104 protein-coding genes and 1 tRNA gene (2 of these 105 cut by a window edge) are annotated in these 115,343 nt (G+C 32.4%); 48 read left to right on the top strand and 57 right to left on the bottom strand.

Features of this window, described 5'->3' with window-relative positions; translation table 11 throughout:
* The 5 genes from M4I21_RS12260 to M4I21_RS12240 form a co-directional block, all read right to left on the bottom strand.
* Nucleotides 1-344, bottom strand: partial view of a M1 family metallopeptidase gene (locus tag M4I21_RS12260; protein WP_249559465.1) — the start only. The gene continues 1,516 nt to the left of window position 1, outside the view; the window shows 344 of its 1,860 coding nt (coding positions 1-344); the start codon lies at nt 342-344; its stop codon lies off the left edge, out of view.
* Between the two features lie 2 nt (nt 345-346).
* Nucleotides 347-1,987: a S8 family peptidase gene (locus tag M4I21_RS12255; RefSeq protein ID WP_249559464.1), complete on the bottom strand. Its 1,641-nt coding sequence runs from the start codon at nt 1,985-1,987 to the stop codon at nt 347-349.
* A gap of 92 nt (nt 1,988-2,079) precedes the next feature.
* Entirely contained in the window at nt 2,080-2,940 is an 861-nt protein-coding gene (locus tag M4I21_RS12250; protein ID WP_249559462.1) for an MBL fold metallo-hydrolase, read from the bottom strand.
* A 54-nt stretch (nt 2,941-2,994) separates the two neighbouring features.
* Nucleotides 2,995-5,205: a SulP family inorganic anion transporter gene (locus tag M4I21_RS12245; protein WP_249559461.1), complete on the bottom strand. Its 2,211-nt coding sequence runs from the start codon at nt 5,203-5,205 to the stop codon at nt 2,995-2,997.
* Complete coding sequence (locus M4I21_RS12240) at nt 5,186-6,064, bottom strand: universal stress protein (RefSeq protein WP_249559460.1); 879 nt, start codon at nt 6,062-6,064, stop codon at nt 5,186-5,188. Before M4I21_RS12240 ends, M4I21_RS12245 begins: the two co-directional genes overlap by 20 nt.
* Nucleotides 6,065-6,165: 101 nt before the next feature.
* Here M4I21_RS12240 and M4I21_RS12235 point away from each other — a divergent pair, with 101 nt between their 5' ends.
* From M4I21_RS12235 to M4I21_RS12220, 4 genes are all read left to right on the top strand, one after another.
* Nucleotides 6,166-8,019: a cation:proton antiporter gene (locus tag M4I21_RS12235; RefSeq protein WP_249559459.1), complete on the top strand. Its 1,854-nt coding sequence runs from the start codon at nt 6,166-6,168 to the stop codon at nt 8,017-8,019.
* Between the two features lie 180 nt (nt 8,020-8,199).
* Entirely contained in the window at nt 8,200-10,554 is a 2,355-nt protein-coding gene (locus M4I21_RS12230) for a TonB-dependent receptor (protein ID WP_249559458.1), read from the top strand.
* Between the two features lie 15 nt (nt 10,555-10,569).
* Entirely contained in the window at nt 10,570-11,580 is a 1,011-nt protein-coding gene (locus M4I21_RS12225) for a sensor histidine kinase (protein ID WP_249559457.1), read from the top strand.
* Between the two features lie 4 nt (nt 11,581-11,584).
* Nucleotides 11,585-12,349: a LytR/AlgR family response regulator transcription factor gene (locus tag M4I21_RS12220; RefSeq protein WP_249559456.1), complete on the top strand. Its 765-nt coding sequence runs from the start codon at nt 11,585-11,587 to the stop codon at nt 12,347-12,349.
* Nucleotides 12,350-12,459: 110 nt separating this feature from the next.
* Here the strand turns inward: M4I21_RS12220 and M4I21_RS12215 are convergent, their stop codons facing one another.
* From M4I21_RS12215 to M4I21_RS12195, 5 genes are all read right to left on the bottom strand, one after another.
* A complete protein-coding gene (locus M4I21_RS12215; RefSeq protein ID WP_249559454.1) occupies nt 12,460-13,050 on the bottom strand; it encodes a hypothetical protein in 591 nt (196 codons plus the stop codon).
* Nucleotides 13,051-13,072: 22 nt separating this feature from the next.
* Complete coding sequence (locus M4I21_RS12210; RefSeq protein ID WP_249559453.1) at nt 13,073-13,987, bottom strand: OmpA family protein; 915 nt, start codon at nt 13,985-13,987, stop codon at nt 13,073-13,075.
* A gap of 379 nt (nt 13,988-14,366) precedes the next feature.
* Complete coding sequence (gene amaB, locus M4I21_RS12205; protein ID WP_249559452.1) at nt 14,367-15,920, bottom strand: L-piperidine-6-carboxylate dehydrogenase; 1,554 nt, start codon at nt 15,918-15,920, stop codon at nt 14,367-14,369.
* A 104-nt stretch (nt 15,921-16,024) separates the two neighbouring features.
* Nucleotides 16,025-16,567, bottom strand: a complete 543-nt coding sequence (locus tag M4I21_RS12200) for a 3-hydroxyanthranilate 3,4-dioxygenase (RefSeq protein ID WP_249559451.1) — start codon at nt 16,565-16,567, stop codon at nt 16,025-16,027.
* 149 nt (nt 16,568-16,716) lie between these two features.
* Nucleotides 16,717-17,142 (bottom strand): CAP domain-containing protein, encoded by a 426-nt coding sequence (locus M4I21_RS12195; RefSeq protein WP_249559450.1) that lies wholly within the window; start codon nt 17,140-17,142, stop codon nt 16,717-16,719.
* A 223-nt stretch (nt 17,143-17,365) separates the two neighbouring features.
* Between M4I21_RS12195 and M4I21_RS12190 the strand changes: the two genes are divergently transcribed.
* Both M4I21_RS12190 and M4I21_RS12185 read left to right on the top strand, forming a co-directional pair.
* Nucleotides 17,366-22,870, top strand: a complete 5,505-nt coding sequence (locus tag M4I21_RS12190) for an alpha-2-macroglobulin family protein (protein WP_249559449.1) — start codon at nt 17,366-17,368, stop codon at nt 22,868-22,870.
* Nucleotides 22,871-22,940: 70 nt separating this feature from the next.
* Nucleotides 22,941-23,447 (top strand): DUF5004 domain-containing protein, encoded by a 507-nt coding sequence (locus M4I21_RS12185; protein ID WP_249559448.1) that lies wholly within the window; start codon nt 22,941-22,943, stop codon nt 23,445-23,447.
* A gap of 80 nt (nt 23,448-23,527) precedes the next feature.
* Here the strand turns inward: M4I21_RS12185 and M4I21_RS12180 are convergent, their stop codons facing one another.
* The gene (locus M4I21_RS12180; RefSeq protein ID WP_249559447.1) at nt 23,528-24,043 is read right to left on the bottom strand and encodes a CvpA family protein; all 516 of its coding nucleotides are present in this window, start codon (nt 24,041-24,043) and stop codon (nt 23,528-23,530) included.
* A 93-nt stretch (nt 24,044-24,136) separates the two neighbouring features.
* Between M4I21_RS12180 and M4I21_RS12175 the strand changes: the two genes are divergently transcribed.
* The 3 genes from M4I21_RS12175 to pbpC are packed head-to-tail and all read left to right on the top strand — an operon-like array spanning nt 24,137 to nt 27,206.
* Nucleotides 24,137-24,493 (top strand): hypothetical protein, encoded by a 357-nt coding sequence (locus M4I21_RS12175; protein WP_072304049.1) that lies wholly within the window; start codon nt 24,137-24,139, stop codon nt 24,491-24,493.
* Nucleotides 24,494-24,541: 48 nt separating this feature from the next.
* A complete protein-coding gene (locus tag M4I21_RS12170) occupies nt 24,542-24,850 on the top strand; it encodes an antibiotic biosynthesis monooxygenase family protein (protein WP_249559446.1) in 309 nt (102 codons plus the stop codon).
* Nucleotides 24,834-27,206 carry a penicillin-binding protein 1C gene (gene pbpC, locus M4I21_RS12165; RefSeq protein WP_249559445.1) on the top strand — a complete coding sequence of 791 codons (2,373 nt, stop codon included), beginning with the start codon at nt 24,834-24,836 and terminating at the stop codon, nt 27,204-27,206. Before M4I21_RS12170 ends, pbpC begins: the two co-directional genes overlap by 17 nt.
* 27 nt (nt 27,207-27,233) lie before the next feature.
* Here the strand turns inward: pbpC and M4I21_RS12160 are convergent, their stop codons facing one another.
* From M4I21_RS12160 to M4I21_RS12150, 3 genes are all read right to left on the bottom strand, one after another.
* The gene (locus tag M4I21_RS12160; protein WP_249559444.1) at nt 27,234-28,082 is read right to left on the bottom strand and encodes a hypothetical protein; all 849 of its coding nucleotides are present in this window, start codon (nt 28,080-28,082) and stop codon (nt 27,234-27,236) included.
* Nucleotides 28,083-28,093: 11 nt separating this feature from the next.
* Nucleotides 28,094-28,762 carry a hypothetical protein gene (locus M4I21_RS12155; protein WP_249559443.1) on the bottom strand — a complete coding sequence of 223 codons (669 nt, stop codon included), beginning with the start codon at nt 28,760-28,762 and terminating at the stop codon, nt 28,094-28,096.
* A gap of 133 nt (nt 28,763-28,895) precedes the next feature.
* Complete coding sequence (locus M4I21_RS12150) at nt 28,896-29,270, bottom strand: nuclear transport factor 2 family protein (protein WP_249559442.1); 375 nt, start codon at nt 29,268-29,270, stop codon at nt 28,896-28,898.
* Between the two features lie 113 nt (nt 29,271-29,383).
* On the opposite strand from M4I21_RS12150, the gene M4I21_RS12145 reads away from it, so the two are divergent.
* Entirely contained in the window at nt 29,384-30,013 is a 630-nt protein-coding gene (locus M4I21_RS12145; protein ID WP_249559441.1) for a 2OG-Fe(II) oxygenase, read from the top strand.
* Nucleotides 30,014-30,263: 250 nt separating this feature from the next.
* Here M4I21_RS12145 and M4I21_RS12140 read toward each other — a convergent pair whose 3' ends face one another.
* The 12 genes from M4I21_RS12140 to M4I21_RS12085 form a co-directional block, all read right to left on the bottom strand.
* Complete coding sequence (locus tag M4I21_RS12140) at nt 30,264-30,560, bottom strand: Bor family protein (RefSeq protein WP_249559440.1); 297 nt, start codon at nt 30,558-30,560, stop codon at nt 30,264-30,266.
* A 439-nt stretch (nt 30,561-30,999) separates the two neighbouring features.
* Nucleotides 31,000-31,458: a hypothetical protein gene (locus M4I21_RS12135; protein ID WP_249559439.1), complete on the bottom strand. Its 459-nt coding sequence runs from the start codon at nt 31,456-31,458 to the stop codon at nt 31,000-31,002.
* Nucleotides 31,459-31,511: 53 nt separating this feature from the next.
* Nucleotides 31,512-31,970 carry a hypothetical protein gene (locus M4I21_RS12130; protein ID WP_249559438.1) on the bottom strand — a complete coding sequence of 153 codons (459 nt, stop codon included), beginning with the start codon at nt 31,968-31,970 and terminating at the stop codon, nt 31,512-31,514.
* 178 nt (nt 31,971-32,148) lie between these two features.
* Nucleotides 32,149-32,733, bottom strand: coding sequence for a hypothetical protein (locus M4I21_RS12125; protein WP_249559437.1), 585 nt, complete (start codon nt 32,731-32,733; stop codon nt 32,149-32,151).
* A 21-nt stretch (nt 32,734-32,754) separates the two neighbouring features.
* Nucleotides 32,755-33,138: a DUF3037 domain-containing protein gene (locus M4I21_RS12120; RefSeq protein ID WP_249559436.1), complete on the bottom strand. Its 384-nt coding sequence runs from the start codon at nt 33,136-33,138 to the stop codon at nt 32,755-32,757.
* A complete protein-coding gene (locus M4I21_RS12115) occupies nt 33,128-33,907 on the bottom strand; it encodes a HipA family kinase (RefSeq protein ID WP_249559435.1) in 780 nt (259 codons plus the stop codon). Before M4I21_RS12115 ends, M4I21_RS12120 begins: the two co-directional genes overlap by 11 nt.
* Nucleotides 33,908-34,003: 96 nt before the next feature.
* Nucleotides 34,004-34,582 carry a hypothetical protein gene (locus M4I21_RS12110; protein ID WP_249559434.1) on the bottom strand — a complete coding sequence of 193 codons (579 nt, stop codon included), beginning with the start codon at nt 34,580-34,582 and terminating at the stop codon, nt 34,004-34,006.
* A gap of 24 nt (nt 34,583-34,606) precedes the next feature.
* On the bottom strand, nt 34,607-35,113 hold the full coding sequence (locus M4I21_RS12105; RefSeq protein WP_249559433.1) for a DUF2314 domain-containing protein: 507 nt from the start codon (nt 35,111-35,113) through the stop codon (nt 34,607-34,609).
* An 11-nt stretch (nt 35,114-35,124) separates the two neighbouring features.
* Nucleotides 35,125-35,541, bottom strand: a complete 417-nt coding sequence (locus tag M4I21_RS12100; protein WP_249559432.1) for an MFS transporter — start codon at nt 35,539-35,541, stop codon at nt 35,125-35,127.
* Nucleotides 35,542-35,577: 36 nt separating this feature from the next.
* The gene (locus M4I21_RS12095) at nt 35,578-36,159 is read right to left on the bottom strand and encodes an RDD family protein (RefSeq protein ID WP_249559431.1); all 582 of its coding nucleotides are present in this window, start codon (nt 36,157-36,159) and stop codon (nt 35,578-35,580) included.
* Nucleotides 36,160-36,171: 12 nt separating this feature from the next.
* Nucleotides 36,172-36,771, bottom strand: coding sequence for a hypothetical protein (locus M4I21_RS12090; protein WP_249559430.1), 600 nt, complete (start codon nt 36,769-36,771; stop codon nt 36,172-36,174).
* Between the two features lie 177 nt (nt 36,772-36,948).
* Nucleotides 36,949-37,950 carry an NAD(P)H-dependent glycerol-3-phosphate dehydrogenase gene (locus tag M4I21_RS12085; protein WP_249559429.1) on the bottom strand — a complete coding sequence of 334 codons (1,002 nt, stop codon included), beginning with the start codon at nt 37,948-37,950 and terminating at the stop codon, nt 36,949-36,951.
* A 260-nt stretch (nt 37,951-38,210) separates the two neighbouring features.
* Between M4I21_RS12085 and M4I21_RS12080 the strand changes: the two genes are divergently transcribed.
* A complete protein-coding gene (locus tag M4I21_RS12080; RefSeq protein WP_249559428.1) occupies nt 38,211-39,131 on the top strand; it encodes a nicotinic acid mononucleotide adenyltransferase in 921 nt (306 codons plus the stop codon).
* 233 nt (nt 39,132-39,364) lie between these two features.
* Here the strand turns inward: M4I21_RS12080 and lepA are convergent, their stop codons facing one another.
* Entirely contained in the window at nt 39,365-41,161 is a 1,797-nt protein-coding gene (lepA, locus tag M4I21_RS12075) for a translation elongation factor 4 (protein WP_249559427.1), read from the bottom strand.
* A gap of 308 nt (nt 41,162-41,469) precedes the next feature.
* Between lepA and M4I21_RS12070 the strand changes: the two genes are divergently transcribed.
* Together M4I21_RS12070 and dusB are read left to right on the top strand one after the other, a co-directional pair.
* Entirely contained in the window at nt 41,470-42,300 is an 831-nt protein-coding gene (locus tag M4I21_RS12070) for an OmpA/MotB family protein (protein WP_249559426.1), read from the top strand.
* A 190-nt stretch (nt 42,301-42,490) separates the two neighbouring features.
* Nucleotides 42,491-43,483 carry a tRNA dihydrouridine synthase DusB gene (gene dusB, locus M4I21_RS12065; protein WP_249559425.1) on the top strand — a complete coding sequence of 331 codons (993 nt, stop codon included), beginning with the start codon at nt 42,491-42,493 and terminating at the stop codon, nt 43,481-43,483.
* A gap of 82 nt (nt 43,484-43,565) precedes the next feature.
* Here dusB and M4I21_RS12060 read toward each other — a convergent pair whose 3' ends face one another.
* Entirely contained in the window at nt 43,566-44,774 is a 1,209-nt protein-coding gene (locus M4I21_RS12060) for an ABC transporter permease (RefSeq protein WP_249559424.1), read from the bottom strand.
* A gap of 2 nt (nt 44,775-44,776) precedes the next feature.
* Nucleotides 44,777-45,169 (bottom strand): 30S ribosome-binding factor RbfA, encoded by a 393-nt coding sequence (gene rbfA, locus M4I21_RS12055; protein ID WP_249559423.1) that lies wholly within the window; start codon nt 45,167-45,169, stop codon nt 44,777-44,779.
* A 114-nt stretch (nt 45,170-45,283) separates the two neighbouring features.
* Between rbfA and mce the strand changes: the two genes are divergently transcribed.
* The 19 genes from mce (at nt 45,284) to M4I21_RS11965 (ending at nt 61,443) form a co-directional block, all read left to right on the top strand.
* Nucleotides 45,284-45,697 carry a methylmalonyl-CoA epimerase gene (gene mce / locus M4I21_RS12050; RefSeq protein WP_249559422.1) on the top strand — a complete coding sequence of 138 codons (414 nt, stop codon included), beginning with the start codon at nt 45,284-45,286 and terminating at the stop codon, nt 45,695-45,697.
* Between the two features lie 73 nt (nt 45,698-45,770).
* Nucleotides 45,771-45,844: transfer RNA gene (locus M4I21_RS12045), tRNA-Ile, on the top strand.
* Between the two features lie 117 nt (nt 45,845-45,961).
* Nucleotides 45,962-46,627, top strand: a complete 666-nt coding sequence (locus M4I21_RS12040) for a hypothetical protein (RefSeq protein WP_249559421.1) — start codon at nt 45,962-45,964, stop codon at nt 46,625-46,627.
* A 121-nt stretch (nt 46,628-46,748) separates the two neighbouring features.
* Nucleotides 46,749-47,042 (top strand): helix-turn-helix transcriptional regulator, encoded by a 294-nt coding sequence (locus tag M4I21_RS12035; protein ID WP_249559420.1) that lies wholly within the window; start codon nt 46,749-46,751, stop codon nt 47,040-47,042.
* An 82-nt stretch (nt 47,043-47,124) separates the two neighbouring features.
* Nucleotides 47,125-48,327 carry a primase-helicase family protein gene (locus M4I21_RS12030; RefSeq protein WP_249559419.1) on the top strand — a complete coding sequence of 401 codons (1,203 nt, stop codon included), beginning with the start codon at nt 47,125-47,127 and terminating at the stop codon, nt 48,325-48,327.
* A 223-nt stretch (nt 48,328-48,550) separates the two neighbouring features.
* Nucleotides 48,551-49,396 (top strand): DUF8464 domain-containing protein, encoded by an 846-nt coding sequence (locus M4I21_RS12025; protein WP_249559418.1) that lies wholly within the window; start codon nt 48,551-48,553, stop codon nt 49,394-49,396.
* Nucleotides 49,397-49,502: 106 nt separating this feature from the next.
* Nucleotides 49,503-49,799: a plasmid mobilization protein gene (locus tag M4I21_RS12020; RefSeq protein WP_249559417.1), complete on the top strand. Its 297-nt coding sequence runs from the start codon at nt 49,503-49,505 to the stop codon at nt 49,797-49,799.
* Complete coding sequence (locus M4I21_RS12015; RefSeq protein WP_249559416.1) at nt 49,796-50,548, top strand: relaxase/mobilization nuclease domain-containing protein; 753 nt, start codon at nt 49,796-49,798, stop codon at nt 50,546-50,548. The genes M4I21_RS12020 and M4I21_RS12015 overlap by 4 nt, the downstream gene beginning before the upstream one ends.
* A 2-nt stretch (nt 50,549-50,550) precedes the next feature.
* A complete protein-coding gene (locus tag M4I21_RS12010) occupies nt 50,551-50,994 on the top strand; it encodes a DUF6730 family protein (protein ID WP_249559415.1) in 444 nt (147 codons plus the stop codon).
* A gap of 4 nt (nt 50,995-50,998) precedes the next feature.
* Nucleotides 50,999-51,580 (top strand): ParA family protein, encoded by a 582-nt coding sequence (locus M4I21_RS12005; protein WP_249559414.1) that lies wholly within the window; start codon nt 50,999-51,001, stop codon nt 51,578-51,580.
* A gap of 34 nt (nt 51,581-51,614) precedes the next feature.
* A complete protein-coding gene (locus M4I21_RS12000; RefSeq protein ID WP_249559413.1) occupies nt 51,615-51,845 on the top strand; it encodes a hypothetical protein in 231 nt (76 codons plus the stop codon).
* 93 nt (nt 51,846-51,938) lie between these two features.
* Complete coding sequence (locus M4I21_RS11995) at nt 51,939-52,160, top strand: hypothetical protein (RefSeq protein ID WP_249559412.1); 222 nt, start codon at nt 51,939-51,941, stop codon at nt 52,158-52,160.
* Nucleotides 52,161-52,178: 18 nt separating this feature from the next.
* Nucleotides 52,179-52,568: a hypothetical protein gene (locus M4I21_RS11990; RefSeq protein ID WP_249559410.1), complete on the top strand. Its 390-nt coding sequence runs from the start codon at nt 52,179-52,181 to the stop codon at nt 52,566-52,568.
* Between the two features lie 98 nt (nt 52,569-52,666).
* Nucleotides 52,667-52,801 (top strand): hypothetical protein, encoded by a 135-nt coding sequence (locus M4I21_RS18580; RefSeq protein WP_283771781.1) that lies wholly within the window; start codon nt 52,667-52,669, stop codon nt 52,799-52,801.
* A 368-nt stretch (nt 52,802-53,169) separates the two neighbouring features.
* On the top strand, nt 53,170-53,403 hold the full coding sequence (locus M4I21_RS11985) for a hypothetical protein (protein WP_249559409.1): 234 nt from the start codon (nt 53,170-53,172) through the stop codon (nt 53,401-53,403).
* A gap of 246 nt (nt 53,404-53,649) precedes the next feature.
* Nucleotides 53,650-55,239: a type I restriction-modification system subunit M gene (locus M4I21_RS11980; protein ID WP_249559408.1), complete on the top strand. Its 1,590-nt coding sequence runs from the start codon at nt 53,650-53,652 to the stop codon at nt 55,237-55,239.
* Between the two features lie 3 nt (nt 55,240-55,242).
* Nucleotides 55,243-56,895 carry an ATP-binding protein gene (locus tag M4I21_RS11975; protein WP_249559407.1) on the top strand — a complete coding sequence of 551 codons (1,653 nt, stop codon included), beginning with the start codon at nt 55,243-55,245 and terminating at the stop codon, nt 56,893-56,895.
* A gap of 178 nt (nt 56,896-57,073) precedes the next feature.
* Complete coding sequence (locus M4I21_RS11970; RefSeq protein ID WP_283771780.1) at nt 57,074-58,360, top strand: restriction endonuclease subunit S; 1,287 nt, start codon at nt 57,074-57,076, stop codon at nt 58,358-58,360.
* 80 nt (nt 58,361-58,440) lie between these two features.
* Nucleotides 58,441-61,443, top strand: coding sequence for a type I restriction endonuclease subunit R (locus tag M4I21_RS11965; protein WP_249559405.1), 3,003 nt, complete (start codon nt 58,441-58,443; stop codon nt 61,441-61,443).
* Between the two features lies 1 nt (nt 61,444).
* Here M4I21_RS11965 and M4I21_RS11960 read toward each other — a convergent pair whose 3' ends face one another.
* A complete protein-coding gene (locus M4I21_RS11960; RefSeq protein WP_249559404.1) occupies nt 61,445-62,671 on the bottom strand; it encodes a site-specific integrase in 1,227 nt (408 codons plus the stop codon).
* A gap of 594 nt (nt 62,672-63,265) precedes the next feature.
* Between M4I21_RS11960 and M4I21_RS11955 the strand changes: the two genes are divergently transcribed.
* Nucleotides 63,266-63,652: a hypothetical protein gene (locus M4I21_RS11955; RefSeq protein WP_249559403.1), complete on the top strand. Its 387-nt coding sequence runs from the start codon at nt 63,266-63,268 to the stop codon at nt 63,650-63,652.
* 306 nt (nt 63,653-63,958) lie between these two features.
* Here M4I21_RS11955 and M4I21_RS11950 read toward each other — a convergent pair whose 3' ends face one another.
* From M4I21_RS11950 to M4I21_RS11930, 6 genes are all read right to left on the bottom strand, one after another.
* Entirely contained in the window at nt 63,959-64,390 is a 432-nt protein-coding gene (locus tag M4I21_RS11950; protein WP_249559402.1) for a hypothetical protein, read from the bottom strand.
* Nucleotides 64,390-64,866, bottom strand: coding sequence for a helix-turn-helix transcriptional regulator (locus M4I21_RS11945; RefSeq protein WP_249559401.1), 477 nt, complete (start codon nt 64,864-64,866; stop codon nt 64,390-64,392). Before M4I21_RS11945 ends, M4I21_RS11950 begins: the two co-directional genes overlap by 1 nt.
* Nucleotides 64,853-65,395: a hypothetical protein gene (locus M4I21_RS11940; RefSeq protein ID WP_249559400.1), complete on the bottom strand. Its 543-nt coding sequence runs from the start codon at nt 65,393-65,395 to the stop codon at nt 64,853-64,855. Before M4I21_RS11940 ends, M4I21_RS11945 begins: the two co-directional genes overlap by 14 nt.
* Before the next feature lie 246 nt (nt 65,396-65,641).
* On the bottom strand, nt 65,642-66,562 hold the full coding sequence (locus tag M4I21_RS11935) for a hypothetical protein (protein ID WP_249559399.1): 921 nt from the start codon (nt 66,560-66,562) through the stop codon (nt 65,642-65,644).
* Nucleotides 66,562-66,747 (bottom strand): helix-turn-helix transcriptional regulator, encoded by a 186-nt coding sequence (locus M4I21_RS18690; protein WP_502798717.1) that lies wholly within the window; start codon nt 66,745-66,747, stop codon nt 66,562-66,564. The genes M4I21_RS11935 and M4I21_RS18690 overlap by 1 nt, the downstream gene beginning before the upstream one ends.
* 215 nt (nt 66,748-66,962) lie before the next feature.
* On the bottom strand, nt 66,963-68,246 hold the full coding sequence (locus M4I21_RS11930) for a site-specific integrase (protein WP_249559397.1): 1,284 nt from the start codon (nt 68,244-68,246) through the stop codon (nt 66,963-66,965).
* Between the two features lie 405 nt (nt 68,247-68,651).
* On the opposite strand from M4I21_RS11930, the gene M4I21_RS11925 reads away from it, so the two are divergent.
* Entirely contained in the window at nt 68,652-69,035 is a 384-nt protein-coding gene (locus M4I21_RS11925; RefSeq protein ID WP_249559396.1) for a hypothetical protein, read from the top strand.
* 84 nt (nt 69,036-69,119) lie between these two features.
* Here M4I21_RS11925 and M4I21_RS11920 read toward each other — a convergent pair whose 3' ends face one another.
* The 7 genes from M4I21_RS11920 to M4I21_RS11890 all read right to left on the bottom strand — a co-directional run bounded on the left by M4I21_RS11920 (nt 69,120) and on the right by M4I21_RS11890 (nt 75,247).
* Nucleotides 69,120-70,232 carry a serine hydrolase domain-containing protein gene (locus M4I21_RS11920; protein ID WP_249559395.1) on the bottom strand — a complete coding sequence of 371 codons (1,113 nt, stop codon included), beginning with the start codon at nt 70,230-70,232 and terminating at the stop codon, nt 69,120-69,122.
* 131 nt (nt 70,233-70,363) lie between these two features.
* Nucleotides 70,364-70,735: a cupin domain-containing protein gene (locus M4I21_RS11915; RefSeq protein WP_249559394.1), complete on the bottom strand. Its 372-nt coding sequence runs from the start codon at nt 70,733-70,735 to the stop codon at nt 70,364-70,366.
* Nucleotides 70,736-71,008: 273 nt separating this feature from the next.
* Nucleotides 71,009-71,593, bottom strand: a complete 585-nt coding sequence (locus tag M4I21_RS11910) for a hypothetical protein (RefSeq protein WP_249559392.1) — start codon at nt 71,591-71,593, stop codon at nt 71,009-71,011.
* Nucleotides 71,594-71,668: 75 nt separating this feature from the next.
* Nucleotides 71,669-72,574: a mechanosensitive ion channel family protein gene (locus M4I21_RS11905; protein ID WP_249559391.1), complete on the bottom strand. Its 906-nt coding sequence runs from the start codon at nt 72,572-72,574 to the stop codon at nt 71,669-71,671.
* 467 nt (nt 72,575-73,041) lie between these two features.
* Nucleotides 73,042-73,866, bottom strand: a complete 825-nt coding sequence (locus M4I21_RS11900) for an endo alpha-1,4 polygalactosaminidase (protein WP_249559390.1) — start codon at nt 73,864-73,866, stop codon at nt 73,042-73,044.
* An 89-nt stretch (nt 73,867-73,955) separates the two neighbouring features.
* Nucleotides 73,956-74,948, bottom strand: coding sequence for a DUF2931 family protein (locus tag M4I21_RS11895; RefSeq protein WP_249559389.1), 993 nt, complete (start codon nt 74,946-74,948; stop codon nt 73,956-73,958).
* Between the two features lie 2 nt (nt 74,949-74,950).
* Nucleotides 74,951-75,247 carry a hypothetical protein gene (locus M4I21_RS11890; RefSeq protein ID WP_249559388.1) on the bottom strand — a complete coding sequence of 99 codons (297 nt, stop codon included), beginning with the start codon at nt 75,245-75,247 and terminating at the stop codon, nt 74,951-74,953.
* A gap of 660 nt (nt 75,248-75,907) precedes the next feature.
* On the opposite strand from M4I21_RS11890, the gene M4I21_RS11885 reads away from it, so the two are divergent.
* From M4I21_RS11885 to M4I21_RS11840, 10 genes are all read left to right on the top strand, one after another.
* Nucleotides 75,908-76,513, top strand: a complete 606-nt coding sequence (locus tag M4I21_RS11885; protein ID WP_249559387.1) for an RNA polymerase sigma factor — start codon at nt 75,908-75,910, stop codon at nt 76,511-76,513.
* A gap of 92 nt (nt 76,514-76,605) precedes the next feature.
* A complete protein-coding gene (locus M4I21_RS11880; RefSeq protein WP_249559386.1) occupies nt 76,606-77,775 on the top strand; it encodes a FecR family protein in 1,170 nt (389 codons plus the stop codon).
* 54 nt (nt 77,776-77,829) lie between these two features.
* Nucleotides 77,830-81,354 (top strand): SusC/RagA family TonB-linked outer membrane protein, encoded by a 3,525-nt coding sequence (locus tag M4I21_RS11875; RefSeq protein WP_249559385.1) that lies wholly within the window; start codon nt 77,830-77,832, stop codon nt 81,352-81,354.
* Nucleotides 81,355-81,371: 17 nt separating this feature from the next.
* Nucleotides 81,372-82,766, top strand: a complete 1,395-nt coding sequence (locus M4I21_RS11870) for a RagB/SusD family nutrient uptake outer membrane protein (protein WP_249559384.1) — start codon at nt 81,372-81,374, stop codon at nt 82,764-82,766.
* Between the two features lie 110 nt (nt 82,767-82,876).
* Entirely contained in the window at nt 82,877-83,746 is an 870-nt protein-coding gene (locus M4I21_RS11865; RefSeq protein WP_249559473.1) for a PIG-L deacetylase family protein, read from the top strand.
* Between the two features lie 12 nt (nt 83,747-83,758).
* The gene (locus M4I21_RS11860; RefSeq protein ID WP_249559383.1) at nt 83,759-84,646 is read left to right on the top strand and encodes a PIG-L deacetylase family protein; all 888 of its coding nucleotides are present in this window, start codon (nt 83,759-83,761) and stop codon (nt 84,644-84,646) included.
* A 37-nt stretch (nt 84,647-84,683) separates the two neighbouring features.
* Nucleotides 84,684-85,946: an MFS transporter gene (locus M4I21_RS11855; RefSeq protein WP_249559382.1), complete on the top strand. Its 1,263-nt coding sequence runs from the start codon at nt 84,684-84,686 to the stop codon at nt 85,944-85,946.
* A gap of 4 nt (nt 85,947-85,950) precedes the next feature.
* Nucleotides 85,951-86,799: an ROK family protein gene (locus tag M4I21_RS11850; protein WP_249559380.1), complete on the top strand. Its 849-nt coding sequence runs from the start codon at nt 85,951-85,953 to the stop codon at nt 86,797-86,799.
* A gap of 20 nt (nt 86,800-86,819) precedes the next feature.
* Nucleotides 86,820-89,435, top strand: coding sequence for an exo-rhamnogalacturonan lyase family protein (locus M4I21_RS11845; RefSeq protein ID WP_249559379.1), 2,616 nt, complete (start codon nt 86,820-86,822; stop codon nt 89,433-89,435).
* A gap of 134 nt (nt 89,436-89,569) precedes the next feature.
* Complete coding sequence (locus tag M4I21_RS11840; protein ID WP_249559378.1) at nt 89,570-91,009, top strand: SLC13 family permease; 1,440 nt, start codon at nt 89,570-89,572, stop codon at nt 91,007-91,009.
* Between the two features lie 51 nt (nt 91,010-91,060).
* Here M4I21_RS11840 and M4I21_RS11835 read toward each other — a convergent pair whose 3' ends face one another.
* Complete coding sequence (locus tag M4I21_RS11835) at nt 91,061-91,405, bottom strand: DUF1508 domain-containing protein (protein ID WP_249559377.1); 345 nt, start codon at nt 91,403-91,405, stop codon at nt 91,061-91,063.
* A gap of 286 nt (nt 91,406-91,691) precedes the next feature.
* Between M4I21_RS11835 and M4I21_RS11830 the strand changes: the two genes are divergently transcribed.
* Complete coding sequence (locus M4I21_RS11830; protein ID WP_249559376.1) at nt 91,692-92,504, top strand: endonuclease/exonuclease/phosphatase family protein; 813 nt, start codon at nt 91,692-91,694, stop codon at nt 92,502-92,504.
* 18 nt (nt 92,505-92,522) lie between these two features.
* On the opposite strand, the gene M4I21_RS11825 is transcribed toward M4I21_RS11830, so the two are convergent.
* The 3 genes from M4I21_RS11825 to M4I21_RS11815 all read right to left on the bottom strand — a co-directional run bounded on the left by M4I21_RS11825 (nt 92,523) and on the right by M4I21_RS11815 (nt 95,381).
* Nucleotides 92,523-93,188: a DNA-binding response regulator gene (locus M4I21_RS11825; protein ID WP_249559374.1), complete on the bottom strand. Its 666-nt coding sequence runs from the start codon at nt 93,186-93,188 to the stop codon at nt 92,523-92,525.
* Between the two features lie 14 nt (nt 93,189-93,202).
* Nucleotides 93,203-94,909, bottom strand: a complete 1,707-nt coding sequence (locus tag M4I21_RS11820; RefSeq protein ID WP_249559373.1) for a tetratricopeptide repeat-containing sensor histidine kinase — start codon at nt 94,907-94,909, stop codon at nt 93,203-93,205.
* Between the two features lie 304 nt (nt 94,910-95,213).
* On the bottom strand, nt 95,214-95,381 hold the full coding sequence (locus M4I21_RS11815; RefSeq protein WP_249559372.1) for a hypothetical protein: 168 nt from the start codon (nt 95,379-95,381) through the stop codon (nt 95,214-95,216).
* 391 nt (nt 95,382-95,772) lie between these two features.
* Between M4I21_RS11815 and M4I21_RS11810 the strand changes: the two genes are divergently transcribed.
* From M4I21_RS11810 to M4I21_RS11800, 3 genes are all read left to right on the top strand, one after another.
* Nucleotides 95,773-96,522 carry a hypothetical protein gene (locus M4I21_RS11810; protein WP_249559371.1) on the top strand — a complete coding sequence of 250 codons (750 nt, stop codon included), beginning with the start codon at nt 95,773-95,775 and terminating at the stop codon, nt 96,520-96,522.
* A gap of 75 nt (nt 96,523-96,597) precedes the next feature.
* A complete protein-coding gene (locus tag M4I21_RS11805; RefSeq protein ID WP_249559370.1) occupies nt 96,598-97,677 on the top strand; it encodes a metallophosphoesterase in 1,080 nt (359 codons plus the stop codon).
* A gap of 104 nt (nt 97,678-97,781) precedes the next feature.
* A complete protein-coding gene (locus M4I21_RS11800) occupies nt 97,782-98,957 on the top strand; it encodes a dicarboxylate/amino acid:cation symporter (RefSeq protein ID WP_249559369.1) in 1,176 nt (391 codons plus the stop codon).
* A gap of 143 nt (nt 98,958-99,100) precedes the next feature.
* Here M4I21_RS11800 and M4I21_RS11795 read toward each other — a convergent pair whose 3' ends face one another.
* From M4I21_RS11795 to M4I21_RS11750, 10 genes are all read right to left on the bottom strand, one after another.
* Nucleotides 99,101-100,033 (bottom strand): alpha/beta hydrolase, encoded by a 933-nt coding sequence (locus tag M4I21_RS11795; RefSeq protein WP_249559368.1) that lies wholly within the window; start codon nt 100,031-100,033, stop codon nt 99,101-99,103.
* A gap of 6 nt (nt 100,034-100,039) precedes the next feature.
* Nucleotides 100,040-102,304, bottom strand: a complete 2,265-nt coding sequence (gene bglX, locus M4I21_RS11790; protein ID WP_249559366.1) for a beta-glucosidase BglX — start codon at nt 102,302-102,304, stop codon at nt 100,040-100,042.
* A gap of 56 nt (nt 102,305-102,360) precedes the next feature.
* Nucleotides 102,361-103,152 carry a carboxylesterase family protein gene (locus M4I21_RS11785; RefSeq protein WP_249559364.1) on the bottom strand — a complete coding sequence of 264 codons (792 nt, stop codon included), beginning with the start codon at nt 103,150-103,152 and terminating at the stop codon, nt 102,361-102,363.
* Nucleotides 103,142-104,524: a glucoamylase family protein gene (locus M4I21_RS11780; RefSeq protein ID WP_249559362.1), complete on the bottom strand. Its 1,383-nt coding sequence runs from the start codon at nt 104,522-104,524 to the stop codon at nt 103,142-103,144. The genes M4I21_RS11785 and M4I21_RS11780 overlap by 11 nt, the downstream gene beginning before the upstream one ends.
* The gene (locus tag M4I21_RS11775; RefSeq protein ID WP_249559361.1) at nt 104,514-105,851 is read right to left on the bottom strand and encodes a glucoamylase family protein; all 1,338 of its coding nucleotides are present in this window, start codon (nt 105,849-105,851) and stop codon (nt 104,514-104,516) included. Before M4I21_RS11775 ends, M4I21_RS11780 begins: the two co-directional genes overlap by 11 nt.
* Nucleotides 105,852-105,889: 38 nt before the next feature.
* Entirely contained in the window at nt 105,890-106,993 is a 1,104-nt protein-coding gene (locus M4I21_RS11770) for a LamG-like jellyroll fold domain-containing protein (protein ID WP_249559360.1), read from the bottom strand.
* 12 nt (nt 106,994-107,005) lie between these two features.
* Complete coding sequence (locus tag M4I21_RS11765; RefSeq protein ID WP_249559358.1) at nt 107,006-108,556, bottom strand: RagB/SusD family nutrient uptake outer membrane protein; 1,551 nt, start codon at nt 108,554-108,556, stop codon at nt 107,006-107,008.
* A 5-nt stretch (nt 108,557-108,561) separates the two neighbouring features.
* The gene (locus M4I21_RS11760; RefSeq protein ID WP_249559357.1) at nt 108,562-111,588 is read right to left on the bottom strand and encodes a SusC/RagA family TonB-linked outer membrane protein; all 3,027 of its coding nucleotides are present in this window, start codon (nt 111,586-111,588) and stop codon (nt 108,562-108,564) included.
* 232 nt (nt 111,589-111,820) lie between these two features.
* Entirely contained in the window at nt 111,821-114,586 is a 2,766-nt protein-coding gene (locus M4I21_RS11755; protein ID WP_249559356.1) for a helix-turn-helix and ligand-binding sensor domain-containing protein, read from the bottom strand.
* Nucleotides 114,587-114,665: 79 nt separating this feature from the next.
* A protein-coding gene (locus tag M4I21_RS11750; protein ID WP_249559355.1) for a sulfite exporter TauE/SafE family protein crosses the window boundary here: on the bottom strand, nt 114,666-115,343 show its 3' portion. Its footprint extends 78 nt past the window's final position; only the last 678 of its 756 coding nucleotides appear in the window; the start codon falls outside the window, past its right edge — the gene reads right to left on this strand; the stop codon is at nt 114,666-114,668.

Raw genomic sequence — 115,343 nt, 5'->3', positions numbered from 1 at the left:
TTAATAAAACCAATTTCATCTTCTTTTAACGTTTCAATTCTACTGTTTTTATCTTTGTCTGTCATTCTTCCATCAGGATCAGAAATACTATGCAAACGTGCATCCATCTCACTACCTGGTTGAAAAGCATTAAAATACAAATGATAATACACACGTGTTAACTCATCTGGTGAGTTGTTTGTGTATACTAATTTCTGTGTACCATCATACTGGTAATTTTCAACATTCATATCTATATCCATAGAATAGTCTACATGTTGTTGCCAATACGAACTATTCTGCGCAGATAAAGGAGAAAGCAGCGTTACAAACGCTGCTACTCCTGCAATTAATAATTTTTTCATATTTATAATTTTACTTGTCCTTTAGAAACACTTTCAGCTAATAAAAGTGCATTGTATAAATTTACCATTTTACCAGAAGTAGATAAATTATCTAATGTATTACTATTAGAAGGGTCACCACCAACAACAACCTTAGTTTTTGTAGGTATACCAGACTGCATAATAATTTTTTTAACTTGTGCAGCTGTTAATTTAGGGTACTGAGAACGAATTACTGCAGCAACACCAGCAACAGCAGGAGATGCCATAGAAGTACCGCCCATAAACTCATATTTACTACCTGGTACTGTAGAGTAAATTGCTGCACCTGGAGCAAAAACATCTACATTAATTTTACCATAGTTAGAGAAATCTGCAACCATTGTAGAACCATATTTGCTAGCTAAAGCGCCAACTGTAATTACGTTATCTGCAAATTCTGGACCATTTTTAATTTGGTCGTTAGGGTAGTTAGGATTGTTTTCATAATCATCTAAATCTGCACCATCGTTACCAGCAGCGTGTATAAAAAGAACATCTTTTTCTGCAGCGTATTTTAAAGCTTCGTAAACCCATTCTGCTTTTGGAGAAAATGCTTTACCAAAACTAGCGTTTATAACTTTAGCTCCGTTATCTACTGCGTAACGTATACCTAAAGCAATATCTTTATCGTACTCATCACCATTAGGCACAGCTCTAACGCTCATTAACTCAACATTGCTAGCAACACCATTAGCACCTTTACCGTTATTACGCTCTGCAGCAATAATACCAGCAACGTGTGTACCGTGACTTTCACTATCTATAGTGTTCATTGGGTTACCATTACCGTATTTAGTATCTGTAAGGTCGTAAGGGTTATCACCAACTGGTTTTCTACCATCAAAATCTTTATTTAAGTTGTAGTTTACTTGGTCTGTAAAGTATGTAATACCACCAGTAATGCTTTCTATAGCTTCAGGAATAGAAGGGCTAAAAGAATACATTTGGTTTAATGCGGCAAGGTTACGTTGCATTGCCTCATCTGTAGCTGTAATACCAGCTATATCTTCTTTTGTGTAGCTGTCTTTACCTAATTCTTTTTTAACAGCAGCATCTGCATTTTTTACAGTTTGTAAAATTTGCTCATATCTTTGTTTACTTGCTAAAGCCTCTTCATAATCAGGCTGAATTTTAGCCTTAGCTTTTGCTTGTAAAGCAGCATCACCTAGGTTTAATCTTAAAATTCTAGCAGCTTCTAGTTGTTCATTATAAGAATTTCCTAAAAAGTTATAGCCGTGAACATCATCAATAAAACCGTTATTATCATCATCTATATTATTTCCAGGAATTTCTTTTGTATTTGTCCATAAGACATTTTTAAGGTCTTCATGATTTAAATCCATTCCAGAATCCATAACAGCAACAATAACTTTGGTTCCTTTTTTGTTGCCAATAAGTTCTTTGTATGCTTTATCTACACTCATTCCTGGTATAGTGTCTGTTGCAAGATCTGCATGACCCCAGTTTTGTTTTTGTTGTTCTGTTAGTTCAGATACTTTTAATGGCAAAGCATCTATATTATCTACAGGAGTAGAAACTAAAGCAGGAGCAGATCCACAGCTAGCCATTATTAAGGCAATAGTAGATAAGCTTAAAACAGATTTTGTTATTCTGATATTCATATTGAGTTAATTTAATTTGTATTTTTTAATTGCGTCTAAAATTACTAATTTCTTAGTAAATGATTCATATAGTTAAGTTTATAGTATTCTCCTTACTTAAAGAGCTCGTTAAATGTGAAAACTTCATGTAAGCGCACTCCTTTTTCTGTGTGTTTTACAGTACATATTTCATTATGTGCATCATGCTCTAAAACCAAATGATAATTATTATCTGCAGCTGTGTTTAAAAACACTTCTTTTTCAGACAAGGTTAACAACGGTCTAGTATCAAAACCCATAACGTAGGGTAGTGGTATATGACCAACAGTTGGTAATAAATCTGCCATAAAAACCAAAGTTTTTCCTTTGTACTGTATATGTGGTATCATTTGTTTTTCTGTATGCCCATCCGCATAAAAAATACCAAAACCAAGTTCAGACTCAGCTTCAAATTGATGCTGATTTGGTTTTAAAAAGTGTAACTGTCCGCTTTCTTGCATGGGTAGTATGTTTTCAGTTAAAAACGATGCTTTTTCGCGTGCATTAGGTTTAGTTGCCCAGTTCCAATGATTTTCATTGGTCCAAAACTTCGCATTTTTAAAAGCAACTTGGTACCCCGTATGGTCTTTGTTCCAAATAGCGCAGCCGCCAGAATGGTCAAAATGTAAGTGTGTTAAAAAAACGTCAGTAATATCATCCTTACTAAAACCTAACTTTTTTAAAGACTTGTCTAACGTATGGTCTCCCCACATATAGTAATACCCAAAAAACTTGTCGGATTGTTTGTTGCCCATACCAGTATCTATTAATATAAGCCTGTTACCATCTTCTATTAATAAACAACGGCCAGCAATATCTATCATATTATTAGCATCTGCCGGGTTGGTTCTTGTCCATATAGCTTTAGGAACAACACCAAACATTGCACCACCATCTAACTTAAAATTTCCTGTTTCTATTGGGTAAATCTTCATAAATACAAAATTAGGTAAAGTAATATGTTTATATGATGCTATTTTATGTTAACATTATTGTAAAATTTGATGTAATTGCTTACCAAAATATAGCATTGCTTTTACTTCTTGTACACTAAGTAAACGTTCTTTTTTTATAATTAACAGTGCAGACCCATTACATTCTATGTGGTAATAAGGATTACTTTCTAAAAAAAGAATAAGTTCATCTGTAAATAATTGTTGTATTTGTGATGGTTTTTCGCCACTTAGGTAAAACCTGCGGTTAAAATCTGGATGGTTCTTTATACTTAATTCCTTAAAACCAGCTAAGCTATAAAGGTATTTTATAAGTCCTTCTTTGTCTAAAGTAAAAACAGGAACTTCCCTATCTAGTTTTATATGTAAAACGGTTGTTTTTATAACTTCTCTGGCGATAAAGGCGCCTTCAGTAAACTCTACATCCATAAGAGCAACTTTGTTGTTCTTTGCTTTAAGTTGATTGTAGAAATAACGTATTTCTCTACTTTTAAAGAAAATAAAATCGGTTAAAAAACGAGCATTTTTATTCTTCTCTGGTATGTAATCCCATTTAAAATCTGCCGCTGTATTTTTTAGTAACAACTGTCTTTTAGTAAGGTTACCTCCTACGGGAGCTAATTTTGTAGCAAACGGAAGTATTTTACGTATGGCAAATGGGTGTGCAGAGTCGGCACCGTGCTTATCTAACCCAATTAGCTCTATACTGCCGCCTTTTTTACTAAACGTATCAATATAACCTTCTAAACCATCCATTACAGTATGGTCTACAAAATTACACATAGAAAAATCTAGAACCACATCATTATCTTCTGGTATAGCATCTAGTTTGTTTTTTAGTTTGTAGAAATTTAAAAAGCTACAAAAGTATTTTACACTAATGTAAAAGTTACCACCATCTGGCTCTTTGTACATTAAAATATTTGGTTTTAGTAAGTTGCTAAAGAATAAAGAAAAACTCTTGTTTAGAACAATGTGAATAACAAGCGTAATTAAAATACCTGCACTAATACCGGTAATTAAGTTCGTAAATAATGTAGTTAAAAGCGTAACTAAAAATATAATTATTTGCTCTTTACCAATTTTAGCAACTTTTTGTAAGGTCTTTGGTGTGGCTAGTTTATAACCCGTATACACCAAAATAGCAGCTAGAGCGGCTAAAGGTATTTTACGTAATTGGTCTTGAAAAAGTAATACAAATGCCGCTAAAAAGAATGCATGAAAAAAGTTGGCAGATCTGTTTGTTGCGCCATTGTTAACATTTACAGAACTACGTGCAATAACAGTAACCACGTTTATACCACCTAAGAAACCACTAGCGATTGAGGCTACACCTAGGGCTTTTAAATCTCTGTTTACGTTAGAACGTCTGTTTAAAGTGTCTAATTTATCTACCGCTTTTATACTTAGTAAAGATTCTATACTAGCAATTAGCGTGATCGAAAAAACGGCTATAATAAAATTAGGTTGGTATACTTTAGAAAAATCTGGGAAGGCCAAATTAGAAGTAACATCTTCTGGTATTTTTACAAGAAAATTTTCGGTTAGCGGATAATTTATATTTAAACTAGCTAGTACATAACTTAATCCTACCACAAGAACAATAATCCACATTGGAGCGGGTATAAGCTGAAAATACTTGTTTCTAATTTTGGCATAAAAAACCATAATTAGGAGGCTAATAATACCAATGGTAGCAGCTATTAGTACAGCAACATCTGTGGTTTGCCATAAATTTTGTATACCAGCAGGAAATTGTAGTAACAACGGCACTATTTTACCACTAACATTGTTATTTCCTAACATGATATGAAACTGTTTAGACAAGATACCAATACCAATTGCGGCAAGCATACCTTCTATGGCAGAGGCGGGGAAAAAATCTGCAAGTCTCCCCATTTTTAAGAAACCAAGTACAATCATTACCAAGCCAGACACAATAATAGCGGCAAGTGTAAATAAATACCCTTGGTACAAATCACCATCACCTAAAGTGTAAATTGCACTTAGCAAAACAATTACCATACCGTTACCAGGACCAGAAATAGTAACATTAGAGCCTCCTAAAATAGAAACTATAAAACCACCTACAATCGCAGCTATAACGCCAGAAATTGGAGGTGCTTCACTGGCTAATGCCAAACCTAACCCTAGGGGTAGTGCTATTAATGAAACCACAAAACCAGAGAATATATTCTTTGGAAGTGCACTTACAAATGTTTTTGTTTTATTTGTTTTCGGAGTCAAATTGGTTACGTATTATAAATAAATCTGTTGGTAAATCAGATAAAATGTATTCTATATCGTGCGGAAAAATACGATCTAAAATTCCTGTTTTAGACGGAGCATTCATTACCAATAAATCTGCTCTAACAATCTCAGCATAATGGCCAATAGAGTATCCTCTTTTTCCAAAAATACCTTGATTTTTTATTTTTATTCCTTTCTTACAGGTATCAGGTATATCTTTTATAATTTCCCGAACCCTTTGTTCTTCGCGATGTTTTAATCGTTCTTTAACAATATTTGCTTTTTTTAGCGTTTTATCATCCTGTACAGTAACATGAATATCTTTTTGTAAAATTTCTTCAACAATTGTTATTTGTGGAGAACCAAGTGCATCTGCAATATAAAAAGCTGAATTTATAGTAAGTGGTGTATCTGGCGCATCTAAACCGTTTACAACAATGTTTTTACATGGTACACGCTCTTTAGACGGTTTTATAAGTAACAAAACGGAGCAGCAGACTTTACGTGTTAACTTTCGCGCAATAGAGCCTACGTAAAATTTATACATATTTTCTTTTTGTAAAGCTCCAAGAATCAATAAATCTATATTACTTGTTTTACAGGCAGTTGTAATTACATTTATAGGATCTCCCTCTTCCCATTTAACCTCTATATCTAAATCTTTATATTCTGTTTTATTTAAGAATGATGTAATTTTTGCTTCATTTTCTGTGGTTTTAGATCCTACGTGAAGCAGTATTAACTTGGCATTAAAAAAATGTGCAATTCTGGTAGTCTCCAAAATATTTATTTCCAATTTTGGTGAGAATGCAAATCCAAAAAGAATCGTTTTAAAAGGACGATTTTTATAAACCATAGACAAAATTTAGCCCAAGATAACATAATTATACAAGAAAGTATTTAGGATTGAAAATTGCTTTTTAAAATTAAAATACTATTTTTCAAAAAAAATGAATTATGCTGGAGTTAGCCGGAATTATAATATTAGGAATACTAGCGCAATGGTTTGCTTGGAAATTAAAATTACCCGCAATTTTACCCTTAATTTTAATAGGGCTAATTGTAGGGCCTATAGCCACTCTTTTTACAGAAGATGGTAGTAAAATAATAGAGCCAATTTGGAACGGAAAAACAGGTCTTTTTCCTGGTGATAGTTTGTACTACTTTGTGTCCCTTGCAATTAGTATTATTTTGTTTGAAGGCGGCTTAACTCTAAAGCGGTCAGAGATTAAAAATATAGGTCCTGTAATTTCTAAGTTAATAACTTTAGGTTCTTTAGTTACTTTTTTTGGAGCTGGAGTAGCTGCTCATTATATTTTGGGTTTAAGCTGGTCAATTTCATTTTTATTTTCAGGATTAATTATAGTAACAGGACCAACAGTAATTACACCTATTTTAAGAAATATACCGCTTAAAAACGATATTTCTGCGGTTCTTAAATGGGAAGGTATTTTAATAGATCCTATTGGTGCTTTGGTTGCCGTCCTGGTATATGAGTTTATTAGTGTTGGTGGTGGTGGTGACTTTACATTTACGGCATTGGTAGAGTTTGGTAAAATATTATTATTTGGTACCACATTTGGTTTTACGTTTGCACACGGTTTAACAGCGGCTGTAAAGCGTAATTTTATACCGCACTATTTACTTAATGTAGTGTCTTTATCTATTGTATTACTTGTTTTTGTAATGTCAGATGTTTTTGCACACGAGTCTGGTTTATTAGCAGTAGTAGTTATGGGTATGGTTATGGGGAACACAGATTTACCAAATATTAAGGAGTTACTTTACTTTAAAGAATCTTTAAGTGTGTTGTTAATATCTATCTTATTTATACTACTATCTGCAAATATTAATATATCAGATTTAGAGCTTATTTACAATTGGAATACTTTGATATTATTCGCAATTATTGTTTTTTTAGTAAGGCCTTTGGGTGTCTTTTTAAGTACAAGAGGTTCTAATTTAAAGTTAAACGAAAAACTATTTATTAGTTGGGTTGGCCCAAGAGGTATTGTTGCAGCAGGTATAGCTTCTTTATTTGGTTCTAAATTATTTTCTAAGGGTGTTCCTGGGGCAGATTATATTACTCCTTTGGTTTTTGTTATTGTATTAGGTACGGTTTTACTTAATGCAACTACCGCAAGGATGTTTGCAAAACTGGTTGGTGTTTTCTTAAAAAGATCGGAGGGTATTTTAATTATTGGTGGCTCCAAATTATCTAGATTAATTGCTAATTACTTAAATGACCATAATAGACATGTGGTATTAATAGATAATAACCAGACCAATATAAACAAGGCAAAAAGTTTAGGTTTAGATGCTATTAACGCTAATATTTATTCAGATTCTTTAACAGATAATATTGAGTTAAGTGATATGGGTTACGTTATGGCACTTACAGCAAACTCAGATATTAATAATTTTGCAGTTAAAAAGTTTGGAAAGCAATTTGGTGAAAACGGATCTTTTAGATTGGTAAATGCAGATGAGATGAATGACCCAGAGAATAACCCTAAAGAAGGTTTGTTTTCTCATACAGATGATTTTATTAGGCTTACAGAAATAACTCGTAAATACCCAGCTATACACGAAATAAAATTAAAAGATCAAACCCATTATGAAGGTTTAATAGAGATTACAAAAGCAGATGAAAATATAGTGCCTTTATTTTTAAAGTTTCCAGATGGTGAGCTTCATATTATATCTTCATTTAGTAAAGAATTTACAGACATAACAGAAGAGTTTCAGCTGGTATATTTAGGTAAAATGTTTGATGTTGATACCCAAGCAGAAACATCAGAAGAAGAATAAAAATTAAGTTCTTTATATCGTAAGGCTTCCTATTATAGGGAGCCTTTTTTTGTTTTAGGGAGTAACAACTGGTCAATAAAAAAATAGGGTTCACCCCTTTTTTACCCCAATTTGTCAGAAAATGATTTTTATAAGTACTTAATTCATATACATTTATAGCATCAATCATAATCAACAGTCATGAAAACGTTAACAAGAACTATTTTTATTTTACTTCTAGGAGTATTATCTACCCAGGCACAAAACAAAATTTCTGGGCTAGTAACAGAAAACAACATACCCTTAGAGTACGCCAATGTAATTTTATACAATCAATCTACTAAAGATGTTGTCACTGGAACCATATCAGATAAACAGGGCGCATATGCCTTTAACTCAATAAAAAACGGAACGTATTATATAGAGGTTTCTATGTTGGGTTTTAAAACCAAGGCTTCTAAAGAATTTGAGTTAGCAACGGACAAAAGCATAGATTTTATATTAAATGAAGAAGCAGAATCTTTAGATGAGGTTGTTGTAAAAAGTAAAAGACCTGTAATTAGGCAAACTGCAGAAAAACTTATTGTAGACTTAGAAAATTCTGAAATGATAAATTCTAATTTAAAAGATGTCATGAAGCGTGTTCCAGGTGTAATTGTAACCAACAACGGTATAAGTTATGCAGGGCAAAACAATCTTAGAATTTTAATTAATGGTAAAACTACCGATTATATGGATATGAGTACTTTGCTGCGCGATATGCCTGCAGATAACATAGCCAGAGTAGAAATGGTAGAGCAACCTGGTGCCGAGTTTGATGCTGCAGGTTCTGGACCAATTATAAACATTATACTAAAGAAAAATGTAAGGCTAGGTACAAACGGCACCGTTGTAGGCTGGGTTGGCGAGGATGAAGGTGTAGAATATGGTACAAGTGCTTCTATTGGTAGTTACAAAAACAAATTAAATTGGCAAGCAGGTGCAGGATATTCTAGTCCAACTTGGAGAGAAGATTTATTTATTAAAAGAACCGTAGATGGCGCAACATATGACCAAGCTACAATAGAGCCTTATAACCCTAAAACTGCAAGAGTAAGCGGTAATGTAGATTATTACATTACAGAAGAACACACTATAGGAGTTGGTGTTAGGAACATTAATACAAACTCTGACCGTAACTCTAAAAGTAGTAATATAATTACAGGCACTAATGGTACAGATTATTTACTGTCTCAAAATAGTTTTAATAGAGATCAAACAGTATTTAATGTTAACCCGTATTACGAATACAAAACAGAAAAACAAAAGTTAACGGTAGATTTTAATTTTGTAGACTATACCAATGATAATATTAATACGATATCTTCTTTAGAGGGTAGCACAGTACCTTATACAAATCAACGTTATTTACAAGATGGCGAATACCAAATTAAAACCTATAAAGTAGACTACGCTAAACAATTTACAAAAGACTTTAAACTTAGTTTTGGTAGTAAGTATGCAGAAGTAGACACAGATAGCGATTTAATGTCTTTTAGTGAAGATACAAACGGAGAATTTACGTTTAATGAAGCTGCTAGTAACCGGTTTTTGGTTGAAGAAAACATTTTTGCCTTGTATTCTAAATTAAATTTAACTAGCGGAAAATGGTCTTTTTCTGGTGGTTTACGTTTTGAAGACAGCACTACTAAAGGAACGTCTAATACAACCAATGTAACTAGAGAGCGTAAAATATCTAAATTATTTCCAAGCGCGTCTGTGAGTAAAAAATTAAGTGAAAGTTTAAGCGCAAACGTAGCGTATAGTTACCGTATTAACAGACCAAGTTACAGCACACTAAATTCTTTTGTAACGTATTATGATCCACTATCTTCAGATGTTGGAAATGAGAATTTGAAACCAGCTTTTACAAATAATTATCAGTTTAACTTAACTTTTGATGGTCAACCGTTTTTTACTATTGGTTATAGTGAAACAGAAGATGCTATGTTTCAATACGTATCTCAAAATACAGATACGGCAGAAATTAGCAGAACAACTATTAACTTAACAGATAGTGAAAACTGGAATTTTAGACTATTTGGACCATTAAGTTTTATAAAGGGCGTAGATGGGTACACTGGATTTATTGTAAATTACAACAAACTAGAATCTGTACCAGATAATTTAAATTTAGATAAATGGAGCTTAATTTGGTTTACACAAGCCAGTTACGAGCTTCCTTGGGAAATTAATGCAGAAATTAGTGGCAATTACGGTACAGGAGCACTAGATGGAGGTTTAGATGTAGATTGGTTTGCTGGCTTAGATTTTTCTTTAGGTAAAACGTTTTTAGATGATAAACTAAAGGTAAATTTAGGATTAAATAAAATACTTAATAGAGGTTATGTTGGTAAAATTAATTACAATAATTTATTTGCAGACGTAGAAAGTAACGAGTCTAGAAGAAACGTACAATTAAGAGTTTCTTACAGTTTTGGTTCTACATACGGAAAACAGAAAAATAGAGAAAACTCATCTAAAGAAGAGCAAAACAGAATTGATGATAACAATTAAAAGAAAAACTGTTTAATGAACAAAAAAGTAAACAAATCTGATGTGCTACTTATGGTAGTTTATTTTATAGTTTCTTTTTCTATACAAGGCATAGAGTATTATAAAAAAGACGCTATGCTTAAGGAGTATCTTTTAGATTTCCCAACAGATTTAATAACAATAAGTGCTATTATTTTCTTGTTTGTTTTTTGGTTAATACCAAAGTTTGTAAAAGAAAAAAAGTATATACTGTTTACCGTTTTGGGGGTGCTTATTTTAATTGTACTTACCGGAATTCAATTTACAATTGGGTATTGGACAGGAGAAAGCGATTGGAGTAAGTTTCCTAGAGGCTTAGATTTTGTTATAAAAATGATAAACAGAGGTGCCAGCGATACTGCTTTTCCTTTTGCTTTATTACTCACTAAAAAGTTTTACGAAGGACAAAACCAATTATTAAAGTTTGAAAAGCAACAAAAAGAAAACGAGCTTAAATTATTACGCTCGCAAATAGACCCCCATTTTTTATTTAATAACCTAAATACCTTAGACTCTTTAATAGATAGTGATACCAAAAGAGCAAAAGAATATATTAATCGTTTATCATTAATATATAGGTACTTAATAAAAACGAAAGATGCAGAAGTTATGGAGTTGTCTGAAGAAATTCAGTTGGCGGAAAATTATATGTTTTTAATAAAAACACGTTTTGGAAACGATTATGATTTTAGAATTGAAAAAGAAACAACTATTGAGGATAAGTTTATACCTACAGGAGCCATACAAGCCTTGTTAGAGAATGTTGTTAAGCACAATAAACCAAATAAGAATAACAGTATAAAAACAGTAATATCTGTTAGTGAGAACGTCTTAAAAGTGTCTAATACTAGATCTAATATTATATCAAAAAACGAATCGTTTGGTACGGGTCTAGAGAACTTAAAAGCACGTTATAAATTATTATCACACAAAGACGTATTAATAATAAATACGGACAAAGAGTTTATTATTTCTATTCCGATTATTAAATTGATTGAAGAAAATTAAGGCAATGAGAATTTTAATTTTAGAAGATGAGATACCAGCATACCAAAAACTAGTTTCTTTTGTTAAGGATTATTATGAAGAAGATATTCCTCATGATTGGGCACGTTCTAATGTAGAGGGGAAACAGTTTTTAGCTGCAAATAAATACGATTTTATACTATCTGATATTCAATTGTTAGACGGGGTTTCTTTTGATTTGTATAACGAGGTTTCTATAGACGTGCCAATACTATTTTGTTCTGCGCATGACGAGTATTTGTTCGAAGCATTTAATACAAACGGTATTGCATATATACTAAAGCCATACACACAATTGGACTTTAAAAAGGCAATGGAAAAATACCAGGCTTTGTTTAACCAAGGTGATTATAACTCCCTTTCTGGAAAAACTATTTCTGAGCTTAAACTCGCTTTGCAAGAAGAGCATAATAATTACAAAAAACGATTTGTAATTAAAAAGGCAAATGGAATTCAGCTTTTAAATGTTTCAGAAATTTGTAAGGTTGAAGCCTCAGGAGATTTTTGTATTGCTACAGATGCTAACGGTAAACGATATACAATTTCATTAAATCTAGGAACAATTTACCAGCAACTACACCCAGCTAAGTTTTTTAAAATAAATAGAAGTGAGCTAATAAACATAGACTACATAGAAAATATAGAAAGTCATTTTAAAAATAGATTACTTTTAAAAATGAATGGTATAAAAGAAAAAGTAATGACAAGCTCGTCTACGACAGCAGAGTTTAGAAAGTGGTTAGAGCAGTAAGGGGTTCACTAGTTTAATTTATACTATTTTATGGAGTAAGAAACTTTTGATAAAAAGTAAAACCCGATTCTATATAATAGAATCGGGTTTTTTTATTTGATTGTAAATATTTATAATTTACCATGTTTATGCTCACTTTGCCACTTTTTTAAGTCGGCCCACTTACCTTCATAACACATTTTGGCTTGCATAGGCCAAGAAGAAGGGTCGTGTATTCTATAACGTTCGCCACCAGAATTTAAAACCTCTTGACATTTTGCAACAGGAGCTTCAGATAAAGCTTTCCAAGTTTTAATATCAAAATTATGGAATAAACCTTCAATTTTAGGACCAATACCTTCAACTAGTTTTAAATCATCTTGTTTTACTTTTTTACCAAAAGCTGTCTTAGCTGCAAGCGCATCAAAAGCAATACCTGTATTTTCGGTAGGAGTTGGCGCCATAGCAACTGGTGCTACAACAGCTGGTGCAACCTTAGCTTTTGCTCTACACGCATCTAAATCTGCCTGTAATTGTGAATTGTTAGCTGCAAGTTGGTCTTTGTCTGTAACAAGCTTAGAGTTCTTGTCTTTCCAGATTTGAAGATCCTCAGAGTTGTCTATTACTTCTTTGTTTCCTCTTCCTATTAGGTAACCTAGAATTGCGCAAATTATACCTACTAAAGCAGGTATAATCCAACACCAGATGTTTGTGTTTTCCATGTTTAATTTAATTTATGTGTTATTACTTTAATGTTACTACTGTTCTTCTATTCTTTGCTTTGCCTTCTTCTGTGTCGTTGCTTTCTATAGGTACGTCTGGACCTTTAGAAGAAGCACTAACTTTGGTAGCAGAAATACCATTATTTACTAGGTATTGTTTTGCAAATTCTGCTCTACTAAGACCCAAGCTTATATTGTTATTTCTATCTCCTACATTATCTGTATGTCCTATAACAGTACAAAGGGAGCCGTCTACTTTATCTAAATATGTAGATATGTCTGCAATTTTTTGACGTTGTTCTACAGTTAAGCTAATAGCAGCTTCTCCTGTTTTAAAATGTAGAACTAAAGGATTGTCTTTTATTTTTTGATACAGCGTACTCATTTGTTCGCTATTATCTTCGTTTACACCTACAGTGTATGCAACGGGACCTAAATAAACAGAATCTTTAGCAACCATATCTTCTTTCAATTGCCCTGCTATATTAAGGTTAGAAGATGGTATGCCTTTAGTAACCATATAATTCTTAATGGTATTAGCCCTAGCAATACCTAGATTAGGAAATGCAGAATTGTTGGTTTCACTATCTTTATAATAACCCGTAATAGTTACTGCATTTTTAGAATCTTGTTCTATATGCTTTTTTATGGCCTCTACACCATTATCTACTTTTTTAGATAAGGGATCTAAAATGGCAAAGCCCGATGTATTAAAGTTGAAGTTGTCGTTTGTATCATAGCTAAATCCATTTCCTTCTAAAGAAAAAGGATAGGATGTTGCTTCTTGTACAATAGGGGTTTTTACTTGTTCTTGGTTTTTATTAACTGGAGTATCTGTTGCGGTAGTCCCGCAGCTTGAACAACAAGTGTAATAAAAGTAAGTTCCTACCAGAATTGTGATAATAATTCCGAGCAGATACATTAGTTTTTTTGTCATAATGGTCTGGTTTTTTTGTGTTTACGCTACAATTTAGAAAAAAAAATATGTAAAATGTTAAAAATGTTAAAGAAATGTACATTGTTAAACTTTATTTAATCACTATTTTACTTTCAATATGTAATTATACCAGTTATGTACAAAAAGCTACCAGATATACATTGTTTGTAGACAGATATATATTTGTATGAAAAAATATGAGATAATAGTTCTACTTTTAAAGTATCATAGTAGATGAAAAAACCCTGTTCTCCCGAAAAGTTCGGCACTGAATTTGGGTTTTTTTTTATTCAATGATTTAGTTATATATAATGGGTACAATAAAGCCGCTGTCTACATAAGGTAAACAGCGGCTTTTTATAAGGGGTAGTACTTATCCTTATAAGTTAAATTTAATACCTTGAGCCAAAGGTAGCTCTGTAGTATAGTTAATTGTATTTGTTTGTCTTCTCATATATACTTTCCAAGCATCTGATCCAGACTCTCGTCCGCCACCTGTTTCTTTTTCACCACCAAAAGCACCACCTATTTCGGCACCAGAAGTTCCTATGTTTACGTTCGCAATACCACAATCTGATCCTTGTACAGATAAGAAGTGTTCTGCCTCTCGTAAGTTGTTTGTCATAATAGCAGAAGATAACCCTTGTGCTACACCGTTTTGTATGTCAAGTGCATTTTCAATAGTACCCGAGTATTTTAATAAATATAAAATTGGTGCAAAAGTTTCATGCTGTACAATTTCAAAAGAGTTTTTAGCTTCAGCGATTGCTGGTTTTACGTAGCAACCACTTTCATAACCTTCTCCTTCTAATACGCCTCCTTCAACAACAAGACTACCGCCTTCTGCAACTACTTTTTCCAGTGCATTTTGGTACATTTTTACTGCGTCTTTATCTATAATTGGACCAACATGGTTGTTTTCGTCCAACGGGTTTCCAATACGTAATTGGTTGTATGCACTTACTACAGCTTCTTTTACCTTATCGTACATAGATTCGTGTATAATTAATCTACGAGTAGAAGTACAACGTTGACCAGCTGTACCTACGGCGCCAAATACGGCACCAATAACTGTCATTTTAATATCTGCATCTGGAGTAACAATAATTGCATTATTACCACCCAATTCTAATAAAGTGTTTCCTAAACGACCAGCAACTTCTTTGGCAACAATTTTACCCATTCTTGTAGATCCTGTAGCAGAAATTAAAGGGACACGAGTATCTTTTGTCATCATTTCACCAACAGCATAATCACCATTAATTAGGTTACATATACCCTCCGGTAAGCCGTTAGCAGCAAATACCTCTGCAGCTATGTTTTGGCAAGCAACACCACACATTGGTGTTTTTTCACTAGGTTTCCAAACACAAACATCTCCACAAATCCAAGCTAAAGCTGTATTCCAAGCCCAAACTGCAACAGGGAAATTAAAAGCAGAAATTATACCTACAACACCAAGCGGGTGGTACTGCTCGTACATTCTATGCCCTGGACGTTCAGAGTGCATTGTAAGACCGTGTAATTGTCTAGATAAACCTACTGCAAAATCACAGATGTCTATCATTTCTTGTACCTCTCCTAAACCTTCTTGATAACTTTTACCCATTTCATAAGAAACAAGTTTACCAAGAGCTTCTTTTTTTTCTCTTAATTTATCTCCAAACTGACGTACAATTTCTCCACGTAAAGGAGCTGGTGTTGTTCTCCAAGTTTTAAAAGCAGAAGTAGCAGCTTGCATTACTTTGGCATAATCTTCTTTAGTGGTGGCTTTTACTTTACCAATAAGTTTACCATCTACGGGAGAATAACTCTCTATAATATCTCCGCTAGAAAAATTAGTAGAACCCGTTGAGGTTCCTTCGTTAATATCTTTAAGGCCTAATTGTTTTAAGGCGCTTTCTATTCCAAAAGTTGCTGCTATTTTTGACATTTTTATAACTTTTATATTAAAAATTGTTGTGTTTCTCACAAAGTTACAAATAAATGTGCTTTGTTTAACAAAACTAAAGTGTTGGTTTTGGGATGCAAAATTTACTAATCTTCATCTGCCATATACCTTGTATCTACAGGCATTACAGTACCACAATTATCACAAGTACGGTGCTCTTGAGAGCCGTAGAATGTTTTAAAATGACCTAGAAAATCTTTTTCTATATCGTTAAGTGTAAAGTAGGCTTCATACAACTTGTGGTTGCAATTATCACAATACCAAAGCAAACCATCATCTACACCAAGCTTGTTACGCTTTCTTTCTATTACTAAGCCAATAGAGTCTTTATGACGCACAGGCGAGTGTGGTACTTTTGCTGGGTGTAAATACATATCCCCTGGACCAAGTTGCATTGTTTTTTTTTCACCATCTTCTTGTATGTGCACTTCTATGGTACCTTCTAATTGGTAAAAAAGCTCTTCAGTTTCATTGTAATGATAGTCTTTTCTGGCGTTGGGGCCAGCTACCACCATAACTATATAATCACCAGCGTCTTTATATAAATTTTTATTACCAACAGGTGGTTTAAGAGTATCTCTATTTTCAGAGATCCATTTGTTTAAATTAAAAGGTGCTTTTATAGACATAATTCTTTTCGTTTTTAAGCTAAGTGCTCATCAAATTTAAGAAAAGAAAATAGTTTTATACAGCTTAAGGATGTAAGATTTTTATAAAGTATTGTTACCTTATGTTCTCATCTAAAAAAGAAATATTGAGACTATTAAAGGTTAAAATATTATTTGTAAAACAATTCAGTAAAGTAATAATTACCATCTTGTTTGTGCATAACACTAATCCCTGTGTGGGTGTATTCACCCTCTAAGTTAGCTTTGTGGTCACTACTTTGCAACCAATTAAGCATTACTTGTTCTGCGGTGTCATAATTATTGGCAATATTCTCAGCAATATAATTAGCATTTGTTTTTGCTGATATGGCTTTTGCTCTTTCTTGAAAATTAGTGTGACTAAAATCTTCTGTAGTAACCATATACAACGTGTGCTCTTTTGCATATTGTTGTGCAATTTTACTCTGCTCCAGTGGTATTAGGCCTATAGATTCTCTGTGTTGGTTGACTAACGTAAATAATTTAGCCTCTATTTCTTTGTTGCTGGTTGTTAGTGAATTGCTGTCTGTACTGTCTTTAGAGCAACTTATAAACACCAGTAAAAATAGTATTGATAAAAAAAATGGTTTGTTTAGCATGCGTAATCTACAAAATGGGACGTTAGTAGTTTATGATATGGTTAAGATATATAAAAAGTTTATAAAAAACTGGAAATAAATACGTTCTTAACATAATTAATTATTTTAACAAGATATTACCCTGTTTACAGGGTGTATTCTATGTCCTAATTAACTGTACTTTTACCAAAAATAAGTTTCTATGAAATCTAAATCCCTTTTGTTTGTTTTATTAATTGCCCTTTTTTTTGGGTGTAAAAAGAAGACAACGGTTGTAGATGCTGAGTCTGCCGAAAAATATGTGGAGTATGTATCGGAGTATACGAATGGTATAATTTCTACCAATTCTCCCATACAAATAGTTTTAGCACAACCAGTAGAAGCCTGGAAAGGTGGAAAGGAATTAAACGCTAACATTTTGGAGATAAGTCCTAGTGTAAATGGAACTTTAAAAGCTTTAAATGATAAAACTATTGTTTTTGCGCCTAAAGGACTATTAAAGCAAGATACTCAATATACATTTCAGTTAAATTTAAAAGAAATTTATAAAGATGTACCTGAAGATTTGGAGGAGTTCGCTTTTTTTGTAAATACAATTAAGCAAGATTTTAGTGTAACACTAAGTCCAATGCAAGCATACTCCAAAGAGTATCAATATATTGATATGCAGGTTAGAACTGCAGATGAAATGTCTTTAGAAACAGCAAAAAAACTTGTAAAAGGTTTATATAAAGGAAAAGAATTACCAATTAAATATAATAACCAACCAGAAAGTGGCACACAGTTTCAGTTTAAGTTAGATAGTATTAAAAGGTACAAGGAAGATGAGAAGCTTGTTATAGAATATAGCGGTAAATCTTTTGATATAGATACAGAGGGTAAGATAGATGTTGTAATTCCAGGGAAAAATAATTTTTCAATCTTAGATGTAACAGTAGAGCAAACCCAAAGCCCTGTAGTTAAAATAAATTTTTCAGATCCACTTAAAAAAGGTCAAAATTTTAAAGGTTTAGTACTTTTAGAGAACGATGAAAATCCAAGATTTTCTATTAAAGGAAATACATTAAGAGTATACCCGTCAGACAGTCATTCTGGTTCTGTTTTATTAGAAGTTTTTGATGGTATACAAAGTGTAGATGGTGTTAAGCTTAAGAAAAAGTTTGAAGAGCGTATTGCTTTTGAGCAAATTAAGCCACAAGTTAGAGTATTGTCTAACGCAACTATATTGCCTTCTTCAACCAATTTAAAAGTAAATTTTGAAGCTGTTAACTTAAAAGCAGTAGACGTTAAGGTTTTTCGTATTTATGAAAATAATGTACTTCAGTTTTTACAAGTAAGTGAATTAAACGGAAGTAATGAGTTGCGCAGAGTTGCAAGACCAATAGGAGGTAAAAAATTAGAACTTCAAGATAAGTTAACAGTAAACAATGGTAAGTGGCAAGCACACGCTTTAGATTTAACTAATTTAATTACTCCAGAAAAAGGAGCTATTTACAGAGTAGAGTTTTCATTTAAACCACAATACAGTTTATATACTTGTGATGATACTAATTTTGATTCTGATGAAGAAGAGAAAGAAGAATCTTTTGATGAAGAAGCAGAAAGTAGCTATTGGGATTATTCGGAAGACTATTATAATGGTGATTATGATTGGAGCGAGAGAGAAAACCCTTGTCATACATCATACTACAGAAATAAAAAAGCGAGTGTAAATATACTTGCTACAGATATTGGTGTAACAATTAAGAAAGGGTTAAACAACAGCTATTTTGTTGCTACTGCAGATCTTGTTACAACAAAGCCAATTGTAGGTGCAAAGGTTACCTTTTACAATTACCAACAACACGCTTTAGGTACAGTTACAACAAGTGCAGAAGGAGTTTCCTTCTTTGATGCAAAAAGCATTGCCTCTTTTGCAGTTGCAGAACATAAAGGACAAAAAACATATGTAAAACTTAACGATGGTAATGCACTATCTGTTAGTAAGTTTAAAGTAGCCGGAGTTAAATTACAAAAAGGAATTAAAGGATATATCTTTGCAGAGCGTGGTGTTTGGCGTCCTGGAGATAACATCTTTTTATCTTTTGTTTTAAATGATAATGCGAACAAGTTACCAGCAAATCATCCTGTAAAATTAGAATTATTAGACCCGTATAACAAAGTTGTACATAGAGAGATAAAAACAAATAGCTTAAATAACTTCTATAATTTCCCAGTACAAACAGATGATGATGTGCCTACCGGAGACTGGTTGGTAAAAGTATCTGTTGGTGGAGCAGAATTTACAAAGACTATTAAGATAGAAACCATTAAGCCTAACCGTTTAAAAATTAAGAACGATTTTGGAGCAGATATCCTTGTTGGTGGTAAGCAAATAAAAGGAACTATGGAAGTTAAGTGGTTGCACGGTGCAATTGCTAAAAACTTAAATACAGATATAGCAGCTAAATTTAATACAAAAACAACAGCGTTTAAAAACTACCCAGGTTATGTTTTTGACGATCCTAGTAGATCTTTTTCTGCAGAGGAACAAATGGTTTACAGTGGTAAAATAGATGCAGAAGGTAAGGCCAACTTTTCTATTAATCCACAGTTAGAAGGTAACCCTCCAGGAATGTTACAAGCAGCTTTTGTAACTAAGGTTTACGAAAACGGAGGCGATTTTAGTACAGACGTTTTTACAAAACCATATTCTCCTTACAACACATACATAGGTCTTAATGCTCCTAAAGGAGATAAGTCTAAAGGGATGTTGTTAACAGATGTAAAACATAATTTTGAAGTGGTTTCTGTTGATGAAAACGGAAAACCTAAAGCAGCTAAAAACCTAAAAGTTACCATCTACAAAATACAGTGGAGGTGGTGGTGGGATACTTCTGAAGACAACCTAACACACTACGGAAATAGCGGTTATAGAAATAAGGTTTACGAAAAAACAATTACAACAAACTCTAAAGGAAAAGGTAACTTTGAGTTTGAACTTAAGTACCCAGACTGGGGAAGATATTTAGTTAGAGTTGAAGATGAAGATGGCGGACATGCAACCGGTAAAGCAGTCTATATAGATTGGCCAGGTTGGGCAGGAAAATCTAAAAAGAACGATCCTTCTGCAGCAACAATGTTATTGTTTTCATCGGACAAAGAAAAATATAATGTAGGTGAAACAGCAACATTTACATTTCCAAGTTCAGAAAACGGAAGAGCTTTAGTTACAGTAGAAAATGGTAGCGAAGTATTAGAATCTATTTGGGTAGAAACCGAGAAAGGCGAAACCAAATTTACTATGGCAATGACTAAAGAATACACGCCAAATGTATTTATACATATTTCTTTATTACAACCACACGCATCTACGTTAAACGATTTGCCTATTAGAATGTATGGTGTAATTCCAATTTCTGTAGAAAATAAAGAAACAAAGCTACAGCCAAAAATTACTATGCCAGATGTATTGCGCCCAGAAGAAACAGTAACAGTTAATGTAGGCGAAGTAAATGGGAAAGCGATGACGTATACAATTGCGATTGTAGACGAAGGATTATTAGACTTAACAAGATTTAAAACACCAAACCCTTGGGGAACATTTTATGCTAATGAAGCATTGGGTGTAAAAACTTGGGATATTTATGATGATGTAATTGGCGCCTTTGGAGGTAGAATTAATCAAGTATTTGCTATTGGTGGTGATGATGAAATGGCAGGTGCTAAAAACAAAAAGGCAAATAGGTTTGAGCCTATGGTTGTGCATTTAGGACCTTTTAAATTAGAAAAAGGAAAAACCAAAGCACATAAAATTAAAATACCTAAATATGTAGGTTCTGTTAGAACTATGGTAGTTGCTGCAGATGCAGAAAAAGAAGCGTACGGTAGCGAGGAAAAAACAACGCCAGTACGTAAACCATTAATGATTTTAGCTTCTTTACCACGTAAAATAACTCCGGGTGAGTCTGTAATACTTCCTGTGACTGTTTTTGCAATGGAGAAAAAAGTTAAGAACGTAAAAATAAAAATTAAGGACAACGAAGCATTTACAATAGAAGCGGGCAATACTAAGTCACTTACATTTGATCAGCCAGATGAGAAAATGGCTTATTTTGTGCTAAAAGTATCAGACTTTAAAGGTATTGGTAAAGTTATCGTAGAAGCTTCAGGTGGAGGAGAAAAAGCGTCTTTTGAGATCCCAATAGATGTTGTAAATCCTAACCCAGTAACAGCAGATGCATCTAACTATGTAGTAGAACCAAACAGTTCGCAAACAATAGATTTACAAACGTTTGGTGTTGCAGGTACAAATAGCGCAGCAATAGAGGTGTCTACCTTACCAGCAATGAATTTTAATGGTAGAATGCAGTACTTAATTCGTTACCCACACGGTTGTGTAGAGCAAACTACATCTGGTGCTTTTCCTCAATTATTTTTAGCGGATATTTTTGATATACCTAAAGCTAAAAAAGAAGAAGTACAGAAAAATGTAGAAATGGCTGTAAATCGTTTAGCAGGTTTTCAAACCAATAGTGGTGGTTTATCTTACTGGCAAGGGCAAAGTAATCCTAACGATTGGGGAACAAGTTATGCTGGCCATTTTATGCTAGAAGCAGAGAAAAAAGGTTATGTGTTACCAATAGGTTTTAAATCTAAGTGGATTACCTATCAGAAAAACGTAGCAAAACAATTTAGAAATAGCGGAAGATATACAGAGTTAACACAAGCATACCGTTTGTACACACTTGCATTGGCAGGTAGTGCAGATGTAGCATCTATGAACAGGTTACAAGAATCTAAAGATTTATCTAACCAATCTAAATTAAGATTAGCAGCTGCGTATGCACTTATTGGACAAAAATCTGTAGCTACTAATTTAATGAATAGTGCTGTGTTAGAGTTTACAAACGACAGGCACAATAATTCTACCTTTGGCTCATCAGAAAGAAACAGAGCAATGGCGTTAGAGACTATGGTGCTTATGCAAAATAAGGTGAAGTCTCAGCAATTGGCATTAACAGTTGCAGAAAGGCTAAATAGTAAGGATTATATGAGTACGCAGAGTACAGCATATAGTTTATTAGCTATGGCAAAATTTGCGAACCTAGTTGGTGGTAAAGGCATTAAGGCAACCATAAAAGTTAATGGTAAGAGCGAAACTATCTCAACAAGCAAAACACTTGCAAATAGAACCTTAACTATTAAAAGAGGAAACAACTCTATAACACTTAAAAATAACGAAGGCAATACGCTTTATGTTACTTTAGTAAATAGTGGCAAGTTACCAGTTGGAGAAGAAAGAGCGGTGCAGAACAACCTTGCTGCAACTGTAGTTTATAAGTCTAGAAATGGTAGCACTATAGATCCTTCAAAAATAGAACAAGGAACAGATTTTGTTGCAGAGGTAACTCTTAAAAACACAACTGGTAACAGTTTAAAAAATGTAGCTTTAACAGAGGTTTTTCCTAGCGGATGGGAAATTGTAAACACACGTTTTACAGACTTTGGAAACTTTGCAGAAAACAATGTTACACATACAGATTTAAGAGATGACAGAGCTAATTTCTACTTTGATTTAAGAGAAAATGAAACAAAAAGCTTTAGAATATTATTAAACGCATCTTATTTAGGAACGTATTACTTGCCAGGCGTACAAGCAGAGGCAATGTACGATCATGATTACTTAGTGCGTACAAAAGGTAATTGGGTAGAAGTTGTGAAATAAAAGCAACTTCTACGCAACCATTTAATCTTTTTAGATTCTACTTCTTATATAACAATATAAAATAAGAATTATGAAGATTAAGTTAATTGGTGTTTGTTTACTAGGTGTTTTGTTTTTAAACTGTAATACAGATAATGAACCTAATTGTATAGCAGATTTTACAGGTACCTTAACAGCAACAGAAACTGTTTTGGAGGGTACTTGGGCCTTAACAGCAATAGAATCTAGTGTAGCAATAGACTTAACAGATGACCAAGAAGATAACGCAATAAAAGATATTTACCGTCAAAGCACAGATTGCCAAAACGATGCTGTTTATAGTTTTTTGTCTAGTAGATCTTTTAGTTTAAAACAAGGGTATATTGCAGAAGATTGTGAGTCAAAAAGTAGTGTAACAGGGAGCTGGCAATTATCTGGAGACCTATTAAGTCTTGTAAATTCTTGTACTGTTTTTAATGTAGAAATAGAAGTTAATGAAGATGAAACAGCCTTTACAGTAAGCAATGTTGTAAATCTAAGAGATATAGACAATAAAATTGTGGAGACAAACGTAACATATACGTACACTAAAAATTAAATTTTAGTATAGCAAATTAGAGCACCTAAGTTCTTCTTAGGTGTTTTTTTATGGCTTTTTTAAAGGCCATTACTATAAATCTAAAGCGTATCTGTGGTGTTAGTTTCTGTGTTAGTTTCTTCCATAACATAAGCAAACACAAGCTCGCCAATTTTTTTAACAGGATTGTAAAGCGCAGAACTCTCTATTGTTTCTTGTTTTACTATTTTTAAATTAGTATTGGCCTTGTCTAAAAAGATAAGCAAGGCACCAATAATTATAGCCACTTTTAAAGTGCCAAAAATAGCACCGGCCAAACGGTTTAAGGTTCCAAGCATAACAGCTTTAGCAACTTTGGTAAGTAGTTTACCAACAAGATTTATAATAAGAACAACAACAATAAAAGTTAAAATAGAAGAAGAGATATTAATGGTACTTTGGTCCCATTGCCATTTCTCTGTAAGGTAATTACCAATAATATAAGAGAAATGAATAGCAGCATAAATACCAGCAATAAGGGCAACTAAAGAAGCAAGTTCTATTAAAAGTCCGTTTTTAATGCCTTTGTAAAGGCCCCAAATTAGTAGTATCCCTAAAATAATGTCTAAAAAATTCATTCTCAAGTGTTTTTACAAATATAGGATATTGATTTGTACCTTTACATCTTTGTGAAAAACAGAAGAAAATAGAACTAAATTGTAATTATAAGAATGTCAAGAGATACCGAATTAAAAGAGAGATGGGATGTTCTAATAGAAAAATTATCTGCACAATTTGCAGATGGTGATGTGTTAGAGTTAGATGCAATTATTTACTTGGTAGGTGTACAAGAATTAGGTAAGCCACACGCTACATATAAAAAAGACGAAAAAATAAACTTAATGCATATTGCAATTTGTAGGTTATTAGAGCCATACGGATATTATGAGTTTGAGATGTTTGATGAAGAAGGCTGGCCACATTACATTATAAAAGAAGAATTGCCAACATTAAAAGCAGGTGAGCAAACTGTTCTTATGAAAGAAGCATTGGTAAACTACTTTATAGAAAAACAATATATAGTTTAAGTTTTTAGGTTGATGTTGTTATGGGTATTAAAGTAATTTTTAAATAGAATGAAGAATAACGAACCATATTACGCTGTAATTTTTACATCAACCAAAACAATTGAAGATAATGGATACAACCAAATGGCTATTCAAATGGAAGAATTGGCCCAAAAACAACCTGGTTTTTTAGGTATAGAAAGCGCTAGGGAATCTGTTGGTATTACGGTAAGTTACTGGCAGAGTCTAGAGGCTATTGCCACTTGGAAAAACCAAGCAGACCATAAATTAGCCCAACAAAAAGGGAACAAAGAATGGTATACTTGGTATAAAGTTAGAATTTGTAAAGTAGAGCGCGAGTATGAGTTTTTTAACTAAGGTAAAAAACACTAGCGTTGGTAGGTTTCTAGCAAAACACCCTAAAAAAAGCATAGTGTTGGCAATACTTTCAATTGCCTATTATTTTTGTTTGCCAAAACAACTCTTTAATGCACCTACGGCAACGGTTGTAGAGAGTAGAGAGGGTGTGCTTTTGGGAGCACAAATAGCTAGCGATGGGCAATGGCGATTTCCAGAAGTAGATAGTATTCCTAAAAAATTCGAACATTGTTTACTTCAGTTTGAAGATGCACATTTTTACCAACACTTTGGTTTTAATCCGGTCTCTATAGCAAATGCAGTTGTACAGAATATAAAAGCAGGCAAAACAGTACGTGGTGGTAGTACTATTACACAACAAGTAATACGTTTGGCTCGCGAGGGTAAAAAAAGATCGTACGTAGAAAAATTTATAGAACTTATTTGGGCAACACGTTTAGAGTTTAGATCTTCTAAAGAAGAAATTTTAAAAATGTATGCCAGTAATGCACCCTATGGTGGTAATGTTGTTGGTTTAGAAGTTGCTTCTTGGCGTTATTTTGGGTTAAAATCCCATCAGTTATCTTGGGCAGAAACAGCAACTTTAGCCGTTTTGCCAAATGCACCAAGTTTAATATATCCAGGTAAAAATCAACAACGGTTGTTGAAAAAGAGAAACCGATTACTTAAAAAACTTTTAGAAGAAAGTATAATAGACGAAACTACATACAGCTTAGCACTTTTAGAAGAATTGCCACAAAAACCATATGCTTTGCCACAGATGGCGCAACATTTGGTAACACATATTGCCCAAAAACATAAGGGAGAAAGAATAGTAAGTAGTATAAAGGCACCATTGCAGGCCAATGTAAATGCCGTGGTTCAAAAACATTATTCGCACTTAAAACAAAATCAGGTGTTTAACGTAGCTGTTTTGGTTTTAGATGTGCATACGCGTAAAGTTATGGCGTATGTAGGGAACACAAAAACCGACAGACAACACGAGAAAGATGTAGATATGGTACAGGCCAACCGTAGTACAGGTAGTACCATAAAACCATTGTTGTACACGGCAATGTTAGACGCTGGCGAGCTTATACCAGATATGTTGGTAGCGGATATACCAACGCAAATAGCAGGATACTCGCCTCAGAATTTTAATGAGAATTTTAGTGGCGCAGTACAAGCAAAAAAAGCGCTAGCTAGGTCGTTAAATATTCCGTCAGTTCGATTGTTACAATCCTACGGATTACAAAAATTTAGAGACCAATTAGAATTTTTTAATCTAAAAGGAATAAATAAGCCAGCAGATCATTATGGACTAACCCTAATTTTAGGAGGCGCAGAAAGTAGCTTGTGGGATTTATGTAAAACCTATGCCTCTATGGCTTCTACGGTAAATCATTTTAATGCAACCTCTAGTGAATATTATACAAAAGAATTTGCAGAGCCTATTTTACAAGATAGTCAAGAGGTAAATTTTGGATCTAAATCTACCCAAAAAACAATTTTTGATGCCGCAAGTATGTACCTAACTTTTGAGGCAATGAAAGAGGTAAACAGACCAGAAGGACAAGAATCTTGGGAGTTTTATGACTCTTCTAAGCAAATTGCGTGGAAAACAGGAACTAGTTTTGGAAACAAAGATGCATGGGCAATTGGTGTTACAAAAGACCAAGTTGTTGGTGTTTGGGTTGGCAATGCAGATGGTGAGGGCAGACCTAATGTAACAGGGGTTTCTAGTGCAGCACCTATTTTGTTTGATGTGTTTAATGTACTACCTAAAACAAAATGGTTTTTAGAACCTTTAGACGAGTTTACAGAAATAGATGTTTGTGCTACTAGCGGGTATTTGGCAACTCCTATTTGTCCGATAAAGAAAATAAAGATTCCGGCTAAGCAAAACTATGTAAAAGCCTGTCCGTACCATAGAATAGTACATTTAGATGCTAAGCAACAGTTTCAGGTAAATACGTCTTGTGAGCCGCTAGAAACTATGGTGAGCAAGCCTTGGTTTGTGTTGCCTCCATTACAAGAATTTTATTATAAGAAAACGAACGTTACTTATAAAACATTACCAAATTTTAGAAACGATTGTAAAACGGAGAACGCCAAGGTAATGGAGTTTATTTATCCTAAAAGTGGCGCAAAAATAACATTGCCTAAAAACTTTGAAGGAAACACCAATGAAGTTGTTTTTAAGTTAGCGCACGCTAAAACAAAAACTAAGGTTTTTTGGTATGTAGATGATGAGTTTGTAAAGCAGACATCGGACTTTCATGAAATTGCAGTGAAACCAAAACCAGGAGCACACAAAATTACCGTTGTAGATGAGGTTGGTAATGATGCTGTTATATGGATAACAATACTAGAGTAGTACTATACCACCCTAGTATTATTATTTTTATGGTAAAAGAACACTTGCAATTTTAAATTTGTGTTCTTTTAAAGCTTGTTCGCTTTCTATTAAAATTTCTATAGTCCAGTTGGCTTGTATTTCTTCACTTAAACTAATACTAAGCTTGTGAGCTCCGTTTTTGCTTCTGCCGTAATTCATTTTTTTACCTTCAGCATTATAAATTAAGATGTCTACTATTTTCTCGTTAGAATCTTCTACGTAAAAAGACAATGCATTTTCGTTGCCAAAGTTTCCAAAACCATCAAAAAATTGTTTAAAAGCACCTACCGTTTCGGCCATACCCTCTGCCATTACGCCAGATTTTTTTAGCTCTTCAATCTTTTCTTGGTATTCTTTTTCATCCTTTTCTTTTAACTTATCTAAAGCAGCTTTATCTATTAAGGTAAGTTTTACGTCCTTGTATTTTTTGCTTAATAGGTTTTTGTTGTAATAAGTAAGCGGGTTTTTAACGAGTACTTTTCCGCCATTAGCCTCAGTAGGGCTAAAATACTTTAGTATACCTTCTATGTTTACGAGTTTAGTAGCTTTACGTGTTGGTGCTTCTAGTTTAATTTTAAACTCGTTATCGCTACTATAATCGTCTCCAAAAAAACTTTCTTTTTTTTGTAATGTGCTACCATCATCTGCAGCGGCAGTAGTTATAGATTTTATTTTTATCTGGTTTAAATCATCAACCTTAATACCTTTAATTAGAGCTGTGAGTTCTACAAAACTTTTGTTAGACTCTAGATATCGTTCTTCTTTTATATCATTTACAAATAAGTTTATGTCTTGTGCTAAAGTTAGTTTAGCACACAAACTAAAGGCTATACAAGCAAGTACTTTTTTGGTCATTTTTTAAGTTTTTAAAATTGGATGGTAGAAAAATAAATTATCTTTTTATAACCAGCTGCATATAGCTTGTTTCTTATTTTGTTATACTGTTGTACGTGTGTTGGTGTGTAGATAAAGTATGTAGGAATTTCTTGGTTGTTTACCGTTAAAAATAGTGATATAAGAGCTTCCGTTTTATTTTCTAGAGGTAATTTATGCATTACCTTATATTCTAATTTTAGGCCTTTAGCTTCGCACTCTTTTGTTATTTCACTAATAGCGATTATAGCATCTACTCTAAGTTTACCAGATGCGTTAACATTTGGAACTTGAATACCTAGCTCATTATTAATGTTAGTTTTAAATACAAGCTTGTCGTTTTCTAAGTTTAAATCGGGATACTGAAAAATTAATCCTTCATCTAATAAAGCATTTGTTTTTTTAGCACCCAATACTCTTCTAATTAAAATAATTGGAGTAATAATTATAAAAATAATAACACCTAAAACAAGGCCTATTATTGATGAAATAATAGCGCGCCCGCTAAAGCAACTTTTAAAAATTAGATCCCAGTAATTGGCAATAGAATTTGTTTGAAAACAGTATTTAACTATTTTAATAATATTTCCAGAATTGATAAAAAAATTGATAAGCAAAATAATAACACCTGCTACTAGCAAGAGTACTCTTAGTCCGTCCATAAGTTTATAAATTTGGTTAAGGTTATTTATCTTTAAGCCTAATCCTAAAGTTGGTTAAAATTTATAACGATGTTATTTAAGTAAAAGTACCTTTTGTACATTTTTTTAGCTGTAAAGAACAAAGTAAGGCAGGTTAATACATTGTATTTGGGTTTTTAGAGGCTTTAGGTATTTGCTGTATAGCGTCCCAATGTTCTACAATTTTACCGTTTTGGTCAAATCTAAAAAAATCCATGGTAATATATTGGTCATTCCCAGGCCAGGTTTGGTGCGTGTGTAATGCAACTAGATCACCCTCTGTAATGGCTCTAACAAACTCAATGCTTTTATCTGGGTATTCTGTTTGCATACGTTCAAAATAGGCTATAAAACCAGCGGTACCATTCTCTACATCTGGGTTGTGTTGTATGTATTCTTCACCTACGTATTCTTCTATCGCTTTTTTAGGGTTTCCTAAATAAGCAGTTTTGTAAAATGCAATTGCTTTTTCTTTTAAATCTTGGCTCATAGTGGCTTTTTTTTAAAGGTAATAATTTTTTACAAATGAGTTTTCGACCTCATTTTATTTTTTGTTTTAAGCGTTCTTTTTTAATCTATATTTACCGTCTTTCTTAATAGAATTTGGATACTGAAATACAAACAGAGAAATGGCTCTCCTGGGTAGATGAGCTTTCTTGTAACGACTACGTAGTTATTGACGATTTTTTAGATACAGACACGTACCTAGGAGTTAGAGAATTCTTTTTATCTAAGCTAGATTATTTTGCGCAAGCAGGTATTGGCGCACTAGATAAAAATGTGATACATACTGAAATTCGGGGTGACCATACTTTTTGGTTAAATAAAGAGCGAGATGCAGAAATTAAACCCTTTTGGGAGGTTGTAGATCAGGCAATGCACGTATTTAATAGGTACTGTTTTTTAAGCTTATCTGGGTACGAGTTTCATTTTGCGAATTATCCTCCAGGCGGACATTATACCAAGCACCTAGACCAATTTAAAAACCGAAATAACCGAACCATTTCTTTTATTGTGTATTTAAATGAAGGTTGGCAAAAGGGCGATGGTGGTGAGCTAGAAATTTACACGCCAGATAACAAGTCATTTTTAGTAGAGCCTTTAGCAGGTAGGTGTGTACTGTTTAAGAGTGATGCTGTACCGCACGCTGTACTAAAATCTTACAAAGACAGATACAGCCTAACAGGTTGGTTGTTACAAACACCATCTAAATTAGGGCAGTTTTTAGGGTAAAAATTAATGCTTTTTAGTGGTGAATGCTATGGCTAAAAAAACTAATAATAAAATTACTTTACCCAATAAATAACCAATACCATAATGGGTTAGTCTACTAAGGTCTGAAATTAATAGCTGCGTAATATTTACAAATAATATAAGAGCAAATAATAGCGAGGTATAACATATTATTTTTTTCATAAGTATATAAAATGTAAAAGAGAAAGCTAAGGAGGTTAACCCTAGTCTTTCTCTTTTTGGTTTGGTATTATTTAATAACTTTTGTAATTGTTGGTGCGTATATACCAAGAGTAAGCCCCGTAACTAAACCTGTTACAAAAGAATGCGATGTAGTTACCGTATAGTTCTCTGCGCCACCAGCCATAGCTTTAGAGTCAGAACTACCAACAGGAGCTAAACCATAAATTAGGTAGTGGTTCCATTCCTTAGTTTCACTGTTTCCTTGAGCTCCTGTACCTACAACACTGGTGTACGAGTAACAAGAGGTTAATAACATTGCAGATGCACATAGTGCAACCATCATTTTTGTTGAGTTTTTAATCATCTTTTTAATTTTAATATTAAGTACTACTCATTTTGAGTCTATGGTTATTTAGCAGCTAATTGTAATAGAATAGCTGTGGCAATTGTAAAATGCCATATTAAATACAACCACGATAGTACTCTATTTTTGCAATAAAAGTCAATGGACAATTTATAGACAGGCTGATTATTAGATGATTAAAATTATTTTTTTAATACAATTTTTTTACCACGAAGAATAGGCTTGTTACCTGGTATTGCTGTAAAGTGGTATAATTTTAAGAAGAAGAATTGTGTAGCATAATTTTTATACAACACATTTTATTTTTATTGTATGTCCATACTTTGTCTATACCACATAAAAGTTAAAGGACATTTTTAAATAGAAACCAGAAAAATAACCTCTTTTCTGGCTTGGTTTTTTATAATTAATAAGAACTAAGAAAGCTATGGTTTTTGATTTACTTACTACGCATTGCCATATTTCTAAGATCTATAAGTGTTTGTTCTGCATCTTTACTCTCAAAAGAAAGTAAAGATCTATTATTCATTATTAGATATTTTTCTTGGCTTTTGTCTTCGTTTTGCATTTCTACCGTAGTGTATTTAGATCTTTTTAAATGAAAGGATTTTGGATACCCTATTTTATCAAACGAGTAGTGTTTAGCTGCTCTAAACTTCTTTTTTAAGACTAGTTTGTCTCCAATAACACGAGCATCGCAGAGGTACATAAACAAGTACACAATAAACCCAATAAGCGCTATAAAAATTGCACCTGCTAAAAGCATACCCATATGAAACTCTTGTTCTTGGATAACCTTTGCTAAAACCGGAATCATTAGTACTACTACAATTGTACCTAAGTATAGGCCAACATTGGTCCAGCTAGATGATAATTTAATTTCTGTGTTGTTTGCCATTTTTTTATTTTAAATATATGAAAGTTTGGGGTTATGCTAATGCTTACCATTTTTTACTCTTTTTCATACATAGCTGTATCTCGGAGTAGAATAAGCATTTCTTCTGGATCTATGGTTTTAGAAAATAAAGATTCGTTACTCAGAATTATGTATTTTTCTAAACTCTTATCTTCATTTTTCATTTGTACAGTAGTGTACTTATCACTACTTATATAAACAGAATGTATGCTCCCTATTTTGTGAATAGAATACGATTTAGCAGCTCTAAACTGTTTTTTTAAAATTAATTTTTCTCCAACAATATATGCATTGCAGATATACATAAACTGGTATGCAATCAAGCCAATAATTATAAGTAAAACTAGACCAAAAAAGACTATAATTATATGAAATTCTAGATCTTTTGAAATCCATACTAAAATGATTAATAATGCTAATAGACAAAAAAAATATGCGTACAAATTAAGATTGGTCCATTTAGAGGATAGTCTAACTTGTTCAGTAGAGCTCATTTTTTATTTTAAATATACGCATTTTTAGGGTTATAATACCACTTAATGCTAGTAACAGTGCCCGCCTCCTTTTACTCTTCTTTTACACTAGAAGAGCTATTTTGTTTGGTATGCTGATAACAGCATACCTTTACTAAGCTGTTTTGTGTTTACATCTTGTTCTTTTTTGGGTATACCCTTATTCTGCTACTTCTGTTTCTTCAATTTCTTTTATAGAGTAAATTATTTTATCCATATCGTCATTATACAAACCTTCGTTATTTGCGAGGGTCCAAGATGTTGCTTGGTAATAGCCTGTTTTACCTTTAAAAAGGCCTAAACAGTAAAAGATGTCTACACCATTAATTCTACCCCTTAAATGCGTTGTAATTGCTTGCATATTGTTAACAATAGTATCTTTAGTGTTATACATTTCTGCATTTGTAAGCTGTGATTTGTAATCATCAAACGACATTTTTTTATAATCTTCTAGCGTATTTTTAAAATCTAAATTTTCTTCTTTAAGCTGTTCAATAGCCATATCTACCTCATCAAAAGATTCTTCAATTACGGCAACGTAAAACTCTCTTCTTTCGTTTTGGTACTGTAGGGTTGCATCATCATTTAAGTCATTGGTTTTGGTTAAAAAAGAAGGTAAAACAATTGAAAATCTGTTTTTAACGTTAACTGTCTCATAAGTGGTTTCTATATTGCAAGACTGTACTATAACTGCCGTTACGAATAGTAAAAAAATGCTTTTTGTGTAGTTTTTTATGGTGGTCATTTTATAAGATTTTGTTGGTTGCTACAGTACATACGTAGTAAATAGTTTTTCTAAGGTTTCTTCTGGGTTGTTGCACAAACCAGGGTGCGTTTTAGAGCTTTGTATAACGGTGCTTCTAGAGGCTGCTAACCATCTAAACCTATCAGACAACTCTAACTTGCCAATTGCGCCACCAGCGGGTTCTCCTTTGCAAACTAATTCCCAGGCTTTTAGGTAATCTTGCAGCAAATTATAGTCGAGCTCTTTACAAAAAGCTTCTAGCTTGTTGCGGTCTATATGGTATTTTACACCTAAAAACTTTTTTCGTTTGCTAAATAAAATAACACCAATGTTAAAAAATTCTTCGCGTTCTACTTTGGGTACAATGCGTATAACGGCATATTCAAACGTAACTCTATCTTGCATCTTTAGCTTCTTTTATAAGCGCGTCTACCATTCCAAGTTTTGCATTTAAATACGTGGTATATGCAGCTCTCATTTGCGCAGGAGTTAAAGAATCTGTTTGGTTGGTAAGCCAATCTTCTGGTATACTATTGGTAATATCTTCTATAATTTGCGGTGTAATTTTACTTGTAATTTCTTGTTTTGCGTAGTCTAGTTCTGTTGCTTGTGGCAATAGTACGTGGTCTTTTATTAACGGAAATGTTCTGGTTAAGTGGTTCTCCCACAAGGGCCAGTTGTGATGAAAATAAAAGCTAGCACCATTATCTATAACCCACAACTCTTTGTTCCAGATAAGTAAATTGGTGTTTTTTGCTGTACGGTCTATATTGCTAATAATGCTGTCTAGCAATACCACTTTAGAGGCTGTTTTTGCATTTACGGTTGTTACTAACGGATCAAAAGTTATAGCACTAGATAAATAATGCAATCCTAGGTTTAGACCTACGCTAAATTTTAGTAAATCTTGTATTTCCTCGTCGGGCTCTGTTTTGCTAAAAGAGTCGTCTAGTTTAGCAAATACCAATTCTGGTACTCTTAAACCAATAGCACGAGCAAGCTCGCCACCAATAAACTCGGCAATAAGTGCTTTTGTTCCTTGACCGGCACCTCTAAATTTTAAAACATAAAGAAAGTCATCATCTGCCTTTACAATAGCAGGCAAAGAGCCACCTTCTCGTAAAGGTTGCACATACTGCACAACGTTTACGGTTCTAATGTCTAATTTATTCATATAACTAAGGTACTAAAAATTACAAGTTGCAACTGCAGTAAAATACAAGTAATGGCAATTGTATTACTATTTTTTTAGGTTGATCTTAACCAAGTATTATTTTTTAAGCAAACGCAACAGAGGCGCTCTGTACTCGTTATCTTTTTCGTTTAAATTGATGGTGTTTTTAGCAAAGTCAAAATTTACGAACAGCTCAGCATAATCATCCTTGCCCTCTAAAAATATTTTAAACTTAGCAGTGCCTTTCTCGTAATCTATGTCTTGGGTATTAAGGTTGGCACAGGTAAATTCTTGTGTATCTTTAAGTTTGTTATTGCTGCTATTAATCTCGTATTTTTTAGCTAAAAACTCTAGCAACATGTTGCTTTGCTCACCGGTAGAAATAAAACTAACGCCTTGGTCTACAAACATATTTTTAGGTTCGCCGTTTATAAAACCTGCTTTAATACCTTTTTTTAGTTTAACAAGCATACCAATAGTATCTGTATTAACAATTGCCTTAATAGTGTAGGTATTGTAACTGTCTGTTTCTTGCGTATCTGTAATGGTAAGTGGTATGTCTACAAAGCCATCTACGCCATATAGGTTAGACAGGTTTGCTATTTTTACGGGTTCTTCTGTTTTGCAACCAATAACTGTTAGTATTAGGGCAAGTAGCATAAGTTTTATTTTCATAGTGTAGATTTGGTTGGTAATTAGTTAGTCAAATTGCATTCCGTTCTGTATGTCGAACTCCTTTTGTTCTTCTGTAGACATTTGGTCTCGTAATACTTTAATAGTGTATGCACCTTTGGTAATCTTATTGTCAAAATACATCCAGTCACTAATGTTAGACTCATCTACGGTAATAGTATCGCCTAATTGTACTTTAATTTCATACAAAGGCTTATTAGCAACAACACCTTTAAATTTAGAATTGTTATAGGTTATACTTTGTATCCAAATGTGTTCTGAGTTGTCATCTGCATCTGTAAATTTTTGTTTTAGGGTAAAGCCGTAGTAGTTTTTATTATTGCTTTGTATGGCAGTTTTAAAGTTAGATAGAGTTCTATTGGCTTCTTCAATAGCTCGGTTCATAGCAACATTTTCACTCGCTACGTTCATCACATCTGGCTCGCCATCACGTTCTATTTTAGAAGATGTAGTTTCTTTGCAAGAACTTATTACAAGAATAAAGACAGCGGTAATAGTTACGATTTTTTTCATAAGAATTAGTATTATTTTAAACGAAGGCTTTCAAAATCGTTTTTCATTTTGTCTATAGTAGGGCTTAAAAATACCATATAAAGTATAATTAAAAGTCCAAAAAGCATAAAGTCTTGTTTTAAAAATAGAATTATAAAAGTTGCACTTTCTAAAATTGCTAAACGTACTATAGATGCAGTTTGGTACACGCCAAATTTGTCTTCTAAGGTCTTAATGTCTTTTGCTTGTTTTAGCATATTTTTAAACATAAATGTACTAGCAAAAACAGCAATAAGAGGTAGTGCAAAAAAGATAATAGAACCTGCATTTATTTCTGGTACTTTAAAGTTTTGTAAGGCCGAAATATCGCCTATAAAAATATAAGCCAGGGCAGAACCTGCTGTTATAGCAAGGTGAATAATTTTTAATAATTTTATTTTTTCATCCATAATTTTTTATTGATTTTCAGTTGATGATTTTGGCTGTTAGATTTTATTTCTTTTGGATAGCAGTAATTTTAAGGTATAAATTACTAGAAATAAGGTTAACAATAACATACTTATGTAAAAGATAGATGTAGCATTTTTAAGTTTTAGCATAGCTGCCCAAAAAAGGGCTTTGGCAACTAAGAAAAGAAGGAAAACAATTTTTTTAAAATTAATTTTCTTTAATGATTTGTCTTCAATGACAAAGGTTTTAGAATGTTTGTCATGTAATGCAATTTCATCATCACTAACGGCAGATAAGACACTATAAAATCGGCTCCAATTACGTATTGCTAATCTTAAAAAATGAGGTCTTTGTTTTTTAGCATCTACAACAATACTCCTAGTTTCAAATTTACCAGGTGTACGTCCGCAAGTCATTTCAAAAATCATATAATACAACCATCTAAAACTGTAAAATAGTACTATAAAGTAAAGTATAGAGTCCGTCTCTATGTAAAAATAAGTGGCAATTGGCGCAGCTATTAAAGAAGATAGAATAAAGTCTATATAAAAGTTCTCAATTCTAGTATCTTCTGATGCTAGATTAAAGTCTGTAAACTTAGTGTTGGTAATTTTCATTTTATCTTAAGTTTACTTAGGCATAAACCTATTGGGGTCTTCTTTGGCTTTGCGTTCTTCTTTAGTGCCTATTTTTTCTTCTGATGCAGCAGTTGTAGTAGTATTTGTTGTTGCTGATTCTTTAGTTTGTGTTGCTATTTTTTGTTCTTTTTTATCAGATTTTCCAAAGAAGGATAATAGTATTAAGGCTGCTAAAATTCCCCAAACAATACCCACTAAAAGATCTGTTATAGAGTCCCCTTTTTTATTCTCTGATGCAATTTCGCCTTGTGGGTCTTTAGAGATTACATTAGGATCGTCTTTTAGATAATACAGTTTTAGCTTAGGAAAGCTTGGCAATTCGGTTAAAGAAATCTCATCTGTATAAAAACGGTTATCTACTGTAAAAGAATAATTAAACTTGTATGTTTTTACAACTCTAGCAACTGTTGTTTCTGTGTATTCACTAGACAAATCTGCTATAACAAAAGTGTTATCGTCTAACATTTGTTGGCGCTGTTCTATTTTGTCCTTGTCACCTTTGTATACGTAATCTGTGACACAGGATTTTGCTAAAAGAGAGAATACTATTAGTAGTACTATTCTATAGAGTACAGATTTAAAGCTTTTCATTGGTCTAGGTTATTTAGTAGTTTGTTGGAATTGTAAAGGTGTAAACGTAGTTAAACTATAATTTTTTACAATTTATGTTGTTTTTGTTAATAGCCCAATGAAAAAGCTTGTTTTTAGAGCAATTACAAGATCACTTTAAAAACAAGCTATTACTAATAGGTATTCTAATGTTGTGTTTTAGTCTAATTTTTCAGTTAAATTATGAAACACTTTTTTAGGATTTTTACCATCATACAAAATAGCATAAACAGCATCTATAATTGGTGTTTTAGACTTTTTAGTATATTTTTCATTAATTAAATGGGCGCTTTTAGTAGCATAATAACCTTCTGCAACCATACTCATTTCCATCATGGCACTTTTAACGGTGTATCCTTTACCAATCATATTACCAAACATTCTATTTCTACTAAAAACAGAGTATCCTGTAACAAGTAAATCGCCTAAGTAAGCCGAGTTGTTTATGTTACGTTTCATATGATGTACACGTTTAATAAAACGTTTCATTTCCCTAATAGCATTGCTCATTAATACACTCTGAAAGTTATCTCCGTAACCTAAACCGTGAGCCATACCAGCAGCAATAGCGTAAATATTTTTTAATACTGCAGCGTATTCTGTACCAATAATATCATCAGACGTTTTTGTTTTTATGTAATCGCTACTTAAATTTTTAGCAACCAATTTTGCTTTTTCCTCATCTGCACAAGCAATTGTTAGATAAGATAAACGCTCTAAAGCAACCTCTTCTGCATGACATGGACCGGCAATAACACCTATATTATCTAATGGTACATTGTAGGTCTGGTTAAAATGTTCACCTACTATTAATCCGGTTTCTGGTACAATACCTTTAATAGCAGAAAATATAATTTTACCCTCTAAAGAAACGGTTAATTTTTCTAATTCTTTTACTAAAAATGCAGACGGAATTGCAAAAATTACAACATCGGCATTAGAAATAGCAGTGTTTATGTCCGATGTAAGCGCTAACTGGTCTACATTAAACTCTACCGCACTTATATAATTAGGGTTGTGACTGTGCTCTTTAATATGCGCAATGGCATCTGTGTTACGCATATACCAATTTACTGTGCTTACGTTTTCGGTAAGCATTTTTACAATTGCAGTAGCCCAGCTACCACCACCTAAAACAGCGAATTTTGTAGTATTTTTCATAAAATTGATTTAGTAAATCAAAAGTAGATAAAATTTTGATGATAGCGGAAATTTAGAGCCTGTAGATTATCAAATTAATAAAAAATGTATGCGCTAGTATCAGTGTGTTTTTCAGATTATTTATGTTTTTTTTAAACATCGACCTATAAAAAAGAAATAAAGGAAGTTGTTTTTTGTTTTTCTAATTGTTGATAATCAAGAGGTTGTATTTTTTGGCACAACCTTTGTCTTGGAGTAAACAGAACCAATACATTTTTATTATGAGAACAAAACTACTATTTGGATTACTGCTATTGGGAACTTTAGTTTCATCTTGCTACTCAGAGATTATAATTGATGACGGTTATATAGCCCCAGGAATTTCTGTGGAAAACGCTATTCATAAATATGATCTTTGGTATGTAGATATTAATGCTACCCAAGGAAGCGGAGAAGTGCCTTTTTTACAACGTGCATTTACTATAACATTTAATAATGGCCGTTTGTTTGCTAATAATAATATTGTTGGTATTGGTAAAACAGGTAATGGTTATGGTATAGATGTTGGCAACTACGATGTTTTTAATGATGGTATACGTATTAACCATGCTGTAGATGGTAGATGGCCTTTAGAGGTGTATGTTGTTAACAGTAATACATTAGAGTTGTTAGATGTTGCAACAAACACGTCTTACTACTTAAAGGGATACAGACAAAACACGTTTGATTATGATTATGTTTTTTATGATAACCTAAAGTACTTTTTACAAGAATACAATGCTTGGGAAAAAACATACACAAGTGAACAGGGGGCTATAAACAATTTTGATGAAGAGAATTTTTTACAGTTTTTTACAGATAGAGATGCAGATATATTTAGGTCTTCTATAGATAACAATGGTACACGCCCTAACAACGTAACTTGGGATTACGAAGGTGATTATAAAGTGTTTGATGTTCATGGAGATGAAACTCTAAAATTATTAGAGCTGGATTATGATTATTTAGGAGATGATTATTTTGAGTTTTATGTAATAAATGATAGAACAATAGAATTGTACCATCCAAACTCTGGCACGGTTTATGAGTTTACAGGAGTAGGATACAGAGAGTACTTAAAAGGTGATGCCTCTGTAACAGATAAAAAAAGAACGAAGTCTACAAACGCTGTAAAAACAGTGAAGAGACAACGAATAAAATAGAAGAATTTTTAGGTTGGTTATTAGTTGTAAAACCGTCTTAGACAGTGGTATGTTTAAGGCGGTTTTTTTGTGCTTTAATTTTAAAGGCGGTAGAACAAAACCGTATTTATGGTATAGAGTAAAGGTTATAGCAAAGCTGTATAGAATACGGTTTGTACTAAAAACAAAAAACCTTCATTTTTTAAATGAAGGTTTTTTTTATATCTAAAAATTCAAATTACGTTGTAATAGAATTAATCGTTAAGCTTTAATACAGCCATAAATGCTTCTTGTGGTACTTCTACGTTACCAACTTGGCGCATACGTTTTTTACCTTTTTTCTGTTTCTCTAAAAGTTTACGTTTTCTAGAAATATCACCACCATAACATTTAGCGGTAACATCTTTACGTAAAGCCTTAGTTGTTTCTCTAGAGATAATTTTAGCTCCAATTGCAGCCTGTATAGGAATATCAAACTGTTGTCTTGGAATAAGTTCTTTTAACTTCTCGCACATCTTTTTACCAATATGCACTGCATTGTCTGCATGAATAAGGGCAGATAAAGCATCAACCGGTTGTGCGTTTAATAAAATATCTACACGCACTAATTTAGATACACGCATACCAATAGGCGTATAATCAAAAGAAGCATATCCTTTAGATACTGTTTTTAATCTATCATAAAAATCAAAAACAATCTCTGCAAGTGGCATATCAAAAGATAGCTCTACACGTTCAGGTGTTAAGTAATTCTGATTTGTAATTTGTCCACGCTTCTCTATACATAAAGACATAACATTACCTACAAAATCAGATTTTGTAATAATAGTAGCTTTAATATATGGTTCTTCTACACGGTCTACACTAGACGGATCTGGTAAATCTGTAGGGTTGTTAACAATAAGAGGTGTATCTGGATCTTTACGCGTAAATGCGTGGTAACTAACGTTAGGAACTGTTGTAATAACAGTCATATTAAACTCGCGCTCTAAACGTTCTTGTATAATCTCCATGTGTAGCATTCCTAAGAAACCACAACGAAAACCAAAACCAAGAGCAGCACTACTTTCTGGTGCAAAAACCAAAGAAGCATCATTTAACTGCAATTTCTCCATAGAAGAGCGTAATTCTTCAAACTCATCTGTATCTACAGGGTAAATACCGGCAAATACCATTGGCTTTACATCTTCAAAACCAGCAATAGGGTTTACTGTTGGTGTTGCAGAATCTGTAATAGTATCCCCTACTTTAACCTCACGAGCATCTTTAATACCTGTAATTAAGTAACCAACATCACCAGCTTTTACACTTTGCTTTATAACTTGTGACAGTTTTAATGTACCAACTTCATCTGCAAAATAACTCTTGCCAGTTGCTACAAATTTTATTTTTTGTCCTTTTTTAATTTCACCATTAATAACTCTAAAATATGTTTCTACACCTCTAAAAGGGTTATAAACAGAGTCAAACACTAATGCTTGTAATGGTTCATCTACGTTACCAACTGGTGCTGGTATACGCTCTATAACTGCAGATAGTATATTATCTACACCAAAGCCAGTTTTACCACTAGCATGTATAATGTCTTCTGGTTTGCAACCTAAAAGCTCAACAATATCATCTGTTACTTCTTCTGGGTTTGCACTAGGTAAATCTACCTTATTAAGTACTGGTATTATTTCTAAATCGTTTTCTAAAGCAAGATATAGGTTAGATATTGTTTGCGCTTGTATACTTTGCGCAGCATCTACAATTAATAAAGCACCTTCACAAGCAGCAATAGATCTAGACACCTCGTAGCTAAAATCTACGTGGCCAGGAGTATCAATTAAATTTAGAATATATTGTTCTCCTTTGTATTCAAAATCCATTTGTATGGCGTGCGATTTTATGGTAATACCACGTTCTCGCTCCAAATCCATACTATCTAAAAGTTGATCTTGTTTTTCACGATCTGTCACAGAGCCTGTAAAGTCTAAAAGCCTATCTGCTAATGTACTTTTTCCGTGATCTATGTGTGCAATAATGCAAAAATTTCGAATGTTCTTCATATATATTACTAAAGTAGCTGCAAATATAGTTTATATTTTATAGGTTATGAACGTCTAATATTTAAAGGGTCCATAATTTAGATAAAGAAAATGAACAAGACAAGTGTTCTTGCACCTTTTATGAGTTGCTTTTTCTTCTTTAGTACACTGAAAATAGGTTAAAAGTGATGTTTTCGATGTTCTTTTTCTTATTTTTTTTAAGTGTTATCTATTTGATAATTAGTGTGTAGTGTGTAATTTTTGATTATAAAAAATCTATTTTAAGCTTCTGCTCGTATCTATAGCAGAACAAAACAAAACTTAAAATTATGAAGAAGATATCATTAGCATTAGCCGCAGTAGTTTTATTGGGATCATGTGTTTCTAAAAAGAAATATGTAGAATTACAACAAGCTCACGGTGAAACTAAAAGTCAACTAACCAAGACTGCTGTAGAAAAAGAAGAATTAGAAGCAAAATTTGCTAAGATTGAAGCAAGAGTTTCAGATTACAACTCTAAAATTACTGCTTTAACAGAAGATAACGATGCAAAATTAATTTCTGCAGATGGTGCAGTTATATCTAACAATGTTAAAGCTAAAATGCGTGAGACATTAAAGAACGTTAGTCCAGAACAATTAATGGGTGCTAAAACACTTAAAGATTCTATGAACTTAGCATTATCTCATAACCTAAAGAAATCTATTGGTTCAAATAGTTTAAATGAAGATGATGATATCGCAATTGATATTGACGATACTGTTGTAATGATTTCTATTTCTGATAAATTATTATTTAACACTGCTAGTTACAATGTAAGCAACAAGGCAGATGCTATTTTACAAAAATTAGCAGACGTTATTAACTCTGAGCCTAGCATTGAAGTTATGGTAGAAGGGCATACAGATGCAAGATCTATTAGTACTCCTAAAGTAACAGATAACTGGGACTTAAGTGTGTTAAGAGCAACATCTATTGTACGTAAATTACAAACTAAATATAATGTAGCACCAGAGAAATTAATTGCATCTGGTAGAAGTAGCTATAAGCCTTTAGCATCTAACGATTCTAAAGAAGACAGAGCTAAAAACAGAAGAACACGTATTGTAATCTTACCTAATATAGATAAGTTTTTTGCATTAATGGCTTCTAACGAATAAGCAATACACTAGCTAACAACTATAAATTGTTAAAGCGGAATTCCTTAATTGGATTTCCGCTTTTTTTATGCTTAAAAACTACCAATGGCATAGACTCCTAAATACGTAGAGTTACTAATTTCTATGGGTATTGCCTTAAGATAGAATCTTTTCTGTTTTTTAGATAGCGGATATGTTGTAAATTTGCCGAATGCCAAAAATAGGAGACATACAGTTACCAGATTTTCCGTTGTTGTTAGCACCAATGGAAGATGTAAGCGACCCACCGTTTAGAGCGTTATGCAAAGAACAGGGAGCAGATGTGGTGTATACAGAGTTTATATCATCAGAAGGTTTAATTCGTGATGCTGCAAAAAGCGTTATGAAATTAGATATTTATGAAAAAGAACGACCAGTAGGGATACAAATTTTTGGAGCAAATTTAGATTCTATGTTACGATCTGTAGAGATTGTAGAAAAGTCTAATCCAGATATTATAGACATTAATTTTGGCTGTCCCGTAAAAAAGGTAGTAAGTAAAGGTGCAGGAGCAGGTATTTTAAAAGATATAGACCTAATGGTTAAGCTAACCGATGCTATGGTAAAACATACCAACTTGCCAATTACAGTAAAAACCCGTTTAGGGTGGGATACTGATTCTATTAAAATTGTTGAGGTTGCAGAGCGCTTGCAAGACGTAGGTTGTGCAGCAATAGCTATACACGGTAGAACGCGTGTGCAAATGTATAAAGGCGATGCAGATTGGGCGCCAATTGCTCAAGTTAAAAACAACCAACGTATGCATATTCCTGTTTTTGGTAATGGCGATGTAAATACACCAGAAGCAGCGGTAAAAATGCGAGACGAGTATGGTTTAGATGGCGCTATGATTGGTAGAGCAAGCATTGGTTACCCTTGGTTCTTTAACGAGGTTAAACATTTTATAGAAACCGGAGAACACAAAGCACCACCAACAATGCAAGAACGTGTAGAGGCAGCTCGTAGGCATTTACAAATGGCAATTGACTGGAAAGGTGAAAAGTTAGGTGTTTTTGAAACCCGTAGGCATTATACAAACTATTTTAAAGGTATTCCAGATTTTAAAGAATATCGCATGAAAATGGTTACTAGTGATGAGTCTCCAGATGTTTTTGCTGCATTCGACGCTGTTTTAGATAAGTTTGGAGATTTTCAGTTTTCTTAAATAGAAAAGTCTTAAGTGCAAAGTCTTAAGTAGATCGTTTTAAATCTTAGTTGCTAAGTAGAACTTCTAAAAAGAAGCAGTTTTATTGCGCAATTAATTTTTTACTTATTCTGCTACTGGCAATTTTTGCAGAAATAAGACCCAGCACTATAATAGTAGCGAGCACAATAACAACGTTTAGTAATTTATACTCTACAGGGTACGCTAAAAACGCGTTTATTTTAAGCCATCCAAAAGCTAATTGCGACCATATTAGTAGAGAGCCTATAAAAACCCCAACTAAGCCACCAATACTAGTAACCAAGGTGCCTTGTACAAAGTATATACTTCGCAATTCTTTAATTGTAGTGCCTAGGTAGTAAAGGGTTTTAGAGTTTTGTTGTTTGTCTAAAATCATCATAATAATAGCGCCTACAACATTAAATAAAGCAATAATAAGCACTAATGTAAAAATTAGGTATGTTGCTAGGTTCTCTGTGTTTAACATACGGTGGAGCGTACTATTTTGTTCTTGCCTATCTTTTAAAACAACATTATGTTGTAAAACAGTAGTAATGCTCTGTTTTATGGCAGCAATATCTTTAGTAGCATCTATTTTAAAGTTTAGGGCAGAGACCTGTAAGCTATCTTTTTCTAAAAGTTTTTGTACTACAGGTAAGTCTGTAAATAGGTACTTTTTATCTAAATCTTCGGCAACGTTATACATACCGCTAATCACAACATTGTGTTGGTTGTACGGAGCCTTGTTTAGTCCGCCTTGGTTAATAGCTCCTTTTTTAGATTTAGGAACTAATATTTGCAATGGACTTCTGTAATTGTTTACAGTTAAACCTAGTAAATTAGCAATTCCGATACCAACTACACCTCTCTGGCTGTCTATTAACCACTCACCAAAATACAACGTACTATCTATACCTGTAACTTTGTTGTAGTTGTTATCTACGCCTTTAATGTAGCCAATATGGCTTTTCTCATTATGTAAAAAGTATACCTTTTCTTCTAGTTCTTTAGAAAAGGCAAGTACACCATCAATTTTAGATAGTTCCGCTTCTTGTTCTGGTAAAACCGATATAAATTTTCCGGTTAAGGGAGAAGCTTTTAAATCTGGATCAAAACTTTCACTAAAACTAAGGCTGTATGTTTTTAATCCGGCAAAGCCAGATAAAACAATAAAAAGCGCTGCAGAACCAATTACTATAACTAAAAAAGTAATAAAATTGATAATATTCACAGCGTTTTGACTGCTTTTAGAACGTAAGTATCGCTTAGCGATGTACAGCGGAAAATTCAATCTTAAGATTTTTTTCTACGTTCTAATAAATCTGGGTTCTCTATTGGGTTTTCTTCCCTTTTTAAAGATTTTTCTATGCCATCTATGTACTCCAAAGAATCGTCTATAAAAAATAACAATTCTGGTACACGACGTAATTGGTTTTTGGTACGTTGCGAAAGTTCGTGCTTTATAAGCGGTTGGTTAGACTGTATACCTTCTAAAAGTTCTTGCGAATTTTTATGAGGAAAAATACTAATATATACTTTAGCTATAGATAAATCTGTAGTAACAACCACCTTAGAAACAGATATAAGTGTTCCACGCAAACCTCCATCAATCACTGCGCGTTGTAAGATATCTGCGATATCTTTTTGTATTACGCCTCCTATTTTTTTCTGTCTTTGAGTTTCCATGGGGCAAAAGTACAATTTATATCATTAGACTCCTATACCTTAGCCTAGTATCCTAGGGATTACGCAAAAGATTTATTGTTGTAATTTTAGCTTTTATATTTTTAAAGATCGATTATGCAAAAAATAGAACATATAGGAATAGCAGTTAAGGATTTAAAAGCATCTAACATCTTGTTTGAAAAGCTTTTAGGAACACCAAGTTATAAGGAAGAAGAAGTAGCGTCTGAAGGTGTTAAAACCTCTTTTTTTATGTCGGGCCCAAATAAAATAGAATTGTTAGAGGCAACAAAAGAAGATAGCCCTATAGCAAAGTTCATTGCAAAAAAAGGAGAAGGTGTGCACCATATTGCTTTTGCTGTGGATAATATAGTTTCAGAAATTGCACGTTTAAAAGCAGAAGGTTTTGTGGTTTTAAATGAAATACCTAAAAAAGGAGCAGATAATAAACTAGTTGCTTTTTTACATCCTAAGGGTACAAATGGCACATTAATAGAGCTTTGCCAAGAAGCGCCAACGGTAGCCGAATAAAAAAGTAAATATAACTGCAATCTTATTTTGGATTGTAACAAAATAAATAGTAATATTGCATCCGCAATTTGCGGGTCCTATAGCTCAGCTGGTTAGAGCACCTGACTCATAATCAGGGGGTCCATGGTTCGAGCCCATGTGGGACCACAAGCAAACAAAAGCCTTTACAGAAATGTAAAGGCTTTTTTGGTTTTAGGAGTACAACATATGTGCAACACCATTTTCTTTTTTTGTACTAATTTTATTTTCTTAAAAAATTATAAAATGGAACGAACTACAATCTCTTTGGCACATTATTTAGTTGGAAAACAGATAAAATTCGGAACTTATGTTGATACAAAAGTACTTGTAAACAATTATTCATTAATAAAGTACTTGACTCTTTCGTTTTTTATATACGTCTTTATTCTTTTATTAATAGATAACCCATTTCCGTTAGGTCTTAGTGCTCTTGTTATTGCAGTATACACTTTAATTGGTTTTGGTGTTTTATTTTTTTGTCAATTAAGAAAGGAGGTTTTTAAAGTACAAAAGGATAATTTTCTAAAGTGTTCAATTAAAAAAATTAACATAAATAATCTAAACTTTCAAGGGTATGTTGAAGGTTTGGAGAATGAATTAAAATTTAAAAGTTTATTAAGGGGAGAATCTATATCTGGAAAAGTAAACTTCACAGCTCCTAATAAAAGTAAGAGGGGTGCTAATCATAAAACACTCTTGACAATTTTAGACTATGTTACAGTTAATGGTTTAAAAAGCACTAAGAAACAAGAGCTATTTTCTATATTAAATGATAACTTTTTAATGGCAGGTTTAAAATTGAATGAGGACAGTTTTGGTACACTTTTTTATAATTGGGTCAATGAGAAAGATGAAAAGAAACTACAAGAAAGAAAAACAATTATAGAAAAAGTATTTTTTAAAGGTTAATGGTAGATTAATTTAAGGTTTGAGCTGATTAACCTATTGCTAATGTGATATTTACTTTCATATGTTTGCTTTTCAGAATGAATGGCCATTCGTTTATTTTTTAATTCTAAATCGCAATATAATGGATGAAAATAGTAATATGATTGAGATATTACAGGATATTAGAAACTTATTATCTCATAACAAAAAGGTATTAAATATTGATGATCTAGTAAGCTACACAGGGTTATCTAAAAGTAAGATATATAAACTATCAATGCTCAAATTGATTCCAATTGGAACAAATGAGCATATTCGCCAGAAGTTTTTTAATAAAGAAGATATTGATGAGTGGTTATTAGGAAAACCAAACTTATCTGATGAATACCTGGAGCAACAAATGAATGCTCAATTATTAAAAAACAAAAAAGCGTAAAAACTTCACCTTTTACGCTCTTATCAAATTTTATTTCACTTTTAATCTGTATACAAATATATGGGTTTAATTCAATATACCTATGAATCAAAAATCATACATAAGGATTGGTACCAGTTATTATAGAATAGTTCAAGTTCCATCATTAAAGGGAGGGTTTAATGAAACTCTTATAAAATGGGATAAATTAACCGTCATTGAGGATCATAATAGGGAATACCTGTCACAAATACCTAAATACCACGGTAAAATATGTTTTCCAAACCATTTTAATTTTTCAAAAGAAATTCACGGCTTTTATAACACATATTCTCACTTAAAGTATTCCCCCAAACAAGGAAGTGTCTCTCATACTCTTAATTTTTTTAAACACATATTTGGATCTCATTTAGAAATAGGGTTAGATTATTTTAAGCTTTTATATGAAAAACCTTCTCAAATGTTACCAGTTTTATGTTTGGTAAGTAGAGAAAGGGTAACTGGGAAATCATCTTTTTTAAAATACTTAAAGGAAGTTTTTGGGCTTAATATGACGTATTTAGATAGTCATACATTGAATAGTAATTTTAACCTTGACTGGGGAAATAAATTATTATTGGGTCTTGATGAAGCCGTACTTCAGAAAGAAGAAATAACAGAAAAAATAAAATATTTATCGACGTCTAATATTAATAAAATAGAAGCTAAGGGTAAAGAAAGGTTTGAAGTAGATTTTTTTGGCAAATTTATTTTATGTAGCAATAGGGAAGACTCTTTTATTAAAATAGATTCTGATGAAACTCGATTTTGGGTTAGAAAAATTCCGAAGCTTGAAAATGAAGACGTTAATTTTTTAGATAAATTAATTGACGAAATTCCAGCCTTTCTAGATTATATTAAAAGTAGAGATTTTGCTACAGAAAGAAAAACAAGAATGTGGTTTACAGCTGAGCAGATTTACACCAATGCTCTTAAGAAGTTAGTAAGCAATAACAAGAATAAAGTTGAAAAGGAAATAGGGCAATTGCTTTATAGTGTTCTTGAGAAATTTGAACTAGAGGAAGTTCATTTTAGTCTTATGGATCTTCTTAATGCATTATCTAAAACAAGAGTAAAGACTGATTTAACGCAGCTTAGAAAGCTTCTTAAGACGGAGTGGAAGGTAGAACAAAAAAATAATTCATTTAAGTATCAAAAATTTGTGATTTTAAGTGATGGAGATATCGTTCTTACTGATACCAAAGGAAGGTATTATACTGTCTCTAAAACTTTTTTACATAAAACATTTGATGATTTGATGACGTAATAGGTTAATCTTTATCTATTACTAGTAATAATAGGGTTACCAAGATCATCAGTTTCGTCATCACTCTGTCATCACAAAAATATATTGATGACGTGTTGATGTAAACTTTGATGATTTGATGACATCTTGATGATGTCTTGACTGCCAATGAAATCAAGGGTTTTCAACTGTTTGTCATCAAATCATCACTTTTTATACTTTTTTCAATTAATAATAATGTACAATGAATTGTAATAAAGCTAAAAATATAGACCTCCTTTTATATCTAATAAAAAACGGTTTTAAACCTCAAAAGATCACAGGTCAAAACCATTGGTTTTTATCACCTTTTAGAAAGGAGAAAACGGCCTCTTTTAAAGTGGATACAGATAAAAACACTTGGTACGATTTCGGTAGCGGTCACGGAGGAACAATTATAGATTTTTTACAGGAATATTATGGTTGTGCTATTTCAGAGGTTTTAAACAAATTAACAGAAGATACTTTTTCTTTTCATCAGCAGAAAATTATAAGTCCTCATACTAAAAAAGGGGATATTATTAAAGTTAAGGCTCTTCAGAATAAATACTTAATCGCCTACCTTAAGGAAAGAGAAATTAATTTAGAGTTGGCAAAAGAGTTTTGCTTTGAGGTCTACTATACTTTTGACTCAAACAAAACATATTATGCTATTGGTTTTAAAAATGATTTAGGTGGCTTTGAATTAAGGAATCAGTTTTTTAAAGGTTGCATTGGCCGCAAACATTTTACTACAATTAAAAGAGACTACTCTACTGTTTCTGTTTTTGAATCTTGGTCTGACTTTTTATCATATTTAACTTTAAAAAATAAGGTTCCAGAGGAAGATTTTATCATATTAAATTCAACTGCATTAATAAAAAAAGCATTAGAAATTGTAAATCAATATTGTGTAGTTAAATCTTTTTTTGATAACGATGAATCTGGTTCTAATACGTTACAAATAATAAAAGATAATAGAGGGTTAGAAGTTTTTGATTACCGATACTACTATAAAAATCATAAGGATTTAAACGCTTTTTTAATAAACTCCAAAATGGCTAACGGTTGAGTATTTCGAGAGGTGTTCAATACCGGTACTCAGGTCCCTTTTTTGAACAAATCTCGCTTTTTCTCCCGATGGTCGCAAAAGTTATAAACTTGAATTTATTTTTAATATGAAAAGAACTAGAATTGAATTTGTGTGTAGCTCATATGAAAAAAAGTTAATAAAAATTAAAGCAAAAAAGGCTGGACTTAAAACAGCAGATTACTGTAGAAAATCAGCTTTAAATAAAGATATAAAAGCCATACTTACAGAAGAGCAAGTTTTGTTTTATAGAATGTTGATTAAGTATCACAATAACTTTAAGAGTATTGGAAACTTAATAAAAAAGAAGGAACCAGGGTTGTTTAAATTGACATCTGAAGTTGCTAATGAAATTAAAGAACACCTTATAAATTTTAGAAAATGATAAGTAAGGGTAAATCTATTTCACATACAGAAGCTTCAATTGGTTATGGTTGGAATCAAGAGAAGGATGCTAAAATTGTCTTTAAAAAAAGTTTGGTAGGATTAACACCTAAAGAGATCACAAATGAGTTTAAAACAATACAGGCAATGAACTCTCGATGCCTTAAAAACACCTTTAGTTTTGTTTTAAGTCCAACTATTGAAGATGGTAAGAATATGAAGCTTCGTGATTTTTATAATATAACTAGTGAGTTTGTAGAGGATTTGGGATTGAATGATCACCAGTCTATAGCATTCTTACATCAAGATAAAGAGCATCGTCATATTCATTTATATGTTAATCGAATTGATTTTAATGGTTGTGCCTATAAAGACAATTATATAAGCAAACGTGCTCAAAAAGCAGCAGAGCGTGTTGCTAAAAAGTTAGGACTAAAAACTGTAAAAGATGTAAAACAGGAAAAGTTAGATAGCTTAAAAGCTATTAGATCTAGTATAAAAGAAAAGCACGATAGCTGCTTAAGTGGTAGAAGATCAAAAAGTATAAATGAATATATACTTGAAATGAGAAAGTTGGGTGTAAATGTTATCCCTGTAATTAACAAATCAAATAATATACAGGGTTTTAGATATCAATTTAAAAACATCAACTTAAAGGGAAGCGAAGTGCATAGAAACCTGTCTTTTAATAAAATAAAGCAGCAATTGCTAAAAGTAGAGGGGGTAAAGTATAAATCTATAAATATATAATTATGGCTAAAATTGAAGAATTAGCATCTTTGATTATTGATGAAATTGAGACATTTCAAAAGGGTATTTCTCAACTGCAGAAGGAAACTAAAAGAATTGAGGGTTTAAAGCTTATTCTAAGCACAAAAAAAGTAGAAGATAGTTTTTCAATTTTTTTAAAAAAATTAGACCAAAGAAACAGAGTTTATAGCGTTGAACTGAATAAGATACAGCATAGACTAGATAATTTTATATTATTTCCGAGAAGATATTTTACACCAATTGTTCTCTGTTTAATAGTCACAATTATTTCAATGTTTTTTAATGTATATCAATTTCAAAGCTTTAACAATATTGAGGATAAAGAATACAATAGAGGTGCAAATAAGGTTAAAAGCCATATCGAGGAATTTTTTAATGATAACCCAGATGCTTTTAAGCAGTACCAAACTTGGAAAATAAAATAATAATATGGCTAAAATTATATTAGTGACTCATCAAAAAGGAGGAGTTGGCAAAAGTACTTTGACCTTTAATTTGGCTCAAAACCTTAGTAGTTGTAGTAAAGTAGCAATTCTAGATATGGATCTGCAAGGAAGTCTTTTGGGGATTAATCATATTGTAAATGATTTCATAATTACTTCAGATAAATCAATACTTAAAAATTCAAATTTGGACTTTATATTTATTGATACACCACCTTACTTATCAGATAAGTTATCAGGTTTAATGGAGTTATCAGATTTAATAATAGTCCCTACCAAAGCTGGCGTATTAGATTTATTAGCAATAGAAAGTACTATTAGCATTATTGGAGATAATAATAAATTAGATAAAACACTAATAGTGTTAAATATGGTAAAACACAATACTTCTTTGACTTCTGATATTTTAAATGAATTAAAAACTTACAAGGTTAAAATTGCAAATACTCAAATTAATGATTTGGTTGTATTTACTCGTTCTGTTTTGCTTAAAGGAGTAGAGCGTAATAATAATGCCCAAAAACAAATAGATGGTTTAACAAAAGAAGTGTTAAAGGCATTAATATAATTGTATAAACCTAGAATTATATAAATACATAATTATGAAAAAAGAAAGTTTTGATAGCCTTTTAGGTAAGGTAAAGTCAGGTCAGGTAAAAATACCGATACAAAAGGTGGTGTCTGAAAAAGAGTCTATTCTTAATAATTCTAAGCAATTTTCATTTTATATAGATGTTGATCTATTAAAAAGACTAAAGACAAAAGCTTTAGAGGAAGATAGAAGCATAAAGGATATTATAAACAGTAGTATTGAAGATTATCTATCATTTTAAGTGCCTCAAGTATTGGATAAGAAAATTACTGTTAATTTTTGTTAAGTTGTATTGGATTGTATAATTTTAGCTAAAATTATTAAAAACAGAATAATGGGGTACTTGGATAATTTAAGTTTTGAAGAAATTGAAATTTTAAATAACCATAATGATGGTTTAAAATGTTGGCAAACGGATTATAAGATCTTAAGAAATTATGCAGAGGAGGTAGCTAGGCTTAACTTTAAGGATGAAATTAATTCTACAAAGGAAGCTATCAGTACTAAAAGGAAGCAAGTTTTAAATGAAGAGCAAGAAAGACTTTTTGCAGATTAATACCTTAACTCCAGTATATTGAATAATAAAAAAACAGAAGTTTTTAAAGAATTCATCAATAGAGAAAATCCTAATAATTTAAGTTTTCCAGTTGACAATATAATTGTCGGCCTTTTTAAGAATATGCTACGTAAAAATACCAGTTGCGGAAAAGAAGGTTTTAGGGTATATGATAAAAATTTCTATCAAGTTGAATTAGATGCCTCTGGCTTTAATGAAGAATTAATTATTGAAGCAATAAGAGAACTTACTTTTAACTCTCAAAAATTTTATATAAACGGTATTTTGTATTCAAGTCAAATCCAGAATATACATTATGTGCACGATGATGAATTCGTTACTTTTAATATCGAAAAAGAAAAATTAATCTTTCTTCGTGATTCATTGCTTAGGAATAAACCAGAATAAATCCAAATTTTAGAATCAAATTACGGCTTTCCGTAAAGCATTTAATTTGCGATTAATTATTTTTGATACAATTATAAATAATTTAAATTCAGCGCAATATGAAAATTCAAGCAATTAAGCCCGGTCCAAAACCTAAAAAGGAAGATGGTACACTGGATAAAAGAAGAAGAGATAACAAGAATACACCAGGTAATAAGCCAACGCTAAAACCAAGTAAATCTACCAAAAAGTAAGCCTTATTGTAGTGCCTAGGAATAAAAGACGCCAGAACTAAATACCTTTAAGTATTATAGCTTATAGCTATTGTTTTTTAAGTATCAAAGACAATAATTAATGCTTTAAAAATGTATTTAAATGTTAAATGAAATATTTAAATATATGTATATTGCCATACATTTTTATAAGTAAAATATATATTAAAATATAAAGCGTTTAGCTTTTGATTTGGTCTTCGAACTCGCCAGGTTCTATTAATTACCTCCAAACAAAGTTAAGACGCCCACGTGACTGCGTGGGCTGTTCTTATTTGGAGGAAAGGTTTCTGGCGAGACCTGTAAGATCGATGAGTTACAGTTCCACGCTTTTTTTATTCCACTACACTATGAGTATAAAAAAAACAATCACGGCTCCTATTACTAATAATGAAAAGCAAGGTAAAAAAGTAGTTAACATTTCTGATGCTACTCACGCAAGAATATCTTTAATTGCAGATCTTTTTGATGTTACTAGAAGTCAGGTAATAAGTAATATTGTATTGTCTTTTTTTAAAGAGAATGAAGATGAAATTAAAGAACGAATGACCATAAGAAAAGACCAATTAGATAAAATGTTTTAGGTAATACTAGTTATTATTTTGAGAGTTTATATTAGGTCTAACATTATATAATTGTATATTTATATTACGGTTTTTTTACTGCGTTTTAACCCTGAAATTTTGAATATTCTATAATAAAATAGAGGGTCAATAGGAGTATTCAAATTATTTAGAGCGTATTAGATATAATTTTTATTATTAAGCGCAATGCCTTTGTTTAATCGGTTTTTGTGTCAAGTTTAACCAAACATTATCTCTCAAATTTAGATGAGTACAAATACAACCAAAGCAGATATCAACTTTGAAAAAGAGTTGTGGAAAGCAGCAAATGAACTTCGAGGCGCTGTGGCTGAAAATCAATATAAGGATTACATACTACCATTAATATTTTTAAAACACATTTCCGAGCGTTACGAGTTACGTAGGGATAGTTTAAAAATTTTGTTTAACGATAAATCATCAGAATATTTTACAGAAGATATTGAAGAGCAAAACTATGTGTTAGAGGATCCAGATGAGTATTTATCTGAAAGCACTTATATTATTCCTGAAAAAGCTACTTGGCAATTTCTACAAGACAATGCCGAGCAAGATAATATTAAAGTTTTAGTAGATGATGCTTTTGATTTGTTAGACCAAACATTAGCGACATATAGACCAGATTTAAAAGGTATTTTACCGCGCATCTTTGTGAAAAGTCAGCTAACAGCAAAGCAAGTTGCGGGTTTAATTAATCTTTTAGCAAACCCTAAGTTATCTGAAAAGGAAAACCCAGACAGTGATATTTTAGGCCGTGTTTACGAGTATTATATTGGTAAGTTTGCTATAGCAGAAGGTTCTGGTGCAGGACAATTTTTCACACCAGGAAGTATTGTGCGTTTATTGGTAGAAATGATAGAGCCTTACGAGGGTAAAATCTTTGATGCTGCCTGTGGTTCTGGAGGTATGTTTGTGCAATCTTTAAAGTTTTTACAAGCACATAATGGCGACAAGAAAAACATTTCTATTTACGGGCAAGAACGTTACGATGGCACACTGCGTTTATGTAAAATGAATTTAGCACTACGAGATTTATCTTTTGATGTACGCTTAGGAGACTCTTTACTACAAGATAAATTTCCTGATTTAGAAGCAGATTTTATTATTGTAAATCCACCGTTTAATGTTAGTCAATGGCATCCAGAAGATTTACCGGAAAATGATCCACGACTATTTGGCCCAAAAGAGGAGTTTACCACAGATGGTAATGCCAATTATATGTGGATGCAAACCTTTTGGTCTCATTTAAGCGATACTGGTACTGCAAGTGTAGTTATGGCAAACGGCGCAATGACTTCTAATAATAAAGGAGAAAAGAATGTACGTCAACATATGGTAGACAATAGTATGGTAGATTGTATTGTACGTTTACCAGACAAACTATTTTTAACTACAGGCATTCCAGCGTGTATTTTTATTTTAAGTAAAAACAGAGATGGTAAAGATGGTGTGCATAGAGAGCGTTCTAATGATATTTTGTTTATCGATACCTCTAAAATGGGGACTATGGAAAGCCGAAAACTCCGTGTTTTTACAAACGACGATATTAATAAAGTAACGGAAATATACCATAATTGGAGAAACTTAGACGGTTCTTATAAAAATGAAGATGGTTTTTGCTATAGTGCAACTTTAGAAGAAGTTAAAAAACAAGACTACAAACTAACACCTGGTATTTACGTTGGTACAGAAGCTGTTGAAGATGATGGTATCCCATTTGAAGATAAAATGGAAACATTAAAAGCGCAGTTGGAAACCCAGTTTGAAAAAGGAAATGCATTGCAGAAACAGATTTTAGAAAATTTTGATAAATTTTAATATATGGATTTTTCAGAAAGCAGTAATATTGATTTTAAAAGCTTAAAAAAGGTCATTGGACCTAGATCAGATCTAAAAAGTTTGGCAGAAACTTGCGTTTCTTTTGCAAATGCTCAAGGTGGTGCAATAATAGTGGGTATAGAAGATCGAAAATCTGAACCTCCTAGAAATCAAAAAATTGAACAAGAAGTAGCAAATAAAACTATTTCAAGATTAAGAGATTTAACAGATTCAGTTGGTCTTTTAAATCCTGAAATTATTGTTCACGAAAACGGAGGTGAGTATTTTAAATTTGTAATACATCCATCAACACGCACAATTGCAACTACTTCTACTGGTAAAGTTTTTATTCGAGTTACAGATAATTGTGTTCCTGTTTCAGGGGAAGAACTTACAAATTTAGCTGCTGAGAAAAGTGCTTTTCAATGGGAGTTAGTATCTGTAGGACGCGTAACATTAGAGGATGCAGATATAAATCAAGTTACTTATTTTGTAGAGCAGATTCAAAATTCAAAATTTGTTTCAGATTTTATAAAAGAAAAATCTAATGAGGAAATTTTAGAATTTTATCAATTAATTACTCCAGATGGTTTTTTAACCAATTTAGGTATTATTTGGTTAGGTAAGGCCAATCAAAGGGCAAGATTAAGTTATCCTTTAACTGTTCAATATATTGTTTACAACAATTTAGAGGAGAAAATACGAAAAAAGGACTGGCATTTTCATTTACACAATCCTAAAGAGTTACTTGTTGAAATTGAAAAAGAAGCTATTGAACTAAATTACTCTACCGAGATTTCTAGTGGGCTCTTTAGAAAACAATTACGTAATTATCCGAAGGAAGTCATTAGAGAATTACTTATTAATGCCATTGCTCATAAACGATATACCATTTCAGGAGATATATTCATTGAAGTATACCCAGACAGAATGGTTATTACAAACCCTGGAGGTTTACCTTTGGGAATTACTGCTGATAATATATTACACGAAAGGCATAGACGTAACCCTCATTTAATACAAACACTTCATGATTTAGGATTAATGGAAGGTGAAGGTTCTGGTTATGATTTAATTTATGAAAAGTTAGTAAGAGAGATTAAGCCTTTGCCGATTATTGAAAGCTCTATTAATAAAACTTCCGTTACCGTATATTCTGGTGTAGTGGATAAAGAGGCATTAGAAATTTTAGAATATATTTCACAGCATTTTAAATTAAGCCAAAAAGAATATATTTTACTTGGTTTAGTTGCTTCTGATAAAAAAATACTTTCGACACAATTATCTTATAAATTGCAGTTGGCAACAGAAGATAGATTGAGAAGTTGGTTAGGTAGTTTATTAGATAAATCTATTTTAACCACAAGAGGAATAAAGAAAGGAACAGAGTATTTATTAAATCCAGCGTTGTTCTCTCAGTCAAAATTAAATATTGTCCCTACCTTAAAAACAATAGATAAGGAGCAGTTAAAGCATTTAATTATTGAATACCTAAAATACAATGGAGAACGTTCTAAACAAGAAATCCATAAGCATATTAAAGATGTGGAACTTAGTGATATCCAAAAATGTTTGTATGCCTTAACAAAAGAAGGCAGTTTATTACCTTTAGGAGGGAGAAAAAATAGAACCTATAAATTGGCTAAAAAAAAATAAATTGAAAATAAAATTAAAAATAAAAAGAACAAAACCCTGTGTTTACAGGGGTTTTTCTTTTTTTTCTTTTTTATAATTTAAAATAAAAACTAGAGACAAATCATTTTTAATGTTTAAAAAACAAGTTTGTTCATGTTACATGAACAAATAAAAATGGTGAACAAGTAACAAAAAACTAATGCCAAATAACTGGAAAATATATAATCTTTTTGACTTCATCGATATAAATCCTAGAATGAAATTTAATTCAAAGGAAGAATACTCTTTTGTTGAAATGAAAGACTTAGATCCTAATAATAGGACAGTTTTACCTTCAAATATTAAGAAGTTAAAAGGTGGAGCAAAGTTTCAAAATGGAGATACATTATTTGCAAGAATCACACCTTGTTTGCAGAATGGAAAAATTTGTCAAGTCCAAGGGTTGAAAAATAATGAAGGTTTTGGTTCAACGGAATTTTTAGTTTTTAGAGGAAAAGAAAATATTTCGGATAATGATTTTGTTTACTATTTATCTAGAGAACCCTTTGTGAGACAATTTGCTGAAGCTAATATGATTGGAACTTCAGGTAGACAAAGAATAGCTAAAGAGGCTTTTAAAAATTTGGAACTAGACTTACCACCTCTCCCAGAACAAAAAGCAATAGCCAGCATCCTATCAGCAATAGACGATAAAATAGAAAACAACCTAGCCACAAACAAAACCTTAGAAGACATGGCTATGGCATTATACAAACATTGGTTTGTAGATTTTGGTCCTTTTAAAGATGGTGAGTTTGTGGATAGTGAGTTGGGATTAATTCCTAAAGGTTGGGGAATAAGTATTTTAGGAGATTTTGTAAATCATCAAAAAGGTTTTGCTTTTAAATCAAAATGGTATCAAGATAATGGTAAATTAGTTGTAAGAATAAGTGATACAACTCATAATTCTATAAATGTAGAATCTTGTAATAAAATCTCCACTGAGTTAGCTTTAAAACATATTGCTTATTCATTAAATACTGATGATGTCATTATTGCTACAGTTGGTTCTTGGCCACCAAATTATTCATCTGTTGTAGGTAAGGTTGTTAGAGTACCAAAAACAGCAGAAGGAGGTTTGTTAAATCAAAATGCAGTTAGATTAAAAATGGATATTGATAATGAGCAGCACCAAGGATTATTATATTGTATTTTAAAGAACAGTAGGTTTTTAAATTATATAGTAAATAGTGCTCAAGGTAGTGCGAGTCAAGCAAGCATTAAGTTAGTTGATATTTTTAATTATCCTATTCCTTTTGGAGGTGTTGAAATAATCAAAGAGTTTTCAAAATTGATACAGTCAAATATTGCAGAACAAAATGCTCTTATTTTAGAAAACCAAACCTTAACAAAACTCCGTGACACGCTATTACCAAAACTAATAAGTGGAGAAGTACATTTAAAGGCATTTAGAACACAAGTAGAAAACGTCATTGCGAGGACTTAGGACGTGGCAATCTCATGAAAGGAAACAACAAACAGATTGCACGACTTAAAAAAGTCTCGCAATGACTGAAAGAATAAAGTATGACAACAGAAGCAACCATAGAACAAGCTACTATAGATTGGCTAACCGATTTAGGTTACAAACACCAATTGGGTACACAGTTACCACAAAACAATACAGATGTGGTATTAAAAGACCAGTTGCTTCAGTTTATACAACAACAATATCCGCATATTCCAGAAGAGATTCAAAATCTAGCAGTTGCAGAATTTTCTAATAATGCAGGAGCAGATCTAGAGCATCGTAACCGTACCTTTCATTTAAAACTAACTAAAGGTATTGAGTTTGCTTACGAGGATGCTTCGGGTAAAGAAAAAGCAGTACACATTTACCCAATAGACTTTAATAACCCAGAAAATAATACGTTTTGGGCAGTTAATCAGTTTTCTATTATTGGTAAAAATAAAAGACGTCCAGATATTATCATTTACATAAATGGTTTACCATTAATTGTTTTTGAGCTTAAAAATTGGTACGATCAAAACACTAATATAAAAGAAGCACACAACCAAATACAGCATTACAAAAAAGACATTCCGTTATTGTTTGAGTATAACGCCATAACTATTATTAGCGATGGTAACGAGGCACAACACGGTATGTTTAGTTCTGGTATGGAGTGGTTTGCACCATGGAAAAGTATTAATGGTAAAGACACCGTGCAGGATAACGATTTTCAGATGCATACCTTGTTAATGGGGTTGTTTCCTAAAGAGAGAATCTTAAATTATATAAAGAATTTCATTTTTCATGAAGATCATAATGGGTCACTTATAAAAAAAGGTGCAAAATACCATCAGTTTTTCGGAGTCAATTTTGCGGTAGAAGCAGCTAAAAAATCGGTACGTCCGTTTGGCGATGGTCGTATTGGTGTAATATGGCATACACAAGGTTCTGGTAAAAGTATTTCTATGGCAATTTACACTGGTATATTGCGTAGTCTTCACGAACTAAAAAATCCTACCATTGTTATACAAGTAGACCGTAGTGATTTAGATATGCAATTGTACGAAAACTTTATACTTGCAAAAGATTTGGTGGGCGAAGTACAACATGCTGATTCTACTAACGATTTACGACAATTATTAAGCGCAGGCGCTGGTGGAGTTATTTTTACGACCATAGAAAAGTTCCGGCTTAAACAAACCACCGATGAAGCGTTGGGCGAATTGGAACATCCAGTTTTATCAGAGCGCCAGAACGTTATTGTTATGGCAGATGAAGCACACAGGACACAATATGGTTTGCTAGATGGATTTGCTTCTAATTTGCGCAAAGCGTTGCCTAATGCATCCTTTATAGGTTTTACAGGTACACCCGTAGATAGTAAAGATGCAGATACACAAGAAGTGTTTGGATCTGTAATACATACCTACGATATTAAACAAGCTGTAGAAGATAACGCAACTGTAAATATATTTTACGAGCCACGTTTGGCAAAACTCCATTTATGGAACGAAACTATAGATGATGAAGTAGATGCTATTACCGAGGATGTGGAAGATAATAGTAACTTAAAATGGGCAGCGATTGAGGATGCAGCAGGAAGTGAAGATCGGGTAAATAAAATAGCAAAAGACATACTAAATCATTACACAAACAGAACTAACACTTTAGCAGGAAAAGCTATGGTAGTTTGCATGAGTAGGCGCAATTGCGTTAAAATGTATAATGCGTTAACCGCTTTAGAGGACTGTCCAGAAGTAGCTGTGGTAATGACGGGTAATATATCTAAAGATCCAATAGAATGGAATCCGCATTTTAGAACAAAAGATGCTACCGAAGCTTTAAAAAAGAGATTAAAAAAAGAAGACGATCCTTTAAAAATTGTAATTGTTAGAGATATGTGGCTAACTGGTTTTGATGCACCTTGTGTACACAGCATGTATGTTGACAAAATTATGAAAGGACATAATTTAATGCAAGCCATTACAAGGACTAATCGTGTTTTAAAAGATAAGAAAAACGGTGTTATTGTAGATTATATTGGGATTGGTGATAATTTAAAAACAGCAACCAGTAAATATACAGGAAGTGGAGGACAAGGAAAGCCAACTATAGATATAGAACAGGCTTTAGAGTTGTTTTTTAATCAAGTTGAAATTTGCAAAACCTTTATACCTAAAACTATTGATTATTCCGATTGGAAACGTTTGCGTGATGGAGACAAAGTATTATTAGTAAAAAGCGCAGTAAATCATGTCATTAAATACGATGAGGATGCTAATAATTTCATGAAAGCCGAGAAAACCTTATCAAGTTTATTGTCTATAGTTAAAAGTCAACCCGAAATTCAAGATTATGCTGTAGATGTGCTATTTGCGCAACATGTATCTAAAGCTTTGCGTAACGCAAAATCTGTAACATCAAGTAGAGGCGAACAAAAAGAGAAAATCAAAGAATTAATTAGTCAAAGTATAGATTCTGAAGACATAGTTGATGTATTTGCTATGGCAGGTATTGAAAAGCCAGATATTTCAATTTTAGATGAAACCTTTCTTTTAGGTGCAAAAGAAGAAAAAGATGGTCACGCTTTAAAAATAGAATTGATTAAAAATATTTTAAAAGATGAAATTAAATTACGACTTCATAAAAACATTAAAAAGTACACGTCTTTAAGAGAAGAGCTTGAAAAAGTAATAGATAGATATCATACAAATGCTTTAGATAGTTATGCAACAATAGCAGAGCTAATAGAGAGGGCTAAAAATTTGCAAAATGATGATAAAAGAACAGGGGAGTTAGGTTTAAGTGAAGAAGAGCTGGCTTTTTATGATATTCTAGCAGCAAAAAAGGAAATAGTAAAAGAGGAAGGCCCAATACAAGATATTGTACACGCCATTGTAAAAGCAGTAAAATCTAATCTTCAACTAGATTGGACCAAAAAGGAAAATGCAAAAGCTTCAATTCGCTTAGCTGTAAAGAAAGAACTGCGTAAAAAAGTAAGTTTGTCTAAACTTAACGAAATATTAGAAGAAATAATGCAACAAGCAGAAGGGCAGTATAGCGAGTGGAGTGCTTAAATTAAGAGGCTGTATTTAATAATAAAGAATCACAAGCGTTATCTATTTCAGACGCTCCTAGCTCTTTTAAATAAGCTTTTGTTGTACTTAGTTCCTGATGTCCTAAACTCTCGCTAATAATCTCTGTAGAGCTGCCTGCTTTTCTCATACAGTTTGCATAACTATGCCTTGCAACATAACTAGTTAACTTATGATCTATTTTACATAAAGTGCCTATGGCTTTTAAATCTTTATTAAAAGCTTTTAAAACTTTATGTTTCCTATTCTCTATTTGGTTAGGTTTAAGATCGTCCCTTAATAATATAGGAAAAACATATTCAGTAGAAAGTGCATTGGTTTTGTAATAATCCAATATTTCTTGAACAGGGCTTAAAATTTTTATTGAGAAATTATAATTGGTTTTAGATCTGGTATAGAATATTTTATCGTTAGAAATATTAGACCATTTTAGCCTCATCATATCTGCAAAATTCATTCCTCGGGTAAAAAAGCTAAATAAAAAATAGTTTCTTGAGTTTATTAAATGTTGTTGGTTTGAAAAATCAAAACTCTTTATAGTATATATGTCTTCTAAATTTAAAGCTCTTTTTAAGCTTTTACCCTTTAATTTAGCTATTTTATATTTCTTAAAGGGATAGTTAATTTCCTTAGTAATGTTACGTTTTATGGCTAAATTATAAACACTTCTAATGGCTCGCATTTTAACACCTATACCACCATCTGTTCCTCCTCTTTTTCTTAAGAATACCTCATATTTATACAGAAAATCGGCATTTAAATCTTCAAAAGTTAGTTCTAATAAGCCCTTGTTAAATAATTTTAATGAGTTGTAGGTGTCTTTATTCACTTTAGCGCTTCCAGTTCTTCCACTATCAAGCATTTCTCTGGTAATTATGCTGAAGAAAATAAAAAAATTGTCAGTAATAGGATTTGCTTCAACTCTTAAAGCTCTTTCTATAGTTTCTAAGCTAAAATCCTTATCTTCTAATTCAAATCCATTTACTATTTCTAATACTTTGCTTTCAAATTTTTTAAGAACTCTATTATTTTGTGTTGAGTTTTCATTTTTAGAATTAAACTGACCCGTTTTTTGGTTCCACTCCTTAAGAGAAGCATTAAAGTTAGTTCTAAAAAACTTAGATTTTCTTAAATAAGTTACCCTTAAGTATATAGGGTATTTATTATTTGTTAATTTCGTCTTGCGCAAAACAGATTTTACAGTGGGCATATCAATACAACATTAGTACAACAATTAGTAGGTTAAAAGTAAATTAAATATAACCATAAGAAAAATTTAATTACTTAATTAATTGATTTTCAATACAAAAGAAGACTAATGAAACTATATGAATAAAAAAAAGTCCTGACTCATAATCAGGGGGTCCATGGTTCGAGCCCATGTGGGACCACATAATAAATCCATAACACACTTTTAATTAAGTAGTTATGGGTTTTTTGTTTTTTAAGGGTGTTGGTAAGGGTGTTTTTTAAATAGAAATACTCTAATCTCATTTTTTTATGGCTTAAAAATCACGAAAAGATTTTTCATCGTGGATAACTTCAAAAGGGGGGTGCATCCCTTTTCTCCTAAAACATATGGGGTCTAATCCAAGGGGCGTCTGATTTATAGACATACATCAATTTTTAAAAATACTGGTATTGTGCAATAGTGCATCATATAGAAATAAATAATTTAGTATTGTTTTATTGTGCTAAAAGCATAAGTATGGAGGTAGGTAGACTTGTTGAACCATTTGTATAATAAATTTGTTTTTATTAAATAAAAATTCAATATTACCCTTATCTCAAATATTTCATTTATATGCAAGAGCTAATAAAACTTAAAATTAAGAGTGAAGCCACCTCGGGGGAATCTGCTCAAAAAATTATATCTCATTTCTTAAAAGCTTGTTTAGCCTTAGACTGTTCAATATTAGAACCTATGATAGATGAAGACCAGTTTTTTGAAGAATTAGACAAATACAGGTTTCTAGCTTCTTTGAAACAGCAGTTTGATTGGGCAATTGCAAGAGGTGCGACCGATATTACTATGAAGCAAGGAAAGTGCGAAATGTGTGTTATTGGTCATACTACCTACGAATTTTATGGGAGTAAGGTAAAACCAGAATTTGCCTATATCATCAATACCAACAAAAAAGGCATTAACGATATATTCCTTTGCAATGGGAGTTCTGGATGGGGTAACTAAATTATATAAACTTATAGTTTATCGATTTAATATTAGTTTATCTATTCTCCAACTCCATTAATAAAAGTTTTTACAAAGTCTTTTATTTTTTCTGTGATTCTGGTGCTTATCGATTCTCTTTGTAAGACACTTGGTTGTTTTTCTAATGCTTAATCTTCGGTTTTTATAGTTTCCAATTTGTGACCTAAACCAATTAATTGGTTTACTAAATTATTTTCTAATTACTTGCTCTGCTTGGGTGGTCGTTAAAAAAAAATTATTTTTTAGAAAAACGGCATAAACAATGTGGAAAATATTACAAGTCTTTTAATTATCTAAAGAAAAATCAACATCTTCTTTTACCATTTCTGTAACATCTAAAGTAGGTAATAGGTATTTGTTAAAGATAGTCCCTTCTGTTTTAGCGTGTAATACGCCTCTAACAGAGCTAACGGTAATCATAGTTAAATGAGTCATAAAACCTTTTGGCAAAGTAATTATGGAATCATTACAAAAGCCTTTAAATGAATCTTCTGATATTTTAAAGTGGCAACTAACTTGCAACTTAAGAAAGGCTTTCTTATTTTGCTCGAAAGTAATAGTAACTACTACTGCTATTATTTTATCTTCTTTATTAAACTTAAATTCTAAACCTGTATTTAATCCTGTTTTAGCTTTGTCTTTATAATTTTCATTAAAAGTGGCATATTGCTCGGTCTTAATACCAACTAATGCAAAACCTACGTTAGCTTCTTTCATTATGATGCCATTTGATAATTAGATTCTTTAACTGCTACCATTAATGGCTCTACACTAAAAGCTCTTTTAAACTGTTCTTTATAAAAAGAAGTTCCAGAATAATTTAATGTTTGATTTAAAGGTGTCTCAATACCTAAGTTTAAAACATCTTCAAAAGAAAATGCCTGAACTTTGTTCTCGTAATAACTTGCTAATATGGGTATATTTAATACTTCTTGCAGTTTTACTTGTGTTTCTAAAGTTAAATTTTCTTTACCCTTAACAATTTTATTTACTTGCTGCGGTGTTACATTTAACTCTTCTGCAAATTTACGTTGTGACCAACCCAAATCATTTAATTTATTAAGCACCTTAAGAGCAATATCTTGAGACTCTCTTAAACGTGCTCTATTTTTAATACGGTCTCTATTTCTTGAAACTGTATTGCTTTTTTCTTTAGATATTAAGCTTTGAAATTTTTCTTTATTTGTTGTCATCTTCAAGTTCTGTTCTAAATTCGTAAAAAGATTCGCTATCAATTACATCATTATCTTGTAATATAGATTTGACTTCTGCGATTTTTTCCATTTCTTTTTGAGTATCCTTGTGGTCATCGTTTTTTAAACTCATTTTAATAGCACCACCTGTTATTAAAAAACAATCATCGTCTATTTTAATTGCATATAGTCTTAAACCATCTTGTTTAGATGCTTTACCCTTACGTAATGATAGTAGTTTAAAACCTGTTTCATTATTATCTAATTGATGAAAATATGAGTCTAACGGTGTGTTTTCTTGAGTAAGTTCTTCTAAAAAGTCTTCTATTTTTTCTGCGTCTCTTAATCTTGCTTTTACAAACTTATCTATATTTTTTACTTTATTAGCTATTGCATATTGATGTAGATAACTAACATCTGTCCATAAATCTAATAATCTATCGTATTCACAAATATCATATTCTTCACTACCTACTTTTTTGTAGGCAATGGAACATAATTTCTTTGCAAATATATCAACTATTTTCATATAATCAACCTACAGGTTTACTTATTAACAATTTTTTAAACAAACATTTTTTGTAAAAGCCCTTTTTTAAAGGTTTTACTATTTTCTATTTTAGCATCAACATCTGTAAAGAAATTAGTTATTTTTTTGTTCTTCTGACATTAACTTATATAATATTTATTTAAAATTTAAATGTAGCTGTTTAATTACATATCTGCAAAGTACTTTTTTGTATAATGTTATTTGTCTTATAGCTGACATTTACTCTTAAGCAACTTGTTGTAGAGAATTAGTGCAATTATCATTCATCAGTTCATTGAACTTTGCTATAAGAGAATTTTTAATTTTATTATGGGTAATTAAAGAGTAATTGTCATTAAGCAATTTCTTAAATTTCGCTTTTTGGTGGGCGTTTACATTTCTTGTGCCCCTATTCCTTAAGTCTATCCAGAAGTGTGGGTTGGTGCCATCTATCAATAAGTCTTTGTTTGACTTGTGCTTTTCGTTAATCATACGCAATGTGTCAACTATCAGCAACTTGTCAAAGCGCTCTAAAAAGGCTTTAAATAAGCTTTTGTATGAGGTTTTATTTAAATCAGCCAAACAATAAATACCTAAGTTGTTCAAGAGTCTAGCTCTGGTAATTTTCAACTCTATTCTTAGAATATTCTGGTTTACTTTGTATTGCTTAGACTTGTCATAAACTTTTATACTATAGTCAGTTTTACAGAACTGTTTAAAATAACCCTGCCCTCTAAAAGTTTCTTTTCTGGTATGATTTTCAAAATTGTACATAATAGTCCTGTCAAGTATATCCTTGATATCTTCATCTACCAATATATTAAACCCAAACTCTAAATTAGTAATTTTAGTTTCTCTGGGGTCTATATCTAAAGAATCACATATAAAATCGTTGACGCAATCTATCTCGCAAGCATTAAAATCGTTGTAATTATGATTATCGTTATAAACCCATAAGTTGTTAAACTTATGTAGACTACCTAAAACAGAGGCTCTTTCTTGAGTAAGCCTGATATCTAAATTATGTAGCTTTCCTGATTTTGGGTAATTCAATGCCTCACCAGTATAAACGTCATACTTTGCATTCATTGGAATGTTTTGATGAGTTTCAAGATTATGCTCAAATCTGTCTTTATCGTTGATGTAGAATTTTATATTGTCTATCATTAGGCAGTTTTTTTGTAGTTAGACAATTGAATTTGTGCCATTATATCCTCATATAGGTACAATGGTTTTCTCCCGATTTTGTGTGAGGGTTTTAAGATTCCCTTCTTGTTATGATTGTGTAATGTAACCAAAGAGATGCCTAGCATCTTTGCGACTTCTTGTCTGCTTAAAAATTGTTGTTTCATTTGACATTATTTTAAAATTATAATGCAGAGTTACAACCTATTATTCTGAAAATCAAAGTGTTATATTAGTTTATATGAAAATTAAAACTAATTTTTTTATAAATAGCTATTAATCAAAAAGTTGAGTTTATATAAATTAATATAAACCTGACTTTAACAAATATTTAACAAATATTTAACAAAGGGTAACTATGTGATTTTCGTTGAAGAGTAATTTAATCCGACAAATTGAAAAAACCACTTTGAGCAATTTTAATAGCTCTTTGTTCTTTTTTTGTTCTAATGTAGTTATAAAACTCTTTCTCGGAGGCATGACCAGAAAAATGCATAATATCATAAATAGGCATACCTTTCTCGTACATATTTGTGCAGAAAGAACGCCTAGCAGTATGCGAACTAATCATTTTATATTTTGGTATTTCTTCGGCTCGTTCAATACCTCCTCTAGTATAGTTCTTAATTTCCGTTTGTGTTAATCCTACCTTTCTACCAACTTCCTTTATGTATTCGTTTATATCTGGTTCGTTCATTTTTTTAGGAGGCACATTCTTGTATTTTGCTAGAATGGTTTTAATCTCTAATGTTACTGGACAGAAAACTTCTTTATTAGTTTTCTGCTGTTTGATTTTAAAAAATTGAAGACCATCTTTTTGATAAAAGTTAGCTTTTGTTAAGCCATTATAATCACTAACACGCTGACCAGTATAGCAGCCAATAAGAAATATATCTCTTGCCAAATCTAAGTTAGGGAATGCCGAGAGGTCATAATCTGCCATAAGCTTCAATTCTTTCTCATCTAAATGGATGGCAGTAGTCCGTTCTTTTAAAACCTTAAATTCTCGTTTGGTATAGGCTAAATTTTTGTTTAATCCATCTTGTGTAGCACTTCTTAATATTGATTTCAAATTTTTAATGTGCTTACCAATGGTGTTGACGGACTTATCATCTTCTTCTAGAAATTCAATAAAACCATAGTAAAAGCTCAAATCAATACCATCAAAATCTATTCTACTGTTATATTCTTTAAGAAGTCTTTTTGTCTGGTTATATGAGCGAATTGTAATTTTTTTCAACGTACTTTTTCTCAGGTTCAAAAAATTATCAAAGTACTCGTAGAAATTAAGGTCTTGCGCTTTATTCTCGCCTTGTGGGTCCTTATTAGTTAGTATATCTAACTTACTTCTTAAAGCATCTTTTGTAATAGGGCTCTGTATGGACTCTAAATAGCTAACTTCTTTATATAACTCGGTTTTTAAAGAATTCAGGAAATCATTTACAAACGCTCTGTTAAGTATAGTTGCTTTATTCTTTAAGCGTTGATTGGAATAGTCCCAGTCATTGTATCGAGAATAATAGCCAGTAGTATACTTAAACCTTATTTTGCCATAACTGAAGTGAAGCATAATTAAAGATTCTTTGTTGGGGTTTTTGGACAACACCTTAAGAGCATCTTTGAATGCAAACCGAATTTTACCTTTTGCTCTTTGAACTATAGCCATAGTTAGATTTTTTGTAAAGATAGGAATAAAGAGTATTAGGGTGTTGATAAGGGTGCTTTTTTCGATGAATTAACCGAAATCTCTCTTAACTCTAATTAATCTATTTTTTATATAAACTAATATGATAAGGGTTTTCGAAGAGTTTTAATTAATTTCAATTAATTGTGATTAAATTATTCGTGGTCCATGTGGGACCACAAGCAAACAAAAGCCTTTACAGAAATGTAAAGGCTTTTTTGGTTTAAAGAATCTGCGCTAAGTGATTTTTGAATAAAAATCTGGAGCAATATACAAGTGAAATTTATGTTCTTTTGAGGTAGGTCGATTTAAAAAAGCATTTGATATAATAAAATTTTATTTATGGATTAAAAATATAAACTTGTCTCCATTATAAAAACATATAATATGTCTGAACTAATAAAACTTAAGATAAAAAGTGAAGCCACAACTGGTGAATCAGCTCAAAAAATTATATCTCATTTCATAAAGGCTTGTTTGTCTTTAGATTGCTCTATTTTGGAACCTCTGATAGATGAGAACCAATATTTTGAAGACTTAGATAAGTACAGATTTTTAGCTTCAGTAAAACAACAGTTTGATTGGGCAATTGCAAGAGGTGCAACCGATATTACTATGAAACAAGGAAAGTGTGGAATGTGTGTTTTGGGTCATTCTACCTATGAATTTTATGGAAATAGAACGAAGCCAGAATTTGCTTATATTATAAACACTTCCAAAAATGGAATCCAAGATATATTTTTATGTAACTTAAGTTCGGGATGGTCTTAATTTTATAGGGAAGTCATAACTTATTTGAATAAAACTATATTTTATGGAGTTCGATGTGTATCAAGGATTAGGTTATTCAAATATTTAGAATAGATTTTTAAACTTTCTAATTAACTCTTTAGAGGCTGAAATAAGTTTAGTATTGCCGCTATTGTAGTTTCGCATTAAAATTACCCCGTACTCACTTTCTTTTTCAAAAAAAAGACTACAAGTATAGCCTGCAACACCTCCGCCGTGACCAACTGTAGAAACGTTACTATCTTGATAAAGGAAAAAGCCTAAGCCATAATTTCCTTCTGGTGTATGCCCACTATGTATAGTGTCTAAACTATGCTTGCTTAGTATTGCTGTATACCCCATATTAGCTGCGGCAAATTTTGCTAAATCATTTGGTGTAGTATAAATGCCGCCATTTGGCACTTTATACCCTCGACCTTTATGCTCTAGTTCTGCTTTGGAGTTATTTTTTCCAATGGAAGAAATGTCCATACCTTTTGCAAGATGAGTCACTTTATCTTTGGGCACAGTAAAAAAGCTATTGGTCATATGTAAGGGTTTAAATATTCGCTCCCTAACCAATGTTATAAACGGTTTTTTTGCGGCTCTAGAAATAGCCAATCCTAAAATTCCGTAGCCTATGTTAGAATAGCTGTATTGTTCCCCAAGCTTAGATTTAAAAGATGTTTTTGGAATTGATTGTAAAACTTTACGCTCCCATTCTTCAATAGCACCAGAAGCAGCATGCTCTAATTTAGGTTCCCTAATTAATCCAGATGTATGACTGGCTAAATGTTTAAAAGTTATTTTTGTTGCATCCGAATAACCATTTAGTTCACTTATCTCTGGCAAATACTTCTCTATTGGGTCATCTAATTTAATAGTTCCGTCTTCAACCAGTTGCATCATTAAAAAGGCTGTAAAAGATTTAGAGATAGATCCTGTACGATAAATACTTGCGGAATCTGCCTTTAAATTATTATTGTAGTCCGCATACCCATAAGCACCAGACCAAATAATAGAATCTCCTTTTACTATAGCAATAGATATACTGCCCTTAACATTATCTTCTTCTACGTCTTTTTTTATACTGTTTGTAAAATCGGTACGTATAGAATTAAGGGTGTCTTCTTTTTGCGATTGCGCATTTAAAGTAGTACAAAGCCCTATTAGAATAATTAGTATGACTTTTAGTTTCATATACTATTTTGCTATGTATGTGGGCTTTTATTTGGATAAAACCTTTAAATGCAGTAGCGTTTATAGGTAAAGAGTAGTATATGCGTAGCAATGTAAGTAAGCAGTACTACGCATCTGTAATTTTTTTAAGCCTATTTATCTCCAAAATAAGATACACCACCACCACTTAAGAAATCTTCTCTTACAGGGCTAAATGTGTCTATTAACATTCCTTCTTCTAGGCAAACAGCACTGTGTAATAAATTAGGTTCAATATAGACACCGTCTCCTGCTTCTACGATTTTCTTTTCTCCATCAATTTCAAATTCAAATTTACCTGAAACACAAAAAGTAGCTTGTGTATGAAAATGTTGGTGAGGCGCTCCTAATGCACCTTTATCAAACTTTACTTTTACCATCATAATTTGGTTATCGTAACCTAAGAACTTTCTTGACACGCCACCACCAAGTTTTTCCCATTCTAGTTCTTTTGCACTGATGTATTTTTTACTAAATCTTTCCATTTTTTATAGCTTTAATGTTTAGGTATTCGTTTTTTAATGGCAATAAATTGTATTAAGCTCCTAATTTAGTAAATAAACATTAGATAGAAAACCTAAGAATATTTTTGTAATTGGGTAAGAACTTAATTGCAGATAGTGTTTACCCAACGTTTTTTTTGGTTAAATTGAAATGGTCTTAATTGTTCAATTTTTTTAAAGTTATACTTTAGGGTCGTTGGCGTAATTGAAAGAGGTGTTCGGTGCATTTTTATAGTAGACAACATAAGTTTAGCTTTATTCCGTAATATAATGGTGGAATTCCTCTATTGATACAGCTTCTATAATTTTATCGTTGATAACTTTCCATCCATCAACTTGTGACACAATACCATCACTATTTGGGGACTCAATAAAATAGTTAAATATTTTTTTATCGTAATCATATATAGACCAAGCTACTGTTCCTTTTATTTTTTTACTAGAGTAGTAGTCGGTTTCAGATTTACAATTAAAAATACTGTATTCTAGTACTTTTTTAAAATGTCCGCTATAAGGTTTAGGTTTCCACCAATAAGTTGTGAATTGTCCAGATTCGTAATCGCTAACCTTCCAATTCGCTTTTAAAATGGGTATTCCAAGTTTTTTGCGCTGAGAATTAAAATCCATTCCGTGATCTTTATTAAAAGGTACAATTAGCTCATATGCTTTGTTCATTCCAATATAGATTGTAACATACATTAAACCTTTAATAAGGCCTTTGCCTAATGTCTTTATAGAAAAGTGAAATTCTTTTGGGTTGGCCTTATAATCGTAGTAATAAGCAATCAGAATTGGCACTATTAGTAGCAAACCTAATACAGAAATAATTGTGTAAATCATTTTTTATAAATTAGGAGTAGTGATTTTAAAAACGGGCTCCTGTCAAATAATTAAATACCCTATTGTATGTGTTTTTTATTCTTTTTTTATATTAATATTGGGTATTTGAACAATTTCAAAGGTAGTAGAAGCTAGTTGTACTTTGCCATCTGTCTTTTGAATTTCTTTTCCAATTAACTCATTTAATATGCTTTTTGTATATCTTCTTTTTTTATAATCTACGATATAACGCAGATTAAACTGTATCCAATTATCTGTCATAGTTATTGCTAAAGTAGGATCTACTTCGGCATTTTCAATATAAAATTTATTTACAACTTGACTCCATTCTGATATAGATTTTGACACATATTCTGACAAGGTTTCAGAAGCAATTTTTACTACAATAGCTTTAGCCAATTCTACATCTGAACCATATCTTATAGGAAGATTAAATTCGTCCCAAACAAAAGGAAAGTCTTTAGAATAATTATATACAGGACCTTTAAAAACAAAGGCATTACTTAATTTAACAATTCTACCACTATAATTATCACTAGAAACCCATTCTCCAATTTCCATCATAGTTGTATATACGCTGTCAATATCAATTACGTCACCTTTTATGTTATTAATTTCTATTCTGTCTCCAGGTTTGTACACACCAACAAAAAAGATATAGAAAGAGCCAGCAACACTTAGAATTAATTCTTGCAGTGTTATTGTGATGCCAGCTGTAAGAAATCCGACTGCGAGTGCAAAGTCCTTGATACTGCCTGTAAAGAAAGATATGGTAATTATTAATAGCAGTACATAGCCAAAAAATTCAACTGCTTTTTGAGATTTATATCTGACTCCTGTGTCTGGTAGCTTTTTTCTTAAAAGTCGTCTTAGAAAGGCAATTAAAAACAATACAAATACAGCCCAAATTAAATATTTAATAATATTTGTAGAAACAGGATGTTCAGTCATCCACTTACTTATATTTTCAAATATTTCCATAGTTTTTTATAGTATAATAGCAGCTATCTGTTTTCTATTCTAATTTTTAGTTTTTCAAACTTTGCTTAGCAATTTTCTTTTTTATTAAGTTAAAAAAATACATAGTTATGTAAAGAACAAAGTCACAGTCAACTTTGTGACTGAGATAAAAAGTAGAATTATAAGTACCTAATTTAGTAAATAAAAATAAGACAAAACTCTAAAAATATTTTAACTAGCAACTAATTACAAATAGTGTTACCAATTGGTTTTTATTTTAAATAAGGACCTGAATAATATATTAGGTTATAATTATGTGTGTAGATTTCAAATTAGGTCCAATGATCTTCAAAAACATCAATACAGATTTAATAAATAGCAGTTTATTTTTTCTTTCTATATAAAAATTTATGATTTTTTACACGAGCGATTTTTACAAAAAAGCAGCTCTGGCAAAACAATAATAATCTTTTTTTTTGAGACTAGAATTACTCGTTATAGTGAACATATTTTTGCAAATTGGCATCTTCGCAGATAAAGGATAAATCAGAATTGTAAATACCTTTATAGTCAGAGTACACTTGGCCGCAATTGGTTTCGTTGTAATGGTTTATGATAACGAGTTTACCGGAGTCTAAAAAGCTTTGAGCTCCAGATTGGTTCCACCAATTTTTATCATTGCTATAAGATTCATATAAAACACCATCAAAATTAGAAGCGTGTTCTACCAAATTTTTAGCCATACATTTCATTCCTTTTAGGTGAACATAATCACAGAGTTCTTGATAATAAGCTATACCCTCTTCTTCTGTCACCTGAAACCCATAAGTAGCTCTTAATTCATCATCATAACACCAATCCATATTATCAAATTCTACCCAATCACAACCCCAAGAGGCTATTTGGTCTATACGTGCTTTCATTATATCTAGTATCCCGGTGGTTGTAGAATTCACAAAATATTCATCTGGCCACTCTCCCCAAGATCTAGTTACTAAAAAAGGTGTCATTTTAGTAAAGTCATCTCTGTAGTTTTCACCTGTACCAATACTAATATAGGCGCCAACCTCATTTCCGTTTGCCTTTATGGCTGCAATTGAAGCAGGAACATTATCTGCAAATGGGTCAAGTAAAACATATCCGTTTTTTGCATTTACAAGAATATCTTCAATTTTATCTGGTTCAAAATTTTCATTATAGGCTTGGTTATAAATTGGAATAGCGTTATTTAAAGTTGTAGCTTCTTCCGAATTATCGGATCGGTTACAAGAAATTAAAAGCGATATTATAGCAACTAAGAAGATACGATTCATTTTATAGTTTTGATTTTGTGTAGGAGTATTTTTCTCTAAAAGAACAATTTTTATTTTAATAGAATAGTCTTTTGTTTTTTATTCTTCTTTTATTCAATATCACTTGTAGTTGTAACTATGGTTTTAATTTGGTCATTGCTGCTTTTTTCAATTACAAATACGAGCGTATCTCCTGTAGCAAGGTTTTTTTTCTCTTGTTTAAAACTAATCATATAATCTTCAGATAAACGATAAGATTTTCTATCATCTAATTCTGTTTTATTGATATCTATATGGTTTGGAACCCCTGTGTAAATTAATTGTTTAGCACCGTTGTTATCTTTGAATCGATTAGATTCTTCATTAAAACATTCTAAATCTACAGAAGTAACTTCATCAGAAAAACCAATTATCTGTACATAATAAAGGTATTTTTTTGAAAAGTTTTTCCATTTTTCCATTTCAGGAGGAATGTTATTTTTTATAATACTATCTGTTTCTTTACTATTAGAATCAAAGTTTTCAGGTAAAGAATTTAAGAGTTCGTCTCCAAAGGCATTCCAATTATAACTATCAAATTCTTTTGCTTGATACGTAGCAATTTCCTTTTGAAAATAATGGTTACCCGAAGCCCAAACTGTCACCATGCCACCAGGTGCAATGCCAACTCCAAAATTATATCCATAAGCATGAGGTCCATTATACGGCGTAAATTTATTCATTTTAGATTTTTCTAATTTAAATAAACTGTCAATTGTTTTATGAGGAAGCTCAAAAGTGCCTTTATATATTTTACGTTCACGAAGAGAAACCCAATGGCAGGATAAGGTATATGGTGGAGGTAAATTTTTAAATTGAGAACCACTGGCAAACCCCCAGTATGCATCATCTTCTTTGTAGTCTTCAGAAATAGTTATAGATTGATTTTTATTTTCAGTTATAAATTCAAACTTGCCCATAATAGGGTGGTGTTCTGCTACACTAATACTAAGTGAATAATTTTCTCGCGCAAAGGTTTGGTATGCAATCATTCTCCATACGTGTAATCCTATAAGAATTACAGTAATTATTAAAAAAGATAAAGTAAGTTTATGAATTTTCATATTTAATGCTGAAAAGCTGCTCCAAGCCCTGTTAAAAATGCTATACCTAGTGCCACTAGTAATGAAATTACTACGGCTATTATACCAAGAATTTTAAATGTTTTTTTATTTTTAGAAGCATCAAAATATGCTATTAAAAACAGCTGAATTGCAACTACCACCCAAAATAAATTAAAAATAAATAAGAACTGGTTTTCATGATTACTGATCTCTATTAAAAACGCAAAAAGTAATATGGTGTTTATAATAGCTATTAGAAACGTCAAAGAGCTATTAAACTTTGTTTTGGTTTTAATCATAAAACATTATTTTTCTTTATTGATATTTCCTGTTTTTTATTACAATCGTTCTTGATTATATATAGGTTATCAATAAACATTATAATTCCTTTTTATCAACTAAATAAACTATTCTATTTTTAATTTTAGTCTATGCAAGATCCTAAAAACATATCGATTTAGAAGTATTAAAAATATAGAAACTAGCTTTAACATAATATGCTAGATTTATAATTGTAGCAATAAAATATATATTCGTTAAAAGTATGAAGACTTTTATGAAGCGGAAAGAATGCTTTAGGTTAAGAAATAAGTCCCGTATTAAATATAGCTTTTGTTGCAGTGCGGTTTTTGTTTAGTTTTTATATTCTACTGTGATTTTCATATATTGATCTCTATGAGTTTTTTCTTTGCAATCAAATTTTGTTCTAAAATAACAGTAAAGTTATAAGGGGCAACTAATGCTTTAAACAACTTGTAGTTAAACAGCTACATCTAATTAACTTATTGGTACACGTTGGTTTTACTAATGAGAGTAGTCTTTTTAAAATGAAAAGAGATGTTCGTTTGTATTTTAATTAATTTATTGGTTATTCTATTATATGTTAGTAAAAGAATGGGTAGATTTATAAAAGTTTTGTTAATTTTTAATTAAATTTTACGTTGAACTAATTCCCCTAAATGAGTTTATACAATTACGATAATGAAGATATACTTATTAATAGGTTAAAAGCAGGTGACGAGGCTGCTTACAAACACCTATATAAGTTATATTATTCGGAGTTGTGTCATTATATAAATACCGTATCTGGGAGTATGGATGTCTCTAAAGACATAGTACAGCAAGCATTTATAAAAATTTGGAAAAAAAGAGATATACTCTGTATAGAATACTCTTTAAGAAAATACATTTTTAAGATTGCCTATAACCTGTTTATAGATTTAAAGCGAGAAAAAACTAAAAACAATCTACTTATAGAGCAATTAAAGTATGAGGTTGTAACAGACTTGGTTGATGGTTCTACAGATGTATTAGATAAAAAAATACATCTTTTAATACAAGAAGTAGATAAGTTACCAAAGCAATGTAAAAAAGTGTTTTTACTTGGAAAAAAAGATGGTTTAAAGTATAGAGAAATATCAGAAGAACTTAATATCTCTATAAAAACGGTCGAAAGGCATATGACCAAAGCCCTAAAGAGACTTAGGAAGAGTTTAAAAGAGAACTCAGATTACATCTTTGTAATAATAAGTTCATTTAAATCTAACATCTTTAAAAACAACTAAATTTCATTTTTCTTAAAAAATTAGAAAAAAAAGTGGGGGTATTTTTAATAAACCTCCGTCTTCGTTTTATATATCTAATATTTTAGTTAAAAATGAAAGAATTTAACGCAAAGAAAATCATTGTGAAATACTTGGCTTCTGAGGCAACTGCTACAGAAAAAGAGCAGCTTTATAAATGGGTTGAAGCTAAGAAAAACCAAAAAATATTTAAGGAGTTTGTAAAAGCGCAACAACTTATAGATATAAAATATAAGACTGTAGATTCTGAGTCTGCCTTTACTAACTTTTTAACTAAGATTAAGAATGATAAAAAGGGACTTACGTTTAAAAGCATTACGCCTTACCTTAAATATGCAGCACTATTTGCCGGTGTATTTTTAACACTACTTTATTTTACAACTAAAGATAATAACACCGAAATAGATATAAATCCTAATGAGGTTTCTTTGCAAATACTTAATGGTAGTACAGAACATATTAACTTATTAGAAGATAAAATTATTACTGCAGCCAATGGTAAAGAAATTGCGGTTGTAAAAAACGGAGTCTTAGAATACACAAAAACAACAACAGAGGAAGAACATAGTAAATTTCAAAATATTCTTACTGTTCCCTACGGTAAAACATTTAAGGTTGTTTTAGCAGATGGATCCTTGGTGCAACTAAATTCTGGATCTGTTTTAAAATACCCAAATACATTTAATAAAAATGAGCCAAGAGAGGTTTGTTTAGAGGGCGAAGCCTTTTTTAATGTTTCCAAAGATAAGAACCACTCTTTCTTAGTATCGTCAAAAACAAGTATTACCAAAGTTTTTGGAACAGCCTTTAATGTTTCTACATATTCAGATAATACTGCCACAGAAATAGTTTTAGTAGAAGGTTCTGTAGGAGTTAAGAAAAAAGCAGAAGCAAATTCTGAAGATCCTTTTAAATTAATTACGCCCTCTCAAAAAGCATCTCTTACTAGAAATACAAATACGTTTGAAATTACATCTGTAGATACTCAAAAATATATTGGATGGACAAACGGATTCTTAATATTTGAAAACGATAGGTTTGATGCTATTACTAAAATATTAGAACGTCACTACAATGTTTCTATAACAAACAACTTCCAGGAAATAAACAAGCTAAGGTTTAACGGAAGTTTTCAGAATGATAGTATAGAAAAAATACTGAATACTATTAAGACCCATACCAACTTTTCTTTTACAAGAACAGAGAACACTATTACTATTAATAACCCTAAAACAATTAAATAATTTTTATGATGTAGCAGTAAACTAACCACTAACTAATAACCTAACTCAAAATTTATGAAAAGTATAATACAAAAATTAAAAAGACCACGAGCTGCCTATGTAACAAAAGCTTTCTTTTTCTTGTTACTCCTTTTTTTTACAAATGTAAATGCAGCTGTTTCGTGCGACCAAAACGAGATTGTATCTGTTAGTATTAAAAATAAGTCATTAGACAAGGTTTTTAAAGCTATTACAGATTCTGTAGGGTATAAATTTTTTTATGAAACGTCAGAGATTGATGTTACCAAAAAAATGAACCTAGAATATACTAAGGTTTGCTTATCAGAATTATTAGAAGAACTTTCTGTTACTTCTAATTTAAATTATGAGATAACCTCTAACCAAATTGTAGTAACTAAAAAAAGTTACAATACAAATGCTACTAAAATAGCAGATAAAAAAGTGGTTAAGGAAAAGCAAGAAAAGCTTAAAGGAACTATTTTAGATGAAGCAGGAGTTCCTTTACCAGGAGCTACAGTTCAGATAAAAGGAACTACTACAGGTGTTATTTCTGACTTTGATGGTAATTTTGAGTTGGAGCTACAAAGTAACAGTGTAGAAATTATAGTTTCTTATGTTGGGTATAAAACACAGCATATTAATATTCAAGGAAAAAATACTATATCTGTAAGTTTAGTTCCAGATGCAGCAGCATTAGATGAAATTATAGTTGTTGGTTACGGTACATTATCTAAAAAGAGAGTTACTGGAGCAGTAGCATCAATATCACCTAGAGCATTAGCAGATATCCCTGTAGTAAGTGCAGAGAATGCTATAATTGGTCAGGTAGCAGGTGTACAAGTACAAGAAGTTTCTGGTGAGCCAGGTTCTAGTCCTAATATACGTGTTCGTGGATCTGGTTCTATATCTGCGGGTAACGACCCATTATTTGTTGTAGATGGTATTCCAATTTCAAAAAATTTAACAACATTAGGTTTACAAGGAGATTTGGCACGTAGAGGAGGTTCTTTTCAGGCGCCACCAGTGAATCCATTAGCAACTATTAACCCAAATGACATCGCTTCTATTGAGATTTTAAAAGATGCTTCAGCGGCTGCAATTTATGGTTCTAGAGGTGGTAATGGTGTTGTTTTAATTAGCACAAAAAAGGGTGTTGCATCAGATAAAGGTGTTTTTTCTTTTGACACTTTTTTTACAACACAAAATGTAGCTAATAAAGTAGATTTAATGAATGCTGAAGAGCTAATTGATTTTACAAGAGACTCAAGAAATAATGCATACTTATCAGATTTCCCTGGTGCTTCTGCAAATGATCCTATTGGACCAGGAGATAGAGGTGATACAAATTATGAGCTTCCAGAATCTTATATTAACTGGGATGGTACAGATACAGATTGGCAAGACTTAATTTTTAAAACAGGATATACTCAAAGTTACAATTTGTCTTATGACTCTCCTTTAATAGAAAAAACAAGTTACCACGCTTCTGGAGGATATTTTAAACAAGAAGGAATTATCCCTGGATCTAGTTTTGAGAGGTATAATTTAATGTTAAACTTAAATTCTGATATAAGTGATAAGTTTAGTATCGATTTAAGAGTAGCACCAACAATTACAGAGAATCAAAGACAACCGGCATCTGCACCATATTTTGCTAGACCTCCCGGAATTGTATACTCTGGTTTAGTACACTCACCTACAGTAAAACCATATAATTCTGATGGTACGCCAAACCAAACGGATAATCAATCTCATTTAGGAGGTGGTACAACAACAGCGAGTAACCCACTTGCAATTATAGATGCTGTAGATGATAAGTTATTTCAATTTCAAACAAGAGCATCCCTTGGTTTATCCTATAAAATAAATCCAGATTTAACCTTTAAAACTTTTGGAGGTACTTATGTAAATCTTTATAACAGAGATTTTTACAGAGCAAATACATTGCTGTACAGAGAAGCAACAGAAGGTGAGTCTTATGCACAGGCATCTTCTTCTACAGAAGTAAACTGGCTTTGGGAAAACACACTTAATTGGGAAAAAGAAATTGGTGTACATTATTTTAATGCTATTGCAGGGTATACAGCTCAAAAAGATAACATAAGTATTAAGCAAGTACAGGCAGATAATTTTCCGGATGATTTAGTATCTACTATTAGTGGAGGACAAGTTTTTGCAGGGAGTTCTGCGAGGGAGCAATGGTCTTTAGTGTCGGCTTTATTTAGAATGAACTATAGTTTTGATGATAAGTACTTATTTACAGGAACTTTTCGTTCAGATAAATCTTCTAGATTCGGAAAAAATAATCAAACAGGATATTTTCCATCATTTTCTTTAGGGTGGCGTGTTACCGAGGAAGATTTTATGAAACCTCTAGAAGCAGTATCAGAATTAAAACTAAGATTTAGTTGGGGAGAAACAGGAAACTTTGAGATTCCTAACTACGGAGCTATAGGTTTACTTTCTCCAAATAATTACAATTACAGTGGCAATGAGTCTAACGGTTTAATACAGTCTACAATACCAAACCCAGAATTAACTTGGGAAAAATCTGTACAAACTAACGTTGGTCTAGAATTAGGCTTAGTAAACAATAGAATATTTTTATTAGCAGATTATTACAGAACAATTACATCAGACCTTCTTTTAAATGTTGGTATTACTTCAGTTTCTGGTTTTGAAACAACACTACAAAATATAGGTGAAGTTAAAAACGAAGGTTTTGAAATAGCATTAAAGAGTAGAAACTTTGTTGGTGATTTTAAGTGGGAAACAGATATTAACTTCTCTACAAATAAGAACGAAGTTTTATCACTTAATGATAAAGGCGAACCAATTTTTTCTTCTGGTAGTGCGGGTATTAGACACATTACGCAGGTAGGGGAATCTATTGGTAGCTACTATGGGTATGTTGTTGATGGTATATATCAAAATCAGCAAGATATAATAGATGCACCAATAGATACACAAGCGCCCAATCCAGGACCTGGAGATTTTAAATTTAAGGATGTAGATGGTGACGGAGAAATAACTCCAGATGATAGAACAGTAACGGGTAGTTATTTTCCAGATTTTACTTGGGGTATAACAAATAGATTTAGTTATAAGGGAGTAGATTTTACCTTTTTAATACAAGGTGTAGAAGGTAATGAAGTATTAAACTTAACTTCTAGGCACTTAAAAAATGGTGAGGCAAACTTTAATTCTTATGCAATCTTTAATGATAGATGGAAATCTGAAGCAGATCCAGGAAACGGAAGTGTACCTAGAGCAGATAGGTTGTCTGGTAATCATGGTAATAATAACAGACCATCATCTTTTCAAGTAGAAGACGGTTCTTTTGTTAGACTAAGAAATATGACTTTAGGATACACTTTACCAACTAAAGAGGTTTTTGGAAGTAGTATAGAAAAACTACGTTTTTTTATAACAGGTACAAACTTGTTTACTAAAACAGATTACCTAGGGTATAACCCAGAGGTAAGTAATAGACCAAACAGTAGTTTAACACCTGGTGAAGATTACGGAGCTTACCCTTTGACAAAGTCATTTACAATGGGATTAAACCTTTCTTTCTAATTTAAAAACAAATCAAAATGAAAAATATATTTATATTCTTTATATCAATTATACTATTGAGCTCGTGTAGTGATGATTTTACAGATCTAGCACCTATTTCTAATAGAAATGAAGCCGATTTTTATACTACAGAAAATGATTTTGTTTCTGCAATAAACGCAAGTTACGCAGGCTTACAAAAAAACGGAGTTTACGGTCGTGGTTACTGGACAATGTTTGAGATGAGAGGCGATAACACAGATCAAGGAGCAGATGCTACTGGTTTAGCTAGGCAGTTTGCAGAGATTAATTCATTTACAGAAGATCCTTTAAACGAACAAATAACTTCTGCTTGGACAGATTCTTACGCTGTAATAGCCAACTGTAATGTTATTCTAACCAGAATAGAAGGTATAGAAATGAATGCCGATATTAAAAAGAGAATTACTGGAGAAGCATTATTTATTAGATCTTTAATGTACTATCATTTAGCTGTTGCTTTTGGTAATATACCTTTGCAATTAACTCCTTTTACACCAGGAGACGAGTTAACACAGGTAGACGCTTCTACAATTTACACTCAGTTAATAACAGATTTAACTACAGCAGAATCTAATTTAAGCACGTCTTATTCTGGGAATGATAAAGGAAGAGCAACAAAAGGAGCGGCAGCAACCTTATTGGCAAAAATATTCTTAACTACCAATCAAAAATCAGAGGCAGAAACTGCTTTAAGAAGAATAATAGGAACCTATGGTTATGATTTGGTTGATGACTACGCGAACCTATGGGGAGCAGATAACGAAAACAATGAAGAATCTATTTTTGAAGTAGAATTTGTAAGCGGAGGTATTGGTCAAGGTAGTGCTTTTACTAACGATTTTTCTCCAAGTGCATTTTTACAGACTGGTCAAGGTTTTGGTAGAAATAGACCAACTTCAGAGATGGAAAATTCTTATGTAGTAGAAGACCAGAGATTTAATTCGTCTATGGGTACAACATACTTAAACGCAGCTGGTGAAACTATAGTAGCTAATTATGTTCAAAAATACTTTAGTCAACCTCCCACAGAAAATGATTCTGATATAAATTTTGTGGTTTTTAGATATGCAGATGTTTTATTAATGCTTGCAGAGGCAGTAGGAGAATCTGATGAGGCTTATGATCTAATTAATGAAGTAAGAGATAGAGCTGGTTTAGATGATATTGATGCTACAACTCCAGGTACTTTTGATGAAAAACTATTAGAAGAAAGACAATTAGAATTGGCTTTTGAAAACCATAGATGGGCAGATCTAAAAAGATTTGGTGTTGCGGCAGAAAAAGTAAACCAAGCAGAACCTATAATTTCTACAGCTTCTGTTAGAAACTTGTTTTATATACCACAAAGAGAGATGGATATTAATACAAATTTTACGCAGAATACCAATTAAGAACATTCCATAATTAACCGCCATACGTAAGGCTATGGCGGTTAATTTTAAGAAATTTTTTTTACGAATTTATAAAAATCAAGACTTTGAAAAACAAGATTATTCAAACTATGGTTGCATTGTGTATTGTATGTAGTTTATCTAATGTTTCTGCACAAGAGAAACCAAAAAAACAGTTAAACATTATAGTGTTTGGCGCACACCCAGATGATTGTGATAATAAAATAGGTGGCACGGCCGCATTGTTTGCAAAAATGGGACACCGAGTTAAATTTGTTTCAGTAACAAACGGAGATGCGGGTCATTATGCTAAAGGAGGTGGTAACCTGGCTAAAATTAGAAGAAAAGAAGCACAAGAAGCCGGTAAAAGATTGGGCATAGAATATACCGTTCTAGACAATCATGATGGTGAGCTTTTCCCAACAATAGAAGTAAGGCATCAGGTAATTAGAGAAATTAGAAAATGGGATGCAGATATTGTACTTACACACAGACCTGTAGATTACCATCCAGACCATAGATATACAGGTGTTTTAGTACAAGATGCTGCATATTTAGTAATTGTTCCTAATGTTACGCCAGATACACCACCCTTAAAGAAGAATCCTGTTTTTCTTTATTTACAAGATCATTTTCAAAAACCAAACGAATTTAAAGCAGATATAGCTGTAGATATTACAAGTGTTTTTGATACAAAAATGGATGGTTTAGATGCGCATAGTTCTCAATTTTATGAGTGGCTTCCTTGGACCGAAGGCAAACTTGCTGAGGTTCCAAAAGAAGAAAAGGAAAAAAGAGAATTTCTTATTAAAGAATGGAGCAGACCAATATCTGATAACGTAAGGGCTTCTTTAACAAAATGGTACGGACATAAAAAAGCAAAAGAAGCAATGCATGCAGAAGCTTTTGAGATATGTGAGTATGGTAAACAACCTACCGATGAGGAAATAAGAGTACTTTTTCCAATGTTGAATAATTAAAATATAGAGATAATGAAAAATCTAACATTTATAGTACTTATGGCTGTTATTAGCTTTGGCTCTTATGCCCAAGAAAAAACAAATAAACCGTTAAGAATTATTGCAATTGGTGCTCATCCAGATGATTGTGATGCAAAGTTTGGTGGTACGGCTGCATTGTATGCACAATTAGGACATAAGGTAAAATTTTTAGCACTTACAAATGGCGATGCGGGACACCAAAATATGGGAGGTGGCGTATTGGGTAAAAGAAGAAGAGAAGAGGCTAAAAAAGCAGGAGCAATTTTAGGAGTAGAATATGATGTGCTAGACAATCATGATGCAGAATTAATACCAACCTTAAATGTAAGACATCAGGTAATTAGAAAAATTAGAGAATGGGATGCAGATATTGTTTTGGGTTTAAGACCTAACGATTATCATCCAGATCATAGAAATGCGGGTATAGTTGTGCAAGATGCTGCATATTTAGTAATAGTACCCAACGTTACGCCAGATACTCCACCATTAAAGAAAAATCCAATCTTTTTATACATGCAAGATGGTTTTCAAAAACCATATCCTTTTTCAAAAGATATAGCTATTGTTATAGATGATGTTATGGATAAAAAGCAAAGGGCTTTTGCCGCACATGAATCTCAGGTTTTTGAGTGGATGCCTTGGACTATGGGGATGAACGAAGATGATATTCCTAAAGGAGAACAAGAGCGTTTAGATTGGATGAAAAAAGTATATCTAAAAGAAAAAAAGTTAGATAAAACAGGAGTAGATGCTTTAAAAAGATGGTACCCTAAAACAGATGCTTCTAAGGTAAAAAATGTAGAGTTTTTTGAGATATGTGAATACGGTAAACAACCTACAGAAGAAGAAATAAAATATTATTTTCCAATGTTAAAATAATACTAGAGATCGCTAATTAAACCAAATTAAAACCAGTATGAACAGCCAAAGCAAAACAACAAAGAAGTTCTACCATATAATCCTATTGGTTATGTTAGTTTTCTTTGTTATATCATTTATAACAAATATCCTTAACTCTATAATAGTAGATGTAAAGCAGAGTTTTGATCTAAGTTTAACCCTTACAGGTTTATTGCCGTTTTCATTCTTTATCGCGTATGGTATAATGTCTATTCCTGCCGGTTTTTTAGCAGAAAAGTATGGCGATAAAACACTACTAGTAGCCTCATTTTTTGTGATGATGTTAGCCTCGTTTTTGTTTGCCTTTAATCCTAGTTATATAACTTTTACAATTACACTATTTAGTTTAGGAAGTTGTATGGCGGTATTACAGGTTGTAATAAACCCCATGCTTAGAGTGGCAGGTGGTGAAGAACATTTTGCCTTTAATTCTGTATTAGCACAACTTGTATTTGGTTTGGCTTCTTTTGCTAGTCCATACTTGTATAAATACTTAGTTAATAATGACGATCCCAGTACACAAGGTGTCGCTAGTTTATTAAGAAGTTATGTTCCAGAAAACTTACCATGGGTAGCATTGTATTTTGTTTTTTCACTAATTGCTTTTGCCATGCTTTTAATTGTCTTTTTTGTAAAATACCCAAAGGTTAAAAAAAATGAAGATGAAAAAGCTGGTGATAAAAGTTCTTACTTAAGTCTTTTAAAGAATAAGTGGACATTATTATATTTTTTAGGTATTTTCTGTTACGTAGGTACAGAGCAAGGTATTGGAAATTGGATTTCTCAGTTTTTATTTGAATACCACAATATAGATCCGCAAACTATTGGTGCAGACACCGTAGCTTATTTCTGGGCTATGCTTACTGTTGGTTGTCTTTTGGGGCTGCTTTTATTAAAATTTATCGACAGTCGTAAACTATTAATCTATGCAACTTTAATAACCATTATTACAATTGTACTCGCTATAACGGGATCATCAGAAGTGGCATTAATTGCCTTTCCGTTACTTGGGTTTTTTATATCGGTAATGTGGTCTATTATTTTCTCTTTGGCACTAAACTCTGTAAAAAGTCACCACGGATCATTATCAGGAATTTTATGTACTGGTATTGCAGGTGGTGCAATAGTCCCATTTATAGTTGGTTGGTTAGGAGAATTGATGAGTCTTAGAGCTGGGATGTTTTTCTTAATACTTCCGTTGTTATTTATTTTATCTATAGGTTTTTGGGCCAATCCGCTGGTAAATAATAAAACGATTAGCTTAAAAAAAGAAAACTAAAAGTATGGAAGCAGAAGTGTTAGGAGTAGACATTGGAGGAACCACAATAAATGTTGGTTTAGTACAAGGTAGTGTACTAAAAAAAGAAGATACAACCTTTGTAGATAGTGATGCTACCGCAGAAGAAACACTAGAAAATTTATATACAATAATTCGACAGAATTTAACAATTAGTGTTGTTGCTATAGGTATTGGAGTACCAGCTGTAGTAGACCCAATAAAAGGGATTGTCTACGATGTTCAAAATATAAAATCATGGAAAAAAGTTAATTTAAAAGAGCTTTTAGAAAAAGAATTTAATATACCTGTTTTTATTAATAATGATGCCAATTGTTTTGCTCTAGGAGAATTTACATATAGCAAAATAAGGACTAGAGAGAACATGATTGGCCTTTCTTTAGGAACAGGTTTAGGTATGGGTATTATTATTAATAATGCACTTTATAATGGGGTTTTATGCGGTGCTGGCGAAATAGGAATGTTAGCCTATAAGGATAGCATTGTAGAGGATTACGCAGGTAGTTTCTTTTTTACAGCACATTACAAGTCTACGGCCAAAAAACTTGCGGAAAAAGCTAAAGGTGGAGATGTAACTGCACTAATAGCATTTAATGAATATGGCAAGCATTTAGGAGAAGCAATTAAAAGCATCCTGTATTTGTTTGCTCCAAATACAATAATTCTGGGAGGTTCTATTAGTAAAGCTTTTCCACTATTTAAAGAAGAGATGTTTAAAAGCTTAGAAAGTTTTGCGTATCAAAAACAAATAGAAGATTTAACCATAGAAGTTTCAAAAACAAAAGGATCAGCAATTTTAGGGGCCGCCTCTTTATGCTTCCAAACAAATAAATAATAATACTTTACATTAAAATTATGAGAAATAAAATATTCTTGTTATTGGTTCTGGCTATTACTGTAGGTTGTACTGCGGCAGTAAGCAAACAAGTGCCTATTAAAATTGAAAACAATAAAAAAGGAGCTCCAATAACCTTAGGTATTCCGTTTCCTAAAGGAGAACTTTTTTCTATAGATAACGTAAGGTTGTTAAATAGTAAAGGCAAAGAAATTGTATGTCAGACAACAGAAGTAACTTCTTGGAAACCTGCAGACGATAGTATAAAATGGATTTGGGTTTTCTTTTTTGCTGATGAAAATACAAATTATACCTTAGAATACGGGGATGGTATTTATGCTATGGAACCAGAAGATAGAATAGTGTCTGTTAATAATATGAGACCACAGGGAGGAATAACCGTTAACACTGGTGCACTACAATTTAATATTAATAAAAAGGGACACGGATTCTTAGATGAGGTTTATATTGATCGTAATAACGATAAGAAATTCTCTGATAATGAGTTAATAGCATCTGCTCCAGAAGACTCTAGAGGGACCTTTTTAGATATTTTAGACGATTCTGGTATAGATTTATCTAAGGCTACAGTAAACGAGGTTTTTAGAGAAGTTGGTTCTGGGCCACTACATGCTATTTTTAGGGTAGAAGGCACATATAAATATAATAAAGAAGATAATAATGATTCTCCGTTTTCTATGAGAATACATACGTATGCTGGCAAAAAATATATAAAAGTTTTACATACACTTACCTATACAGGTGTACCAGATAAACATAAAATACAAAAAGGGGAGCATAGTAATATAGCAACACAAAAAGATTTTATTGTTTCTGAAGATACTGCCGATGATAAGGGCTGGACACAACCTAATGATCAAATATCAGGATGTGGACTAACATTTAAATATCATTTAGATAAAGAAGTACAATTTGCAACCTCTACCAATCAAGATAGAGATTTAAATACAGATAAGGAGTTCGATTTGTATACTGCAGAAGTATCAAACCAAAAGATGGGAGTGTTACAAACAGGGCCTAGACAAAATAAGAAAAGTGAAAAATCGACTCCAACGCAAAGAGAAGTTGGTTTTAACGCAACCATTTTTAAGGGTAAAAAAGAAGAGGCAAAGGCGCAAAGAGCTAAAGGATGGGTAGATGTTTCTGATGCATCAAAAGGTATTAGTGTTGGTATAAAAAACTTTTTACAAGAATACCCTAAAGAACTAGAAATAGATCCAAAAACAAATACGGTGAATGCCTATGTATGGCCATCTAGTATAGATGCTATGAGTTTTGAAAGAAAAAACACAAAATTAGACGGTGGTATGCTTGGTAATTTTGCACAAGGGATAACTAAAACAACAGAGTTTATCTATTATTTTCATACAGCAGAGAAAATAGAGAATATAGAGTTAACTATGGATTATGTTTTAGACCCACCAATAGCACACGCAAATCCAGAGTGGTATACAGCGTCTAAAGTTTATGGTAAAATGGCACCGTACAGTACAAAATATCCAGAATTTGAGAATGCATTACAGTATAAATATGATTGGATGGCCTTTAACCAAGAATGGGAATCATGGTATAGTATTTTTGATTATGGTGATATAAAAACGTATTACTTTAAAGACGAGTGGCATATGTGGACAAATAACGAGCCTACAGTAGATTTTAGCCTTTGGACAAATTTTATGAGAACAGGTAATCCAAAATATTACCATATGGCTCAGGGTATGAGTAAGCATACTATGGATGTAGATAATATTCATTGGCCTAGAAAAAGAACATATGTTGGTGAAATTAATGATGCTATAGATTTTTGGAATTATGAAGGAGAACCAGAATCTACTCCGTATTTAGGTATTGGTCGTAGACATGGAGACGAGCATTGGTCGGCATTACTAAGCGCCCATGTATGGATCCAAGGTTGGATAGCCTCTTATTATATAACAGGTGACCAACGAGCCTTAGAAGTAGCTAAAATGACAGGAGACACTTATTTAAATAGAATTTGGGGAGATCATGACCTTAGAGGAAGAAGACTCTATTTATCTATACTTAATTTAGTAGAGTTGTATGATGCAACGAAGCTTGAAAAATATAAAGTAGAGTTAGATGATAGAGTAAAAATTCTTTTAGAATTACAAAAAGAACAAGGTGGTAATTTATTGTTAGACAGATATGGTTACTCACAAACATATGTAGCGCAAGGTCTATATAAGTATTACCAATTAACAGGAAGTAAAGAAGTAAAAAAGGCACTTGTAGATCATGCTAGATGGGTGAAAAATATTCCTCCTTTAAACCATAAAATGGAGTCTTATTTAGCAACAATTTACCCATTAGTTATTGGGTACGATTTAAGTGGAAATAAATCTTTTTTAAATGAAGCTAAGAAAAGAGCAGAAATGCTTAAGGTATCAAAACTACCACTAAACATAGACAAAAACACAACTCAGAAAGAATATAATGAGGCAATGTTAAAAATATCTAGATTGCCAAAAGATGAAGGTAAAATTGCCATTTGGGATCTAAATCAAGGATTAAGAGTTTTTGGTTGGACACATGCAAATAATATTCCTTACTTACTTTATTGGTTAGATAACCCAGAAGATGTAACTTCCAATTAGGAAGCGTATTTTTATCAATAACAAAACAAATAAACCATACTCTTTTCAGTATGGTTTATTGTGTTTGGATAATAAAACTCTAGATGCAATTATTGCATAAGTATTGGCAGCCTTTAATAACTTATATGTATAAAATGACCCTTACCAAAAAAACCATAGCGCTACTATTAGGACCATTATCTTTTGCTGTTTTAACTTTTTTTGATGCCCCAGAAGGGATGTCAGAGAGTGCTTATTTAATGCTTGGTGTTACGCTTTGGATTGCCATTTGGTGGGTTACAGAAGCGGTGCCAATTGCAGTAACAGCATTATTGCCTTTATTACTTTTTCCTACGTCAGATATTCTAAAAATAGCAGATACGACTGCGGCTTACGGAGATAAATATGTGTTTTTGTATTTGGGTGGGTTTTTTTTAGCGATAGCAATAGAAAAATGGAACTTACACAAGCGTATAGCGTTATATATTATTCGTGTTATTGGCGTTAATGTATATAAAGTAATTCTTGGTTTTATGGTTGCCACAGCGTTTTTATCTATGTGGATATCTAATACGGCAACTTCAGTTATGATGCTCCCAATGGGTATGTCTATTGTGTCTCAACTAAAAGACAACCCTACAACATCAGAGAATGAAAACTCTATTTTTGGAAAAGCATTAATGCTAGGTATTGCATATTCTGCTTCTATAGGTGGTATTGCAACTTTAATAGGGACGCCTCCCAATTTAGTAATGGCAGGTTTTGTAGAAAAAACATATGGAATAGAAATTACATTTGGACAATGGTTTAAGTTTGGATTGCCAATATCGATACTGTTATTAACCATTGCATGGTTTTACTTAACTAGAGTTGCTTTTAAATTTAAGCAAAAGCAATTTTCTGGCGGTAAAGAAGAGGTAAATAGACTTATAAAAGAGTTAGGTCCAATGCAATTTGAAGAAAAAATAGTATTGGTTGTTTTTATAGCAACTGCTTTGTGTTGGATCATGCGTTCTTTTATATTACAACCTTTAATTCCGGGTATAGATGATACAATTATTGCAATGGGAGCAGCTGTTATTTTATTTATTTTACCTGCAAAAAACAAGAAAAATAGAATTCTTGTTTGGGAAGATGCAGTAAAAATACCTTGGGGAATAATTTTACTTTTTGGCGGAGGAATGGCTTTGGCTGCTGGTTTTCAGGAAACAGGTTTGGCTATATGGTTAGGCAGTCAGGTAGATTTATTAATTGGAGTATCACTTTTTTTACTAGTTCTAATTGTAATAGTTGCTGTGAATTTTTTAACCGAAGTAACATCAAACTTAGCAACAACAGCTATGTTATTACCAATATTAGCTCCAATTTCCTTAACATTAAATGTAAATCCTTTTATCTTAATTGTAGCAACAACTACAGCGGCATCATGTGCTTTTATGCTCCCTGTGGCAACACCTCCAAATGCAGTAGTATTTGGTTCTGGTTATTTAAAAATAATAGACATGATAAAGTCTGGATTTTGGATGAATATAATATCAATACTCGTTTTAAGCATAATGGTCTATTATGTACTTCCTCTGTTGTGGGATTTGTAAATAATTTAATATCTTATAGGCAGTGGTGTAGAATAATTGCGAGTACTAGTTTTATTCAGCCTCATTAAAAATTTTAATTGTAGCAACAGTAGCATATAACATTACGGAAGCAATTGCTAATTCTTTTTCTTCCAAAGTGTTGTGCTTATTACTTTGTCCAAGTATAATATCTTCTTTCTGCAAAAGGTTAAAATAGTACCTGTTGGTTTTTGTTATTTTACTTTGGTAACAATCATAATCGTATGCGTTTTGTTTAATAAAGATTATTTGCTGCTTACATTGGTTAAGAGTTTTGCAAGTTTCGCCATATAATAATATTTCATCCTCACTTGTTTTAAGGTTAAAGTAAAACCTATTGGTAATAGTCTTTTTTACTTCGTAGTAAGGCTTAGTCATAGTAGTTGTGCGTAGAGAATATAAATTTATACCAATAACTGACATTAGATTATGGAATTACGTAAAGTAAAGGCCTTACTTACTAAATTGGATAACTTCCCCCATTACCTTTTTAGCAAGCAGACCTAATACCATTTGTGTTATATATGTTAGTAATAACAAGACAAATTTAGAACCATAAAATAATTAAGCCTTACGGATATCCGTAAGGATAATGGTAAATACGTATTTACGTAAAGGGTGAGCAGACTTTTTTTCTACTTTAGCTATTTAAAATAAATTATAGATGTTAAAAAAATTATCATTTTTATTTTTTGTTGTAATTCATTTAGCTGTCTTCTCGCAAACAGAAGAAATTAAATTAGTTTCTTGGAATATTAGAGATTTTGGAAAGACAAAGAATAGTGAAGAACTAGATAAAATAGCAGAAATTGTTAGAGATACAGACATTCTAGCAATACAAGAAGTTGTTGCAGGCTATGGTGGTGCACAAGCGGTTGCAAAACTTGCAGACGCTTTAAATAGAAAAGGCAGTAAGTGGGATTATGTAATTAGCAACCCCACCAACAGCTCTAAATATGTAACAGAGCGTTATGCCTTTATTTGGAAAACAAAACATATTAAAATTAAAAATAGAGGACGATTGGTAAAGGAGCTAGATTTAGAAGTAGATAGAGAACCTTTTTTGTTAGACTTTTACTTAGGTAAAGAAAAGTTTACAATACTTAATTTTCATTCTAGGCCTTACAACAAAGACCCAGAAACGGAGATAAAGGCCCTATCTAAGTTCGTGTTAGACTCGTTTTCTGCGCCAGTCCTAATTGTTGGAGATTTTAATGTAAATGAAAAAGGAGTAGTTTTTAATACGTTAAAAAAGGGAGGATACACTGCAGCTCTTTCCAATAAAAAAACAACATTAAAGAAAACCTGCCCTAATGGTAAGTACGTAAACCACGCAATAGATAATATTTTCTATTCTAAAGTGGTAAACAAGATAGATAGTAAGGTTATAGATTTTATTAAAACCTGTAATAATTTGGAAGCAGGAAGAAACTTATCAGATCACCTTCCTGTTTTTTTAAAGTTTTCTATTAATTAGTAAATAGGAGTCTATAAATTAAATAATTCCGTCTCTAGTAAGTTTAGCAATTAGATGTGTTGTATTTTTTGCTTCAAAATCATCAAATAACTTACCAATTCTTTTGTCTATAGTACTTTCACTATTTGGCGTAATGTTATTTTGCTTAAATTTTAGTACAATTTCTTTTTTACTTAAACCTTCTGCTAATTCTTTTAAAATAAGAAAATCATAATCATCTAACTCAATAATTGTATTGTTAGCGTTCCTATTTATTTGTGGAGAAATATAGTCATGACCATCATACACATCTTGTATAGCGGTCATAAGCTCGTTTAGGTTTTCTCTACCTTTACAAACAAAACCATTTATTTTTTGCTCTTTAAAAAGTGCTTTAATTCTTGTAGGGTTATCTTCCATAGAATTTACAATAACCTTAATATTGGGTTGTACTTTTTTAATGGCGTTTATAAGTTCTATACCAGAGGTAAGTTTACGGTCTGCATAACCTTCTTTAAATTGTAAATCTGTTACTAAAAGCTGAAAAGGTACGTTGTTGTTAAGGGCAACTACAGCGCGGTTGTAGGCTTTGTCGCAATACAATTCCTCTTTAATTTCGGCAATAGATAGTTTTTTTGTGATGGCGGTTACTATACCATTATTGGTGTCCTGAAAATCTTCTGCTATTAGCACTTTTGTAAACATAAAACGGCTATTTTTTAATTAGAAATTTTAATTAAGGTTTTAAAACCCTTGTCTTTCTTGGTTTCAAATATAATTGTTCCGTTTATAGCTTTAATACGTTTTTCCGTATTCAGTAGTCCGTTTTTTGTATTTAGTGCTTTTTTAGATGCTCCAATGCCGTTATCAGAACATATAACTTCTAAATTTTTAGGGGTTTGTTTAAAGCTGATGTTAATAGCTGTTGCCTTACTGTGTTTACTTGTGTTTATTAAAAGTTCTCTAAGCACTTTATAAAGCACCGTCTTGTTTATTTTATTTACAATAGTCCAGTCTATATTTTTACCACCAGTAATTACTAGTTTTATGTCAGGATTATTGTTTTGTTGTAACATGCCATATAAATGGTCTTTATAATTATCACCAGTATCTACATCGTTTATTTCTCTAGAAAAATCTCTACTTTGCTTGTACAAATCCTCTAAAGTATCTAAAACCTTTGTTGTTTCCGTATTGTTTTGTACTAAAACCATTGCGTGATTTATTTTTGCGCCAAAATCGTCATGTAGTTTTCTAGAGAGTTGTGCTTCGGTTTCTAAAGTAGCTTGTAATTTATCTAATTTATTTTGTTGCTTTAGCCTTTTGTTACGTTGTATGTAAAAGTAAAATACAAAGCACAAACCAAGTAAAAGAACCATAATGCCAATACTATAACGCTGTTTTTGTACCCGTTGTTGGGTCAGTTCTAGCTCATTTTGGGCCTTCTCTTTTTCAAGCCGCAAAATAGATTCTCCTTTTAAGGTATCATCATACTTATACTTTGCAAATTGGGTTTTTACCTTTAAGTCATTTGCATAAAGACTATCCTGTAAAAACAAATATCGATCTCTAAAATCTATATTTTTAGGATGCACTCTAATTAAAAATCCTAGTGCGTCTTTTTCAGCTTTAGGGTTTTTTATCACTCTAGATAATGCAATAACCGAATCTAAATAAGCAGATGCTTTTTTAGGATCTGTACTGGTATAAAACTCTCCTAAACGTGTGTAACTGGCAATTTTACCTTTTAGATCTTTATGTTTGGTTCTTTGTTGTAAAGCGTTTAGCAAGTCTGCCTCTATATTATCTTTACTACCGCTTAGCCATTTGGCATAGGTTAAATTGTCTAGTACTCTAGCAGCTTGTTTTTCTTCTATTTTTGTTAATGGGTCTTTGTGAACTTTAGTTAATAATGCAATTGCTTTAGGATACTCTTTGTTGTCTATATAAGAAGCGGCTAAATTATTTTTGTATTTAAGAATAGTTTCAGGGTTGGTAGCTAAACTAAAAGCTTTTTTATAGTACAGTTCTGCATCGTCAAAATTTAATAATTTCCTGTGGTTGCCAGCTAATGTACTATAAGCAAGGGCAACAGTTGTACTATCTTTATTTGGTTTTAAATAATGCAGTGCTTCAGTAATGGTTTCTTTACTACCGAAAAAATCACTTTTGTTTTTTTGGATCATCCCCATACTAATGAGGTTTTTACCTATTAAACTACTATCATTAAATGCTTTGTACTGGTTTTTAGATAAATTGTAATTTACAAAGGCGCTGTCTATATTATTAGCTATTGCATTAAAGTAATAGGCCTTTAAGTAATAGGTGTTTCCTAAATTTGTTTTGCCTTTTTTATATTTAGAATGATTGATGTGTAGGTTACTATAAAACATCAAACTATCATACTCCTGCAGAGCAAAATGCATATATATTTTTTGAGTCAAAACAATATTATACAAATCATAATCTGTAGATCTTATCAGATTATAGGCTTTATTAATTATCTTTAGTTTCTCTGAAGTTTTAAGTTTTGTATCGGTAAACTTATTAAGATAAAAAGAGACGCTGTCTAATTTGGATGCCGTACTGGACGTAGTATTATTCTGTTTTGTAGTACAGGAAAGGAATACGAGTGCTACTATAAATACAAAGAATTTACCCAAAATATATTTTTCGCATAAATGTATTCAAAAAAAAGAGCCACACCAAAAGGTGTGGATCAAAACATTGTTAGTTTCCAGTATCAGGTATTGGAGGAGGTTCTGGTAAAGGAATATCTTCTCCCTCATCACCCTCAGTTGCTTGTGTTTCGTATAGGGCATCGCTTGCATCTACAGTACAAGAAAATAAAGACATATTAAGAACTAGTGCCATTAAGGCTATACATACTTTTTTCATAATTTATTTTTTTTAATTTTTAGGCGTAGGCGTTGCTGTCCGATTCGTTGTTCGAAAGTTTTTTTTAGGTTGCAACAACCATTTAAAATGTTAGGATTACTCCTTTGTTTTTGAGAAGTAGAAATTGTAATGCAGCAGTTTTTAACTACTTCTCTACCGGCTAATTACCAACCGCATTACAGATTTCCGTAAGAAAGATTTTTCTAGAATAGCTATGTTAGCAACACACAGCTGTAAAACCAATCTTGGGACAAAGTAAATTGAATAAGAAAGTTTTGTTATAGACACATTAGGGACTTATGTAAGACAATTAGCAGACACCAATGTTTACAGCGTTTGTAGAGGGTTGTGTCTGTACTTTGTCTAATTGATAATTTGTATTTTTGAAGTAATGGAGCGTAATTATTTAAAAGAGATTGTTAGTGAATCATTTAAAAAAGCAGAAAGTGAAATCCCTTCGCATTCTAGGTATGCACTGGCTATGCATATTGCAGATAAAACAACATTAAGCTCCAAGACTTTAGAGAGAGCTTATGATAAATATGTAAGCAATAAGCAATCTAAGTATAAGAATATTGGAGATTCTAGTGTCAGCCTTTTGTGCAAATACTTAGGATATAATAATTATGAGGAGTATATAACAGATAACTTGGTAAGTAAAAAGCCTAAAGAAAGTACAACAGATCCTTTAAAATCTACAAGAGATGATAAGGTGAATAAGAGGAGTGCTCTACTAATTATTGTGTTGTTAATTTGTGCTTTAGGAGGAGCTGTTTATTTTTTTAGTCAACCACCAAGTAGCCAAATAGAAAAATGTATGATTTGGGTAAAAACGGAGTACCAGCTAATAGACTGTACTACTAATTTACCACCAGAATATAGGACTCATGTTTTACCGTATGATAAGAATAAATTTAAAAATTTTAAAAAAGTTGAGGTTACTATGGTTACTAATTTTTTTGATGAAGTAACTAATAAACCATTAGTTTGGTATGTTAAAAGCAATGATAAAATAGAGTATTTTTCTAGCCCAGGATTACACCCAGTTACAGGTAAAACATTAAGAGTTATTACGCCCTATATAATAGATAAATATGTGCCGATGTATTCTAATAATAAAAACTCTTTTAATAGCCAGTAAATTATTTTTTCATTTATTTTTGATGCCAAAATAAAGCAATCAATCTTTTTTAAGGTTGATCATAATTTCGTTGGAATGAAAAAGGTTTATCAATATCTAATAGTAGCATTTTTAGTAACAGTAGTACAGCAACCTGTTCAGGCTCAAAAAAAGTATGAAGCTCCAAAGCTATCTAACCCTAACTCTTGGTCACTAATTTTAGTGCCAGATACCCAAAACTATGTAAAGTACCAACGCAACCAAGGAACGTTAGATTTAATGACCGCTTGGATTAGCGAAAACATAGATTCTTTAAATATAAAAATGGTGTTGTGTACCGGAGATTTGGTAGAACAAAATGACATGATTGTTCCAGACGGTAAAAACGGAAACCAGACAAGTAGAGAACAATGGTTGGCTGTATCTAGAATGTTTGGTAGACTAGATGGACAAGTACCATATATATTAGCAACAGGCAATCACGATTATGGATACAAAAAAGTAGAGCATAGGGGTTCTAATTACAATACCTATTTCCCTGCACATAAAAACCAAGCAAACTATAAATTGCTTAGCGCAGCAGGTAAAAACGCAGAAGGACATCCTAGTTTAGAAAATTCAGCACTCGATTTTACAGCTCCAGACGGGCGTAAATTTTTATTTATGACCTTAGAGTTTGCTCCACGAGATACTATTGTGCAATGGGCAAAAGATGTTGTTGATGAAGAGAAATTCAAAGACCATACGATAGCATTGCTTACACACTCGTATTTAAACTCTAAAAACCAGCGTATAAAAAAGGAAAACTACCCAATAAAGGATGGTAATTATGGAGAGGCTGTTTGGCAAAAATTAGTTGAGCCGGCTAAAAATATACAGCTTGTCTTTTCTGGTCATATAGGTGGTGCAGATGATTTTAAAGCACACGTAGGCTTTAAAGAAGATAAAAACAAGGCAGGTAAGAAAGTGAGTCAAATGGCATTTAACGCCCAAGCTATGGGCGGTGGCTGGCAGGGTAATGGTGGTGATGGCTGGTTAAGAATACTAGAGTTTTTACCAGATGGTAAAACAGTACAAGTACATACGTTTTCTCCTTTATTTGCCGCATCACCAGCAACCAAGCATTTAGCGTGGAGTACAGAAACATTTAACGACTTTTCTTTTTCTTTAGATTAGTAGTTTTTATCAATTTAGAGAAATAGAAATTTACTAGCGTATAAAATTCTGTTGTAATTTACTTAGGCTATATTTGTGTTTCTTACAAACAACAAAACTAAATTATGCTTAAAAAAATTACATCAAACCTACTGTTTAAAGTATTTATCGCAATCATTTTAGGTATACTTATTGGTTTGTATTTACCAGAATCTATAAACCGTTTTTTTAATACTTTTAAAGCATTTTTTAGCGAGTTTCTAGGGTTTGCCATTCCGTTAATTATTTTGGGCTTAATTATGCCTGCAATTGCGGATTTGGGCAAAGGAGCTGGTAAGCTATTACTTATTACAGCTGGTATAGCATATGGCTCTACGTTATTCTCAGGGTTTTCAACCTATTTTGTAGCATCAAGCTTTTTTCCTTCGTTTATAGAACCACAAACGGTAGAAAACGTTGGTGAAGGTGTAGAAAAATTAAGTCCATTTTTCTCCATAACAATTCCGCCAGTATTAGATGTTATGTCGGCATTAGTTTTAGCTTTTGTAATTGGTTTAGGATTGGCATCACAAGGAGACAGTAGTTTAAAAAAGGTAGCCAATGATTTTCAAAAAATAATAATGATGGTGATAGAAAAGGTAATTATTCCTTTACTTCCTTTATACATTCTTGGTATTTTTTCTGCAATTGCATATAATGGTCAGGTAGAGTCTGTACTAAGTGTTTTCCTAAAAATTATTGGAATCATTTTTATAATGCATTTTTTACTAATGCTAGTACAGTTTGTTATTGCAGGTGCAATAACAAAAAAGAATCCAATAAAAGCATTACTAAATATGGCACCTGCCTATTTAACGGCTTTGGGTACGCAGTCTTCTGCGGCAACTATACCGGTTACATTACAACAAGTACAAAAAAACGGAGTATCTCCTAAGGTTGCTAATTTTGTAGTACCGCTTTGTGCAACCATACATTTGGCAGGTAGCACAATGAAAATTGTTGCTTGTGCAGTAGCCTTAATGCTTATGCAAGGTTTAGATTTTAATTTTGGAATGTTTGCAGGTTTTGTAATGATGCTTGGTATAGCTATGGTTGCTGCTCCAGGAGTTCCTGGTGGTGCAATTATGGCTGCTGTTGGTATATTACAAACAATGTTGGGTTTTAATGCAGAAGCACAGGCATTAATGATTGCTCTTTATATAGCAATGGATAGCTTTGGTACAGCCGCAAATATTACTGGTGATGGTGCTATTGCACTTATTGTAAACAAAATAGTAACTAAAGAAGAGGCAGTTGCGTAAAACGTTAATACAACTTTGATATTAAATTAACATGTAAGACTATAAAAACAGTAACATTTGTACTAGATTAATTGTTCTTTATTAATCTAATTTAAGTCAGTTTAAAGCCGGTGTGTAAGCATCGGCTTTTGTTTTATGGTGTATTAATTTTTGTGCTTTACCTTAATAGTACTTTGTATATTATTTTTATCTAGAACATTTTGCTTTATAAATTTGGCAATAAGATCTGTATAGGCATAAGGTATGCCAGCCCAGTTGTGCGTACCTTCTTTGTCTACAACAAGTGTATGTGCAATATCTAAGGCTTCTAATTTTTGTGCAATAGTATAAGAGCCATCTAGCATAATAAAACCAGGTTTATCTTCTTCGCATAAATGATGAGGTGCTGTAGCATATGGCACTAAATTATCTTTAACACCGTGAAAAAGCATTGTTGGTATAGCCGTTTTTTTGGTAATGTAGTTTGCATTAACAATGGCACCAGCAAAAGAAATAACTCCGGCATACTTTACAGAGGTGTAGGGCAGTTTTTTAAATGCATATTCATTCTTCATAAATACGGTGTTTAAAACAGCTTCTGCGCCAGCGCTGCTGCCAACAAGAATAATGTTAGATGGGTTAAACCCAAGTTTGTCACTCTTCTCAACTAAATACTGCGTAGCCTTTAAAATATCTCTAGAAACAGATACAAAAGTTTCTATTTTTTGGTCAGCCGGACAATTACATCCAAAACCAAGCGGATTGCCCTTACGTACCAACCTATAGCTCATAGAGGCTACAGCGTAGCCTCTTTTTGCCATATCTTCACAAAATTTTATCTCTGCTGGATTATCGCGTTTTCCCCCACTGAAACCGCCTCCGTGAACTAAAATTAGTAAAGGTTTTTTTGTGACTGTATCTTTTTTGTAGCTATAAAAATCTAACTTTAAAGTATCTGCATAACTATACGTTTTCATTTTTACTTCAGAAAATACTTTTTGCTCGTATCTAGTTTGGGCGTGGCCTATACCAGTTGTTAACAGTACAAGAAATAGTAGTGCAAAACGTTTATTAATAGTTAGTTTTAAGCTGCTCATTACAATTTATTTTAGCGTTAGGCTTGCCTTTAACTGTGTGTTAGAGTTTGTACCTATAAAAAGTTCAAAATCTCCTGGTTCTGCAACAAAATCTAAATTGCTGTTGTAAAACTTTAAGTCATCGGCAGTAAGTACCAAATCTACTTTTTTTGTTTCACCTTTTTTAATAAATACTTTTTTAAATCCTTTTAATTGTCTCATTGGCGGTGTAATGCTACGTACTACGTCTCTTAAATAGAGTTGTACAACTTCCTCACCATCAAAATTGCCCGTGTTTTTTACAGTTACAGAAACCGTTACATCCTCTCCTTTTATAATTTCTTTTTTGGATAGATTAATGTTAGAATACTCGAACGAAGAATAGCTAAGTCCATAACCAAATGGCAGTAAAGGAGTATTTTTAACATCTAAGTAGTTGCTTTTAAACTTTTCAAATGCTTCAGTTGGTGCTGGTCTACCTGTATTTTTTATACTATGATAAATAGGAATTTGTCCAACGTTTCTTGGCCACGTAGCAGTTAGTTTTCCAGACGGATTATAATCACCAAAAACAACATCGGCTATGGCATTACCAGCTTCTATGCCTGGATGCCAAACCTGAAGAATACCAACAGGAAGATTAAATTCTTCTTCAATAGTAAGTGGTCTACCGCTCATTAATACCAAAACAACTGGCTTGCCTGTTTTAACTAGTGCTTGTATTAGTTTTTTCTGACTAGTAGGAATGGAAATATCTGTTCTACTAGCTGCCTCACCACTCATTTCTGATGCCTCACCAACTACAGCAACAACAACATCAGATGTGTTTGCTAGGTCTAAAGCTTCTTGTAAAAGGACTTCAGATGAGCGTTTATCAATATCTACACGTGTACCAAAAACATTTACTTTTTTAGCTAATTCAGCATCATCTGTAATATTTGCTCCTTTAGCGTATGTTATTTTTGCCTTTGGTGCAACATTTTTAAAACCTTCTAATACAGGAATAGATAATTGCGGGTCTCCTGTAGGTGCCCATGTACCGAGCATATTATTTTTATTGTTCGCTAGTGGTCCTACCAGTGCAATTTTTGCTGTTTTTTTAAGTGGTAATACGTTGTTATGGTTTTTAAATAATACAAAAGAACGTTTAGCTGCATCTCTTGCTAAGGTTTTATTTTCTTTGGTTAAAATATCTTTTTTAGGTCTTTTTGCATCAATATATTTGTACGGATCATCAAAAAGCCCAAGTTTATATTTCGCTTCTAAAATTCGTCTACAGGCATTGGTAATTTCTTCTTCAGTAACACGACCTTCATCTAAAGATTTTTTAAGTGTGGTTAAGAAACCTTCGCCAACCATATCCATATCTAAACCAGCTTTTAAAGATAAAGCAGATACATCTTGTAAGTCTCCAAGTCCGTGCGCAATCATTTCATTTACAGACGTGTAATCTGATACTACAAAACCTTTAAAACCCCATTTTTTACGCAGTACATCTGTAAGTAACCATTTGTTACCACTAGCAGGAATACCATCTACATCGTTAAAAGAGGTCATAATACTAGCCGCGCCAGCATCTATACCTGCTTTGTACGGTGGTAAATACTGATTAAACATTTTTGTTCTGCTCATATCAACAGAATTATAATCTCTACCAGCTTCTGCAGCGCCATAAAGTGCAAAATGCTTAATTGTAGCGATCATAGTATTTTTAGCTGTTAAATCTGTCCCTTGGTAACCGTGTACCATTGCTTTTGCAATAGCAGAGCCCAAAAAAGGATCTTCACCCGCACCTTCTGCAATTCTTCCCCAACGTGGATCACGAGCTACATCTACCATAGGAGAAAAGTTCCAGTTTATACCATCTGCAGTTGCTTCTTTTGCGGCAGTTTCAGCCATTTTTTTTATCAAATCCATATCCCAACTAGATGCTGTGCCAAGCGGAATAGGAAATGTTGTTTTATAACCGTGAATAATATCTGACCCAAAGAATAGTGGAATTTTTAAACGTGTTTCATTTACAGCAAAATCTTGTGCTATTTTTAGTTTTTCTGGTCCAGAAATCCCAAACAAACCACCAACCTCAGCGGCTTTAATTTTTTCTTCTACATTGCTACTTACAACAGAACCAGTGGCAATACCACCACCTGGGGTTACTAAGTTTAATTGTCCAATTTTTTCTTCAATTGTCATTTTAGCAAGCAAGTCCTCTATAAACGGAACTTTAGTTTGTCCTATTGCTAAAAAACCGCTACAAAAGGCGAGTACTAGGAGTAGATTTGTTTTTTTCATATGCTGTATTTTATATCCCGTGTTATGGAGGGTTTGTATTTTTTTATGATTGATGTTTATTTTTTCAAAGAATGAGAAAACAACCAAGGCAATAATAAAGATTCTGCAAAGGCAGAATCCCAACTGTTGTGGTTTGCATTTTCATATAAGGTAAATCTAGGTTTGCCATTAGCTTTTAGTATCGCAGAAACCATAGTTAAAGACTCTTGTGGGCTAACAACATTGTCTTCTGCTCCGTGAAAAGTCCAAATTGGAGTTTTTGTAGCATAATTACTAGCCGTTTTAGGATCTCCACCACCACAAATTGGTATGGCCGCGGCAAACGTATTGGGTTTTCTAGATAAAATCTCATACGTTCCCATACCGCCCATAGAAAGTCCCATTACATAAACTTGGTCTTTGTTGCTATACTTTTGCGCAGTAATACTGTCCAACAATTCCATAGTTAATGCTAACGACGTTGTAGGCCCTTTTTTGTATTTAAACTTTAAACCTATAGGACTCTTTTTTCGGTTTACTTTCACCTTAGACCAATAATCATTTTCTGCACATTGCGGAAAAATTATAATAGCAGGATAGTCTTGTCTAATTTTGCTAGAGGTAAACAATATACTGCCGTGTGTTAACTGTTTTTTATTATCATTACCGCGTTCACCAGCACCGTGCAAAAACAATAGTATGGGGTATTTTTTGTTTTCATCAAAATTTTCTGGATACAAAACTCTATACAACAAAGTATCTGCGTCTTTTATAAAATGTTTTGATTGGTAGGCTTCTGTACCTTGTGCCTTTGCATAAAAAGCAATAAGAATAAAAAGAAGAAATGTGCTTACTTTTTTAATTCGCATAACTAAACTCTAATTTGTCTAAACCATTTTTTACATCAGTATTTTGCATAAACAAATCCCAAAGTAATCCTGTTCTGTAATTCTCTATCATAAGAATAATAGGTCCTTGGTCTATGGCTAAATACTGCTCTGCTACCCAAAAATTATATTCTGGACTAAACGCATCATAAAAACCAGCAGGCCCTAATAATTTGTCTTTGTTTTTATAAAAATAATGCAATGCCTGCATAGATTCTGTTGGTGTATACGGCAAAGAACTTATTGCAGCTGTTGGCGATATTACACCTGTATCGTTAGACGGACTATGAGCATTGTAACCAATGGTACCATCTGTATTTCTTGTGTAACTAGCTGTTAATCCCCAACAATCTTTACCATAATTTGCAAACTGCTTTGGGTTTTCTACACTATAGCTGTAATTTATTTTAGCGTGATTTGTATTTACGTTCCAATAGTTTATATATGCATCTGATAAACCTTTTGGGTTTAAACCCAAGTAGGAGTAATGTGCCCAAAATAAGGGACCGCCATACTCTTGGTTGCCAGCGTGCTTTGCCAGTAAAGGAAAACCATATTTTGTGTTAGGTGATGCAATACCACCATTAGAAGCCCAACCGTTTGTATATACCTCTTTAGAAATTGAATAATTTGGTGAAGCAGCAGCTAAAACATAAGTAATTAGTACTTCATTGTATCCTTTTAATTCTAAGTTTATGTCAAAATTATTGCTAGGACTCCAGTGCCAGTACAGCGTATCTTCATTCTTTGTGTACCAATCCCATTCAACTCCTTTCCATAGTTGATCTGCCTTAACAGCCAATGCTTTTTCTGCATCTGTGCCGTTTTTTAAATACTCTTTTAAGCAGATTAAACCTTGAGTTAAAAAGGCAGTTTCTACTAAATCTCCTCCATTATCTAAATCACTAAAAGGTAAAACCTTAGCAGTTTCACCATTAATCCAATGTGGCCAAGCACCGTGAAAACGATCTGCTTTTTCTAAAAAAGATAAAATTTTATCAAATCTATCTAATCCTTGTTCCCTTGTTATAAATCCTCTTTCTACACCTACAATAAGTGCCATAATACCAAAACCCGTACCACCTGTGGTAACTGTATTTTTACTGTTATTAGGGTCGTTAGGATGATAACGCTCTCTTGCTGCACCAGAATTTACCTCAGCAAAATCCCAAAAATAGTTAAAGGTTTCAGCCTGAGTAATATCTAGCAATTCCTCGTCTGTTATCGTAGGCGTAGAAATAGGATCGTCATCAGTAGGAAACTCAATTGGAGTATACTCGTAATCATCTCCGCTTTTGCAAGAGATAATTAAAAGTATAAGTAGTGTTGTAAAAAGACTATTTTTAATTGTCATTTTTGTGTGTTGTAGAGAAACCTAATTTTTCTAATCCTTTATGTAAGTCTTTATTTTTCATAAATAAATTCCATAATAAACCTGTTCTGTAGTTTTCTATCATTACAGGAATTGGACCTTGATCTATAGCTAAATAACGCGGTAAAGACCAGTTTTTTTCTAAACTAAAAGCATCGTAAGGACCATATTTGCCAATAAGAGAATCTTGCTCTGTGTACATATAGCGCAAGAATTGTAAGCTTTCTTTAGGTGTGTATGGCATAGAAGATAACGCAGCTGTAGGTGATATTACACTTAAGTCGTTATCTGGTCTATGACCATCGTAACCGTTTATAGAATAACTAGATGTTAATCCCCACATTTTTTTGCCGTATCCTTTGTATTTCTTAGGATTGTCTACAGCATAGTTGTATTGTATTTTAGCGTGATTTACATTTAGTTTCCAATAGTCTGCATAGGCATCTGTTAATCCTTTTGGGTTTAAGCCTAAGTATGAGTAATGTGCCCAAAATAAAGGGCCAACAGGTGATGCATCATGCTCGTAATGATTAAGTACCGTTTCTAGACCGTAAAAAGTTGTGTCTTTTGCAATTTCTCCTTTTAAAGCCCAACCTTCATCATATACCTTTTTTGTTATTGGGTGTGTTGGTGATGCAGCAGCTAGCACATACATTACTAAAGCTTCATTATAACCACCAACGGGGAAATTCATTTTCCATTCTACATTAGGAGACCAATGCCAGTACAAGGTATTTTCGCCTTTTGTATACCAATCCCATTCTACTTCTTCCCAAAGTTTCTGAATTTGTGCAGCTAGTTTTTGCTCTCTTTCATTACCATTTGCGTAGTATTCTTTTACAGTTAGTAAACCCTGAATTAAAAAGGCAGTTTCTACCAAATCTCCACCATCATCATACGTGCTAAAAGGAGCAACTTTTCCAGAAGGCAATAACCAATGTGGCCAAGCACCGTGAAAACGGTCTGCTTTCTCTAAAAAAGAAACTGATTTTTCAAATCGAATAAGCGCTTCTTCTTTGGTAATATAACCACGTTCTGCACCAACTAATATTGTCATTAGTCCAAAACCAGAACCGCCAATTGTTATAATATCTTTATCGTGTGACGGGTAAATGCTATCTAAATGTATGCGTTCTCTAGCCAAACCTGAAGTTGGCTCTGCGCCTTCCCAGAAATAACTAAAAGTTTGTTTTTGTACAGTGTCCATTAGGGCTTCATCTGTCCAAACTTGTTTTTGTATTTTTTTTGGATGGTCTTTGCATCCCGTTAATAGGGATGCAGCAACCGCAACTACTAAAAATAATCTCATAAATATGAATAACTAAAAAACTAAAAAATGTCTGTATTTTATAAATCTGCGTCTCTAATAGACTGTATTTCTTCTTGTGTAAGTGCTTTGTTGTATAGGCGTAATTCGTCTATAAAACTTTGATCCGATAGATGTCCCCATTCAGTAAACCTTGGTGCGCCTGAAGCAATTGATAGAATATCACAACCTGTCCAATCTATTCCAGAAAAATCACCTTCAGCAACTAATTCTCCATCAAAATAAATAACACATCTAGTATCTGAAATCGTAAAAGCAATTTGCACCCATTCACCACTTGATGCTGCTATAGCTGTATTATCTCCACCGCCAAACCAAATATCTGCAGAACCATTACCTACGATCAATTTAAATTCTTGCCTATCTGGGCTTCCTTCTCTAAAGAATCTAAAACCACTTGTTCTTAGGTTTTGAACATCTGGGAATCCTGCATTTTCTGTGTCAGGTGGTCCCATTACTAATATCCCCGCCCTGTCTGGCGTTGCATTTAGTTTATACCAAAATGTAGCGGTAAACCCTGTGCCACCTATTAAATTTTCTGTAGAATAGTTTAGGTAAGTATCTGTGGAACCCGCATATGCATTGGTGCCTATAACACTTTCACCAGCAAAATTAGGTGTACCTACTTTTGTTGCTTCAGTTAACGTAATAAGCTCTAAGTAATCACCATCAAAAGGCATATAAAAAGTCTCACCGTCGTATAATGGCTTATATGGAGGTTCTTTTTCAAAATTTGTTGATACCTCTGTAGTTTTACCTTCTAAATCTAGAGCCGTAATAGTTAGCTTATGTGTACCATCAACTAAATTATCAAAAACAAGATCATCTATTAAAACCCTTCTATAATCTTTAAAACTAGAGAAAGACTGAATTGTAGTATTGTCTACAGCAACATCAATAGAAGCAACCTCTATATCATCTGTAACTTCAAAATCTATAGTTATAGATGTTACATCTTCAACCACTCTTATTCTTGTGCCCTCTGTAGGGTAATTTATTTTAACTACCGGAGCAGTTTCATCTGCGCCTGCAACTACTTGTGTAATATTATCTATACCTTGATCACAAGAATAGAAAAATAATGCAGTAACCATACAGATTACGATGTATTTTAAATTTTTCATTGCTTTTTGTTTTTAGTTTGATGGGTTTCCTAATATTGGAAATTGATCTACTTGTGGTTGTGGATAAGGAAGGTAAATTTTGTCTTCAGAAAAAGTCCTTCCGTCGTAGCTTAGCTCATTAAATCTACCTAGTCTAACCATATCATAATAGCGTTTACCCCATTCCATTCCTAGTTCTGCAAATTTTTCATCTAAGACATTATCTAATGTTACGCCAGTAAGTGATGGCATACCAGCTCTTTGTCTCACAATGTTTACCGCATTATCTGCACTAATAGAAGTTGCAGGTGCTCCTTGTGTTACGGCTTCTGCGTACATTAATAAAATTTCTGCATAACGTATAACACTGTAGTTTTTGTTACTACCGTATTCTGTTCTGCCTTCTATTAGTTGGTTTGATGGTAAATAGTGTTTACCACTAGAGAAAAGTGCTCTAGCATAGTCCTCGATTATATCACCATCTCTTGTAGTGTTGTTTACAAAACTTGGTAAACTAGCATAAGCTGGGTCTGTTTGAAGCTCGGCAATACCGCGGTCTGTAAATAATACGCTGGTTTCTAAACGAACAGCTTCTCCACGATCTAACATAAATTTAATAAACTTGATGCTAGGCTCATAAAATCCCCATCCAGAACCCGCACCAGTAACAGCAGGTGTCCAGTTTTGTGGTCCGTAAGGTTGTAATAAATGACCTTCACGATCACCTTCTCCTTGTCCGAAATCTGAATATTGTAAATCTAAAATACTCTCGTCACTTAACTTACCAGGCGTTTTAAAAAGCTCGTAATAATCTGAGAATAAACTAAACTTACCAGAGTTTATAATTTGTCCTGTAGCAGAAGCAACAGCTGGGTAGTTTTTAAGTTCTTGATTTGCCAATGCTTTTATAGCAAGAGCAGTATACTTAGTTACACCACCAGGTATATCTGTGCGTTCGTTAGGTCTCATATCTGGTAAAAACGGAATAGCTTCGTCCATTTGATCAGATAAATGCTGCATAACCTGATCCTTAGTAGGTAATTCTGTTACACTTAAAAGAGCACCAGTATCAGACGATTCTGGGATAAAAACGTCTCCCCAAACCTGAGATATTTGAAAAAGCATCATTGCTCTAAGTACTTTAGATTCTGCAGTGTATTGATTTGCCTTATCTACACCATCTGCATCTGCAAACTCTTGGTAACGCGCTATTTGTTCCATAGCTGTATGTGCCGTAATAACATCTACATATACGTTTTCCCAAAGCGAATTGTACATCCAATAATCTTTGTTGTAATTAAAAAGATCTGTTTCTGAGAAATCTTGTTGATCTCCTAAACCACCAGCATTAACATCGTCTCCACGAACAGAGATTAGTAAAGGCTGCTCCCATCCACGAGACTGAAAAGCATCGTAAACACCAATGACAGATAAAATCATATCCTGGGTTTTTGTAAAATCTGTACCACCAGCAAAATTATTATTTTCCTGTGGCTCGTCTAACTTGTCTGAACACCCAACAAATACTAAGGCAACTACGGCTAGTAAAAATAAAGGTGAAATGTGTTTTTTATACAGTTTCATAAGTCTTATATTTTAATGTTAACTCCCATTGTAAATACAGCTGGGATTGGGTATGTTTGGTTATCTACACCGTCAGCAACCTCAGGGCTAAACCCGTTGTAACCAAATATGGTTAAAGGTTTTTCTGCTGTTAAGTAAATACGTGTTTTAGGAAAATCTTTCATTTTACCATCTTTATTAATGGTATACCCAAGAGTTATATTCTGAATTCTAAAATAATCTCCGTCTTCTACGTAGTAATCGTTCAGTTTCTGGTTCCAACCTTTGCGTGTAGCAGCAGAGGATGGGTACGAGTTTGTTGTTCCTTCTCCGTGCCAACGGTTTACAGCAAAATCTCTATCCCAGTTCGTATCACTAGTAAAAATTACTTCTAATCTTTTACGGTTAAGTATTTTGTTACCACCTTGTCCAGAAGCTGTGGCTGTAAAGTCAAAGTTTTTATAGTTAAAGCCAAAGTTAAAACCATAAGAGTATGTTGGTAGGTAAGATCCTAAAACTACGCGGTCATCATCATCAATAGTAGTTGGGTCACCACCGTTTTCTTTATATTTAAAATCGCCAGGAACTAAGTTGTTTGCTACAGCTACAGGATCTGCTAATATCTCTGCTTCATTCTGGTAAACACCAGCAATTTCACGTCCATAAAAAGCAAAAAGAGGTTCGCCCACTATAGAACGTTGACGAAATTCTGCTGATCCAGCATCTATATATGATTGTCCGTTAAGATCTAAAACTTCATTTTTTAGGGTAGAAAAATTACCGCCAATAGAATAACTAAAATCATCAGATACTTTTTTATTCCAGTTTAATGACATTTCAAAACCAGAGTTTCTTATCTCTCCAACGTTTTGTCTAGTTGTACCTGGAATTAAAGGTCTTTGTACTGGTATAACAGCATCTTTAGTATCTCTAACGTAATAATCTGCTTCTAGAGATAAGTTATTATTTAAGAAGTTAGCATTAATACCAACATTAGTTTCTTCTGTTACTTCCCATTTTAAAGAAGTAAAATCACTTCCTGTGTTTAAACCACTAAACATAGTGTCTCCTAAAGCAGTAGTAACGACAGTAGAAGTAATAGAGCCATTACTGCCGGCAACATTATCGTTCCCTAATTTACCCCAACTTGCACGTAGTTTAAGAAAATCGAAAATACCGTTATTTTGCATAAAAGATTCTTCAGACAGTACCCAACCAGCACCAATAGTAGGGAAGTAACCCCATTTTTCTTGGTATTTATTAGTTCCGTCTGCTCTAAAGGTTCCATAAAGAAGGTATTTATCATCATAGTTATAGGAAACTCTACTAAAATAAGAGAATCCGTATTCTCTTGCACCACCATCACCAACACTATTTTCTACAATAGTTTGTGCCTGATCCAGGTAATATGCTTCTTCACCTGTTAAAGGAAAATTTAAGCCTGTTGCTCTTAAAGATTGAAAAGATTCGTCTCTAAAAGAGGTACCAGCTAAAACAGTTAAGTTGTGGTTGCCAAAAGATTCTTTATAGGTTAATGTGTTATCCCAAATTTGGTTAGATATTGTTGTGTTACTTTTAGATAAAGAAGCATCTTGCCTCTGAAAACCATTGCCTATAAAATATGGAAGTCCCAGATTTCTAGTTTCAAATGTTTGGTAATTATGGTTGTATGCAGTTTTAAACTTAAGTTTAGTAGGTATTACGTCTAATTCGGCATAAAAATTAGCAAGTACATTTCTAATTTTTGTTCTGTTTTCATTAAAATCTAAAAGGGGAAAAGGGTTTTGACCACCTCTGTAGCCTAGGTCCTGTGCATTAGCGTAGTTTGTAGGGAAAACGTTTGGGTTGTTCGCAAGGTTTGCATCATAAACAGGTAAAATAGGAACTGCAAAATAAGCAGAACGCCAAGCAGAGTTTTCGCCATCATATCTTGTAGCGTTACTAATTACAGTATTTGCACCTACTCTTAATCTGTCGTTAGCCTTGAATTCTATTTTACTTCTTAGGTTAAAACGCTCGTATTCGTTTTTCATTTTAAGAATACCTTGTTGACCAAAATAATTAGCACCAACAGAGTAGCTAACATCATCACTACCACCAGTAATACCTATACTGTGGTTCTGAATTATAGCTGGTCTAATAATCTCATCGTACCAATCTGTATTTACATTTGGCACATTTGGGTTTACTCTACTACGGCCATAACGTTGCATAGCATTTAAAATAAACTCTGCATCTGGTGCAGAGCCAGATTCCAAGGCCAATGTAGTAAACTGTTCTGCGTTAGCAACTTTTAATACGTTTTGTGCTATTTGAAAACCTGTGTAGCCATCATATGTAATTTCTGCTTTTTTGTTAAAAGCACCAGATTTAGTTTCTATTAAAACAACACCGTTAGCAGCTCTAACGCCATAAATAGCAGACGCAGAAGCATCTTTTAAAACAGAAATGGATGTTATGTCTGATGTGTTTAGGAAATCTATATTGTCAAAAAACATACCATCCACAACATATAAAGGAGCAGAGGCACCTGTGTTGTAAGATCCTATACCTCTTACTCTAATAGTAGGTCCTTGTCCGGGAGAACCACTACTTACAACTTGCATACCTGCAACTTTACCTTGCATTGCTTGCATAGCAGATCCTGTTGGTACTGCTGCTAATTCATCTGCTTTAATAGTTGTAATAGCTGAGGTTAAATCTTTAGATTTCATTTCTCCGTAACCAATTACAACAACCTCATCTAAAGACTCGGCATCTTCTTGTAATGTTACATTTATAGAGGTCTTATTATTTACAGCAATTTCTGAAGTAATAAAACCAATATAACTAACGACTAAAGTTGCGTTAGTAGGAACGGAGTTTAGTTGGTAGTTACCATCAAAATCTGTCTGTGTTCCTGTTGTTGTACCTTTAATAACAATGCTAGCGCCTAATAAAGGCATACCATCATTATCTAATACTTGCCCTTTAACGGCAATACTCTCTTGTGCGTAGGCTGTTGTACCTAGCAGAATAAAGCATATTAATAATATTTGATTGAGTATTTTCATAATACATTAAAAATTGAGTTAGATTTTTACTAAATTAATAAAACAGTGTGTTTGCAGAGGTTTTAGCAACTACATAAAAACTACATCAAAGTAGTATATGCGCTATAAACCACCAATAGTGTGGTTTGCAGTAGTGCTGCTACAGTATTTTTTAATCCGTTTTAACAGTTTGATGTAGTAATGATGTACCGTATGTTATGTAATTGTTAAGCTGTTTATGACAGAAAAACCTTTATTTAAAGGTGATTAGGTAGTTAGATATGTTTTCTGAGCTATCTATATTTAACTTTTTACGTAAACGGTAACGATGTATCTCTACACCCCTAATTGTAATAGCCATTAGTGGTGCAATTTCCTTAGTAGATAGGTTCATTTTAAGGTATGCGCAGAGTTTTAAATCTTTAGGAGTAAGCTTCGGATATTGCTTTAATAGGTTTTCAAAAAAGTCGCTATGTAGTTCTTTAAAGTTCATCTCAAAGCGTTTCCAATCCTCTTTGTTGTTTACAGAATTGTTTAATCTTTTCATAAAAGATTTATAACGCTGTTGATTGGTAAACTTGTCTTTATTCTGGACCAACAATGTTTTTACATCTAGGATTATCTCGTTCTTTTTGGCAATATTTAAGGTGGTATTCGCTAATTCTTTCTGTTTAAGTTTTATTTCTTTAGCTAGCTTTTCTTTTTCTAGTAGTGCAATTTTTTCATCTTGTTCTTTTTGTAAAAGCTCTTTTAGTTTGTTGTGTTTTAAATTTAGCTTGTATTTATTATATTTTCTGATGACAATTATTGCGGCAATTACAAGCAAACAGTAAATTAATAGTGCAGGCACAGATAAATACCAAGGTGCTTTTATGGTAAAGTTGATGCTATTTGGAGCAGACTTCTTATTGTCTATGCCAACGCCAAAAACTTCTAATGTATAATCGCCATAACTAAGATTCTGAAAAGAAATAAACCCTTTATCCAATTCAGCAAACTGAGCATTTTTTCCATCTAAACTATAGTAGTACTTGGGGTGTATTATACCGGGAGAAGCAATTTTTAGCGTAATGTTCCTGGCGTCTTTATAGGGTAATGTAATATTTTTGGTGCTTATAGCATAGGCGTTTTGCTTGCCTTTAAAGCTAATAAGCTTAGGAGTTGGCAGTCTATTGTTGTCTTTTAGTTGAGAATTAAGTTTGTTAAAGTTTATTTTGCTGTAGCCATCTACAAGCGAAAAGTAATAGGTAGAATCGTTTACTTTAATGATGTTTTCTGCTTCAGGAATGATCCTCTTTTTTAAGCTCTGGTTTTCAATAATAATATTGTCTTCCTTAAAATTGGTATAAGTTATTTTTTTACTTTTTTCATTATCTATAAACCAAAAATGATCATTGTTGTAGTATAACAGCTCATTGTTCTTAAAAGAATCAAACTCTTTTAACGTTACAATCTTATCTAAAATGGGATCATATTTAAACCAATCTCCTTGGCTGTAAAACACAATCTGATTTTTAATATTATACAATTTTACATTGTATTTATTAGGAGCATTATCTCCATTGTATTCTTTGACGCTAAGTACAGAATCATACGTACTGTTTAATTTAAGTTTGTAAAAACCTTTATATGGGTGGGCCACCCAAAGTGTTTTATCGTCTTCAAAACATAGCTTTTTTACAGGTAAATCAAAACCTTTTAATTTTGTAACAAGCCAGTTGTTAGTATCGTCTTTTGAGTATTTTGCGATGCCGGTATATGTACCTTGTAAGAATGAAGAGTTTCTTTCTGGTATTTTTTCTATTTGATAACCTCCAGAAATGTTAGATACTTTTGTTACTCCGTCTTCATTTAGTTTAAATGTTCCTGTATTGTGCCCGCAGAAAAGTTCGTTATCTACTACCGCAATATCCCAAACGTGACCTTGAGTGCCTTTTACAAAGTGTAGTTCATTATTGTCTACATAATACAATCCAGTATTAGAACCCAAGTATACTTTGTTGTTGTAAGTAGCAATGTCATAAACAGTACCTAAAACACCCGTAAAATCTGTGTAATATGTAATTGGGTGGTCTAGTTGTATGTGGTCTATACCATTATCTAAACCCAGCCACAATTGGTTTTTAAACACAATCATTGCTAAAATGGTGTTGTTTTGTAGGCCAACTTCTCTATTTATACTTTTATATGTTTTTGTAAATTCGTTATATAAAAAGAGTCCGTTTTTTATAGTGCCAAAGGCAATATTGTTTTGATCTAGAACTACTATTTTATTTAGTTGATGCTGTTTTAGTGTATCATTAATGGTACTGCTCCACTCTGTAATTACACCATCTTTTATATAGTAACAACCACTTAATTTGGTACCTATTAATAAACCGTTGTTAAATGTTACCATATCTACAACCGTTTTATCTGCAAAAGAAAAACTATTCTTTAATGGTAGTATTTCTAGGGTTTCTCCGTTAAGCCAAAATAGACCATCTTCGCCACCAGCTACAATTATTTTGTTATTGTGTACGGTAATATTATTTACAATAATGTCTGATTTTACAACTGTTATTTTATTGTCTTTGTAAACGTAGACCTTGGAGAAAGATCTAAAAATAATAGTATTTTTAAAAGGGATAATTTGCCAAAATTCTTCACTAGTAAATTCGTGATTTTTAATTAGGTGCGTTAAAGAGGTGTACTGTAAAAGACCTAAACTGTCTTTTTTCCAAAAACCAAATTCTTCATAAGAACCTGTATATATTTTATCTTTTATCGCGGCAACAGAACGTATGGTGGTTTTACTAGGCAGAGTATTAAGTTTCCATTCTTCGCCATTAAAATGTAGAAGGCCCGCATTATTGGCAGAGAATAATTCGCCATCTTCACTGGTAGATAACCCCCAGTTATTGCTGGCTGCGTTATAATCAAATATTTTATAGTTATGTATAGGCGGATATAGGTTTTGGCCAACCATAGATAGGCCGCCAATAAAAAGAAATAGAATAAATGAGGTTAAATTTTTCATAGGGGACATTCAAAATTTAAGATTGTATGTTTACGAGCAATAATTTCAATATAACACTATTGAGTAAAAAAGCAATAGTTTATCGTGCCAAGATTAATAAAGCACCTATAGCCGTAAGTATTAATATCATTTTTCTGTAATACTTGTCTTTAATATGCTTTACTAAAAATGTACCAACTATAAAACCAATAAAAATTCCTGGTAAAAGTTTTAGGTTTAATAATAGCGTATCTGTGGTAATTGTTTTCCACACAAAAAAGTGGAATGGTAGTTTAAAAATGTTTGTTATTAAAAAAAGCCAAGCAGCTGTCCCTATAAATTGTTTTTTAGGTAAGCGCATTGCTAAAAAGTAAATGTTAGAAAAAGAACCTGCAAGATTACCAATCATTGTGGTTATCCCTGCTAGTAGGCCCATTGATCCTGCAAATGCCCAATGTGTAGGTACATTTTTAGATTTTTTTTGATCCCACCAAAGCATCATAATTACGGTAAGTAATATAATGGCACCCATACAATACTTAAATGTAGTTTCGGGTAAATCTTTACCAACAATAACTCCAATGAGTATTCCTGCAATCATCCAAGGTAAAAACTTAATGATATATTTCCATTGTGCGTGTTTGCTGTAGTATATAACCGCAAAAATATCGCCAACAACTAATAATGGAACTAGCAAACCAGTAGACGCTTTAGTTCCAAAAGCTAAAGCCATAATCGTAACTACAATAATAGAAATACCTTTTAATCCAGATTTAGA

The organism is Cellulophaga sp. 20_2_10, from assembly GCF_023476645.1.
In the GTDB taxonomy this organism is placed as follows: domain Bacteria; phylum Bacteroidota; class Bacteroidia; order Flavobacteriales; family Flavobacteriaceae; genus Cellulophaga.
This window is presented reverse-complemented; position numbering and strand designations above follow the sequence as displayed.

Bases quoted from the DNA above. Each gene is read 5' to 3' on its own strand.
- M4I21_RS12255 (WP_249559464.1), bottom strand. From the start codon at position 1,987: ATGAATATCAGAATAACAAAATCTGTTTTAAGCTTATCTACTATTGCC.
- M4I21_RS12250 (WP_249559462.1), bottom strand. From the start codon at position 2,940: ATGAAGATTTACCCAATAGAAACAGGAAATTTTAAGTTAGATGGTGGT.
- M4I21_RS12240 (WP_249559460.1), bottom strand. From the start codon at position 6,064: ATGGTTTATAAAAATCGTCCTTTTAAAACGATTCTTTTTGGATTTGCA.
- M4I21_RS12235 (WP_249559459.1), top strand. From the start codon at position 6,166: ATGCTGGAGTTAGCCGGAATTATAATATTAGGAATACTAGCGCAATGG.
- M4I21_RS12230 (WP_249559458.1), top strand. From the start codon at position 8,200: ATGAAAACGTTAACAAGAACTATTTTTATTTTACTTCTAGGAGTATTA.
- M4I21_RS12225 (WP_249559457.1), top strand. From the start codon at position 10,570: ATGAACAAAAAAGTAAACAAATCTGATGTGCTACTTATGGTAGTTTAT.
- M4I21_RS12220 (WP_249559456.1), top strand. From the start codon at position 11,585: ATGAGAATTTTAATTTTAGAAGATGAGATACCAGCATACCAAAAACTA.
- M4I21_RS12215 (WP_249559454.1), bottom strand. From the start codon at position 13,050: ATGGAAAACACAAACATCTGGTGTTGGATTATACCTGCTTTAGTAGGT.
- M4I21_RS12210 (WP_249559453.1), bottom strand. From the start codon at position 13,987: ATGACAAAAAAACTAATGTATCTGCTCGGAATTATTATCACAATTCTG.
- amaB (WP_249559452.1), bottom strand. From the start codon at position 15,920: ATGTCAAAAATAGCAGCAACTTTTGGAATAGAAAGCGCCTTAAAACAA.
- M4I21_RS12200 (WP_249559451.1), bottom strand. From the start codon at position 16,567: ATGTCTATAAAAGCACCTTTTAATTTAAACAAATGGATCTCTGAAAAT.
- M4I21_RS12190 (WP_249559449.1), top strand. From the start codon at position 17,366: ATGAAATCTAAATCCCTTTTGTTTGTTTTATTAATTGCCCTTTTTTTT.
- M4I21_RS12185 (WP_249559448.1), top strand. From the start codon at position 22,941: ATGAAGATTAAGTTAATTGGTGTTTGTTTACTAGGTGTTTTGTTTTTA.
- M4I21_RS12180 (WP_249559447.1), bottom strand. From the start codon at position 24,043: ATGAATTTTTTAGACATTATTTTAGGGATACTACTAATTTGGGGCCTT.
- M4I21_RS12175 (WP_072304049.1), top strand. From the start codon at position 24,137: ATGTCAAGAGATACCGAATTAAAAGAGAGATGGGATGTTCTAATAGAA.
- M4I21_RS12170 (WP_249559446.1), top strand. From the start codon at position 24,542: ATGAAGAATAACGAACCATATTACGCTGTAATTTTTACATCAACCAAA.
- pbpC (WP_249559445.1), top strand. From the start codon at position 24,834: ATGAGTTTTTTAACTAAGGTAAAAAACACTAGCGTTGGTAGGTTTCTA.
- M4I21_RS12160 (WP_249559444.1), bottom strand. From the start codon at position 28,082: ATGACCAAAAAAGTACTTGCTTGTATAGCCTTTAGTTTGTGTGCTAAA.
- M4I21_RS12155 (WP_249559443.1), bottom strand. From the start codon at position 28,762: ATGGACGGACTAAGAGTACTCTTGCTAGTAGCAGGTGTTATTATTTTG.
- M4I21_RS12150 (WP_249559442.1), bottom strand. From the start codon at position 29,270: ATGAGCCAAGATTTAAAAGAAAAAGCAATTGCATTTTACAAAACTGCT.
- M4I21_RS12140 (WP_249559440.1), bottom strand. From the start codon at position 30,560: ATGATTAAAAACTCAACAAAAATGATGGTTGCACTATGTGCATCTGCA.
- M4I21_RS12135 (WP_249559439.1), bottom strand. From the start codon at position 31,458: ATGGCAAACAACACAGAAATTAAATTATCATCTAGCTGGACCAATGTT.
- M4I21_RS12130 (WP_249559438.1), bottom strand. From the start codon at position 31,970: ATGAGCTCTACTGAACAAGTTAGACTATCCTCTAAATGGACCAATCTT.
- M4I21_RS12125 (WP_249559437.1), bottom strand. From the start codon at position 32,733: ATGACCACCATAAAAAACTACACAAAAAGCATTTTTTTACTATTCGTA.
- M4I21_RS12120 (WP_249559436.1), bottom strand. From the start codon at position 33,138: ATGCAAGATAGAGTTACGTTTGAATATGCCGTTATACGCATTGTACCC.
- M4I21_RS12115 (WP_249559435.1), bottom strand. From the start codon at position 33,907: ATGAATAAATTAGACATTAGAACCGTAAACGTTGTGCAGTATGTGCAA.
- M4I21_RS12110 (WP_249559434.1), bottom strand. From the start codon at position 34,582: ATGAAAATAAAACTTATGCTACTTGCCCTAATACTAACAGTTATTGGT.
- M4I21_RS12105 (WP_249559433.1), bottom strand. From the start codon at position 35,113: ATGAAAAAAATCGTAACTATTACCGCTGTCTTTATTCTTGTAATAAGT.
- M4I21_RS12100 (WP_249559432.1), bottom strand. From the start codon at position 35,541: ATGGATGAAAAAATAAAATTATTAAAAATTATTCACCTTGCTATAACA.
- M4I21_RS12095 (WP_249559431.1), bottom strand. From the start codon at position 36,159: ATGAAAATTACCAACACTAAGTTTACAGACTTTAATCTAGCATCAGAA.
- M4I21_RS12090 (WP_249559430.1), bottom strand. From the start codon at position 36,771: ATGAAAAGCTTTAAATCTGTACTCTATAGAATAGTACTACTAATAGTA.
- M4I21_RS12085 (WP_249559429.1), bottom strand. From the start codon at position 37,950: ATGAAAAATACTACAAAATTCGCTGTTTTAGGTGGTGGTAGCTGGGCT.
- M4I21_RS12080 (WP_249559428.1), top strand. From the start codon at position 38,211: ATGAGAACAAAACTACTATTTGGATTACTGCTATTGGGAACTTTAGTT.
- lepA (WP_249559427.1), bottom strand. From the start codon at position 41,161: ATGAAGAACATTCGAAATTTTTGCATTATTGCACACATAGATCACGGA.
- M4I21_RS12070 (WP_249559426.1), top strand. From the start codon at position 41,470: ATGAAGAAGATATCATTAGCATTAGCCGCAGTAGTTTTATTGGGATCA.
- dusB (WP_249559425.1), top strand. From the start codon at position 42,491: ATGCCAAAAATAGGAGACATACAGTTACCAGATTTTCCGTTGTTGTTA.
- rbfA (WP_249559423.1), bottom strand. From the start codon at position 45,169: ATGGAAACTCAAAGACAGAAAAAAATAGGAGGCGTAATACAAAAAGAT.
- mce (WP_249559422.1), top strand. From the start codon at position 45,284: ATGCAAAAAATAGAACATATAGGAATAGCAGTTAAGGATTTAAAAGCA.
- M4I21_RS12040 (WP_249559421.1), top strand. From the start codon at position 45,962: ATGGAACGAACTACAATCTCTTTGGCACATTATTTAGTTGGAAAACAG.
- M4I21_RS12035 (WP_249559420.1), top strand. From the start codon at position 46,749: ATGGATGAAAATAGTAATATGATTGAGATATTACAGGATATTAGAAAC.
- M4I21_RS12030 (WP_249559419.1), top strand. From the start codon at position 47,125: ATGAATCAAAAATCATACATAAGGATTGGTACCAGTTATTATAGAATA.
- M4I21_RS12025 (WP_249559418.1), top strand. From the start codon at position 48,551: ATGAATTGTAATAAAGCTAAAAATATAGACCTCCTTTTATATCTAATA.
- M4I21_RS12020 (WP_249559417.1), top strand. From the start codon at position 49,503: ATGAAAAGAACTAGAATTGAATTTGTGTGTAGCTCATATGAAAAAAAG.
- M4I21_RS12015 (WP_249559416.1), top strand. From the start codon at position 49,796: ATGATAAGTAAGGGTAAATCTATTTCACATACAGAAGCTTCAATTGGT.
- M4I21_RS12010 (WP_249559415.1), top strand. From the start codon at position 50,551: ATGGCTAAAATTGAAGAATTAGCATCTTTGATTATTGATGAAATTGAG.
- M4I21_RS12005 (WP_249559414.1), top strand. From the start codon at position 50,999: ATGGCTAAAATTATATTAGTGACTCATCAAAAAGGAGGAGTTGGCAAA.
- M4I21_RS12000 (WP_249559413.1), top strand. From the start codon at position 51,615: ATGAAAAAAGAAAGTTTTGATAGCCTTTTAGGTAAGGTAAAGTCAGGT.
- M4I21_RS11995 (WP_249559412.1), top strand. From the start codon at position 51,939: ATGGGGTACTTGGATAATTTAAGTTTTGAAGAAATTGAAATTTTAAAT.
- M4I21_RS18580 (WP_283771781.1), top strand. From the start codon at position 52,667: ATGAAAATTCAAGCAATTAAGCCCGGTCCAAAACCTAAAAAGGAAGAT.
- M4I21_RS11985 (WP_249559409.1), top strand. From the start codon at position 53,170: ATGAGTATAAAAAAAACAATCACGGCTCCTATTACTAATAATGAAAAG.
- M4I21_RS11980 (WP_249559408.1), top strand. From the start codon at position 53,650: ATGAGTACAAATACAACCAAAGCAGATATCAACTTTGAAAAAGAGTTG.
- M4I21_RS11975 (WP_249559407.1), top strand. From the start codon at position 55,243: ATGGATTTTTCAGAAAGCAGTAATATTGATTTTAAAAGCTTAAAAAAG.
- M4I21_RS11970 (WP_283771780.1), top strand. From the start codon at position 57,074: ATGCCAAATAACTGGAAAATATATAATCTTTTTGACTTCATCGATATA.
- M4I21_RS11965 (WP_249559405.1), top strand. From the start codon at position 58,441: ATGACAACAGAAGCAACCATAGAACAAGCTACTATAGATTGGCTAACC.
- M4I21_RS11960 (WP_249559404.1), bottom strand. From the start codon at position 62,671: ATGCCCACTGTAAAATCTGTTTTGCGCAAGACGAAATTAACAAATAAT.
- M4I21_RS11955 (WP_249559403.1), top strand. From the start codon at position 63,266: ATGCAAGAGCTAATAAAACTTAAAATTAAGAGTGAAGCCACCTCGGGG.
- M4I21_RS11950 (WP_249559402.1), bottom strand. From the start codon at position 64,390: ATGAAAGAAGCTAACGTAGGTTTTGCATTAGTTGGTATTAAGACCGAG.
- M4I21_RS11945 (WP_249559401.1), bottom strand. From the start codon at position 64,866: ATGACAACAAATAAAGAAAAATTTCAAAGCTTAATATCTAAAGAAAAA.
- M4I21_RS11940 (WP_249559400.1), bottom strand. From the start codon at position 65,395: ATGAAAATAGTTGATATATTTGCAAAGAAATTATGTTCCATTGCCTAC.
- M4I21_RS11935 (WP_249559399.1), bottom strand. From the start codon at position 66,562: ATGATAGACAATATAAAATTCTACATCAACGATAAAGACAGATTTGAG.
- M4I21_RS18690 (WP_502798717.1), bottom strand. From the start codon at position 66,747: ATGAAACAACAATTTTTAAGCAGACAAGAAGTCGCAAAGATGCTAGGC.
- M4I21_RS11930 (WP_249559397.1), bottom strand. From the start codon at position 68,246: ATGGCTATAGTTCAAAGAGCAAAAGGTAAAATTCGGTTTGCATTCAAA.
- M4I21_RS11925 (WP_249559396.1), top strand. From the start codon at position 68,652: ATGTCTGAACTAATAAAACTTAAGATAAAAAGTGAAGCCACAACTGGT.
- M4I21_RS11920 (WP_249559395.1), bottom strand. From the start codon at position 70,232: ATGAAACTAAAAGTCATACTAATTATTCTAATAGGGCTTTGTACTACT.
- M4I21_RS11915 (WP_249559394.1), bottom strand. From the start codon at position 70,735: ATGGAAAGATTTAGTAAAAAATACATCAGTGCAAAAGAACTAGAATGG.
- M4I21_RS11910 (WP_249559392.1), bottom strand. From the start codon at position 71,593: ATGATTTACACAATTATTTCTGTATTAGGTTTGCTACTAATAGTGCCA.
- M4I21_RS11905 (WP_249559391.1), bottom strand. From the start codon at position 72,574: ATGGAAATATTTGAAAATATAAGTAAGTGGATGACTGAACATCCTGTT.
- M4I21_RS11900 (WP_249559390.1), bottom strand. From the start codon at position 73,866: ATGAATCGTATCTTCTTAGTTGCTATAATATCGCTTTTAATTTCTTGT.
- M4I21_RS11895 (WP_249559389.1), bottom strand. From the start codon at position 74,948: ATGAAAATTCATAAACTTACTTTATCTTTTTTAATAATTACTGTAATT.
- M4I21_RS11890 (WP_249559388.1), bottom strand. From the start codon at position 75,247: ATGATTAAAACCAAAACAAAGTTTAATAGCTCTTTGACGTTTCTAATA.
- M4I21_RS11885 (WP_249559387.1), top strand. From the start codon at position 75,908: ATGAGTTTATACAATTACGATAATGAAGATATACTTATTAATAGGTTA.
- M4I21_RS11880 (WP_249559386.1), top strand. From the start codon at position 76,606: ATGAAAGAATTTAACGCAAAGAAAATCATTGTGAAATACTTGGCTTCT.
- M4I21_RS11875 (WP_249559385.1), top strand. From the start codon at position 77,830: ATGAAAAGTATAATACAAAAATTAAAAAGACCACGAGCTGCCTATGTA.
- M4I21_RS11870 (WP_249559384.1), top strand. From the start codon at position 81,372: ATGAAAAATATATTTATATTCTTTATATCAATTATACTATTGAGCTCG.
- M4I21_RS11865 (WP_249559473.1), top strand. From the start codon at position 82,877: ATGGTTGCATTGTGTATTGTATGTAGTTTATCTAATGTTTCTGCACAA.
- M4I21_RS11860 (WP_249559383.1), top strand. From the start codon at position 83,759: ATGAAAAATCTAACATTTATAGTACTTATGGCTGTTATTAGCTTTGGC.
- M4I21_RS11855 (WP_249559382.1), top strand. From the start codon at position 84,684: ATGAACAGCCAAAGCAAAACAACAAAGAAGTTCTACCATATAATCCTA.
- M4I21_RS11850 (WP_249559380.1), top strand. From the start codon at position 85,951: ATGGAAGCAGAAGTGTTAGGAGTAGACATTGGAGGAACCACAATAAAT.
- M4I21_RS11845 (WP_249559379.1), top strand. From the start codon at position 86,820: ATGAGAAATAAAATATTCTTGTTATTGGTTCTGGCTATTACTGTAGGT.
- M4I21_RS11840 (WP_249559378.1), top strand. From the start codon at position 89,570: ATGACCCTTACCAAAAAAACCATAGCGCTACTATTAGGACCATTATCT.
- M4I21_RS11835 (WP_249559377.1), bottom strand. From the start codon at position 91,405: ATGACTAAGCCTTACTACGAAGTAAAAAAGACTATTACCAATAGGTTT.
- M4I21_RS11830 (WP_249559376.1), top strand. From the start codon at position 91,692: ATGTTAAAAAAATTATCATTTTTATTTTTTGTTGTAATTCATTTAGCT.
- M4I21_RS11825 (WP_249559374.1), bottom strand. From the start codon at position 93,188: ATGTTTACAAAAGTGCTAATAGCAGAAGATTTTCAGGACACCAATAAT.
- M4I21_RS11820 (WP_249559373.1), bottom strand. From the start codon at position 94,909: ATGCATTTTGCTCTGCAGGAGTATGATAGTTTGATGTTTTATAGTAAC.
- M4I21_RS11815 (WP_249559372.1), bottom strand. From the start codon at position 95,381: ATGAAAAAAGTATGTATAGCCTTAATGGCACTAGTTCTTAATATGTCT.
- M4I21_RS11810 (WP_249559371.1), top strand. From the start codon at position 95,773: ATGGAGCGTAATTATTTAAAAGAGATTGTTAGTGAATCATTTAAAAAA.
- M4I21_RS11805 (WP_249559370.1), top strand. From the start codon at position 96,598: ATGAAAAAGGTTTATCAATATCTAATAGTAGCATTTTTAGTAACAGTA.
- M4I21_RS11800 (WP_249559369.1), top strand. From the start codon at position 97,782: ATGCTTAAAAAAATTACATCAAACCTACTGTTTAAAGTATTTATCGCA.
- M4I21_RS11795 (WP_249559368.1), bottom strand. From the start codon at position 100,033: ATGAGCAGCTTAAAACTAACTATTAATAAACGTTTTGCACTACTATTT.
- bglX (WP_249559366.1), bottom strand. From the start codon at position 102,304: ATGAAAAAAACAAATCTACTCCTAGTACTCGCCTTTTGTAGCGGTTTT.
- M4I21_RS11785 (WP_249559364.1), bottom strand. From the start codon at position 103,152: ATGCGAATTAAAAAAGTAAGCACATTTCTTCTTTTTATTCTTATTGCT.
- M4I21_RS11780 (WP_249559362.1), bottom strand. From the start codon at position 104,524: ATGACAATTAAAAATAGTCTTTTTACAACACTACTTATACTTTTAATT.
- M4I21_RS11775 (WP_249559361.1), bottom strand. From the start codon at position 105,851: ATGAGATTATTTTTAGTAGTTGCGGTTGCTGCATCCCTATTAACGGGA.
- M4I21_RS11770 (WP_249559360.1), bottom strand. From the start codon at position 106,993: ATGAAAAATTTAAAATACATCGTAATCTGTATGGTTACTGCATTATTT.
- M4I21_RS11765 (WP_249559358.1), bottom strand. From the start codon at position 108,556: ATGAAACTGTATAAAAAACACATTTCACCTTTATTTTTACTAGCCGTA.
- M4I21_RS11760 (WP_249559357.1), bottom strand. From the start codon at position 111,588: ATGAAAATACTCAATCAAATATTATTAATATGCTTTATTCTGCTAGGT.
- M4I21_RS11755 (WP_249559356.1), bottom strand. From the start codon at position 114,586: ATGAAAAATTTAACCTCATTTATTCTATTTCTTTTTATTGGCGGCCTA.